This window comes from Pseudomonas sp. PKS (genome assembly GCF_051913525.1).
Lineage (GTDB): Bacteria > Pseudomonadota > Gammaproteobacteria > Pseudomonadales > Pseudomonadaceae > Aquipseudomonas > Aquipseudomonas guariconensis_D.
The window spans coordinates 1-113,198 of record NZ_JBEGDO010000010.1 but is presented as its reverse complement, the minus strand read 5'-3'; the positions used below and the strand labels follow the sequence as shown (position 1 = coordinate 113,198).

Sequence of the window (113,198 nt, the reverse complement as noted above, 5' to 3'; positions counted from 1 at the left end):
GTGAATGATCGATTTGTCATAAGGACGTAACGTTTCATAGGGTCAAAGGATAAGTAAATAATTGCGACTCAACGTGATTTCTCCTTGAGCCCGCTATGATCAGGGTTTAGTGCCCTTTGCAGTCATCTGGCCAGCGTCGTGGACGGGTGTGCGGTAACAATTTGAAATGCGACGAAGGGTCACATAGGTGGCCGCGTTGTTGGAAATTTTCATACTGCCTGACGATCTAACCCACTTTCGCAGGGTGCGAAGGGGCTTGTCGTTCAGGTGGCCCGGCTTTCCCGGACTGCGGGCAAGGCCACCCGGACGCCTGCTGGAAGGGCGTGCGGGCAAACATCGGCGGGACGATGCGTCGGCCCGTCACTCAATCAGCCCAAGGCTCTGGATTGCTCATGTCGGACCGTTTCGAACTTTATCTCACTTGCCCCAAAGGTCTTGAAGGCCTGCTTGCCGAGGAGGCCCGTAGCCTGGGCCTGGACGATGTGCGTGAGCACACCTCGGCCATCCGCGGCTCGGCCGACATGGAAACCGCCTACCGCCTGTGCCTGTGGTCGCGTCTGGCCAACCGCGTGTTGCTGGTGCTCAAGCGCTTCTCCATGAAAAACGCCGATGAGCTCTACAACGGTGTGCATGGGGTCGACTGGCAAGATCACTTGGCCGCCGATGGCACCTTGGCCGTGGAGTTCAGTGGCCATGGCTCGGGAATCGACAACACCCATTTCGGTGCCCTCAAGGTCAAGGATGCGATCGTCGACAAGCTGCGCAACCGCGAAGGGCAGCGCCCGTCCGTGGACAAGATCGATCCTGATGTGCGCGTGCACCTGCGCCTGGATCGCGGTGAGGCGATCCTCTCCCTGGACTTGTCCGGACACAGCCTGCATCAACGCGGTTACCGCCTGCAGCAAGGTGCTGCGCCCTTGAAGGAGAACCTGGCGGCGGCGGTGCTGATCCGAGCTGGCTGGCCACGCATCGCTGCCGAAGGCGGCGCGTTGGCCGACCCGATGTGCGGTGTGGGCACTTTCTTGGTAGAAGCTGCAATGATTGCCGCCGATATCGCGCCCAACCTCAAGCGTGAGCGGTGGGGCTTCACTGCTTGGCTTGGTCATGTGCCGGCATTGTGGCGCAAGGTTCACGAGCAAGCCCAGGCCCGTGCCCAGGCGGGTCTGGCCAAGCCTGCGCTGTGGATCCGCGGCTATGAGGCCGATCCACGACTGATCCAGCCGGGGCGCAACAACGTCGAGCGCGCAGGTCTGGGCGACTGGGTGAAGATCTATCAGGGCGAAGTCGGCAGTTTCGAGCCGCGCCCGGACCAGAACCAGAAAGGCCTGGTCATCAGCAACCCACCTTATGGTGAGCGTCTGGGTGACGAAGCCAGCCTACTGTACCTCTACCAGAACCTTGGGGAGCGCTTGCGTCAAGCCTGTCTGGGCTGGGAGGCGGCAGTGTTCACCGGCGCCCCCGAGCTGGGCAAGCGCATGGGCATTCGCAGCCACAAGCAGTACGCCTTCTGGAACGGCGCCTTGCCGTGCAAGCTGCTGCTATTCAAGGTTCAGCCCGACCAGTTCGTTACCGGCGAGCGTCGCCAGGCCGAGCCGGACGCAGGCGCTGCGCAGCGTCCGGCAGCGGTGGCCAGTGAGCCGGCGCGCCTGTCCGAAGGTGCGCAAATGTTCGCCAATCGCCTGCAGAAGAATCTCAAGCAATTGGGCAAGTGGGCACGTCGCGAGCAGGTCGATTGCTACCGCTTGTATGACGCCGACATGCCCGAATATGCCCTGGCGGTGGACCTCTACCAAGACTGGGTGCACGTGCAGGAGTATGCCGCGCCACGCTCGGTCGATCCGGACAAGGCCCAGGCGCGTCTGCTCGATGCCCTGGCCGCCATCCCTCAGGCCCTGGATATCGACCCGCAGCGTGTGGTGCTCAAGCGCCGGGAGCGCCAGAGCGGGACGCGTCAGTACGAGCGCCAAGGTGCAGAAGGCCGCTTCCAGGAGGTTAATGAAGGAGGTGTAAAACTGCTGGTCAACCTCACGGACTACCTGGACACCGGCTTGTTCCTTGACCACCGTCCGATTCGTCTGCGCATCCAGCGCGAGGCGTCCGGCAAGCGCTTCCTCAATCTGTTCTGCTATACCGCGACGGCCACGGTGCACGCCGCCAAGGGCGGGGCTCGCAGCACCACCAGTGTCGACCTGTCCAAGACCTACCTGGACTGGGCGCGCCGCAACCTGGCGCTCAACGGTTTTTCGGACCGCCATCGCCTGGAGCAAGGCGACGTGATGGCCTGGCTGGAAGGCAACCGGGACAGCTACGACCTGATCTTCATTGACCCGCCGACTTTCTCCAACTCCAAGCGTATGGAAGGGGTGTTCGACGTGCAGCGCGATCATGTGCAGTTGTTGGACTTGGCCATGGCACGCCTGGCGCCAGGGGGTGTGCTGTACTTCTCCAACAACTTCCGCAAGTTCCAGCTCGATCCGAGCTTGGTCGAGCGATATGCCGTCGAGGAGATCAGTCATCAGACCCTGGATCCAGATTTCGCACGCAACAATCGAATCCACCGGGCATGGCGCATTCAGGCGCGATAAGCGGCGTGTATGAGGTTGCGTGGCTAGTGGCCAATAGCTATAACTGACGCGAAGGGCCCGACAAATCCGCAGGACGCTGACGTGATGAGATTGCTTTATGTCGAAGTGTGGCGTTCGTGCGAAGGTGCTCGGCATGTTCCGCGAAGCGCTGCCCGCCTGGGGGGTGGCGTTGGTGGTCTTGGTCGCTGGCGGTCTGTTGACGGCGGCCTTGGCCATTGCCACGCAGAGCTTCTACATGCAGCAACTGCGTCAGCGCTTCGAGCTGCTGGCCAACGAGCGTTATAGCCGCATCGCCGAACGTTTCGAGGACCAGGAGCAGCGCCTGGATGGCCTGCGACGGTTTTTCAGTTATTCCAACGAAATCACCCCGCAGGAATTCGACGGCTACGCTCGGCCACTGTTGTACCGGACCCAGGCGTATTCCTGGGCGCCCCGGGTCGATGCCGGGCAACGCCCTGATTTCGAGCGACGCGCCAGTGCCTGGCTTGGGCAGGCTTACCAGATCCGAGATCAGGACGCACAGGGTAGCTGGCACCCTGCTCCGGCGCGCGACTATTACTATCCGGTCCTCTATACCCAGGCGGCGTCCCTGCAAGGGCAGCCCTATGGCCTGGACTTGCGTGGGCAGCCCCTGCGCGAGGCGACCCTTGTTCGGGCTACGTCACCTGGCAGCATGGCGGTCTCTGAGCCGCTGGACATGATCAATGTCCAGCCTGCCTATGCTCGTGGAGTGCTGGTTGTGGCGCCGGTGTTCGCTGACAGTGGTCCCGGTGGGTTGCCATCTGGCTATGTCATGGCATTGCTGAGCATGCAGCGCTTGATCGCCGAAGGGTTGCCGCCTGCCGCGGATGACAACCTGGTGGTGCGCATCCTCGACGCATCCGGAGCCAAAGGGCCGGAGGTGCTGTTCGATTCACGGAACACCATCGCCCAGGTGCCATTGGCCAGCACCCACCTTTTGCATCTGGCCGATCACCACTATCAGCTCGATATCCGTCCCAGCCAGGCCTTTCTCCACGCCAACCGCTCCTCCGCGGTGGTGGCGGTCAGTTTGCTGGGCGGTTTGCTTAGCGTGTTGCTCAGTGCCTTGCTCTACAGCTTGTTCAGCCAGCGCCAGCGCGCCCTGGCGCTGGTTGATCAGCGTACCGCCGAACTGCGGGTCAGCGAGCAGTCCCTGCGTGAAACCCACAATCAATTGCGCAGCGTATTGGACGCTGCGACACAGGTCGCGATCATCGCCACCAGCCTCAAGGGCCTGGTCAGTACCTTCAATGCCGGCGCCGAGCGCATGCTGGGCTACTCGGCGAGCGAAGCCATTGGTCAGTTGCGGCTCGAGGACTTGGTACCTCCCGAGGAACTCAGTCGGCGCGCCCATGCCCTGAGCGTGCGCTATGGGCGCGAGATCGGCGGCGACCAGGCGATGTTTGCCGAGACTGTGCAGGAAACAGGGGCCGAGGCAGGGGAGTGGACCTTGGTGCGCAAGGATGGCAGCCACCTGCTGGCCAACATGCTGGTCACCGCGGTACTGGACGAGCAGGGGCTGTGGGTCGGCTACCTGGCCATCTGCATCGACGTCACCGAACGGCGGCGCGTCCATGAAGCGCTGGCGGCCCGTGATCGGCTGTTGGAGAAGCTCAGCGCCGAAGTGCCCGGTGGGATCTACCAGTACCGCCTGGATGCCGACGGACACTCTTGTTTCCCTTATGCCAGCCAGGGCCTGCACGATATCTATGAAGTCGACTTGCAGACACTGCGTGAGGATGCCTCGGCGGTGTTTGAACGCATCCATCCCGATGATCTGGAGCGCGTCCGTCGCTCGGTCCGTTATTCGGCCCTGCACCTGACGCCCTGGCGCGAAGAGTACCGCGTAATACTGCCCCAGGCGGGCCTGCGCTGGGTTCGCGGGGAGGCTACCCCCGAAACCGGTGAAGGGGGATGCACCTTGTGGCATGGCTACCTGACGGACATCTCCGACCTCAAACGAGTGGAGGAAGAGCTTCGGGCGCTTTCGGTCACTGATGCCTTGACCGGCATCCATAACCGGCGACATTTCCAGGAACGATTGCAGAACGAGCTGGAGCGTGCTCAGCGTGATGGATTGGACCTGGCGGTGATCATGCTGGATATCGACCATTTCAAGCGGATCAACGATCAGTACGGCCATGCGGTTGGCGATCATGTGTTGCGCAGCCTTTGCCAGCGGATCGCTAATCGCCTGCGGCGTACCGATGTATTTTGCCGTTTGGGGGGCGAGGAGTTCATGGTGCTGTGCCCGGGTAGCAATGCCGAGCAGGCGCGATCATTGGCATTGGAGCTGTGGCAGGGGGTTCGCAGTGTTCCGGTCGATGGGGTGGGCCGGGTGACGGCGAGCTTTGGGGTGGCGGGTTGGCGGCCGGGCGAGGGGGCTGATGCGTTGCTGTTGCGGGCTGATGCGGGAGTGTATGCGGCCAAGCAGGCGGGGCGGGATCGGGTTGAGGCGGAGTTGCTCTGAGGCTGGGCTTTTGTGGTTTTGTGTTGGTTGTTGGTTGTTGGTTGTTGGTTGTTGGTTGTTGGTTGTTGGTGTTGTGGGCAGATCCGTTTGCTTGGGTGACGCTGATTCACCTTTCCGCCTTTACGGCGGGTCACTTTGGTCTTGGCCAAAGTAACCCGCCGTAAAGGCGGAAAGCGCCAGTGGCGCCCCCACCCAGAATGGATATTCACACTATCTGAAAGCCCAAGCCCAAGCCGATCAAGGCACCCCAGCCGCCGCAGTACTTCCCACCTTCGGCTGTCGATAAAGATCCAGCAACACCTGGTCCAGCACCTGCGAAGCCCCCCAAGGCTTGGGATCATTCAGAATCGCCGCCACCGCCCAGGTGTTTCCATTGCTATCCCGGCTGAACCCGGCAATCGCCCGAACGGTGTTCAGGGTGCCGGTCTTGATGTGTCCTTCACCGGTCATGGCCGTGCGCTTGAGCCGCTTGCGCATGGTGCCATCCATGCCTACCAGCGGCATGGAACTGATGAATTCGGCGGAATAGGGGCTCTTCCAGGCTGCCTGCAGGAGCGCCGCCATCTCGCGAGTGCTGACCCGCTCTGCACGGGACAGGCCGGAGCCGTTTTCCATGATCAGGTGCGGCGCGGTGATGCCTTTTTTCGCCAACCACTGACGTACCACACGCTGGGCAGCGCGGGCGTCGTCGCCGTCGGCATCAGTACGGAACTGTGCACCCAGGCTCAGGAACAACTGCTGGGCCATGGTGTTGTTGCTGTACTTGTTGATGTCGCGGATCACCTCGACCAGGTCCGGCGAGAATGCCCGTGCCAGCAGGCGTGCTCCCTTGGGCACGTTCTCGATACGGTCGCGGCCCTGAATGCTACCGCCCAGTTCGTTCCAGATCGCTCGCACCGCACCGGCTGCATAGGTCGGGTGATCGAGCAGCGACAGGTAGGTCTGGGAGTTGCAGCCTTCGCCAAGCTGGCCGCTGACCACTACGCTGACGCCGTCGGCCTGGGTCACCGGATTGTAACGTACATCACCCGCACACTTTCTGGAGGCGACGGCCTTGATCTGGTTGTCGATGCGTACGTTCGCAAGCGGCGGCTCCATGGCCACAGTGACTGTTCCGCCATCGTTACGGGCCACGAAGCGCAGGGCCTTCAGATTGACCAGCAGCGAGTCGGGGCGGACCAGGAACGGCTTGTTCACATCACCGCCGTCGTCATTGAACTGCGGCAGGTTGGGCTGAACGAAGTGGCTGCGATCCAGCACCAGATCGCCGGTCACCGTGCGCACGCCGTTGGCGCGCAGGTCACGCATCAGCAGCCAGAGCTTTTCCATGTTCAGTTTCGGGTCGCCACCGCCCTTGAGGTAGAGGTTGCCGTTGAGTACGCCATTGCTCAAGGTGCCATCGGTGTAGAACTCGGTTTTCCACTGGAAGGTTGGGCCCAACAGTTCCAGCGCCGCATAGGTGGTCACCAGCTTCATGGTCGAGGCCGGGTTGACCGAGACGTCGGCGTTGAACACGGTGGGCGTGCCAGGGCCGTTGAGCGGCAGCATCACCAGGGACAGGGCCGAATCCTGCAGTTTGTTGGCTTTGAGCGCCTGTTGCACTTTGGGCGGGAGGGTAGTGTTGACGGACGCGGCCTGGCCAGGCATGGCGAACGGCAGGAACAGGCTGGCGAGAATCAGGGGACGGAGCGTTTTGATCATGTGCAATTTGAACCCTGCGGACGAGGGAAAGTGACATTGGGGCTGTACAAGATGATGGCCCCAGGACGAAATATAGTGCGCATTATGCCCCAAGCGCGCCCTCCATGGGCCATGTTCGACGGAAAAGCGCCGCAGCCGCCCGGAAACTGGTAAAGTGCCGCGCGTTAATACTCAAGAGGATTGTTTCATGGCCACCAACCGTTCCCGTCGCCTGCGCAAGAAACTGTGCGTGGACGAATTCCAGGAGCTGGGTTTCGAACTGAACCTGGAATTCAAGGAAGACCTCTCCGACGAAGCCATCGACGCCTTCCTCGATGCCTTCCTCGCTGAAGCCATGGATGCCAACGGCCTGGATTACGTCGGTGGTGATGACTTCGGCCTGGTTTGCCTGGCCAAGCGTGGCTCGGTCAGCGAAGAGCAGCGCGCCATTGTCGAAGCTTGGCTCAAGGGCCGCAGCGAACTGACCAAGATCGAACTCAGCCCGCTGCTGGACGCTTGGTATCCGGACAAGCCAATCAACACCCAGGCTTCCTGATCCGCCTGAGCGGCGCTTTCGCGCTGCTCATCCAGCCCTGGCCGGGCGTTGCAAATGCCTGGCCAGCGCTTTCTCCGTTCGGCGCATATGCCGTGCCAATACCTGCCGTCGCAGTTTTAGCTGCGCCAATGGCAAGGTTTCCTGTTCCAGTGCTTCACACGCCTCCATCAGATCCCTGGCCTCCAGCATCCGGGCCGTGCTGAGGATCTTGTGTGCTTGTGCGGCGATGGCCTGTGCATCCTCCGGGTCGATGGCCATCAGCGTGGCCAGGTCCTGTATCAAACTTTCCAGTAGGGCGTTCAGGAGTCGAGTGCGGCTATCCGGGTCGTTGCCGACGATGGCGGACAGGCCGTCGAGCGTGAGGTGCTTGCTTGCCCTGCGCCTTGGCGCCGCATGCCAACTCGGTGCGATGCTCGCCAGGCGCTGGTTCAGCGTGTGCAGGCCAATGGGCTTGAGCAGACAGTCATCCATGCCGACATCCAGGCAGCGCTGACGGACTTCCGGCTGGGCGTTGGCGGTGTAGCCGAGGATCAGGCAGCGTGGCCAGTCGCGCTGGCGCTCTATGGCACGGATGGCTTCAGCTACTTGGTAGCCGTTCATTTGCGGCATGTTGCAGTCGAGGATCACCACATCGAAACCGCCCGCGCGCCATTTTTCCAGTCCTTCACGGCCATCGCTGGCGGCGGACAGGCTTAGCCCCAGGAAACTCAGCTGCTGCTCCATCAACAACAGGTTGGCCGGGTGGTCGTCGATGACCAGTACGTTCAACCCGCTGTTCGGTGTCTCCACGTCCTGCACCAGGGGAGTGGTCACCGGTGGCGCTTCGACGCGTTGCAGGGGCAACAACAGGGTCACCTGAGTGCCGACGCCAGGCAGGCTCTTGATGCTCAGCGTCCCCCCCATCATCTCGCTCAGACTGTGGCTGATCGCCAGTCCCAAACCGGTCCCTGCCCTTGCTCCTTCGCTGTGTGGATTGGCCTGGACGAACGGGTTGAACAGCTCCTTGATTGCCTCCTCGTGGATACCGATGCCGGTGTCGCGGACCTTGAGTTCCAGGGATGGGCCATCGCGATCGGTGTTCTCGTGCACGAGCAAGTTGATCTGGATCTGGCCTTGGTCGGTGAACTTGATGGCATTGCTGACCAGGTTCGACAGTACCTGCTTGAACCGCAGCGGGTCGAGCAGCGCGTGGCAGCGGGCGTTTGGCGCGATGACCACCTGCAGGGCCAGGTCTTTCTGTCGCGCTAGGCCAGCGAACACCCTGGCCACCGACTCGACCAGAACGCTCGGGTCGACCGATTCCGGGGAAAGGCAGAGATGGCCGGACTCGATCCTGACGATGTCCAGGATGTCACCGATGAGCCCGAGCAGGTCTTTTGCCGAATGGTAGGCGACCTCCAGGGATGGCCGGTCCAGTTGCCCGCGATCCGCCCGCCGCACCGCCAGCTCCAGCATGCCGATGACCGCATTCATAGGCGTGCGGATCTCGTGGCTGATGGTTGCCAGGAAGGTGCTCTTGGCACGATTGGCGTCGTCGGCCCGCTGCTTGGCCAGGCGCAGTTCCTGGATCAGCTCGCGACGGTCGCTGATGTCGATCCAGCCGCCGATGATCCCCTTGACTTCCCCCAGGGAGTCGCGATAGGGCAGGATCCAGTGGTAGATGGTCAGCTCCCGTCCTCCCATGCGCAGCGGACGGTCGAGGATCAAGGGGGTGCCGGCGGCCATGACTTGCTGGTAGTCGGCCTCCATCTGCTGGGTATATTCCCGGTCAGCACCTGGGCTTTCATCCAGTCGCTTGCCCATGACCTCGTCGGTCTGGGCTTCGACAGCTTGCAAATAGCTGTCGTTGCAGCTTTGCAGCCGCCCTTCACGATCACGTACATACATCGGATGAGGGGTGCCGTTGAGCAAGGCGCGCATGAATTCCAGCTGATCGTTGAGTGCTCGCTCGGCGCATTTGCGTTGCCTGATCTGCCACCGCAGGTGGGCGTTCCAGATCAGTGCCAAAAGCAACAGCAAGCCGACCGCCAGCAAGAATTTGAGCGCCAGACGGCGAAACTCCCGCCAATACACGTCGTCGTGCAGCCGATAGCCTCCCCAGCGATTGTTGATTACGCCAAGTTCCTCCGGCGAGATGCTTTGCAAGGCTTTGTCCAGGATCGACGCCAGCGCATGGGCCTGGCTGTTGGTGGCCATCGCGACCGTGGCCGGCTCGCTGCCGATCGTACTGCGAATGACCAGGTCCGGATTTCCAGCCAGGGCATGGTTGGCGTCGATCAGGGTAGTGATGGCCGCATCGACTTCACCACTGCCCAGGAGCGCGATGGAAAAGAACGGGCTGTCGGTTTCGATCTTGCTGATCTTCGGGTAACGGGCCGAGAGCAAGCCGGCCATGATGCTGTCGCGGGTGATCGCGACCTGCCGGTTCTGCAGGTGCTCCAGGGACGCCGCCTGGTCACTGCCGGCGCGGGTGACCAGTACATAGGTGCTTTCCAGGTACGGTCGGCTGATATGAAGGGCGCCATCGTGCTTTTCGTCGCTGGAGATGGCGGCGATGACATCGGCCCGACCGTCCTTGAGTCGAGCCAGCATGTCCCGGATGCCGCTGGCTCGCTCGATCTCGAAGCGCAGACCCGTGCGCAGCCGGATCAGGTCCAGCAGATCGGCGGCGATGCCGCGAAAGTTGCCGTTGCTGTCGAAGTAGGAAACCGGGGCTGCGGTCTCGTTGATCGCCACGCGCATTACCGGATGTTCCCGCAGCCATTGCTCTTCGCCGGCGGAGAGTTGGAGCTTGCGATCAGTCAGCAGATGGTCGCTGCCGGCACCCCAGCGCTTGAAGATGCTGGCGGCCATGATGGGCGTCTGGCTCTCCAGGGTCGCATCGATCACCTCCTTGAGGATGGTGTCCTGGTGGCGCAGGGCGAAACTGAAGCCAATGGCCTCGTGCTTGCCGAAGCTGGCCATGCGCAAAGGAGGTAGATGGCCGCGATTGAGTTGGTAGTGTGTCGAGATGGTATCGCCAATGAACACGTCGGCCTGGCCGAAAGCGACGGCATTAAGTGCCAGGGTGGAGGAGCGAAAGGCCAGCAGTTCGGCCTTCGGATAGGCAGTGAGCACCTCCTTGGGCGAGAGATAGTGATAGAGCATGCTCAGGCGCAGCCCTTTGAGTTCGTCATCCAGTACGCGGCGTTCATGTTCACGGGTCACCAGCACTGGCTGATCGATCGCATAGGGGCGAGAGAGCGCAAGGCCTGCGACGGCTTCGTAGCCATTGGCGCTGCCAAGCAGGTCGATCCGGCCATTCTTGAGCGCTTCGATCGCTGACTGACGGCTGTCGAAGCCCAGCACGCGGACCTTCAATCCCAGTGCAGTGCCGATCAGGCCGGCGTATTCAGCGGTGAGCCCTTGGTAGTCGCGCCCGCCTGTGGTGATATCGAAAGGCGGGTAGTCCGGGAAGGATGTGCCGATCACCAACTCTTGTTTTTCAGCGAGCCATTGGCGCTGGGTCGGTGTCAGCATCGGCAGAACTGGCTTGAGCGACGAGCGCGTCAGAAGGTTGAGTGCCTTGGGCCTGTTTTGCTGGGCATGCGCTGGATAGTAGGCCAGCGCAAGGGCAACGATAAACAGGCAGGTCAGATACCGCCCCATGTCGCACCTCAAACCAGCGCGTTGCGTTTGGCAACATCGATCAGGTCGACCAGCGTCTGGACCTGAAGTTTTTGCATCAAGCGCTTCTTGTAGGTGCTGACGGTTTTGTTACTCAGAAACATGCCCTTCGCAATTTCCTTGTTGCTCTTTCCTTGGGCGAAAAGTTGCAAAACCATAAGTTCTCTGTCGTTAACGTGTCGGAAAAGTCGTATCTCATGGTCTGGAATAACCTGGCTGGTGTTAACCGCCTGGCTGGGAAAATAGTTGTAACCGGAGAGTACGGCTTTTATTGCGCTAAGCAGTTCACTCAGGTCCTCCTGTTTGCCGACATATCCGGCGGCTCCCGATTGCATGCAACGGACTGCGAAAAGGGCAGGGCATTGTGCTGTCAGTACCAGCACTTTCAGGGGCAAGGCCATGCTCTGGAAGCGGGAAAGAATCTCGAGGCCATCGAGCTTGGGGATGGCAATATCGAGGATTACCAGGTCGGGGCGTGTCTCTCGGACCATCTGCATGGCATGGACGCCATTGTCCGACTCACCGACGACCTTGTAATTTTGGTTTTCCAGCAACATGCGAACCGCCATGCGGATAACAGGATGATCATCGACAATATATACAGAGTGCATATTTAACTTCCATGCGGCGGGTGTCGGAAATAATGCGCACCTTAGCTCAGTTGGAAGTCGTCGGACATGCGAGGAGCGGCCGCGACTCGCATATGGGAAAATACCTACAGTAAAAAGCTACGCGCGCTACGAGTTGAGCGTGTTGGCGTCGCCAATGGGGTGTGGTTTGGTAACTTTATATTTTTAGATATTGGTTAATGTTTAATTCTACTGAGGGCTAATAAGAAATTTCCTTCAAATACCAGCCCTCAAGACCATTGGTTACCTAGTCCTCAGAGGGGACTGGAGCGTCCAGTCATTTCACTGGCCATCTCGCTGGCATAGCTGTCGGTCATGCCGGCGATGAAATCAATCATGCGTAGGAAGGCTGTATGCAGCGAGTCATGCGGGTCTGGAGCATGATTGCCGATCAAATCCAGTACACGCCGGCTCTTGAAGGAAGGTGTGCGCCCGCCGTGCTGCTCCAATGCCGCCCCACAAAATGCATTGAGGAGAATCTCGAGGGTGGTGTAGGCACCGATCTCGTGCAGGGTCTTGCGTTTGTCCTGGAAGATTTTCTTGCGGGCCATGTCCTTGGCCTGGAGCACGCAACGCTTGGCTGGACCGTGCATGTGTTCGACCAGATCGCCAGGTAGGTGCCCGGCCAGCAAGGCGCTCTGTTGTTCGACGAAGGCCTGGGCTGCCGCATTGGTCAGGTGCTCGATGGCCTTGCCTCGCAGGATCGCCAGTTTGCGTCGCCGTGAGTCCTTGGGCCCCAGTTGACGGTAGGTTTCGGGCAAGTCGTCACCCACCAGGTCGAGCAGCAAGGCCTCGACCTCGGCGTACTGCAGCAACTCCATCTCCAGGCCGTCTTCGAGGTCGATCAAGGCGTAGCAGATGTCGTCCGCCGCCTCCATCAGGTACACCAGCGGATGACGCGCCCAGCGCTGCTGTTCGAGCTGCGGCAAGCCGAGCTTGCGGGCGATCTGCTCGAGCAGCGGCAGTTCGCTCTGATAGCTGCCGAACTTGTGTTTCTTGTAGCCCAGGGCGTCGGCGTGGCGGGCGCTCCATGGGTATTTGAGGTAGGTGCCCAACGTGGCGTAGGTCAGGCGGGTGCCGCCGTCGAACTGGTGGTATTCCAGTTGGGTAAGTACACGAAATCCCTGGGCATTGCCTTCGAAGTTGAGAAAATCGGCGCGCTCGTCATCGCTCATGTCGTCCAGCCAGCCACGTCCGGCGGCCTGCTGGAACCAGTGGCGAATGGCATCTTCGCCGGAGTGGCCAAAAGGCGGATTGCCGATGTCATGGGCCAGGCACGCCGACTGCACGATCATGCCCAGGTCGCTGGGCTCGCACCAGGCCGGCAGGCGGTCGCGCAGGGTCTCGCCAACGCGCATGCCCAGTGAGCGGCCGACGCAGCTGACCTCCAGGGAATGGGTCAGGCGGGTGTGGATGTGATCGTTGCTAGAAACGGGGTGGACCTGGGTCTTGCGTCCCAGGCGGCGAAAAGCACCGGAGAAGATGATGCGGTCATGGTCTTTGTGGAAGGGGCTGCGCCCCAGTTCCTCGGGGCTGTACAGGGCTTTGCCCAGGCGTTCGCGGGTCAGCAGGGTGTGCCAGTCCAAGGCTCGATCTCCCGTCAGGTGGACGCCATAGCTTCCCGTGTCGGGCGCGCCCGTGCAAGCAGCGGGCGCGATCGATCAGGGGCGCCGGCTGTTGCGCAGGAACAATCGCACCAGCGGTGCCAGACTGGTGCCCAGGCGCACGAGCCTGCCGAGGTTGCCGCTGCGCACGCCTTTGCCGGTGAGAAATCCTAGGGCGACCACTGCGCCCAGGCCCCAGAGCGGCGCATGCTTGATCCCCAGCCCGTCTTGCAGTGAATCGCCCATGCCACGCAGGCGGCGGACCGGCTCAAGCAGTTGTGCCGACTCGTGTTGGATCTGTTGGCGATGCATTTCAAGGCGCAGGCGCAGCAACGCCTTGCGCAGTTCACGGGGATTACGGGTGTTGGGCAGTTCGGGCAGGCTCATGGCAACAGGCGCTCCCTGTCCTTGGCGAGTTCTTCGAGGGTGGCACTGAAGGGGGACGACTCATCGAACACCGCCGCCTTCAGGCGCAGTCCACAGTACAGGGCGGCGATGCCGTAGAACACGCACAAGCCGATGATGCCAGCCAGGCGATAGCTGTCCCACAGCAACACCAGCACCAAGCCCGACAGGGCCGTCAGCAGCAGGAGGGCGAACACCAGGGCGAGGCCTGCGAACAGCAGCAGGCTCAGGGTGCGGGATTTCTGTTCCTGCAACTCGATGCCGAACAGCTCGATGTGGCTGTGCATCAGGCCGAGCAACGCCGCGCCGAGGCGCTTGCCGGATGCGCTGGTGCCGGGGGCGTCGTTGTCCATGCTCACCCCTTAACGTCGACTGGCCAGCAGGCCGATCAACAGGCCAACGCCGGCGGCAATGCCGATGGCCTGCCAAGGGTTTTCCTGGACGTACTGCTCGGCGCTGCCCAGCGCTGCCTGGCCACGTTCGCGGACCGAGTCCTGGGTCAGTTGCAGGGTTTCGCGGGCCTGGGCCAGACGGTCATGAAGCTGCCCACGCAGTTCGTCGGCCTGGTCGCCCGCCAGGTTGGCGGTGTCGGCGAGCAGCTTTTCGGTGTCGCGCACCAAGGCCTGAAAGTCAGCCATCAGTATCTCTTGAGCAGTCTTTGCCGATTTGCTGGCCATGGAGGCTCTCCCTGTAGAAGTGTGTGGCTATTTCGAGTGATGGGGTTGGTGGAAGGTTCAGTATGGCCACTGGTACGGCCCTTGCTACCTCACGGAGCGCGGCCGCGCCGAATGCGTGCGCGGGCCATGCGATACCGATAAACCTTAACCCAATCCACGACAAACCCAAGAAAAAACCACGCAGGTCTCTTCCGGCTCACCGAAACAGGGCAGAGGCCTGGCACCGAATCGGTGCATGGATGCGGGCTCTTGAACTGTCCTGGTGCCTTTTTCAGCAGGTCTGCCTATTCATGGAAAACATGCACAGCGCGATGGACTCCCTCGTTCACGGCTCCAATACCTTGTTCATCCTCATGGGCGCCATCTTGGTGCTAGCCATGCACGCGGGGTTTGCCTTTCTGGAGGTCGGGACTGTACGTCACAAGAACCAGGTCAACGCTTTGTCGAAGATCCTCAGCGACTTCGCGATCTCGGCCTTGGTGTACTTCTTTGTGGGCTATTGGGTGGCCTATGGAGTGAGCTTCTTCCATCCCGCCGCAGCGCTGGCCGATGACCACGGTTATGCGCTGGTCAAATGTTTCTTCTTGCTGACGTTCGCGGCGGCGATCCCGGCAATCATCTCCGGGGGCATCGCCGAGCGCGCCCGCTTCGTGCCGCAGCTGTGCGCCACGGCCTTGATCGTGGCAGTGGTCTATCCGTTCTTCGAGGGCGTGGTGTGGAACGGCAACTTCGGGCTGCAGGCCTGGCTGCAAGCGCGCTTCGGAGCGCCGTTCCATGACTTTGCCGGCTCGGTGGTGGTGCATGCCATGGGCGGCTGGCTGGCGCTGGCGGCGGTGCTGCTGCTCGGTGCGCGCCGTGGACGCTACCGCGAAGGGCGCCTGGTGGCCTTCGCACCGTCGAGCATCCCATTCCTGGCACTGGGGTCGTGGATCCTGATCATCGGCTGGTTCGGCTTCAACGTCATGAGCGCCCAGACCTTGCAAGGGGTCAGTGGACTGGTGGCGATCAACTCGCTGCTGGCCATGGTCGGCGGCACCTTGTCGGCCTTGCTGGCCGGCCGTAACGACCCGGGCTTTCTGCACAACGGCCCGCTGGCCGGATTGGTGGCTGTGTGCGCCGGCTCGGACGTCATGCACCCTGTCGGAGCGCTGGCCACGGGTTTGGTCGCTGGCGTGCTGTTCGTCTGGTGCTTCACCGCGGCGCAGAACCGCTGGAAGATCGACGATGTACTTGGGGTCTGGCCGCTGCATGGCCTGTGTGGCGTCTGGGGCGGTATCGCCTGCGGCATTTTCGGGCAGGTGGCCCTCGGCGGGATGGGGGGCGTCAGTCTGGGCAGCCAGTTGGTGGGCAGCCTGGCGGGTGTGATCGTGGCGTTGGCTGGTGGTTTTGTGGTCTATGGCCTGATCAAGCGGGTACACGGGCTGCGTCTTAGCCATGAGCAGGAATTCCAGGGCGCAGACTTGTCGCTGCACCGCATCGGAGCGACCAGCCAAGATTGACGCGTGTCAGATGCGTGGGAGCGGGCATGGTCCTAGAATGGATATCCCGTTCCCGCAGAGTCGAGGCGTATCCATGCTGCCTGAATGCCAACTGTTCGGCACCTTGGGGTGCCACTTGTGCGAAGTCGCCGAGGCCATGCTGATGCCGTTCATCGAGCATGGCCTATTGGTGGAGCTGGTCGATATCGCTGAGAGCGAGGCCCTGTTCGAGCGCTATGGGCTGCGCATTCCGGTACTTCGCCGCTGCGACACCGGCGCCGAACTGGGTTGGCCGTTCGATGCCGAGCAGGTCGTGGCGTTTCTGGGTTGAGTCGTTGACTCAGGCTTGGGCGAATCCGTATGCTGTATATAAATACAGTATGCGGATGCACCCATGTTCAACGTCGAGCAACTGAAGTACAGCGTTAATCGCATGCCGCCCGAGCAGGTATGCGAGGCCGTGCTGGAACTGCGCCTCGAAGGCCTGGTGACCGACGACCGGACTCCGTTCGGCAAAGTCCATTTCAACACCTGTTTCGCCGAGATCGAGGCGTTGTTCCAGCGCGCGGGCTATCACCGTGCGCTGGATGTGGTGGGTTACCAAGGGCTGATCTATGCCCTTTACGATCCTGCCCGCTGGGAGCCCGTGCAGGTACTGCGCTGGCTCAAGGAGCGCATTGAACTGCAGGCCGAGGCTGGTTGAGCCTGTAGCCATGGGGGATAATGCCCGCCTTTGAATTTCCGAGCCCTGTCATGACCGCACCTTTCGATCCCGCCCATCAGCAAGCCAGTACCGTCTGCCTGCCTCCGGGCTCCTGGCAAACGGTGCTCGATTGCCTGTGCGATCACTTCAAGGGCATCGATCGTGAACAGTGGCTGGACCGCTTCTCCCGTGGCCGGGTGCTGGATGCACACGGGCAGCCCATTGCGGCGGACTTTCCCTACCGTCGGGGCATGCGTCTGCACTATTTTCGCGAAGTGCTCAATGAAAAGCCGATACCCGTACAGGAGTCGATCCTGCACGTCGATGAGCACCTGGTGGTGGCGGACAAACCACATTTCCTGCCGGTCACACCGACCGGCGAGTACGTCGAACAGACCTTGCTGCGCCGCCTGATTCGCCGTCTGGGCAACCCGCATCTGGTGCCATTGCACCGTATCGACAGGCATACCGCGGGCCTGGTGCTGTTCTCCGCCAATCCGCAGACCCGCAGCGCCTATCAGCGGCTGTTCCCCGAGCGACGTATCGACAAACGCTACCAGGCCATCGCGGCGGCACTGCCCGAGCGAGAGTTCCCGTTGGTGCACCGTAGCCGCTTGGTGCATGGCGAGCCCTTCTTCCGCATGCACGAGGTGGACGGTGTGGAGAACAGCGAAACCCTCGCCGAGGTGCTGGAGAAGAACGGCGAACTGTGGCGCTACGGCCTCTCGCCGGTGACGGGCAAGACGCACCAGTTGCGGGTGCATATGGCAGCGTTGGGCGCGGGTATCTGCAATGACCCGTTCTATCCGCAGCTTTCGAAGGATGAGGACGATTACCAGCGACCGTTGAAGCTGCTGGCGCACAGTTTGCGTTTCGAGGATCCCCTGACCGGGGATATGCGTTACTTCGAGAGCCGACTCACGCTGGATTGGTGAAATCGCTCGGGGTGAGGGACAAGCCCGCGCCTACAGGTGGGTATTGCATCTGTAGAGGCGGGCTTGTGCCGACGTGCGTCAGCGGTTGAAGCGTTCCACCAGCGAGTACTGGCTGCCTGCGGTGCTGGTCAGTTCTTCACTGAGCAGGGCAGAGCGCTGGGCCTGTTCGGCAGTCTGGTCGGCGAGGTCGGCGATGGTGCTGATGTTGCGGCTGATCTCGTCGGCCACAGCGGTTTGCTCCTCGGTGGCTGCGGCGATCTGGGTGGCCATGTCGGTGATGTTGGCCACCGCTTCGCTGATTCCTACCAGGGCTTGGTCAGCCTCCATCACCCGCTCCACGCCTTCTTGGGCCTGGCGATGGCCATTCTCCATGGTCTGCACGGCATTGCTGGCGGTCTGCTGCAACTTGGCGATCAGGCTGTGGATTTGCCCGGTGGACTCTGCGGTGCGCTGAGCCAGTTGGCGGACTTCATCGGCCACGACCGCGAAGCCACGGCCCATCTCACCTGCGCGGGCAGCTTCGATGGCGGCGTTGAGGGCCAGCAGGTTGGTCTGGTCAGCGATGCCTTTGATCACATCGACCACGCCGCCGATCTCGTCGCTGTCTTTGGCCAGTTGGGTGACGGTCTGCCCGGTTTCGCCAACGGCTTGGGACAGTCGAGCAATGGCCTCGCGGGTTTCTCCGGCGATCTGCCGACCCTGGCTGGTCAGGCGATTGGCCTCCTGGGTCGCATCGGCGGTGCGCTGCACATGGTTGGCCACTTCCTGGGTGGTGGCTGCCATCTGGTTGACCGCGGCGGCGACCTGCTCGGTCTCCACTCGCTGACGCTCCAGGCCGGTGGAGCTCTGGTGGGCCAGGGTGTCGGACTCGCGTGCTTGGTCGCTGAGCTGCTCGGCACTGTCCTGCAGACGGGTCAGGCAGGTCTTGAGGCGAGCATCCTGGCTGAGCATGGCCATTTCCAGGCGCGCTTGCACGCCGCGGCTGTCGGTGAACATCTGGGCGATCAACGGATCGGAGGTGGTCTGTTCGGCCAGGCGCAGCAGGCGCTTGAGGCCGCGCTGTTGCCAGCTCAGGCCAAGCAGGCCCAGCGGCACCGACAGGCCTGCAGCCAGGGCGAACCCCCAGGAGTGGCCCAGCCAGTTGCCGATCAAGAAGCCGATCTGGCTGACCAGGATGAAGGGCAGCCAATCCTGCAGGACGGGCAGCCACTTGTCGCGGCGTGGGACCGCAGGCTTGCCTTGGTTGATGCGCTGGTACAACGCCTCGGCGCGGCGGATCTGCTCGGCCGTGGGTTTGACCCGCACCGACTCATAACCGACTACCTGGTTATTGTCGAAGATCGGCGTTACGTAGGCGTTGACCCAGTAATGATCGCCGGACTTGCAGCGGTTCTTGACGATCCCCATCCACGGCAGGCCCTGCTTGAGGGTTTGCCACATGTGGGCGAACACCGCCGGTGGCACATCGGGGTGACGGACCAAGTTGTGAGGCGCCCCCGTCAGTTCCTCGCGGGAGAAGCCGCTGATGTCGATGAACGCATCGTTGACGTAGGTGATCACCCCCTTGGCGTTGGTGGTGGAGATCAACCGCTGTTCAGCAGGAAACGTCCGCTCTCTCTGGGTAATCGGTTGGTTGTTACGCATGAGGTTCAATCCGCAAGGCTTTGAATCCGTATCGGCCAGCCGCCGGTTTTATTGAATGTTTATTTAATTTACTTGATCTGGCGCAATGAATAGCACCAGCACCTGAGTAAAGAAATGCCTGTTTTTCCATCATTTGGCGTCTATATTGCCGATTTTTACGGTTTTGTGACGCATTGGTCTGATCATGACCGATTGTTTAGTCAAGTGCCAGCATCGGATAGCTAAAGCCTGCAAAATGGACAAGGTTGAGACCGAAATGGCAAAACACCGCCGCCATCAACCCGCCCCGGCGGTAAGCCAGGCCGTAGCCGATGCCGGCGAGACTGGCCAGGCAGAACCACTGCCAGCCTGCTCCCAGATGGGCCAGGCCAAACAGCAATGCGGCGGCGAACAGCGCCAGATACTCATGGCCCAATAGCCGTTGCAAGCCACCTTGGATGTAGCCACGGAACAGCAACTCCTCCGTGAGGCTGACCAGGATCAGGTTGTTCACCAGCCAGAGCCAGGCCTGATCCGGCCATTTAGGTGCCCAGGCCACTACGCCTAGCGCCCAAGCGCCGCCGAGGCAGGCGAGCGCGGTAGGTGGCAGGATGAATGCCAGGCTGGTGCACCAGGCGGGCCCGCGCCAGGCCAGCACCCACGGGCACGTCAACAACAGCCAGAAGCCGATCAGCGGCTTGTCGAGATTCAGGTACATGGAAAAGGGCAGGGCCCCGTCGCTGAAGATCGCTTGGTCGATCACCTTGGCGCCCTGGAAGCCAGGTAGCCAGTGCACTGCCAAGGCGATGGCCAGAACGATGAACAGCGCGTGCCCCGCCACCTGTTGCCAGCGCACCGCACGGCGGGCCAGCAGAGCGGCGCAGACCAGGGCGCCAAAGGTGGGTAGGCTGGACAGGCCCAGGCTGCCGTAGATCAAGGCCAGGCCGTAACCGAAACAGAGCGGGATCAGTGCCGGCCAGGAAAGCGGATACATGGGAATTCCTTGTCATGACGTCGTCGAAATCCTTTCGACTGCCCAGGTGGCGCTCAGGACACCACCTGGGTTTGCGTCGGTGATAGGGCCTAGGCGCCCCGATGTACGATCAGGCTGCAATCAGTTGGCGCAACACATAGTGCAGGATGCCGCCTGACTTGAAGTATTCCACTTCGTTCAGGGTGTCGATCCGGCACAGTACTTCTATTTGTTGCTGCTGCCCGTCCTCGCGGGTAATACGCAGCGCCAGAGTCATGCCGGGGCGCAACTGCGTGTCGGTGAGGCCCTGTACGTCGATGCGCTCCTTGCCAGTCAACCCAAGGGTCTTGCGGTTTTCACCGGCCTTGAACTGCAACGGCAACACGCCCATCCCTACCAGGTTGGAGCGGTGGATACGTTCGAAGCTCTCCGCCAGCACAGCCTTCACGCCCAGCAGGTTAGTGCCCTTGGCGGCCCAGTCGCGGCTGGAGCCTGTGCCGTATTCCTGGCCGGCGATCACCACCAGCGGGGTGCCTTCGCCCTGGTAGCGCATGGCCGCGTCATAGATCGACAGCTTCTCGCCGCTGGGTATATGCAGGGTGTTGCCGCCTTCTTCGCCGGCGAGCATTTCGTTGCGGATGCGGATGTTGGCGAAGGTACCCCGCATCATGACCTCATGGTTGCCGCGTCGTGAGCCGTAGGAGTTGAAGTCCCGTGGCTCCACGCCCTTGCTGCGCAAGTAGCGACCGGCAGGGCTTTCGGCCTTGATGTTGCCTGCCGGGGAGATGTGGTCGGTGGTCACCGAGTCGCCGAGCAGGGCCAGGATGCGGGCGCCCTGGATATCGCGGACCTGTGGCAGCGGGTCGCCGATCGTGTCGAAGAACGGTGGATGCTGGATGTAGGTAGAGTCGTCCTGCCAGACATACGTGGCCGCCTGGGGCACCTCGATGGCCTGCCATTGGGCATCGCCGGCGAAGACTTCGGCGTATTCCTTGTGGAACATGGCGGTGTCGACCTTGGCCACCGCCTCGGCGATCTCCTGCTGGCTGGGCCAGATATCGCGCAGGAACACCGGCTGGCCATCCTTGCCGGTGCCCAGCGGGTCACGGGTCAGGTCGGTGCGCACGCTGCCGGCCAGGGCGTAGGCCACCACCAGCGGCGGAGAGGCCAGCCAGTTGGTCTTGACCAGCGGGTGCACACGGCCTTCGAAGTTGCGGTTGCCCGAGAGCACCGAGGCCACCGTGAGGTCGGCGCTGCCAATGGCCTGCTCGATGGCGTCATCCAGTGGGCCGGAGTTGCCGATGCAGGTAGTGCATCCGTAGCCGACCAGGGCGAAGCCGAGTTGGTCGAGGTAAGGCGTCAGGCCGGCTGCCTTGAAGTAGTCGGTGACCACCTTGGAACCCGGGGCCAGGGAGCTTTTCACCCAGGGCTTGCGGGTGAGACCTTTTTCGATGGCTTTCTTGGCTACCAGACCGGCTGCCATCATCACGCTGGGGTTGGAGGTGTTGGTGCAGGATGTGATGGCGGCGATCACCACTGCGCCGTCACGCAAGGTGTGGGTCTGGCCGTCATGGGTATAGTTGATTTCCCCGGCCTGGTCGGCGTTGCCCACGGCCACGCCGCCGCCTCCTTCGCTTTCCAGGCGTCCGACCTCCTTGGCCAGCGGTTTGGGCTGCAGTTCGATGAAGCCATCGAAGGCCTGGCTGACCTGCGACAAGGCCACCCGGTCCTGTGGGCGCTTGGGTCCGGCCAGGCTGGCTTCGACATCGTGCATGTCCAGCGACAGAGTATCGCTGAAAGTCGGTTCATGGCCGGGCACGCGCCACAGGCCCTGTGCCTTGCAATAGGCCTCGACCAATTGCACTGCATCCTCCGGGCGCCCCGAAAGACGCAGGTAATCGAGCGTCACCTGGTCCACCGGGAAGAAACCGCAGGTGGCGCCATACTCAGGTGCCATGTTGGCGATGGTGGCGCGGTCGGCCAGGGGCAGGTCGGCCAGGCCATCGCCGTAGAACTCGACGAATTTACCCACCACACCTTTCTTGCGCAGCATCTGGGTGACAGTCAGCACCAGGTCGGTGGCGGTGATGCCTTCGCGCAGCTTGCCGGTCAGCTTGAAGCCGATCACCTCGGGAATCAGCATCGACACCGGTTGGCCAAGCATCGCCGCTTCGGCCTCGATGCCGCCCACGCCCCAGCCGAGCACGCCCAGGCCGTTGATCATGGTGGTGTGGGAGTCGGTGCCGACCAAGGTATCGGGAAAGGCATAGGTACGGCCGTCGGCCTCGCGGGTCCAGACGGTGCGGCCTAGGTACTCCAGGTTGACCTGGTGGCAAATGCCGGTGCCCGGCGGCACCACCCGGAAATTGTCGAAGGCGCTCTGGCCCCAGCGCAGGAAGGCATAGCGCTCGCCGTTGCGCTGCATCTCGATGTCGACGTTCTGGGCAAAGGCGGCGGGGCTGGCGTAACGGTCGACCATCACCGAGTGGTCGATCACCAGGTCAACCGGGGACAACGGGTTGATCCGTTGCGGATCGCCGCCGGCCTTGGCCATGGCGGCACGCATGGCAGCCAGGTCGACCACTGCGGGTACGCCGGTGAAGTCCTGCATAAGGACCCGTGCGGGGCGGTACTGGATTTCCCGATCCGAGTGACGCTCGCCCAGCCAGCTGGCCAGGGCGCGCAAGTCATCGCCCGTGACGGTCTTGCCGTCTTCCCAGCGCAGCAGGTTCTCCAGCAGTACCTTGAGCGACATGGGCAGGCGCTGCAGGTCGCCGAGCTGCCGGGCTGCCTCGGCGAGGCTGAAATAATGATAGGTGTGGTCGGCCACCTTGAGGGTCTTTAGGGTCTTCAGGCTATCGAGCGAGGGCATTGCCAACTCCTTCTGCGCCGGTGTCCGGTCATTCCCGCTTCGAGTGTGCGGACTTGCCACACAGGCCAATGGATGCCGGTATCACCGCTCTGTAACGGCCCGCACGCAACGGGCCTGGCTGAATGGTCAGGGTAGACCGGTTTGCCGGCCCTGACCCACTTCTGGACAGGTGGGGCATGTCGCAGGTTCCGATCTTCCTTTATCATCGCCGCCCTGCCGGCGCCTGCCTTGCGCCGGATCAAGGCTGGCGATCCAGGCCAGCGACGTGGAGTAAAAGATGAATACCCTGTTCATGCATTGCCGGCCCGGTTTCGAGGGCGAGGTCTGCGCCGAAATCAGCGAACACGCCGCCCTTCTGGGCATCGCCGGCTACGCCAGGGGCAAGCCGCAGAGCGCCTGCGCCGAGTTCGTCTGTGCCGAGCCCGATGGCGGCGAGCGCTTGATGCGTGAACTGCGTTTCGAGCGACTGATCTTCCCGCGCCAGTGGGCCCGGGGGGCGTTCGTCGAACTGCCGGAGAGCGACCGGATCAGCGTCTTGCTCGAACACTTGGCCGATTACCCGGTGTTCGGCAGCCTGTGGCTGGAGGTGCTCGACAGCAACGAGGGCAAGGAGCTCTCGACCTTCTGCCGTAAATTCGAAGTGCCGCTGCGCAAGGCCCTGCAGAAGGCCGGGCGCTTGGTCGAGAATGCCGCAGGACCGCGCCTGCTACTGACCTTTATCAGTGGGCGCCGGGTATTCGTTGGCCTGGCCGAGTCGAACAATTCGGCCCTTTGGCCCATGGGTATCCCGCGGTTGAAGTTCCCCCGTGAAGCACCCAGCCGCTCGACCCTCAAGCTGGAGGAGGCCTGGCACCAGTTCATCCCACGTGAGCAGTGGGACCTGCGCCTGAACGACGACATGACCGGCGTGGACCTGGGTGCCTCGCCGGGCGGTTGGACGTATCAACTGGTCAAGCGTGGCATGTTGGTGACGGCCATCGACAACGGCCCAATGGCCGAAAGCTTGATGGAAACCGGCTTGGTCCAGCATCTGATGGCCGATGGATTCACCTGGCAGCCCAAGCAGACCGTGGACTGGATGGTCTGTGACATTGTCGAGAAGCCTGCGCGTACCGCCTCGCTGATCGAGACTTGGCTGGGGGAGGGGCTGTGCCGTGAGGCGGTGGTCAATCTCAAGCTGCCGATGAAGCAGCGCTATGCCGAAGTACGCCGCCTGCTCGACCGGATCGAGGCGGGCTTCAAAGCGCGCAAGGTCAAGGTATCGATCGCCTGCAAGCAGCTGTACCACGACCGCGAGGAAGTCACCTGTCATCTGCGCCGACTGGACCTCAAGTCGCGTTGATCGACCACAGGCTGTGCCAGCGCCCACTGTCGTGGAGCTGGCACAGCCCTCTTGGACCCCGTCGTCCGATGCGCGACAATGCCCCATCATTTGTGGAGCCCCCCATGACCGAATTCACCCCTGACGCCATTCTCGATGCCACCGGCCTGAACTGCCCGGAGCCGGTGATGATGCTGCACCAGCACGTGCGTGACCTGGCGGCCGGCGGCCTTCTCAAGGTCATCGCCACCGATCCTTCCACCCGCCGCGACATCCCCAAGTTCTGCAACTTCCTGGGCCATGAGTTGCTGGAGCAGCAGGAGCAGGCCGGCACCTACTTGTACTGGATCCGCAAGAAGGCTGACTGAGCCTGGATCGCGCACCGCAATAGGGCCTACACTGCGCTCCCCTGACAGGAGAGCGCCATGCTGATAGTTGCCGACGAGAATATCCCGCTGCTCGATGCCTTCTTTGCCGGGTTCGGCGAAATCCGCCGCTACCCAGGCCGCAGCATCGACGCCGCCTGCGTCAAGGACGCCGATGTACTGCTGGTGCGTTCGGTGACCCAGGTCGACCGGCGACTGCTCGAAGGCAGCCAGGTGCGTTTCGTGGGTACCTGCACCATCGGCACCGATCACCTGGACCTGGACTACTTTGCCCAAGCGGGCATCCACTGGAGCAGTGCACCAGGCTGCAACGCACGTGGCGTTGTGGATTACGTGCTGGGCAGCTTGCTGACCCTGGCCGAGCTCGACGGTGCCAGGCTGAGCGAGCGGGTTTATGGTGTCGTCGGCGCAGGGCAGGTCGGTGAGCGCCTGGTGCGGGTGCTGCATGGCCTGGGCTGGAAAGTGCTGGTCTGCGACCCACCTCGCCAGGCGCGCGAGGGCGGGGACTTCGTCAGCCTCGACACTCTGCTGGAAACCTGCGATGTCATCAGCCTGCACACACCTCTGCAGCGCGATGGCGAGTACCCGACCTGGCACTTGCTGGGCGCTGATCAGTTGGCGCGTCTGCGCCCTGGTGCCTGGTTGATCAACGCCAGCCGTGGTCCGGTGGTGGACAACCAGGCCCTGCGCGAGCTGCTGCTCGATCGCGAGGACGTGCACGCGGTGCTCGATGTGTGGGAGGGCGAGCCGCAGGTGAGCCTCGACCTGGCCGACCTGTGCACCCTGGCCACGCCGCACATCGCCGGCTACAGCCTGGACGGCAAGCAACGTGGCACGGCGCAGATCTATCAGGCGTTCTGCCGCTGGCGGGGGGCGCCGGAGCAGGTGCAATTGTCTGAACTGCTGCCTGCCCCGGCGCTGGCACAGATCGATCTGGACGCCAGTTGTGACCCGGCCTGGGCATTGGCGACGCTGTGCCGCGCGGTCTATGACCCGCGTCGGGACGACGCCGATTTTCGTCGAAGCCTCAGTGAAGACCCGGCTGAACAGCGCGCCGCATTCGACCTGTTGCGCAAGCATTACCCACAACGGCGGGAGATCGAAGGGCTGGCGGTACACCTGCGTGGCGAGGCGCCGCAATTGGCGCAGATGGTCTGTGCGCTGGGTGGCGTGCTGGTCTGATTCGGCAGGGTTGAAATTGCGGTGCTCCATTCGCGGGTGAGCCCGCTCCCGTAGGGGGCTTCTCCTGTAGGAGGGGGCTTTGCGCGAACAGGCCACAACAGACACTGGCGGGTGTGCAAATAAAAACCCGGCGCATGCGCCGGGTTGTAAGGAATGCTTGGCTCAGGCCTTTTTCACGCGTTCGACCCGGCTTTGCTCCAGGTCCTTGCAGGCCTTCTGGATCATCTGCTCGGTGATCGGGATTTCCCGCCCTTGGGCATCGATGATCGAACCACAGACCTGAGGTTGTGGTGGGTTGGGGGCCTTGGGTGTTTCACTGCCATGTTGCAGGCTCATTTCCTGTCTCCTCATCAGGTTCAAGCTCAGGATAAACCGTTGCCGTGACCGCCTTGTGACATATCCTTTGCGTCGCAGCAGGGGTAGTCCACCAGAAAGATCATGAAAGCTCCAGCTTCGTTTTAGAACGAAAGTGCATAGGGACTGATCTATGCTCCGTTGCACGGCGTCTGGCTTGTTAACGATGGCTGCAGACGCTGTACAGTTCCGCATTGTCCGATGAGTGGTAGGCTGCAGGCTCTTCGCAGTGGATGGCTCCTTTCATGCCTGAACCGGTTTCCATGCGTCAACGTCGGGCTCTGCGACTGGCCTGGCAGTTCATCCGTCCTTACCGCAAGCAAGGCGTGCTGGCGTTGCTGGCGTTGGTCGTGACGGCCGCCATCACCTTGTCGATGGGGCAGGGCATTCGCCTGTTGGTGGACCAAGGCTTCATGACCGGTTCACCGCATCAGCTCAACCAGACCATCGGCCTGTTCCTCGTATTGGTGCTGGCCCTGGCAGTAGGCACTTTCAGTCGCTTCTACCTGGTTTCCTGGATCGGCGAGCGCTGCGTGGCGGATATCCGCAGGGCGGTGTTCGATCACCTGCTCGGCCTGCATCCGGGGTTCTTCGAGGACAATCGCAGCTCGGAGATCCAGTCGCGGCTGACGGCAGACACCACCTTGCTGCAATCGGTCATCGGCTCGTCCTTGTCGATGTTCCTGCGTAACGCCTTGATGGTCGTTGGCGGAGTGGTACTGCTGTTTGTCACCAACCCCAAGCTCACCAGTATCGTGGTGCTGGCCCTGCCGTTGGTGCTGGCGCCGATCCTGCTGTTTGGCCGACGGGTACGCAGCTTGTCACGCCAGAGCCAGGATCGGGTGGCGGATGTCGGCAGCTATGTCGCCGAGACCCTGGGCCAGATCAAGACCGTACAGGCCTATAACCACCAGCCGGTCGATCGCGAACGCTTCGCCGAGACCGTGGAGGCGGCCTTTGCCGTGGCCCGGCGGCGTATCGCCCAGCGTGCCTGGTTGATCACTTTGGTGATCGTGTTGGTGCTGGGCGCGGTGGGGGTGATGCTCTGGGTCGGCGGCATGGACGTGATCGCAGGACGCATTTCCGGTGGCGAGCTGGCCGCGTTTGTGTTCTACAGCCTGATCGTTGGCAGCGCCTTCGGTACCCTCAGCGAAGTCATCGGCGAGCTGCAGCGCGCGGCGGGTGCGGCTGAGCGTATTGCCGAGCTGCTGGCAGCACGCAGTGCGATCCTGGCGCCTGTCCAGCCCAGTGAACGGGTGGCCGGACGGGCGAGCGGGCACATCGAGTTGCGTGAGTTGCACTTTGCCTACCCATCACGCCCGGGCGTGGCGGCCATCGACGGCCTAAGCCTGGTCATCGAGCCGGGGCAGACCGTGGCTCTGGTCGGACCGTCCGGTGCCGGCAAGTCGACCCTGTTCGACTTGCTGCTACGTTTCTACGAACCCCAACAAGGGCAAATCCTGCTCGATGGGCAGGCGATCACGGCACTGGACCCCACCTGCTTGCGCCGCCAGTTCGCCCTGGTGGCGCAGACCCCGGCGTTGTTTCGCGGCACGGTGGAGGCCAACATCCGCTATGGGCGGCCCCAGGCCAGCCTGGCCGAAGTCGAGGCAGCGGCGCGCAGTGCCTATGCCCATGAGTTCATCGAGCAACTGCCCCAAGGCTACCAGACACCCCTGGGAGAGGCAGGGATCGGCTTGTCCGGTGGCCAGCGCCAGCGCCTGGCGATCGCCCGGGCCTTGCTGGTGGATGCGCCGATCCTGCTGCTCGATGAAGCCACCAGCGCCTTGGATGCCCAGAGCGAGTACCTGGTCCAGCAGGCCTTGCCGCAGCTCATGGCCGGGCGCACCACGTTGGTCATCGCCCATCGCCTGGCCACCGTGCAGCATGCTGATCGGATCGCGGTGATCGACAGAGGGCGCTTGGTGGCGGTTGGCAGCCATCGTCAGCTCATCGAGCACAGCCCACTTTATGCGCGCCTGGCTGCGCTTCAGTTCGCATCGGTATAGCGCGCAGTACGCTTGTAACATTTCTGTAGTAATTGCCTGAGACTATCTAGCTCAACTGTTGCGTAAGTGCTCGACCTGGCTGCTATCGATTGATGGCAGCTTTTTTTTGGCCGGCGAACGAAGACAAGGACGTCTTGTGCGGCAGCCTTCGGCCTGTCGTTTCCCCAAGCCTTGCTCCCGAGATTCTCCCGATGTTGCATAAATCCCTCAGAGTGCAAATTCTCACCCTGCTTGGCGGTAGCCTGGCGGCGATGCTGCTGATCGCCTTGGTGTGCTTCCAGTTCCTCTCCGCCAATGTGCGCGGCTATGCCGCGCTGGTCGATGGCCCGCTGCGTGACTCGCAGGTGATCGACGAGGCCAACCTGCAGTTCAAGATCCAGGTGCAGGAGTGGAAGAACGTGTTGCTGCGTGGTCGTCAGAGCGCCGAGCTGGACAAGTACTGGCAGCAGTTCCAGGCCCGCGAGCAGCAGGTGCAGCAGTTGCTTGGGCAGTTGATCGGCGCCAGCGACGGTGAGCTCAAGGCCCGATTGCAGCACTTGCGCGACAGCCATCGGCAACTGGGCCAGGCCTATGCCCAAGGGCGTGAGGCGTTTCTGGCCGCAGGTGGTGATCCGGTTGTCGGTGACCAAGCGGTGAAGGGTGTGGACCGTGCCGCCAGCGAGCAAATGAGCGAGTTGGTCGAGCATTTGCGAGCCGATGCCCACGAACGTTCGGCCGAACTCAGCGCCGCTGCCCAGCGTACGGTTTGGCTGGGCATGTTGGTGATGCTCGCATCGGCGGTGCTGGTGGGCCTGTTCAGCCTGTGGCTGGTCAACCGCAGCCTGGTCGAGCCGATCCGTGGTTTGATCGAGTATGTGGCGCAGTTGAGCCAAGGCCGCTTCGGCGCCCGAGTCGACAGTCGCCGACAGGACGAACTGGGGCGTCTGGCCCGTGCCGCCAACACCTTGCGGGACTTCCTGGCCGAGACCGTTGGCCGGCTCAAGGACAACGCCGATGAGCTGGAAACCGCCAGCGGCCAGTTGCGAACCCTTGCCGGGGGAATGGCCCGGGGCACGGATGATCAATTCCAGCGCACCGACCAGGTGGCCACGGCGATGCACGAGATGTCCGCCACCGCCCAGGAGGTGGCGCGCCACGCAGCCGAGGCTGCGCGGGCGGCAGACGATGCCGACCACAGCGCCCAGGCCGGGGAGCAGGTGATGCAGGCAACCATCGACATCATTGGTGTGGTCAACCGCGAAATTGCCGGCACCGCCCAGGTGATTCGCGAGCTGGAAAGCGACAGCACACGTATCGGCAAGGTCCTGGAAGTGATTCGTGGCATCGCCGAGCAGACCAACTTGCTGGCGCTAAACGCCGCCATCGAGGCAGCCCGCGCCGGTGAAGCCGGACGTGGCTTCGCGGTGGTGGCCGACGAGGTCCGCAGCCTGGCCCAGCGCACGGCGTCGTCGATCGCTGAGATCAACCAGATCATCGAGGCCGTGCAGTCGGGCGCGGTACACGCGGTCAAGGCTATCGAAAGTGGCCAGCGACGCAGCGAGGAGGGCGCCGAGCAGGTCGAGCAGGCCGGGCAGATGCTGCAGCGCATCACCACGGCGGTGGAGGCGATCCGCGACATGAACCGGCAGATCGCAACGGCAGCCGAAGAGCAGACCAGCGTTGCCGAGGACATTTCCCGCAACTTGGTGGAGATCACTCGCATCGCCACGGCCAACCAGCAGGCCGTGCAGCATACCGAGCAGGCAGGTCAACGCCTGCATGGGTTATCCGGGCAGCTGGCTGAAGTCACCTCCCGGCTCAATGCCTGACCGGACTCTGGGCCGCTTTGCGGCCCAATCGCGACACAACACCGCTCCCTCCGGTTTTGAACTGCTCCCGGAATCGTGAGGGGGAAACCCGCCATTTCTCTTCTGGCGACGTACTCCATATGGCGGATTGTCGCCAGTCAAACCGACAAATATGGGCTGCGACCAAACGTCCTGGCTATTAGTCGTTGGTCTTGGCGTAACTGGCACAACTTCTGCTTAAGGGCGAGTCGGGCCCAGGCCCACGGCCATCCTGTCCCGATCCCTCGAAACCCCAGGCGTTGACCTTCAGCGGTCCTGCCGGCCAGTTGCCGCAGGATGCAGCGTCGCCGACGCGAAGGTCGCGTGAGCCAGAACAACAACCGGGCGTGCACAGCAAGGGCAGCGAAAGGCCAGTCACTTCACTTCAATTGGATTGAATCATGAAAAAAATCCTGCTGACGCTCCTGTGCCTGAGCGTCATCGGTTGCTCCAAGCCCGGTGAACCGGAAAAAACCGTCGACGTCCTGCTGATTGGCGGCGGCATCATGAGCGCGAGCCTGGGGACCTACCTCACCGAGCTCGAGCCAAACTGGAAGGTCGATGTGTACGAGCGCATGGACCAGGTCGCCGAAGAAAGCTCCAACGCCTGGAACAACGCCGGCACCGGCCATTCCGCCTTTTGCGAGCTGAACTACACCAGCGAAGGCAAGGACGGCAAGATCGACATCAGCAAGGCGGTCAACGTCAACGAGCAGTTCGAGGTGTCCAAGCAGTTCTGGGCCTACCAGGTCGAGCAGGGCGTGCTGAGCAACCCGAAATCGTTCATCAACAACGTGCCGCACATGAGCTTCGTCTGGGGTGATGAGAACATCGCCTTCCTGCACAAGCGCGTCGAAGCACTGCAGCACAGCTCGCTGTTCCGCGGTATGGAGATTTCCGAAGACCACGAGCAGATTCGCAAGTGGGTGCCGATCGTGATGGAAGGCCGCTCGCCAGAGCAGCGGGTCGCGGCGACCCGCATGGCCATTGGCACTGACGTGAACTTTGGCGAGATCACCCGCCAGCTGTTCGCATCCATGACCCGCAACCCGAACGTGCAACTGCACCTGCGCCACGAAGTGCGTGACATCGTGCGCAACGATGACGGTACTTGGAATGTGGTGGTGGCAGACTTGGCCGATGGCGGCAAGCAAACCCGCGTCAATGCCAAATTCGTGTTCATCGGTGCCGGTGGCGGCGCGCTGAAACTGCTGCAGAAGTCCGGCATTCCCGAGGCCGAAGGCTATGCAGGCTTCCCGGTAGGTGGACAGTTCCTGATGACCGACAATCCGGACATCGTTGCTCGTCACAAGGCCAAGCTGTATGGCAAGGCTTCGGTCGGCGCTCCGCCCATGTCGGTGCCGCACCTGGATACTCGGGTGATCGATGGCAAGGAAGTGCTGCTGTTCGGCCCGTTCGCGACCTTCTCCACCAAGTACCTGAAGAACGGCTCTCTGCTGGACATGTTCGCGTCGCTGACCAGCCACAACATCATGCCGATGATGCATGCCGGTATCGACAACATCGACCTGAGCACCTATCTGATGGGGCAGTTGATGCTCAGCTTCGATGACCGCATGAACGCCCTGCGCGAATACTTCCCCAACGCCAAGAACGAAGACTGGAAGTTGCTCCAGGCAGGCCAGCGCGTGCAGGTGATCAAGAAGGATCCCGAGCATGGTGGCATCCTGCAGTTCGGCACTGAAGTGGTTGCCTCCCAGGATGGCACCATCGCAGCGCTGCTGGGTGCCTCGCCAGGTGCCTCCACTGCCGCGCCAATCATGCTGACCGTACTGGAGAAAACCTTCAAGGATCGCATCAAGAGCCCGCAGTGGCAGGACAAGCTTCAGCAGATCGTGCCGACCTACGGCCAGAAGCTGAATAACAACCTGGAGCTGACCAATAAGACGCGCGAATGGACCAGCTCGCGCCTGCAACTGCTGTACGTTCCGGTGCAGCCCGAGCAAGCGGTGGTCGAGGCGCAGTAACGATGGATTGAAAAACGCCCTGCGGGGCGTTTTTCTGTCGTGGCGGGCCACCCTTTTCTCTGGCAGCCTCGCTCCCACGAATGCAGCGCTGTACTGGAGTGCAGTGTCAGCCTGTGAGAGCGGGGTATCCGACCGTTAAGTTTTCTGGGCACAACAAAAAGCCCGCACAAGGCGGGCTTTTTGAAAATTAGGATTTGGTCGGAGAGACAGGATTCGAACCTGCGGCCTTCTCGTCCCGAACGAGACGCGCTACCTGGCTGCGCTACACTCCGATGAACAAAATCCTACTGCATCGTATTTTTCAACGCAAGCCCTTGTTGCGAAAAGGAGGTTTTGCAAAAAGGGCCTGTCAGATCACAGCTCTTTGACCGTGCGGATCTGGTCTTTGTTGATGCGTGTGCGCTTGCCATCGAGCTGTTCGAATTCGTAGAAACCGGAGTCCTCATCATAGGAGGGGGTATCCACTGCCTGGATCTCGCGGCCGTCGTTCAGCGTGATGACGGTCGGCGATGCGCAGCCGGCCAGGGCACCCAGGCCGAGGGCGAGCAGGAAGGCGGGAAGGGTCCGTTGAATCATTGCTTTTCTCCAGTACGATCGTGCTTGATAAGTTGTAGGACGCTCGGTGTCCATGCAAGTTCCTTCTCAGTGCAGCATAGCGGCATTGCGCCGGCATTGACGGAGAACAACGGCGGCGTCGCGGCGTGTCGGGCTGTGATATAACAACCGCCATCTTTTTCTCCTGCGACGCACTCTCATGAAAGCCAAGGCAGACATTCCCTTCGTTGCGCTGAACATCGCGGTGCTCACCGTCAGCGATACCCGTACCTTCGAGACCGACACGTCCGGCCAGCTGTTCGTCGACCGCCTGAGCGCGGCCGGGCATCGACTGGCAGAGCGTGTGCTGCTCAAGGACGATCTCTACAAGATTCGCGCCCAAGTCGCTACCTGGATCGCCGATGATCAGGTGCAGGTGGTGCTGATCACCGGCGGTACCGGTTTTACCGGCCGGGACAGCACGCCGGAGGCAGTGGCGTGCTTGCTGGATAAGCAGGTCGAAGGCTTCGGTGAGCTGTTCCGGCAGATATCCGTGGCGGATATCGGCACCTCTACCGTCCAGTCCCGCGCTTTGGCTGGCTTGGCCAATGGCACCCTGGTGTGCTGCTTGCCGGGCTCGACCAACGCGGTACGCACCGGATGGGACGGCATTCTTGCCGAGCAGCTCGATGCGCGTCACAGGCCCTGCAACTTCGTGCCTCACCTGAAGCAGGCAGCGGCCTGTGACAGCCGTGATTGAGGTCAAGCAGTCCCGGCCCCTGATGCCGGTTGAAGAAGCCCTGGAGCGCTTACTGGTGCTGGCCGAGGGCGCGCCGATCAAGGACAGCGAAGAAGTGACCCTGGCGCAGGCCGAAGGCCGAGTGTTGGCCCGCGACCTGGTGGCCGGCCTGGACCTGCCGCCTTGGCCGAACAGTGCCATGGACGGCTATGCATTGCGCCTGGCCGACTGGCATGGCGAACCCTTGCCGGTGAGCCAGCGCATCTTTGCCGGCCATGCCCCGGCGCCGTTGCAGCCGGGCACTTGTGCGCGGATCTTTACCGGGGCGCCACTGCCTGAGGGCGCCGATTGTGTGGAGATGCAGGAAAACGCCGAGGTCCAGGAAGACGGGCGGGTGCGCTTGCTCGAACCGCTCAAGGTCGGCCAGAACGTGCGCCCGCAAGGGCAGGAGACCCGTATCGGCGAACAGGTGATCGCCGCCGGCACGCGTCTGGGGCCGATTGCGTTGGGCCTGGCGGCCACCCTGGGCCATGCTCGGCTTGAGGTGGTGCGCAAGGTTCGTGTGGCCGTGCTGTCCACCGGCGACGAGCTGGTGGAGCCGGGCCTGCCGCTGGGGCCGGGGCAGATCTATAACAGCAACCGGCGCCTGCTGGTCAGCTGGCTGCAGCGCTTGGGGTGCGAAGTGCTGGACGTGGGGATTCTCGCCGATGACCTGCAGGGTACCCGTGACTGCCTGGCCGGACTGGGCGATGTCGACCTGATTCTGTCCACCGGTGGTGTCTCGGTGGGCGAGGCGGACTACCTTGGCATGGCCCTGCGCGAGGCCGGCGAGCTGGCGTTGTGGAAGCTGGCGATCAAACCGGGCAAGCCCCTGACGTTCGGGCACTTCCGCGGTGTGCCGGTAATCGGCCTGCCGGGTAATCCGGCTTCGACCCTGGTGACCTTCGCCTTGCTGACCCGCCCGTACCTGTTGCGCCGCCAGGGCGTCGAGAAGGTCACGCCACTGCGCTTCACCGTCCCTGCGGGGTTCGAGTGGACCAAGCCCGGCAGCCGCCGTGAATACCTGCGCGCGCGAATCGAAGAGGGCACGGTGCGGATCTACAAGAACCAGAGCTCCGGTGTGCTGCGCAGTGCGGCCTGGGCCGAGGGGCTGGTGGAAGTGCGCGAAGGCACCACGGTGCGCGAGGGCGACAGCGTGGCATTCATCCCCTTCAGCGAGCTACTTGGCTGACCGACCGAGCCACACGTTGCCCAGGGGAGGAGCATCTGCCGGCCCCAACTGGCTCAAGCGCATATGCACGTTCATCAATTGCTGCGCCGCGACGCTCCAGTCGTGGCGCTGGCGTGCGAACTGGCGGCCTGCCTCGCTCAACTGGCACATGCGCCAGGGCTGGTTGAGCAGTTGAGTGATCAGCAGCGCCAGTTGGCCGCTGTCATCGCTGCCCAAGTAGTGCTCGCCATTGTTGGCTGCCAGGCCTGACACGCCCTTGCTGGTGGTAATGACCGGCAGGCCGGCGGCCATGGCTTCGAGAATCTTCACCTTGGAGCCGCCCGCGTAGCGCAGCGGTGCGAAGAACAGCGCCGAGCGCCGCTGCAGTTCGCGCAGGTCCGGACGATAGCCGATCCATTCGATGCGCGGATCGTTCCAGTGCAGTTTCCAGCTCGCTGGCAGGGCATGCCCGGCGATGGCCAGGCGCACGGCCGGGTTGCTCATCCAGACCTGAGGCAGGATTTCTTCGAGTGCCCATTCGATGGCCTCGAGGTTGGCCCCGTATTCGAAATTGCCAACGAACAGCAGGCGCTGGCTGTGGTAGGCAGGGTGCACGTCCTGGTAGTAGTCACAATCCACGCCATTGACCACCACGTTCACTGGGCGGCCGCTGATCTGGCCGATCAGCTCGGCGTCGTGGGCGCTGACGGCGACCAACTCGCTGGGTTGGCGCAGAACGCGCTGTTCCCAACGCCGATAGCGCCAGCGGTCGAAGGCATTGAGGGGGCGCAGCCACAGTGGCAACCGGTCATGACAGGCCGCGCCCATCACTGACTCCAGATTATGCTCACTGAGCACAAAGGGGAGGCGGCGGGCCTGCAGGGCCTTTTCGAAGGGCTGGAAGCTGTAGCTATGTTCGATCTGGATGATGTCCCAAGGCTCGTCCAGCAATTGCTCGAAGCGATGGCGTAGACAAGGCGCTAAACCGTTGATGATGGCACGCATCGGGTAATCGATGATGGGGGAGGCCAGCAGGTTGAGCGGACTGTGCAGCGGGCGCCTGGGCAGGACGATCAGACGTTCGACCACCGCCTCCAGTGCTTGCCGGGCGGCGTCGCCAAGCGGGACTTTGGACTGCACCAGCAAGGTGATCCGGTGGCCCTGGCGCGTCAGTTCGCGCATAAGGTGGTATTGCCGGGTCTTGCTGCCGCTGGTGGTGGGCCAGGGCAGGTAGGGCAGTGTCCAGAGTATACGCATGGCCCCGCTACCTCATCGTCGGCTGGTGTGGTCGGTTGGGTGTATGGCAGTAGCTTAGTCAATAAAATGGCTTGGTGGCCGTGCAGGTGGTCCGATAGCCAAGTATCTGGCGAATGCTGTATGCAGCAATGAGGCTTTGCCGATGGTCGACATTGAAAACCGCAGGTTTCAAGGAGAGGCGTGATGCGCGAACGCAAGGCAATGTTGATCCTGCATGGCAAGCAAGCCATGAACGAGGAGGTGCGCAGTGCCGTGGGCGGCCTGCGCGAGCGCGGTTGGGCACTGGACGTGCGTCTGACCTGGGAGGCCGGGGACGCCCAGCGGTTGGTCACTGAAGCATTGGGCGCAGGTTTCCGGCAACTCGTGGCAGGCGGTGGAGACGGCACCCTGAGGGACGTGGCCGAGGCCATGGCGCAGACTTGTCCGGATGCCAGTCTCGCACTGCTGCCGTTGGGCACGGCCAATGACTTCGCCAAGGCCGCGGGGATACCACTGGAACCTGCGGCAGCCTTGGACCTGCTTGAGCAGCCAGCGCGGCCGGTGGATCTGGGCAAGGTGGGAGATCAGATGTTTCTCAACATGGCCACCGGTGGGTTCGGCAGCCAGGTCACGGCCAATACATCCGAGGATTTGAAGAAAGTACTGGGCGCCGCGGCCTACCTGTTTACCGGCCTGTCTCGTTTCAGCGAGCTGCAGACGGCATCGGTGGCGCTTCATGGGCCGGATTTTCATTGGCAGGGCGAGCTGCTGGCGCTGGGGATCGGCAATGGTCGCCAGGCGGGCGGTGGGCATGTGCTGTGCCCCGATGCGTGGGTGGACGATGGCTTGCTGGATATCGGCATCTTGCCTGCCCCCCAGGAAATGATCGGTGCCTTGCGCGATCTGCTTGCCGGGGAGGGGTTGTTCGTGAGGGCTCGCCTGCCTTGGGTCGAGATCAAGAGCTCGCAGGGGGTGGACATCAACCTCGATGGCGAGCCGTTGCAGGCCGACAGTCTGCGCTTCGAGGCGTGTCCGGCCGCGTTGCGCCTGCATTTGCCGGCAGACTCGCCCTTGCTCAGTCGTCCAGGCTGATGATCTTCTCGCGCACGGCGAACAGCACCAGGCCGGCCACGTCATAGATCTGCAAGCGTTTCATGATCTGCGAGCGGTGGGTCTCCACTGTCTTGATCGACAGGCCCAGGCCGTTGGCAATTTCCCGGGTCGACTTGCCACGCACGATCAGGCGCAGGATTTCCAGTTGGCGAGCGGTCAGGTTGTGGCGGTCGCCGGTCCTTTGCTTACCGTCCTGTGCGTGCAACAAGGCTTGGTTGATGACGGTATGGGCAATCGCCGGGCTCAGGTAGCGCTCGCCGTTGCGCAGGGCGGTCAGGGCCTGTTCCAGTTCGTTGGCCGTTGTGTCCTTGAGCAGGTAGCCATGGGCGCCGCTTTCCAAGGCGCGCATGATCAGATCCGGATCGGTGTGCATGGATAGGATCAGCACCTTGCACACGAAACCGTTTGCGCGCAGTTGGCTGAGGGCGTCCAGGCCGTTGGTCGAGCGCATGGATATATCCAGCAGGACAATGTCCGGTATCACGCGCTGGACCATCTCCAGCAACTGGCTGCCATCATCGGCTTCGCCTACTACCGAATAGCCGGGGATATCGGTCACCAGCGCGCGGACGCCGGCGCGGATCAGCGAGTGGTCGTCCACCAGCAGCAATCTACAGGTCATGGGAGGCGGGAGTCCTGGCGCGCTCTTCGGTGCGCGGTGGCCATGGGAACAGCGCGTCGATCCGGGTGCCTTGACCCGGTTGGCTGGAGATGGTCAGGGTGCCTTGCAGGGCAGCCGCGCGTTCCAGCATTCCAGCCATGCCTCGTTGCCCAGCTTCGGCCGGATTGGCGACGGGCTCGAAGCCCTGGCCGTCATCCTGGATCGACAGGCTCAGGCCCGCAGGCGTGCGGCGCAGGCTGATCGTGAGATTGCGCGCTCGGGCGTGACGCAGCATGTTGGTCACTGCTTCCTGGGTGATCCGGAATGCGGCCATGGAAACCGCTTCACCGATCCCGCCGAGGCGCTGATGGCACTCCAGGCTCCAGTGAATATCGCTGCTCTCCAGGGTGCGCACCAGATGGGCCCGCAAGCTCGCCTCGAGTCCCAGGCTGGCCAGTTGGCGCGGGTTGAGAATCGCCGAGACATCCCTGACATTGCTCAGTGTGCTTTCGAGCGTCTTGCGCAGGGTCTCGCAGTGTTCTTGAAGCTCTGCTGGAATGCGCCGCTGTAGCCAGTCGAGCTGAAGCTTTGCTGCCGTGAGCGATTGGCCTATATCGTCATGCAGTTCGCGGCTCAGGCGCTGGCGTTCGCTCTCCTGGACCTTGAGCATGCGGTCGGCCAGTTCCGCTGGGCGCAGGCTGATCGATCTGGCCCACTGGCGCCAGTGCCAGAGGATCCCGATCAAGGCAATCGATTGCACCAGCAGCAGGCTGGCGGGCAAGGGGAGGGCGCGCACGGCAAATGTCAGGTTGGCGAGCAGTGATCCCACGCACAGCAACGCGGTCGCCCAGCGCAGCAAGGTGGCGCGGGAGCGGCAATGCTGAGGGAGTTTCAAGCGTGGAAGCATAGATAGAAAAGCCACTGAATTGTTGCTGTTGGAGGCCTTGCATGGGACTGATCAGAGGCTTTGGCGTCCTGCTTTCAAGCAATGACCGACGACGGTTCACTCAATTGAACAATACCTGCGACGCGTGCATTCAACTGCGTGCATGGTACCACTTCAAGTTGATTTGGTCGCGGTGGCCGGTTGCTTGAAACCTCAGGTTTTTCGGGGCCATAGAGTGGCATAGCCCAACTCGACGGATATCAAAATGCCATTATTCATCGAAATGGTTTTTCTTCAAGCACAACTAATACACTCATGCCTGCTAGAGCGTTTTCTGAACTAAGGAAAACTTTGCGCTTTTTACTTTTAGTTGTTTGTTCGTCGCAAACGCTCAGTGCCGGTGACCGGGCACCACGACGGATGAGGCAAGAGGGGTGTGGGACAGTTGAGGATGGGCGCACAGGTCGCCGCGCGACTGGCAGGGGTCGCACAGTTCAGGGCGAGGTTGCCCCAGGGCGTTCGCCAGTTCTTCGAGCAACAGGGACTGCTCGGTGGTATCCAGGCTCAAGCGGCCTGTCGTCGCATCGACCAGCTCCAGCTGCCAAGCCAGTAGATTCATGCAGGCATGCAGTGCGCCCAACGCCTGCTCGCCCAGACGTTGCTGCTGGCAGATGGGGGCGAGCAGTTGCTGGAGCGCGGCGGTGTAGTGGGCGACTTCAAGCAGCCCAAGCGCGTCAGCGCGACGGGCGAGGGTGTCGAGCGTCTCGTTCAAGCATTGGCATGCATCGGGATCGTTATCGATCAGTTCCAGGTGCTGAAGGCATTCCTGGGTTTTGGTCAGCCATACCTGTGCATCCAGCAGGAAATCCTGCAGGGCGCCGTTGTTCAGTGGTGCACTGTCCATCATGAAACGCCTGCGCACAGGGCAGGAGGATCTGCGCTTGGCAACACCGAGACCGTCGCTAGCAAAGCCTGACTCCATTCATGCATTGAGAATGGCGTCACATTAATGGCTATTGGATACGGGGAACATCAGGTCGCACCCGATTGCTACTAGGGGATTCCCTGATGGGTGTCAGATAAATAGCTTGTCGGTTGGGGATATGTCCGCGCAAGCAGTAAAGCATGATGTTAAAGTGATATCAAATGTCGGCAATAGAATTTCCCTGAGGGGTCAAGCTGCGGGCGGTTGCGCCGATACAGGACAGATGAATTCACATTCCTGACTCAAGCCTGGGGGTTTTCCAATGGCTGGTATTCTCGATACGGTCGATCAACGCACACAATTGGTAGGCGAGAACCGCCTGGAAATCCTGATGTTCCGACTGGCGGGGCGCCAGTTGTTCGCCATCAACGTGTTCAAGGTTCAGGAAGTGCTGCAACTGCCGAAGCTGACCTTGATGCCGCAGCGCCACGCCTTTGTGTGTGGTGTGGTCAATCTGCGTGGCCAGACACTGCCGGTGATCGACCTCTCCCAGGCGATTGGCATGCGGCCCCTGCAACCCGGCCCGGACAGCACCATCATCGTCACCGAATACAACCGCTCGGTGCAGGCCTTCCTGGTTGGCGGAGTCGATCGCATCGTCAACATGAACTGGGAAGCCATCATGCCGCCTCCGTCCAGCGCCGGTCGCCAGCACTACCTGACGGCGATCACCAAGGTCGATGAGCAGTTGGTGGAGGTGATCGATGTGGAAAAGGTCCTGGCCGAGATCGTGCCCTACAACACGCGCGTCTCGCGGGACAAACTCGATGACCCAGTCCTGGCGCGTGCCCGCGGGCGCGAAGTGTTGTTGGTGGATGATTCCAGCGTGGCTCTGGTGCAACTGCGTGAGACTCTGTCTCAGCTAGGCATGAAGCTGCACGTGGCAAGCGATGGCCTGAAGGCTTTGCGCATGCTCAAAGGCTGGGCGGATGCCGGAGAAGATGTCTGCGAGAAACTGCTGATGGTGTTCACCGACGCTGAAATGCCTGAAATGGACGGTTACCGCCTGACCACCGAGATCCGCAGCGACGCGCGCCTGCGTGGGCTTCACGTGGTACTGCATACCTCGCTGTCGGGCAGTTTCAACGAATCAATGGTGAAGAAAGTTGGTTGTGACAACTTCCTTTCCAAGTTCCAGCCTGACCGCTTGGTGGATGTGGTGCGACAGCGCCTGATGCTGGATCACGCTACAGCCTAGTGGCCCGCCGTTGCCGGGTATAAGCTTGGTATTTTCGACTGGCACGAGGCGGGCAGGGATGTTTTTGAGTGCGTTGTATCGATACCCGGTGAAATCGGGGCAGGCCCAGAGCCTGGTGGACTCGCCGGTTGACCTTTTGGGGCTGCGGGGTGACCGGCGCTGGATGGTGGTGGAGCAGGACAATGGACGCTTCCTCACCCAGCGCGCCTGGCCAGGCCTGGGACAACTCAACGCCAGCTACGACGAGCATGGGCAATTGTTGCTCCAGGCCCCGGGGCAGGTGCCTTTGACCGTGCCCGTACCCGGAGTCGATGACGACCTGCGTGGCGTGACCATCTGGCGTGACACACTGCGAGTACCGGATGCCGGCGATGCCGCCGCAGCCTGGTTGAGCGAACTGCTCGGCAAGTCGGTACGCCTGGTGTATTGCCCGGAGCAGCGGGCGCGTTATCTACCTAATGGCTATGGCCTGAACAGCGACCGGGCGGCGTTTCCGGACGGGTTTCCGTTGTTGCTGATCGGACAAGGGTCGCTTGACGAGCTGAGCCGGCGGATCGGACGCCCTATGGAGATGTTGCGGTTTCGGCCGAACCTAGTGGTGGAAGGGGCTGCGCCGTTTGCCGAGGACGGCTGGAAGCGGATTCGCATTGGCGAGCTGACCTTTCGGCTGCTCAAGCCTAGCGTGCGGTGCATCCTGACCACGCTCGATCCTGCCACGGGGGAGCGCAGCGCGGATCGTGAGCCTTTGACGACACTGAAGACGTTCCGGGAGAAGGAAGGAGACGTGTTGTTTGGGCAGAACGTGGCGGTCGATGGACCTGGGGCGTTGCGGGTTGGGATGGCGGTCGAGGTGATTGAGTAATACGTTGTGGCTGGCTGGCTGGCTGGCTTGTTGGTGGCGGTTTGAGGGGCGTGGGTTTATCCGTTTGATTTGTTGACGGTTAATCACCTTTGCGCCCTTACGGCGGGTCACTTTGGTCTTGGCGGCCAAAGTAACCAAAGCCGCTGCGCCCCCGCATACGGCCCTGCGCTGCGCGCCAGCCCCTCCAGGCATCTCCACTCGGCCTGCTGATGGGGCGCAAGTTACGGGCGGTGTCTGGGCTGGCCTTATTTCATTCAGTGGTTTTTGTGGTGAGCTTTTGGGCCTATTCGCGGGTAAATCGGAGCGCCGAACCGCCGCTCCGATTCATCCGCGAATGGGGCGGAACAAACACCAAGATAACTAACTTGTTTGCCGTTGCTTTTGATACGCGATAGTTCAGACACCACCGATCGCGACCTCAGAAGGTCGAGTGGAGGTGTCTGGAGGGGCAGGCGCGCAGCGCCCTTCGGCGGTAGCCGAAGTCGCGAGATGGAGGCTGGCACAGCCAGCCGGAGGCCGCGGAGCCCCGCAAGACACCGCAGCGAGGAGACCCCGGAGCGTAGCGCAGGGGCCGGATGTGGGAAGCCAACGGTTTTTGCCTACTTTTGCCCAAGAGCAAAAGTAGGTCGCCGTAAAGGCGAAAAGCGCCGGTGGCGCCTCCACCCAGAATGGATATTCTCACTATCTGAAAGCCCAAGCCCAAGCCCTCACATATCGTCAAAATACCGCTCATGCCAATCCACCAACGGCTGCGGCGAGTTCAGCTTCTGCCCGTAGATCACCGAATAAGACAACACGTTCTGCACATACTGGCGTGTCTCGTCGAACGGGATCGACTCCACCCACACATCGAAGCTCAGGTGCTTGGCTCCCTTGAGCCATTGCCGTACCCGCCCGGGACCTGCGTTGTACGCCGCCGAGGCCAAGACCCGGTTGCCATTGAACTGCCCATGCACCTGGCTCAGGTAAGCCGCACCAAGCTGGATGTTCTTGTCCGGGTTGAGCACCTGCGAAGGCGAGGCCAGCGGAATGTTGAACTTGCGCGCTGTCTCCTTGGCCGTCGCCGGCATCAGCTGCATCAGGCCACTGGCCCCCACGCTGGAGCGGGCGTCTTCCATGAAGGCGCTTTCCTGGCGGGTGATGGCGAACACCCAGCTCGAATGCAGCCCGCGCACCTTGGCTTCGCGTACCAACGTGTTGCGGTGAGCCATGGGGAAGCGGATGTCCAGATCATCCCAGTACTGGGCCTGGCTGATCGTACGGATCGCCGGGAAATACCAGCGCAGGTCGTAGGCCAAGCGGGCTTGGGCGACCATCTCGTCGCGGTTGAAGTGGCGGCTGACGTGGTACCACTCACGACGACCCTCGACGATCTGGCCGCGAGCATGGAACTCCAAGGCGCGACGCACTCCGGGGGTGTTGCGTACCTTGTTGATCACCTGCTGGCTCAGCATCAATGGCTTGTTGTTGAGCTGGTAGGGTGTCTGTGCTCGATCGGCGGCGAGGAAGCCATAGAAATCACGCTCTCGGGCCACTGTCTTGTAAAGCAGAGGGATCTGCGGGTTGTTCGGCTGCGCCAGTTCCAGGCTGCGGGCCTGCCAATAGCGCCAACGGTTGCTGCTGGCCAGGTCCTGAGGCAAACGCTTGGTCAGCTCGTAGGCGTCTTCCCAGCGACCCAGGCGCAACAGCAGGCGCAGGCGCCACTCGCTGACGGTATTGTCACGCAGCTCGGGGTCGTAGCGAGTCATCAGGTCCAGGGCGCGTGGGTCGTAACGGCGTGCCAGGGTCAGGCCGATTTCGCGGGCGATGGCGACCTTCTCATCACGCGAGAAGTGCATGCGCTGGGCGTAGTCGTCGAGCAGTGACATGGCTCGCTCAGGGTCCTGGCGCGCCAGGCGGCGCAGGCCCAGGCTGACCACATCGGACATGGCTTCGTTGACGGGTGTGAAACGCGACGGCTGGTTGAGCAGCTCCGGCTTTTGCGCCACGTCGATCAGCAGTCGGCCCTGGGGGGCGAGGGTGGTCAGGGTCTTGACCAGGTTATTGGCCAGGCTGTAGTTGCGCGCTTGGGCTGCGAGTTTGGCCCGTTGCCAGCGTTTGGCCTCGGTCAGTTGGCCTTCGGCCGCCCACAGGCTGAACAGGGTGTCACAGGCGGCAGGTTGCGACTTGCCGACGTTCCACAATTTTTCGGCGTTGGCAAAGCCTTCGGCGCGCAGGCCGTGGGTCAACTGGTACTGGCCGTTCAGGCAATCCAGTTCAGTGAAGTTGAGCTTGGGGTCATAGTACTTGACGAAGGTGTTCCATTCGCCGCGCTCAGCCAGCCAGCGCAGCCAGCGCAGTTTCATCCAATTGGCCTGGGGCAGGTCGCCATGCTGGGCGAGGAAACCTTCGATTTCTTCGTTGCTGGCGCTCTTGAGGCGGGCGGTGAGCTCGTCATAGGCCAGGTAAGGCGTCAGCGGATAGTCGCGAAGCGCATTGGCGTAGCGCAGGTAAGGCCCCTTGTCGCCCTTGGCCAGGGCGCGCTTGGCCTCATCATAGTATTGACGTTGCTGGGTGATATCGATGGCCTGTGCCGCGCTCGCGGTAGTGGCGGTGAGCAGCAGGCAGGAAACGAGTTGGAACAGGCGGCTGCGCATGAGACGTCCGGGCAAGTGAACCAAGGAAAAGTGACGGCGAAGCCAGCACTGTTGGGATCTATTGCCTTAGCTTAGCCGTTTGCCGGCAGCGGGTGAAAGCACTGTGCTTGTATCCAACCATTATCTTCGACCGGATGTCGCAACGTCGGAGGGCTACGGTCTGGCTAATGCCCGGAAGGGGCAAGTCAGGTAGAATGCGCGCCCGGTTTTTGGAGAAGATTATGACCCTGCTCAAATTCAGCGATGTGTCCCTTGCGTTCGGCGCCATGCCGCTGCTGGACAAGGTGTCTTGGCAGATCGCGCGTGGCGAGCGGGTGTGCATCATCGGCCGCAACGGCACGGGCAAGTCGAGCATGCTGCGCCTGGTCAAGGGCGAGCAGAAGCCCGACGACGGCGAGATCTGGCGTGCCCCTGGCCTGAAGATCGGCGAACTGCCGCAGGAACTGCCAGTTGCCGACGAGCGTACGGTGTTCGATGTGGTGGCCGAGGGCCTGGACGGCGTCGGTGCTTTGCTGGCCGAGTATCACCACCTGAGCCAGAACATCCAAGGCGATGCCGACCTCGAGAAACTGATGCACGTCCAGCATGAGCTCGAAGCCCGCGATGGCTGGCGCCTACAGCAGGTGGTGGAAAGCACCCTGAGCCGTCTGCAACTGCCCGCTGACAAGACCCTCGCCGAGCTGTCCGGTGGTTGGCGTCGGCGGGTGCTGCTGGCCCAGGCACTGGTGTCCGAGCCGGACCTGCTGCTGCTCGACGAGCCGACCAACCACCTGGACATCGGTGCCATTGCCTGGCTCGAGGAGGCCCTAAGCGGCTTCAACGGGGCCGTGCTGTTCATCACTCACGACCGTTCCTTCCTGCAAAACCTGGCCACCCGCATCCTAGAACTGGATCGTGGCGGTCTGATCGACTGGAACGGCGATTACGCCAGCTTCCTGGTGCACAAGGAGGCCATGCTGGCCGCCGAGGAAACCGCCAATGCGCTGTTCGACAAGCGCCTGGCTCAGGAGGAGGTTTGGATTCGCCAGGGCATCAAGGCCCGGCGTACCCGTAACGAGGGCCGCGTGCGCGCCCTGAAGGCCTTGCGTGTGGAGCGCGGCGAACGTCGCGAGCGCCAGGGTAAGGCGAACATCCAGATCGAGGTTGCGGACAAGTCCGGCAAGCAGGTCATGACGCTTGAAAATGTCAGCTTCGCGCACGCCGATGGTCCCATGCTGGTCAAGAACTTCTCCATGGTCCTGCAGCGCGAGGACCGCATTGGCCTGCTGGGCGCCAACGGTACTGGCAAGACGACCTTGCTCAAGCTGATGCTGGGCGACTTGGAGCCCACTTCGGGCAAAGTCGAGCGCGGCACCAAGCTGGAGGTCGCTTACTTTGACCAGTTGCGCCATCAACTGGACCTGGAGAAGACGGTTATCGACAACCTCGCTGAAGGGCGGGACTTTATCGAGATCGACGGCCAGAGCCGGCACGTGCTCAGCTACCTGGGCGACTTCCTGTTCAGCCCACAGCGTGCCCGTACGCCGGTCAAGGCGTTGTCCGGAGGCGAGCGGGCGCGGCTGTTGCTGGCCAAACTGTTCAGCAAGCCGGCTAACCTGCTGGTGCTGGACGAGCCGACCAACGACCTCGATGTGGAGACCCTCGAACTGCTCGAGGAGGTGCTCTCCAACTTCAAGGGTACCGTGCTGATGGTCAGCCATGACCGGGCATTTCTCGATAACGTGGTGACCAGCACCCTGGTGTTCGAAGGGGAGGGCCGGGTGCGGGAGTATGTCGGTGGCTATGAGGACTGGCTCCGTCAAGGTGGCTCGCCGAAGCTGCTCGGGGTGGCCGAAAGCAAGGGCGGCAAAGCCGAGCTGGGTAGCGCCGTGGTGGAAAAACCTGCCGAGCAGGCGGTACCTGCGGCCAACGTTGCGGCTGCTGCGGCGGATCCTGCCAAGAAGAAACTGAGCTACAAGCTGCAGCGTGAGCTGGAGGCCCTGCCAGGACTGATCGATGAGTTGGAGCAGCGCATGGCCACGGTGCAGGAAGAGGTCAATGCCCCAGGCTTCTATCAGCGACCGATCGGCGAGACCTCGACGGTGCTGGCCAAACTTGAACAGATGCAAGGCGAGCTGGATACGCTGGTCGAGCGCTGGGCTGAACTGGAAGGGTAAGACTGTCTCAAGCCATCAGGGCGCTTGGCGCCCCGCAGGCTTCGCCAGCCCAAACGATCAGAAGCTGGTGAAGCCTGCGAGTGGCTGTTAGAGGGTCCAGGGGGCGTTTAGCCTTCTTTTTTCTGCAGACGTACGGCCAGCACGTCGCAAGGCGCGCCATGCAACACATCGTTTGCGGTGGAGCCAAGCAGCAAGGCAAGACCGTGGCGGCCATGGCTGCCAACCACGATCAGGTCGCAGTTCTGGTCCTTGGCCAGTTGATGGATTTCCTGTCGTGGCTGGCCGTAGGTCAGGTGCGAATCGCCACGGTTGATGGTCGGGTACTTGTTGAACAGGCGGTCCATGCGCTCCTTGGCCTGATCGAACTGTTGCTGCTGCAATTGCGACAGGTCCATCGGTACATCGCCACCGAAGGCCATGGCCATGGGTTCGACAATGTGCACCAGCGAGACCTTGGCCCCGGTAGGTTCGGCGAGCTTCATGGCGCGCTTGATCACCGGGTCGCATTCTTCGGTCAGGTCGACAGCAACCAGAAGATGTTCGTAGGACATGGTGGTACTCCTGACATTTGCGATAGTAGAAGTATGGTCGCTTTCGGGCCGAGTGCCGAGAAACCTGGCTAACCAGCTCATTTGCAACGCTTTATGGAATCTACAGATATGACGGTATGGCTGGTGGTGTCAATCCTTGCGCTGATTCTGAGCCCCATGGCCTGGTTGCGCCCTTCGCGAAAACAGAGCGAGCAGATGAATTTGCGCCTGGAGGGCCGGCGCATGGGGTTGGCCATGCAATTGGCGCCCCAGCAGTGGCCTCATTGGCTGGAGAAAGAGCCTCCCAGCCCGTGTCCGCAATACCATCGAGCCCGGCGCAAGGGCAGCAACGATACCTGGAGCTATTGGCAGGTCACGCCGGGAGTGTGGTGGAACCAGTGGCGCGAGCCCTGCGAAGACCCGCGTCTGAGTGAGGCCTTTGCACGTCTGCCGGCAACGGTCTACAAGGTCGAAGCCGACAGCCGCATGCTGGCCCTGTACTGGAGCGAGCGGGGCGACAAGGCTGTTTTGCAAGATATTGCCCAAGTGCTCGAAACCCTCGCCTGATCTCTACCTTCCCAGGGCCGCTTTCTCGGCCCCGATAGCGCAACGTCTCAGCCTTTTGACCTCAGTTCCCTCATGTGCCAGGGCATCTCTGGGGGATTGGGTGTCTATCTTCCCGATGAATGTGTCGCAATCACCGTCATCATGCTTCGTGCCCGCGCGGTACAAAATGACTGGAAAGTCGCGTTTTAAGGGTGCTTTCGAGCATTTGACAACGCCGATCTTTTCGGTGAATGTGTGCATACCCAAATCAAACGGGCGTATGAATTGAGCGTTTGTATGTCAGATCGCTCTTACAGAATCCCGACTATCGCGCTGACGGGTGTGCCTGGAAAGAAGGCTTAATCGGCCTTTGCACCAGCGATCGGCGTGTACAGTTCAGCTTCCATATCGTGGAGATCAGTTGATGATTTACGAAGGTAAAGCCATCACGGTTAAGGCTCTTGAAAGCGGCATCGTCGAACTGAAGTTCGACCTCAAGGGTGAGTCCGTCAACAAGTTCAACCGCCTGACCCTGGAAGAGCTCCGCCAGGCCGTGGACGCCATCAAGGCCGACGCCGCCATCAAGGGCGTGATCGTCAGCAGCGGCAAGGACGTGTTCATCGTCGGCGCCGACATCACCGAGTTCGTCGACAACTTCAAGCTGCCCGAGGCCGAGCTGGTCGCCGGCAACCTGGAAGCCAATCGCATCTTCAACGACTTTGAAGACCTCGCCGTGCCGACCGTCGCTGCCATCAATGGCATCGCCCTGGGCGGGGGGCTGGAAATGTGCCTGGCGGCCGATTACCGCGTCATGTCCTCCAACGCCAAGATCGGCCTGCCTGAAGTCAAGCTGGGTATCTACCCAGGCTTCGGTGGCACCGTGCGCTTGCCGCGTCTGATCGGTTCGGACAACGCGATCGAGTGGATCGCCTCCGGCAAGGAAAACCGTGCTGAGGACGCCCTCAAGGTCGGCGCCGTCGATGCCGTGGTTGCCCCTGAACTGCTGCAGGCCGCGGCCTTGGACCTGGTCAAGCGTGCCATCAGCGGTGAACTGGACTACAAGGCCAAGCGCCAGCCAAAGCTTGAAAAGCTCAAGCTCAATGCCATCGAACAGATGATGGCTTTCGAGACCGCCAAGGGCTTCGTCGCAGGTCAAGCCGGCCCGAACTACCCCGCACCGGTCGAAGCCATCAAGACCATCCAGAAAGCTGCCAATTTCGGTCGTGACAAAGCCCTGGAAGTCGAGGCCGCAGGTTTCGCCAAGCTGGCCCGCACCTCGGTCGCCGAGAGCCTGATCGGCCTGTTCCTCAATGATCAGGAACTCAAGCGCAAGGCCAAGGCCCATGACGAGATCGCCCGTGACGTGAAACAGGCTGCCGTGCTCGGCGCTGGCATCATGGGTGGCGGCATCGCCTACCAGTCCGCCGTCAAGGGCACGCCGATCCTGATGAAGGACATCCGCGAGGAGGCCATCCAGCTGGGCCTGAACGAGGCCTCCAAGCTGCTCGGCAAGCGTGTCGAGAAGGGGCGCCTGACCCCGGCGAAGATGGCCGAGGCGCTCAATGCCATTCGTCCGACCCTGTCCTACGGTGATTTCGGCAATGTCGATATCGTCGTCGAAGCGGTGGTCGAGAACCCGAAGGTCAAGCAGGCAGTGCTGGCAGAAGTGGAAGGACAGGTCAAGGAGGACGCGATTCTCGCCTCCAACACCTCGACCATCTCCATCAACCTGTTGGCCAAGGCCCTCAAGCGTCCTGAGAACTTCGTCGGCATGCACTTCTTCAACCCGGTGCACATGATGCCGCTGGTAGAAGTTATCCGTGGCGAGAAGTCCAGTGAGGTAGCGGTTGCTACCACCGTCGCCTACGCCAAGAAGATGGGCAAGAACCCGATCGTGGTCAACGACTGCCCGGGCTTCTTGGTCAACCGTGTGCTGTTCCCGTACTTCGGCGGTTTCGCCAAGCTGGTCAGCGCCGGTGTCGACTTCGTGCGCATCGACAAGGTGATGGAAAAGTTCGGCTGGCCGATGGGCCCGGCCTACCTGATGGACGTCGTCGGTATCGATACCGGCCACCATGGTCGCGACGTTATGGCCGATGGCTTCCCGGACCGCATGAAAGACGATCGCCGCTCCGCCGTCGATGCCCTGTACGAGGCCAATCGCCTGGGCCAGAAGAACGGCAAGGGCTTCTACGCCTACGAAACCGACAAGCGCGGCAAGCCGAAGAAGGTCGCCGATGCCTCGGTGCTGGATGTGCTCAAGCCGATCGTCTTCGAGCAGCGTGAAGTGACCGACGAGGACATCATCAACTGGATGATGATCCCACTGTGCCTGGAAACCGTCCGCTGCCTGGAAGATGGCATCGTCGAGACCGCCGCCGAAGCCGACATGGGCCTGGTGTACGGCATTGGCTTCCCTCCCTTCCGTGGTGGTGCGCTGCGTTACATCGATTCGATCGGGGTCGCTGAGTTCGTCGCCCTGGCCGACCAGTATGCCGATCTGGGGCCGCTGTACCACCCGACTGCGAAGCTGCGCGAAATGGCCAAGAACGGTCAGCGCTTCTTCAACTGAGCGCCCAACGAGTTAGAGCGAGAGTATTGATATGAGCCTGAATCCAAGAGACGTGGTGATTGTCGACTTCGGTCGCACGCCGATGGGTCGTTCCAAAGGTGGCATGCACCGTAACACCCGTGCCGAGGATATGTCCGCGCACCTGATCAGCAAGCTGCTGGAGCGCAATGACAAGGTCGATCCGAAGGAAGTCGAGGACGTGATCTGGGGCTGCGTCAACCAGACCCTGGAGCAGGGCTGGAACATCGCCCGCATGGCGTCGCTGATGACCCAGATCCCGCACACCTCCGCTGCCCAGACCGTGAGTCGCCTGTGCGGCTCTTCGATGAGCGCGCTGCACACCGCCGCCCAGGCGATCATGACTGGTAACGGTGATGTGTTCGTCATCGGTGGTGTCGAGCACATGGGACACGTCAGCATGATGCATGGCGTGGATCCCAACCCGCACCTGTCCCTGCATGCCGCCAAGGCATCGGGCATGATGGGCCTGACTGCAGAGATGCTCGGCAAGATGCATGGCATCACCCGTGAGCAGCAAGACCTGTTCGGCCTGCGCTCGCACCAGCTTGCCCACCAGGCGACGGTCGAAGGCAACTTCAAGGACGAAATCATCCCGATGCAGGGCTATGATGAGAACGGATTCCTGAAGGTCTTCGACTACGATGAGACCATCCGCCCGGAAACCACCCTCGAAGGCCTGGCATCGCTCAAGCCGGCGTTTAACCCGAAAGGGGGCACCGTCACCGCCGGTACTTCGTCGCAAATCACTGACGGTGCTTCGTGCATGATCGTCATGTCCGGCCAGCGTGCCATGGACCTGGGGATCCAGCCCCTGGCGGTCATCCGCGCCATGGCGGTGGCCGGCGTCGACCCGGCAATCATGGGCTACGGCCCGGTGCCGTCGACCCAGAAAGCCCTCAAGCGTGCCGGCCTGACCATGGCTGATATCGACTTCATCGAACTCAACGAAGCGTTCGCCGCACAGGCCCTGCCCGTGCTCAAGGACCTGAAAGTGCTCGACAAGATGGATGAGAAGGTTAACCTGCACGGCGGCGCCATTGCGTTGGGCCACCCGTTTGGTTGCTCGGGAGCGCGGATTTCCGGCACCCTGCTCAACGTCATGAAGCAAAAAGGCGGCACCCTCGGCGTCGCCACCATGTGTGTCGGCCTGGGCCAAGGCATCACCACGGTCTTCGAACGCGTCTGATCGCGTTGTCGACAGCAACCGGGGCCTTGTGCCCCGGTTTTTGTTTTTTACAGGATTTGTTTCAAGAGGGTGGGCGACATGCAGATACAACCCGGTGTGTACCGGCATTACAAAGGGCCTGAGTACCGTGTGTTCGGCGTTGCGCGGCACTCCGAGACCGAAGAGTGGGTCGTGTTCTACCAGGCGTTGTATGGCGAATTCGGGCTCTGGGTGAGGCCGTTGTCGATGTTCCTGGAGTCTGTCGAGGTTGACGGCGAGCAGGTGCCACGCTTTGCTTTGGTCAAGGCCGAAGAGGGGCGGTTCGAGCAGCCTGGTGTAGCGGACGGCTGAACCTGGGCGCTTGACCTCACCCTGTTGCCACTATATATAGCGGTGCCGCGTCTGGCACCTGACGCGTTTTTCATCTTCAGATTCAGGAATACTCCGATCCATGGGCAAATCGCTGGTCATTGTGGAATCCCCGGCCAAGGCCAAGACCATCAACAAGTACTTGGGCAGCCAGTACGTGGTGAAGTCGAGTATCGGCCATATCCGAGACCTCCCCACCAGCGGTTCGGCCAGCGCCACCAAGGAACCGGCGGCCAAGCGCGGTAAGACCGCGTCCGAGGCCCCCGCGCTGTCGCCGAAGGAGAAGGCTCGCCGCCAACTGGTTGCCCGCATGGGTGTTGACCCGGAAGCTGGCTGGAAAGCCAAGTATGAAATCCTGCCTGGCAAGGAAAAGGTCATCGACGAACTGCGTCGCCTGGCCAAGGATGCCGACACCATCTATCTCGCAACCGACTTGGACCGCGAAGGGGAAGCCATCGCCTGGCACCTGCGCGAGGCCATCGGTGGTGATGACAGCCGCTACAAGCGTGTGGTGTTCAACGAAATCACCAAGAAGGCGATTCAGGAGGCCTTCTCCCAGCCGGGCGAGCTGGACATCGATCGGGTCAACGCCCAGCAGGCGCGCCGCTTCCTCGACCGCGTGGTCGGTTACATGGTCTCACCGTTGCTGTGGGCCAAGATCGCCCGTGGCCTGTCCGCCGGTCGGGTGCAGTCGGTGGCCGTGAAGCTGGTAGTGGAACGTGAGCGCGAAATCCGGGCCTTCAATCCCGAAGAATACTGGGAGGTGCACGCTGACCTAGGGACCGCCAAGAATGCCAAGGTGCGTTTCGAAGTGGCGCGCGAGAAGGGCGAAGCCTTCAAACCGTTGAATGAAGCCCAGGCCATGGCGGCGCTTGAGAAGCTCAAGGCTTCCAGCTACAGCGTGGCCAAGCGCGAAGACCGCCCGACCAGCAGCAAGCCGTCGGCACCGTTCATTACCTCGACCCTGCAACAGGCGGCGAGCAACCGCCTGGGCTTTGGTGTGAAGAAAACCATGATGATGGCCCAGCGTCTCTACGAGGCGGGCTACATCACCTATATGCGTACCGACTCGACCAACCTGTCGGTCGATGCCCTGGATATGGCGCGTAGCTACATCGAGCGTGAGTTCGGCAAACAGTACCTGCCGGAAAAACCGGTGGTATATGGCAGCAAGGAGGGCGCCCAGGAGGCGCACGAGGCGATTCGCCCCTCTGATGTCAACACTCATCCGACCAAGCTCAGTGGCATGGAACGTGATGCCGAGCGCCTGTACGAGTTGATCTGGCGCCAGTTCCTGGCGTGCCAAATGCCACCTGCGCAATACCTGTCCACCAGCGTCACGGTCAATGCCGGTGACTTCGAGCTGCGTGCCAAGGGCCGCATCCTCAAGTTCGACGGTTATACCCGTGTACTGCCTCAGCAGAGCAAGCCGGGCGAAGATGACGTGTTGCCGGAAATGGCCCAGGGCGAGTCGCTAAAGCTCATCCAGCTCGACCCGAGCCAGCACTTCACCAAGCCGCCGGCGCGCTACACCGAAGCCAGCCTGGTCAAGGAGATGGAGAAGCGCGGGATCGGTCGACCATCGACCTACGCGGCAATCATCTCCACCATCCAGGACCGCGGTTATGTGACTTTGCACAACCGCCGCTTCTACTCCGAAAAGATGGGCGACATCGTCACCGAGCGTCTGTCGGAGAGCTTCTCCAATCTCATGGACTACGGTTTTACCGCTGGCATGGAGGAGAACCTCGATGACGTCGCCCAGGGCGAGCGCGACTGGAAGAACGTTCTGGACGAGTTCTATGGCGATTTCAGCAAGAAGCTGCTGACTGCCGAATCCGCCGAGAACGGCATGCGTGCCAACCAGCCGACCCTGACCAACATCCCCTGCAAGGAATGTGGTCGACCCATGATGATCCGTACCGCTTCCACGGGCGTGTTCCTGGGGTGCTCGGGATACAGCCTGCCACCCAAGGAGCGTTGCAAGGCCACCGTGAACCTCGTACCGGGTGATGAAATCGCTGCCGACGATGAAGGTGAGTCCGAGTCCCTGGTCCTGCGTGGCAAGCACCGTTGCCCGATCTGTTCCACGGCGATGGATGCCTATCTGCTGGATGAAAAGCACAAGCTGCACATCTGCGGCAACAACCCGGACTGTGCCGGTTACGAGATCGAGCAGGGCAGCTACCGCATCAAGGGCTATGAAGGGCCGAGCCTGGAATGCGACAAGTGTGGTAGCGAGATGCAGCTCAAGACTGGCCGTTTCGGCAAGTTCTTCGGTTGCACCAATCCTGCGTGCAAGAACACCCGTAAGTTGCTCAAGAGCGGTGAGGCAGCGCCACCGAAGATGGACAAGGTGGACATGCCCGAGCTCAAGTGCGAGAAGGTCGACGACACTTACGTGCTGCGCGACGGCGCCTCGGGGCTGTTCCTGGCTGCCAGCCAGTTCCCGAAGAACCGAGAAACGCGCGCGCCGCTGGTGCTGGAGATCATCCCGCACAAGCACGAGATCGATCCGAAGTACCACTTCTTGTGCGATGCCCCGCAGAAAGATCCCGACGGGCGTCCGGCGGTGATTCGCTATAGTCGCAAGACGAAGGAGCAGTACGTGCAGTCCGAGGTCGACGGCAAGCCGACCGGCTGGAAGGCATTCTTTGATGGCAACGCCTGGAAAATCGAAGACAAGCGCTGATCCAAAGTGCTGAAAAGTGGGCCGCAAAGCGGCCCTTGTCTTTGGTGACATTGAGCTTGCGGCGGGGCGGGGCAATCCCTGACACTGGGATATCGCCTTGCAGCCTCAGGGAGGCCACTGAAGATGGCCCAGGAACTCTACACTCGTACCAACCAAAAACTCTTCTTCGCCGGGCTTGCCCTGGAGTCCATGGCCAAGGCTGAAAGTAGCCAGGCGATGAATGCCCAAGGCTTGATACAGGCGGAGCGTGAGTCTGCACTGTTTCACTTGTATGGCGCTTTACTGGGGCTGTGCCATGAAATCGCAGGTTTCTACCGCTTGCCCCAGGCTGCGGCGTCGCGGGTAGAGCTGTTGCTCAACGACGAGGCGCTGGACGGCATTGCCATTCCTGAAGTGGCCGAGCTGCTGGAGCTGGTACGTCAGCCAGAAACCTGGCTTGCCCAGTTGCTGCGCGCTTATATCGATTTGTTCCGACCGCCGGTCGCCAAAAAAGCCCCGAAAACTGATGTCACCCAGCCGCTGATCCAGGCCGTCAATCTGGACGAGCCCGAGCAACCAGCGCTTTCCCGGCAAGAGCTGGAAAGCTGGCGGGCCAACCTCAAGGACGTGGTTCGACGCTTTCGTGACGCGTTGAGTGAGTGCTGATAGCGCTGGCGGCTGGTACAATAATCGCCTTTCGTGAAAAGCAGGCCCTATATGTCAACGTCCTTTCTAGAAATTGTCGAGTTGCCCGATGGCCGGATCGAGCTGCGCCGCGCCGAGGACGAGGGTTCCCTGGTGACCCTGGACTTCTCCGAGGACGCCAAGGCGTTCCTGCAGGGCCAGCATGTCGAAGTGGCCAAGGCCATGTTGAGCGTGGGTGTGCAGATGGCAGGTCGCCTGGTAGAGGGCGATTTCGAGCGTGACGAAGGACCGCGCGTTCTGCACTAAGCACCGCGCTTCTGGTTCAGGGACTGGATTGATACAGGCAAAGCCTGAACATCAGCCGAGGCGGATGTTCAGGCTTTGTGCGTTTCCGGTGTTGGCAGCGCGTATCAATTGCTGGCGTGCGTTGGCGTTGACGTTGCCAAGCCAGCTGACGACGGTGTGACTGTGGCCCAGGCGTAGTGCTTCACACGCCAGTTGCAAGGCGCTCTGGTTGGCGCCTGGTTGCAACAGCAGGATACGTTCGCGGTTCAGGCCGGCATCACGCAGCCAGGCTTGGGTCAGGCTGGTGGGTGGTGCGATGAGGGTCAGCCAGCGTGTTTCGTCCTCTTCGCTCAGTTCGCGCAGGATAGGGGCCAGCAGGCCCTGGCAATGACCGGGAGCGCCGCGCAGAGACAGTTCGCTGAACAACTCCGGCGGGGTGCCCTTGCGCGGTTGCTCACCGGCAGTGTCTCTGGGCTTGAGGCCTGGCAGCGCAGGTTGGGCCAGAAAGGCCTCGAACAGCGGCAGTTGGGCTTGCTGAGGTGCGTGGATGAACTGCTGCATGACGCCTCCTGGATCAGCGGCGAATGACGCCGACGCTCAAGCCCTCGATCACCAGTTCCTGTTCTTTCAGGTCGACTTCGATGGGGGCGAATTCGGGATTTTCGGCGATCAACCAGACCTTGCTGCCCTCGCGCTTGAAGCGCTTGACGGTCACTTCGTCACCGATGCGGGCGACCACGACCTGGCCATTGCGGGCCTCCCGGCAGGTATGGACCGCCAGTAGATCGCCGTCGAAGATGCCGATGTCCTTCATGCTCATGCCGTGGACACGCAGCAGATAGTCGGCGCGAGGATGGAAGAAGGCTGGGTTGATGTTGCAGGATTCTTCGATGTGTTGCTCGGCGAGGATCGGTGCGCCGGCGGCGACCCGGCCGATGATCGGCAGGCTGCTCTCTTCGGCCTTGGCCTCAAGCCCTGGTATACGAATGCCACGGGAGGCGCCCGGGGTCATTTCGATCGCGCCCTTGCGGGCGAGCGCCTTGAGGTGCTCCTCGGCGGCATTGGGTGATTTGAACCCAAGCTCCTGAGCGATTTCCGCGCGGGTCGGCGGAAAGCCGTTGTCTTCCAGGCAGCGTTTGATGAAGGCCAGGATTTCAGCTTGGCGTGGCGTCAGTTTAAGCATGGCAAGCGCTCTGTCTTTTTATACAGTGACTGGAATTATATACAGTGGCTGGCCAGCTGCAAGCACTGTGGGCCGAGAAAACACGTCATTGCGTTGTGCATTTGAGTGAAGCCTGCGCCAACCGTGGCTTGCAGCGAACGGTTCAACGCTGTGGTTAAATAGCGACTGGCGGGTCACGCGGCTTGACAGATGAAGGCTTGAAACGTATGTTTCAAACAACTGTTTGTCAGGCGGAGTAGTCATGGCCCAATCGGAAACCGTTGAACGCATTCTCGATGCTGCAGAGCAGCTGTTTGCGGAGAGGGGGTTCGCGGAAACCTCGTTGCGGCTGATCACCAGCAAGGCTGGGGTCAACCTGGCGGCGGTGAACTACCATTTCGGTTCCAAGAAAGCTCTGATCCAGGCGGTCTTCTCGCGGTTTCTCGGCCCGTTCTGCTCCAGCCTCGAACGTGAGCTGGATCGTCGTCAGGCGCGCCCCGAGCCCAAGCCTAGCCTAGAGGAGTTGCTCGAGATGCTGGTCGAGCAAGCGCTGGCCGTGCAGCCCCGCAGCAACAACGACCTGTCGATCTTCATGCGCCTGCTTGGCCTTGCCTTCAGCCAGAGCCAAGGTCACCTGCGTCGATACCTCGAAGACATGTATGGCAAGGTGTTCCGCCGCTACATGCTGCTGGTCAATGAAGCCGCGCCACGTATCCCGCCGCTGGAGCTGTTCTGGCGCGTGCACTTCATGCTTGGGGCTGCCGCTTTCAGCATGTCGGGCATCAAGGCGCTGCGGGCCATCGCCGAAACCGACTTTGGCATCAATACCTCGATTGAGCAGGTGATGCGCCTGATGGTGCCGTTCCTCGCCGCCGGCATGCGTGCCGACAGTGGGGTCACTGATCCGGCCATGGCCACCGCGCAACTGCGTCCGCGCAGCAAGAGCGGTACCGCGCCAGCGCCAGCCAAGGCCTGACACTGTGCGCTAAGAGGCGCTTGGGCTAAGCTAGCGCCCATGCCTGACCTCGACTTTCTGCATATCTCTCTTGCCGACCAGCGCCTCTACGGATTCACCCGTGGGGCACTGCGCGTGCGCCTGGAGGTGTCCACGGCGCGAAACGGTGCTGGGGAGCTCAATGGCTCCGGCTGTACGCCGCGAGGCCTTCACCAGGTTCGCGCTAGGATCGGTGCCGGCTTGCCGCAGGGCGCTGTACTGCGCAGCCGGCGCTGGACGGGCGAGGTCTGGTCCCTGGCGCTGCATGAGCAGTTTCCCGGGCGCGACTGGATCCTCAGCCGCATCCTCTGGCTCAGTGGTTGCGAACCTGGGCTCAATCGGCTTGGCAAGGTCGACACCTTTCGCCGCTACATCTACCTGCACGGTACGCCGGACACTGAACCTATGGGCATCCCGTTGTCCCATGGTTGCATACGTCTTAGGAACAGCGACTTGATAGCGTTGTTCGACCGGGTACCGGACCATTGCGCGGTGCGGATCGACGAGTCCGCCTGCCCGCACTGGGGCGTGCTGCCCCTCCCATGAAGGAATCCAATATGACTGCCCGCCTGCAAGGCTCCCTGATGGTGGATATCGCCGGTAAATGGCTGACCGCCGAAGACCGTCATCTCCTGCGCCAGCCCGAAGTGGCCGGCCTGATCATTTTCGCCCGCAACATCGACAGCCCTCGCCAGGTGCGTGAGCTGTGCGCCTCCATCCGCGCTGTGCGCCCCGACCTCATCCTGGCCGTCGATCAGGAGGGTGGGCGGGTTCAACGCCTGCGCCAGGGGTTCGTGCGTCTACCGGCCATGCGTGCGATCGCCGACAATGCCAACGCCCAATACCTGGCCGAGCAGTGTGGTTGGCTGATGGCGACCGAAGTGCTGGCTGTAGGCCTTGACCTGAGCTTCGCCCCGGTACTTGACCTAGATCATCAGCGCAGCGCCGTGGTCGGCAGCCGTGCCTTTGAGGGCGATCCGGCGCGCGCCACGCAACTGGCCGGGGCGTTCATCCGCGGCATGAATGCCGCAGGCATGGCTGCCTGTGGCAAGCACTTCCCGGGGCATGGCTGGGCGGAAGCCGACTCTCACGTGGCCATACCCACGGATGAGCGCAGCCTCGAGCAACTGCGCCAGGCGGACCTGGTGCCTTTCACCCAGCTCAGCGGCCAATTGGCGGCCGTGATGCCTGCGCATGTGATCTACCCGCAGATCGATAACCAGCCAGCCGGGTTCTCGCGTCGCTGGCTGCAGGACATCCTGCGGGGGGAGATGGGGTTCGAGGGGGTGATTTTCAGTGACGACCTGTCCATGGCCGGTGCCCATGTGGTGGGTGATGCCGCCAACCGGATCGAGGCGGCCCTGAGCGCTGGTTGCGACATGGGGTTGGTGTGCAATGACCGGGCAGCGGCGGAGCTGGCACTGAGCGCGGCCCAGCGGCTGAAGGTCAAGCCATCGCCGCGGATCGCGAAGATGCGTGGACGTGGCTTTGCCCGCACCGATTACCGGCAGCAGCCGCGTTGGCTGGAGGCGCTGGGTGCCTTGAAGGAAGCGCAATTGGTCGATTGATCTGGCATGTCTTGAATTCGGCGCGATCTGGTGGAGCGACGAAACCGTCCTCCACAGATCAGCGACTGCGCTTGCCAGGCAGTGGCGCAAACAGTGCCTCGATCTCCTCATCGCCCAAACGCCATTGGCCGGCCGATCCGCCGTCGAGCAGGCCGGCTGCCAGGGCGGCTTTCTCCTGCTGCAACTGCTGGATCTTTTCTTCCACCGTGCCTCGGGTGATCAGCTTGAACACAAACACCGGCTTGTCTTGGCCAATGCGATAGGCGCGGTCGGTGGCCTGGCTCTCGCTGGCCGGATTCCACCACGGGTCGTAGTGGATCACCGTGTCCGCAGCAGTCAGGTTCAGGCCAGTGCCGCCGGCCTTGAGGCTGATCAGGAATACCTCGCTTTCGCCGCCCTGAAACTGCTGCACAGGGGTGCGTCGGTCACGGGTGTCCCCGGTCAGCAGGCTGTAGCGGACATTGCGCTTGGCAAGTTCGGTCTCGATCAAGGCAAGCATCGAGGTGAATTGGGAGAACAGCAACACCCGGCGTCCCTCGCTGAGCAACTCCTCAAGCATGTCCATCAGGCTGCCGAGCTTGCCCTTGTCGGCCTGGTTGCCTTTGGCCTCCACGCCCTTGACCAGGCGAAGGTCGCAGCACACCTGGCGCAGCTTGAGCAAGGCGTCGAGGATGACGATCTGGCTGCGCGCCGCCCCATTGCGGGCTATCTCGTCACGGACTTTCTTGTCCATGGCCACGCGCACGGCTTCGTAGGTGTCGCGCTGGGCATCGCTGAGCTCGACCCAGTGGATCATCTCGGTTTTGGCCGGCAGTTCGGTGGCCACCTGTTCCTTGGTCCGGCGCAGCAGGAATGGGCGGATGCGACTGGCCAGGTGCGCCATGCGTTCGGTGTCGCCGTGGCGTTCGATCGGCGTGCGATAGTCCTGGTTGAAGCGCTTCAGGTCGCCCAGCCAGCCCGGCATCAAGAAGTGGAACAGCGACCACAGCTCGCCCAGGTTGTTCTCCATCGGGGTGCCGGTCAGGCACAGGCGCTGGCCTGCCTTCAGATCGCAGACAGCTTGGGCTGCCTTGCTGGTGCTGCTCTTGATGTTCTGCGCCTCGTCGAGAATCAGGAGGCTCCAGTGCACGGCACGCAGGTGTTCCAGGTCCCGCGGGAGCAGGGCGTAGGTGGTCAGGATCACATCGTAGTCGTGCAGCGCGGTGAAATGCTTGCTGCGGCCCGGGCCATGCAGTGCCAGGACGCGAAGTGCGGGAGCGAAGCGTTGGGCTTCATCGAGCCAGTTGGGCACAAGGCTCGTCGGCATCACCACCAGGGCGGGTTGCTCCAGGCGTGCGCTTTGTTTTTCAAGCAGCAGGTGGGCGAGGGTCTGCAGGGTCTTGCCCAGGCCCATGTCGTCGCCCAGGATGCCGCCGGTGCCCATTTCGCGCAGGGCTTGCAGCCAGTTCAGGCCTTGCTGCTGGTAGGGGCGCAGCTCGGCCTTGAGCCCCTTGGGCGGCTCGATCTGCAAATCACGCGCATCGCGCAGCCGGCGGCCCAGGTCGCGCACATGCTCGCCGCCTTCCCAGTGCAGGGGCAGGTGCTCGATATCGTTCAGTCGCGCCGCATCGGCACGCTCCAAGCGCAGGGATGGGCCGACAGCATCCTCATGCAGGTAGAGCTCGCCGAGAGTTCCCATCACCGCCTTGATGCGGCCGTAGGGCAGGGCGACACGCAAGGCAGGGCTGTCCTGGCGGCCCCGGTTGAGGTCGATGAGCAGGTGTTCATCGTCGCTGCGGCGGGCCAGTTCGCTGGCGCGCAGCAGTTCAGGACTGCTACGCAGCAATTGCAGCACGATCGGTAGCAGGCTGTGGCGTTGCCCGTCGACCACGATACCCAGCTCCAGGTCGAACCATTCATGGCCTGGCGCTTCTTCGACGGTGGCGTACCAGTCGTCCACCTCCTGCAAATCGAAGGCGAAATCCCGAGGGATGTCGATCTCCCAGCCAGCCTGGCGCAGTTTGGGCAGACCTTCGCGGGCAAAGCGCAGCCAGGCCTCATCGTCGGGTAGCTGGAGCATCTCGCCCGCGCTGTCCGGCAGGGCTTTGCTCTGTCGGGTGGCGGGCTTGAAGCCCAGCTCGCGCAGGGTCTGGCGGAAGGCTTGCTCGGCCTTGGGCTGGCGACGGATGCGCTGGCTGGTTTCGCCTACCAGGCGACTCAGGGGCTTTTCGTCGATGCCGCTGGCGAGCAGGCCGTCATAACTGAATGCCAGCGCGGCGCGATGCTGCATCTGGCGCTGCATGCGCCCGGTCTTGGGCATGTAGGCGCTGAACTCCAGGCTGCCCAGGGTCAGGTGCGGACGTGGCTGGATGTCGTCGTGCTCTTCGCTACGCACGGCAGTAGGGGTAGGGACTTGGCGGTTCAAGGCGTTCAGACGGTGACTCAAAGGGACAACCAGGTGCTCGGGTACGATGGGCGCGCGTGCCAGCTGGCTGGCGATGAACGGGTCCAAGTTATGCCGCAGCCTGCCGGTTTGGTGGGTCTGCGGATTGACGTAGTACAGCGGGTCGAGCGGCAGGACCTGCAGCGGTGTGTCGCTGTCGTGATGCCAGGCGCCCCGGTAGGCGCCGTCCTCCAGTCGGACCCAGCGAAACTCGGCGGCCTGATCCGGGCCTGGAGTCAGCGGTTCCTGCTGCTGGTCGAACAGCAGGCGACCGCTCGCCAATGCATATTCGAGGAGTTCGGAGCCCTTTTTGCCCTCCAGGCGGGTTACCGGCGAGACGACGTTGCTGTTCTGGGCGCTGATCAGGCGCAGCAATCGCGCATCGGCTTCGGTCACATAGCGTGGCGTGTAGTAGATCATTTCCGGCAGCGAGGTGATCCTGCCCAGCTTCAGTGTGCCGTCGCTCTGGCGTGTGCCTTTTATGGCCTCCAGGCGACATTGCGCCTGGTTCAGGCTGATCTGGTAGTAGATGGCCGGCCCTTTGCGCGAAGGGCTTGGATCGGCCGGCGCAGACTCGGGCGTTTCCAGTGCCTTGACCCACTGGTTCAGCTCCGGGGGAAGGGACAGCCCGTCGCTGGCGTCATGATCATCGAGGGAGGCCTGCAAATGGAAAAGCGTCGCAGCGCAATGTTTGCAGTTGACGCCCACAGGACAGCTGCAGCGGCCCAGTACCCGAAGCCTGCCAGCGTTCGGCTCGAGAAGGATCTTCTGAGTGTAGCGCTGGCCTGCCGAGCCCAGGCAGGCGGCCTCTATCGTTCTGTCATGGATCGAAAGCGTTTTTGTCCGGCCCTGCGCAGCGTAGTTCTGTCCACGGGTGAGCGCTCCGTCGTCGAAGTCCGCCTTCCAGCTTTCATCGCGCTGAAGCAGGTGCCGCACATCGCTCTCGCTCACCTCACTGCTCCATCATCTCCGGATCCATCACCGGCATCTTGCGCATGCCTGCGGGGGTCACCTTCAGCAGCACGGCAAGGTGCCCGCCGTCGAGGAAGGTCAGTTGGTTGCCTTTCATGTTGCTGTTGCTCTGCTTGAACTGCTCGCTGCGCACCACGGCACCATTGCCATCGAGCTGGTTCACCCAGAAGTTGGCCTGCACGGCGATGAAGCGGCCATCGGCGATGCTCAGGTTGCCCTCGATGGGGAAATGGCCGAACTGCTCCTGGCCAGCTCCCAGGGCAATACGGCTCGGTTCGCTGCCCACTTCCTGCTGCCAGGCCTTGTGCATCAGCACGGTGTAGTCGGCGGTGGCTTGCAAGCGGGTGACTTCATCTTCCAGCGCCAGGGGGCGCTCGGCGCCCTTGTCCAGGCGGGGGGCGCCGGCGCTCCAGTCTTCGGGGGCGAACGGGCTGGTTACCGCAGGCACGGCATTCTGCCGCACCAGGATCATTTCCACCTGATAAAGGCCTTCGGCGAAGGCGGCCGGCGCGAACAGCGTCAGCATCAAGGTCAGGCAACGAATGGCACGCATGGATCTTCCTTAGGCAGACTGTGGGGTCAGGCGCTCGAACAGCGCCTCCAGGGTGTTGAAACGTTCATCGGGGCGCTCCATCGGCACGAGGAAGCGGAACTGCGTGGCGCCCTCGAACTTATAGCGCTTGGGCTGGCCCTGGATCAGCTTGATCAGGGTCAGCGGGTCGACCGGGGTTTCGGCCTCGAACTCGAGCTTGCCGCCATTGGGGCCCGCGTCGACTTTCTTGATGCCGAGCTTTTCCGCCTGCAGCTTGAGCTGGGTCAGGCGCATCAGGTTCTTGGTCGGTTCGGGCAGCAGGCCGAAGCGGTCGATCATCTCCACTTGCAGGTCCTTGAGGCCCTCTTCGTCGGCGGCCGAGGCGATGCGTTTGTAGAGAATCAGGCGCGCATGCACGTCCGGCAGATAGTCCTCGGGAATCAGCGCCGGTAGGCGCAGGTTGATCTCCGGGCCGCCACCAAGCGGTTGCTCGAGGTTCGGCTGGGTGCCCTTGCGGATGGCCTTGACGGCGCGCTCGAGCATTTCCATGTAGAGGGTGAAGCCCACTGCCTGGATCTGCCCGCTCTGGCCTTCGCCGAGCAGCTCGCCGGCGCCGCGAATCTCCAGGTCGTTGGTGGCCAGCACGAAACCTGCACCCAGGTCCTGGGTATTGGCGATGGCTTCCAGGCGTTTCTCGGCATCGGCGCTGATCTGCTGGCGGGGCGGGGTCAGCAGGTAGGCGTAGGCCTGGTGGTGGCTGCGTCCGACCCGGCCGCGCAACTGGTGCAACTGGGCCAGGCCGAACTTGTCGGCACGCTCGATGACGATGGTGTTGGCACTGGGCACGTCGATACCCGTCTCGATGATGGTCGAGGCCACCAGCACGTTGAAGCGCTTGTGGTAGAAGTCGCTCATCACCTGCTCGAGTTCGCGCTCGCGCATCTGGCCGTGGCCGATGCCGATACGTGCCTCGGGTACCAGTTCGGCCAGCTCGGCGGCGCATTTCTCGATGCTCTTGACGTCGTTGTGCAGGTAGTACACCTGGCCGCCACGCAGCAATTCACGTAGCAACGCCTCTTTGACCGTGCTCTTGTTCTGCTCCATGACGAAGGTGCGCACCGACAGGCGTCGCGCCGGCGGGGTGGCGATGATCGACAGGTCCCGCATGCCCGACACGGCCATGTTGAGGGTGCGCGGGATGGGGGTGGCGGTCAGGGTAAGGATGTCTACCTCGCTGCGCAGGGCCTTGAGCTGTTCCTTCTGGCGCACACCGAAACGGTGCTCCTCATCGATGATCACCAGGCCCAGGTCCTTGAAGCGCACATCGTCCTGCAGCAGCTTGTGGGTGCCGATGAGGATGTCGATCTTGCCTTCGGCCAGGTCCGCGGCGGCGGCGCTGACTTCTTTGGCCGACTTGAAGCGGCTCATCACCTCGACGGTCACCGGCCAGTCGGCGAAACGGTCGCGGAAACTGTTGTAGTGCTGCTGGGCGAGCAGGGTGGTGGGCACCAATACTGCCACCTGGCGGCCACTGTGCACGGCAATGAAGGCCGCACGCATGGCCACTTCGGTCTTGCCGAAGCCGACGTCGCCGCACACCAGGCGGTCCATCGGCTTGCCGGCGAGCATGTCGGCGCGCACTGCCTCGATGGCCGATTGCTGGTCGGGGGTTTCCTCGAACGGGAAACCGGCGCTGAAGGTGGCGTAGTCTGCGGCCGGATCGGCGAATGCATGGCCCTTGCGGGCGGCGCGCCGAGCATAAATGTCGAGCAGTTCGGCGGCCACGTCGCGGACTTGCTCGGCGGCCTTGCGCTTGGCCTTTTGCCAGGCTTCGGAGCCAAGGCGGTGCAGCGGGGCCAGGGCATCGTCGCTGCCGGTGTAGCGGGCGATCAGGTGCAGGTTGGCCACCGGTACGTAGAGCTTGGCGCCCTCGGCGTATTCCAGGGTGAGGAATTCGGCGGCCTGGCCTTCGATTTCCAGGGTGGCCAGGCCCAGGTAGCGCCCTACACCATGGTCGATGTGCACCACCGGCGCACCTTCGCGCAGTTCGGTGAGGTTCTTGATGACGGCGTCGTTGGCCGCCTCACCACGTTTTTCACGGCGCCGGCGCTGCATCACGCGCTGGCCGAACAATGGGCTCTCGGCGATCAGGGCCAGGCCTGGGTCATCCAGCAGCAGGCCGTCGTCGAGTGGGGCGATGGTGATCGCCAGGCGGTCCTTGCCGGTGACGAAGTCAGACCAGCCTTCGACGGTCTGAGGGCGCAGCTTCAAGCGCTCGAGCAGTTCCAGCAGCACTTCGCGGCGGCCCGCCGATTCGGCGGTGAACAACACGCGCCCAGGGAACTGTTCAAGGAAATTCGACAGCTCCGCCAGGGGCTGGTTGGCCTTGGCTTCGATCGCCAGGTTCGGCAGGGCGCGCGCCGGAAACCGCAGACGACCCGCGCCGGTTTCGATCTCATCGCTGCTGACCACGACCCGGGGCCACTGCTTGAGCTGGGCGAAGCAGTCCTCGACCGGCAGGAACAGCTCGGCCGGCGGCAGCAGGGGGCGGGTCAGGTCGCCGCGGCGCTCTTCGTAGCGCCCGCGCACATCGTTCCAGAAATGCTCGGCAGCCTGTTCGACACCAGGCAGGGAGAACACCTGGGTGTCGGTGGGCAGGTAGTCGAAGAGGGTCGAGGTTTCTTCGAAGAACAGCGGCAGGTAGTACTCGATACCGGCGGGAATGATGCCGCTGGTCAGGTCCTGGAAGATCGCGCTGCGTCGGAAGTCCACGTCGAAGCGCTCACGAAAGCGCGCCTTGAAGCGGGTGACCTCGTCCTTCTGCATCGGGAACTCGCGGGCCGGCAGCAGGCGGACCGAGTCGACCTTGTCGATCGAGCGCTGGGTCTCGGGGTCGAAGGTGCGCAGGGTTTCGATCTCATCGTCGAACAGGTCGATCCGGTAGGGCAGCTTGCTGCCCATGGGGAACAGGTCGATCAGGGCGCCGCGTACGGCGAACTCGCCATGCTCGTAGACCGTGTCGACGCAACGGTAGCCGCTGGCTTCCAGGCGCGTGCGCATCTGTTCGACATCGATCGTCTGGCCCACGTCCAGCACCAGGCTGCTGCCCAGCAGGAAGCGGGTCGGGGCCAGGCGGTGCAGGGCGGTGGTGATCGGCACCACGAGGATGCCGTGATCGAGCTCAGGCAGCCGATAGAGGCTGGCGATGCGCTGGGAAATGATGTCCTGGTGGGGCGAGAACAGGTCGTAGGGCAGGGTTTCCCAATCGGGGAATGGCAGTACCGGCAGGTCGGGCGCGAAGAAGCGTAGCTCCTGTTCCAGGCGGTCGGCAGCCTGGCTGTCGGCGGTCAACAGCAGGGTGAAGCGACCAGCGCTGCTGGCGGCTTCGGCGATGGCCAGGCTCAGGGCGGCCCCGGGCAGGTTTCCCCAGGTTTGTTTGCCGGCCGTGGCCGATAATTGCGGTAGGCGCAGAACTGACACGGGAGACTGGACTCCAAGCGTTGCGGCAAAGAGGACGATTGTACCGGTGCCGGTGCGCGCTGTCAGGCTCGGAAGGGCTTGGCGACGGGCTCGAGCGGCGGCGACAGGCGCTCATTGCCCGATACGTCGAGGGGCGTCATAATGTAGCCCCTTTTTTCTCCCCCTACATGTGGAAGGTTCCCGTGACTCAGAAGCCCGACCAGTGTCTTGGTGAGTGGATCGATCGTGAAGCCCTGGCTGAAGCGATGATCCCGCTTATCGGTCAGCTCTACCGCAACAATAACGTGGTGAGCTCGATCTATGGCCGCAGCCTGATCAATCGTTCGGTTATCTCGATCCTCAAAGCCCACCGCTTTGCCCGTCACCGTCAGGCCGACGAAACCGAGCTGTCCGTCCACGAGACATTCCCCCTGCTCAAGGCCATGAGCGAGCTGAAACTGGGCGCCGCTTCGGTCGACCTGGGCAAGCTGGCCAACAAGTTCAAGCAGGAAGGCAACGGCCGCAGCGTCGAGCAGTTCGTGCGTGAAGAACTGGCCGATGTCGTCGGTCAGCAGAACCTGGCCGCCCGCAAGGGCACCGATGTCGTCCTGTACGGCTTCGGTCGCATCGGCCGCCTGCTGGCGCGTATCCTGATCGAGAAGACCGGTGGTGGCGACGGCCTGCGCCTGCGTGCCATCGTCGTGCGCAAGGGCGCCGAGAACGACCTGACCAAGCGCGCCAGCCTGCTGCGTCGCGACTCGGTACATGGTCCGTTCGACGGCACCATCGTCATCGACGAAGAGCACAACACCATCACTGCCAACGGCAACCTGATCCAGGTGATCTACTCCAACGATCCGGCCTCGATCGACTACACCCAATACGGCATCGACAATGCCCTGCTGGTGGACAACACCGGTAAATGGCGTGACGCCGAAGGCCTGGGTCAGCACCTCAAGTGCCCTGGCATCAACCGCGTTATCCTCACCGCTCCGGGCAAAGGCGCACTGAAGAACATCGTTCACGGCATCAACCATGGCGAAATCAGCGCCGATGACAAGATCATCTCCGCTGCGTCCTGCACCACCAACGCCATCGTGCCGGTGCTCAAGGCCGTCAACGACCAGTACGGCATCATCAATGGCCACGTCGAAACCGTTCACTCGTTCACCAACGACCAGAACCTGATCGACAACTTCCACAAGGGCAGCCGTCGTGGCCGCGCCGCGCCGTTGAACATGGTCATCACCGAGACCGGCGCAGCCACCGCTGCCGCCAAGGCTCTGCCTGTGCTCAAGGGCAAGCTGACCGGCAACGCCATTCGCGTGCCGACGCCGAACGTCTCGATGGCCATCCTCAACCTGAACCTGGAAAAGGCCACCAATCGCGACGAGATCAACGAGTACCTGCGCCAGACCGCCATGCACTCGGAGCTGCACAAGCAGATTGACTACGTCAGCTCTCAGGAAGTGGTCTCCACCGACTTCGTGGGCTCGCGCCACGCCGGTGTGGTCGACGCAGAAGCGACCATCTGCAACGACAACCGCGTTGTCCTGTACGTCTGGTACGACAACGAGTTCGGTTACAGCTGCCAGGTGGTGCGTGTGATGGAAGAGATGGCTGGTGTGAACCCGCCAGCGTTTCCACGCTGATCCGCTTGTAATGCGTTGAAGAAACGGGAACCTTCGGGTTCCCGTTTTTTTATGCCGTATGCGGACCTATTCATGGGTAAGCCTGCGAAGAGGTCGGTACGGCCAGTCGAGAAACTTGAAATTGCGTAAAGGTCTTCTGCTCACCCTCATGTTCCTGGCTGGCTGCGACCAGGCTCCGAGCCTGGAGCGCTTTGGCGGCCCGACCATGGGCAGCAGCTACAGCGTCCAGTATGTCCGCGAGCCAGGTGGGCCGTCGCGCCTCGAGGCGCAGGAGGCCGTGGAAGCGATCCTGCGCGATATCGACGAGCACTATTCAACCTACCGTGGCGATTCTGCGGTCAGCCGCTTCAACCAGTTGCAGGCAGGCCAATGCCAGGCGCTGGGAAAGGACATGCTGGCGCTGGTCGGGTTTGGTCAGCAACTGGCCGAACAAAGCCAGGGCGCTTTCGACCTGACCGTCGAGCCACTGCTCGATCTTTGGGGCTTCGGTCCTCAGGCGCGCCAGGAGCAGGTGCCTGACCCGCTGCAACTGGCCCAGGCCCGTCAGCGCGTCGGCTACCGTCACTTGCGTATCGACGGCGACGCCCTGTGCAAGGACGCCCCAGTAGAACTGGACTTCAACAGTATCGCCGCAGGCCATGCCGTGGACCTGATCGCCGAACGCCTGGGGGCGATGGGAGTCGCAAGCTTTCTTGTCGAAGCCACGGGCGAGCTCAAGGCTGTGGGTCGCAAGCCCGATGGCAGTCCGTGGCGAGTGGCCCTGGAACTGCCGCGCGAAGACCGTCAGGTTGCCCGCCAAGTCATCGCTGTGGATGGCCTGGCTGTATCGACCTCGGGTGACTATCGGCATTATTTCAAGGACAATGGCCGGCGCTATTCGCACACCTTCGATGCCCGCCTGGGGCGGCCGGTCGAGCATGACCTCGCTGCTGTCACCGTGCTCGATGCCTCGGCGCTCCAAGCCGATGGCTACTCGACCCTGTTGTTGATCCTGGGGCCGGAACGAGGCTGGGACTTTGCTGTTGCCCACGGGATTGCCGCGGTGCTGGTGACGCGGGCCGAGGGTGGCTTCGTCTCCCGTATTACGCCTGCGTTCGAGCAGGCACTGAAAGGCGAGTGAAAGCGCAAGCACGGATGATTGTCGCCAGGGAACCGGTGAATGACATGTAGTGCAGGCAAAATTGGCCTACGACGCGACCAAGGGTTAATGTGCGCGGCGTTCACGCTTGATTAGACTGCACCCGAATTTTCTCATGGCGCCCCGGCGACATGATCGTGCCCCGCGGCCATCCGGTCGGCGGGCCAGTTCTGAAGGAGTACGCATGGCTGTCTACAACTACGACGTAGTGGTGCTGGGTTCCGGCCCGGCCGGAGAAGGTGCGGCAATGAATGCCGCCAAAGCAGGACGCAAGGTGGCCATGGTCGACAGTCGTCGCCAGGTCGGCGGCAACTGCACCCACTTGGGCACCATCCCGTCCAAGGCCCTGCGTCACTCGGTGCGCCAGATCATGCAGTTCAACACCAACCCGATGTTCCGCGCCATCGGTGAGCCACGCTGGTTCTCCTTCCCCGATGTGCTCAAGAGCGCCGAGAAGGTGATCTCCAAGCAAGTGGCCTCGCGCACCGGCTACTACGCGCGCAACCGCGTCGACGTATTCGTCGGCACCGGCAGCTTCGCCGATGAGCAGACCGTCGAAGTGGTGTGCTCCAATGGCGTGGTCGAGAAACTGGTCGCCAAGCACATCATCATCGCCACCGGCTCGCGTCCGTACCGTCCGGCCGACATCGACTTCCACCATCCGCGCGTCTACGACAGCGACACCATCCTCAGCCTGAGCCATACCCCGCGCAAGCTGATCGTCTATGGCGCTGGCGTGATCGGTTGCGAGTACGCCTCCATCTTCAGTGGCCTGGGCGTGCTGGTCGAGCTGGTGGACAACCGCGGCCAGTTGCTGAGCTTCCTGGATTCGGAAATCTCCCAGGCACTGAGCTACCACTTCAGCAACAACAACATCACCGTACGCCACAACGAGGAGTACGAGCGGGTCGAAGGCTTGGACAACGGTGTGATCCTGCACCTGAAGTCGGGCAAGAAGATCAAGGCCGATGCCTTGCTGTGGTGCAACGGCCGTACCGGCAACACCGACAAGCTGGGCCTGGAGAACATCGGTATCAAGGTCAACAGCCGCGGCCAGATCGAGGTCGACGAGGCCTACCGCACCAGCGTGCCGAACATCTATGGTGCCGGTGATGTGATCGGCTGGCCGAGCCTGGCCAGCGCTGCCCACGACCAGGGTCGCTCCGCCGCTGGCAGCATCGTCGACAATGGCAGCTGGCGTTTCGTCGATGACGTGCCGACCGGCATCTACACCATTCCGGAGATCAGCTCGATCGGCAAGAACGAGCAGGAGCTGACCCAGGCCAAGGTGCCGTATGAAGTGGGCAAGGCCTTCTTCAAGAGCATGGCCCGTGCCCAGATCGCCGGCGAGCCCCAGGGCATGCTGAAGATCCTGTTCCACCGCGAGACCCTGGAAATCCTGGGTGTGCACTGCTTCGGCTACCAGGCCTCGGAGATCGTCCACATCGGCCAGGCGATCATGAACCAGCCCGGTGAGCAGAACAATCTGAAGTACTTCGTCAACACCACCTTCAACTACCCGACCATGGCCGAAGCCTATCGGGTAGCAGCCTACGACGGCCTGAACCGGCTTTTTTGAGCGGCTCCGGCCGGTGGCCTGAGCCGGTCGGGGAGTCCGGGTTCAGCCCTTCCCAAGGGTGGTCATGGCCAAACCGGGAAAGTCTGTAATCAGGCTGTCTACGCCAAAGTCAGCGAGCCGGCGCATCAGCGCCGGTTCGTTGACCGTCCACACCGATACGTGCAACCCCTGGCGCTGTGCCTTTAGCAGGCGCTCGGGCGTGCACAGTGTCCAGTTCAAGGCCAGCATCTGGCAGCCATAGTTCTGGGCCACCTTCAGCGGGTCGAGCCAGGCATACTCGGCGACCAGCCCGCGAGACACATCCGGCACCAGTTCCAGCGCGGCGCCAAGCACTTCCCGGGAACTGGAGGTGATGGTGATCTTGTCCAGCAGGCCGTACTGCTGCGCCAGCTCGCGAATCGCCAGCACGGTACTGGCGGCGCGGGTGCGCGAGGCGCTCTTGACCTCCAGTTGCCAATGCGCGAAAGCGCACTTCTCGAACAGTTCTTCCAGGCGTGGAATGGGACAGGGCTGCACCCAGCCCGGGCCGCCCTTGCGTGCATCGTAGGTGACCAGCTCAGCGGCAGTGTGCTCGACCACCTTGCCGCGTCGGCCGGTGGTGCGCTTGAGCGTCGGGTCGTGGATCACCATCAGCTCGTTGTCGGCCGACAGGTGCAGGTCCAGTTCGCAGCGATCGACGCCATGAGACAAGCACTGGCGGAAGCTGTTCAGGGTGTTCTCGGGCGCTTCGCCCTTGGCGCCGCGATGGCCATAGATCAGGGTCACGTTCGTTCCTTCAGGTCAAAATGGAAAAGGCTCAGGAGGCGGGGTCGTTCTGTTCCAGCGCCTGGCGTCGTTGCTGTTGTTGGCGCTGCAGGATGTACCGGGCCAGCAGTTGGCGCTGGGCGTCGGTCATGTCGATGAATTCGGTGCCGACCTCGTGATTGCCTTCTGGGCGTGGGTCGCAGTGGGTGACCCGCGCGCGCAGCAGCAGGCCGAGGGCACGGGGCATGAGGATCATCTTCACTGCCAGTCGCGTACCTGGGGGGATGGGCGTTGCGTGGGCGAACTCGATGCCGCCTTCGGAGAGGATTACCCGCCGGGGCTTGCCGATTTCACCCAGCAGGGTCTGGGCGAGCACCGCGCTTAGCAGGTCGATGCGTTTGTTCTGTACCCGCAGGAAGGCGGCGAGGGGGCGGTCCTTCTCGCTCAACTGGCGCATCAGGTGCTGGGACTCGAAGTCGGCCAGGTGCAGTTCGCTGAGCAGGTTGAACAGCGGTGAAGCATCCTGCAACAGGTCTGTCTCCTGGCCTTGGGCCGTGTCCAAGGCGTTGATTTCAAGTGCGATACTGTCTTCGATGCGGTAGTATTCGCGGCGATCTTCTTCGTCTAGTGTCGTCATGGCGAACCCATGGTTACGGCGGTGGTCCGAGTGTAAAGCCGCTGCAGGCGCCCTGCCACAAGGACGTTCCCTTTCATCCGAACAAGCCCCGACATGTTCAGACCTCTTTTCGTATTCATTGGCACCCGCTACACCCGTGCCAAGCGTCGCAACCACTTCGTCTCGTTCATTTCGCTGACTTCGATGATCGGCCTCGCCCTTGGCGTGGTGGTGATGATCGTGGTGCTGTCGGTCATGAACGGCTTCGACCACGAGATGCGTACCCGCGTGCTGGGCATGATCCCCCATGCCACGCTCGAAACCGGCCAGCCGCTGGACAACTGGTCGGGCCTTGCCCAACAAGTAAAGCAGAATCCACAGGTGCTGGCGGTCGCGCCCTTCACGCAGATGCAGGGGTTGCTGACTCATGACGGCAAGGTGCAGAAGGTGCTGCTCAACGGCATCGACCCTGCGCAGGAGCGGCAGGTGTCCATCATCGAGAACTTCGTCTTGGAGGGCAGCCTCGACAGGTTGGCGCCGGGCGAATGGGGCATCATGATCGGTGACAAGGCCGCGGCCAAGCTGGGCGTGGGCATCGGCGACAAGCTGACCTTCGTCGCCCCGGAGGTCAGCGTGACCCCGGCGGGCATGTTCCCGCGCATGAAGCGCTTCACCGTGGTCGGCACCTTCCACGTTGGCGCCGGCGAAATCGATGGTTACCTGGGCCTGACCAACATCAGCGACCTTTCGCGCCTGCACCGCTGGAAGGCCGATCAGGTCCAAGGCCTGCGCCTGAAGTTCGACGACCTGTTCCAGGCCCCGCGTGTGGCCTGGGATATCGCCCAACGCCTGGGCGAGCAGGAGTTCTACACCCGCGACTGGACTCGCAGCCACGGTAACCTGTACCAGGCCATCCGCATGGAGAAGGCCATGATCGGCCTGTTGCTGCTGCTGATCGTGGCAGTGGCGGCGTTCAACATCATTTCCACTCTGGTGATGGTGGTCAACGACAAGCGTGGCGACATCGCCATCCTGCGTACCCTTGGCGCCACGCCGGGGCAGATCATGGCCATCTTCATGGTCCAGGGGACGGTGATCGGCGTGGTCGGTACGTTGATCGGTGCCGTTGTCGGCATCGTCGCCGCACTCAATGTCAGTGCGGTGATCGCCGGCATCGAGAAGCTGATCGGGCACAAGTTCCTGAACGCGGATGTGTACTTCATCGATTACCTGCCGTCGCAGATCATGGCCGAGGACGTGTGGATGGTCTGCGGTGCGGCGTTGGTCCTGAGTTTCTTCGCCACCCTGTATCCGGCCTGGCGTGCGGCCCGCACCCAGCCAGCAGAGGCGCTACGTTATGAGTGAGTCGCGCATGAATAAAGCCGTACTGAGCTGCCGCAACCTGGGCAAGTCCTACGAGGAAGGGCCGGAGTCGGTGAAGGTGCTGTCCGGGTTGAACCTGGAGCTGCATGCAGGTGAGCGGGTGGCCATCGTCGGCAGCTCCGGCTCCGGCAAGAGTACCTTGCTCAACCTGCTCGGCGGCCTCGACACCCCGACCCAGGGCAGTGTCTGGCTCGCGGGCGAGGAACTGTCTGCCCTTGGCGAGCGCTCCCGTGGCCTGCTACGCAACCGTGCGCTGGGCTTCGTCTACCAGTTCCACCACCTGCTGCCGGAGTTCACCGCCCTTGAGAACGCCTGCATGCCGCTGCTGATCGGCCGCACGCCGATCCCCGAAGCGCGTGAGCGCGCCGAGGCCCTGCTCAAGCGGGTGGGCCTGGGTCATCGTCTGAATCACAAGCCGGCCGAACTTTCCGGTGGCGAGCGCCAGCGCGTGGCAATCGCCCGTGCCCTGGTCAACCGCCCGGGCCTGGTGATGCTCGACGAGCCCACCGGCAACCTCGATCACCACACCGCCCTTGGTATCCAGGAATTGATGCAGGAGCTGTCCAGCGCTTCGCAGACGGCGTTCCTGGTGGTGACCCACGACTTGAACCTGGCGCGCCAGATGGACCGCGTGCTGCACCTGGAAGACGGCCGTTTGGTGCCGATCTGAGTCGATTGCACGGCGCGGCACAGGCTGCGCCGTAACCTTTTTTCATTGGGTGTTCTCGTACATGTTCAGACCCTTGCCCTTGTTCATCGGTGCTCGCTACACCCGTGCCAAGCGCCGCAACCAATTCATCTCGTTCATCTCCATGACCTCGATGATCGGCCTGTCCTTGGGCGTGCTGGCGATGATCGTGGTGCTGTCGGTGATGAACGGTTTCCAGCGTGAGATGAGCTCGCGCATCCTGGGGCTGGTCCCTCACGCCAGCATCCTGGGTGTGCAGCCGCTGGATGACTGGCGCAAGGTGGCCGACGCGGCGCTGAAGAATCCGGCCGTGGTGGCAGCTGCGCCCATCACGGAAATGGAAGGCATGTTGTCCTATAAGGGGGCGATGCAGCCGATCCAAGTCAGTGGCATCGACCCGGCCGAGGAGGGCAAGGTCTCCATCGTCGGTCAGCATATCGTTCAAGGGCGCCTGCAGGACCTGGTCCCCGGCGAGTATGGCGTGGTCATCGGTGAGCTGACCGCACGGCGTTTTCGTCTCAATACCGGCGACAAACTGACGCTTATCGTCCCTGAAATCAGCAAGGCCCCCGGCGGCATCACACCGCGTATGCAGCGCCTGACCGTGGTCGGCATCTTCAAGGTAGGCGCCGAGCTCGACGGTTCCCAGGCCTACATCCATGTTGCCGATGCCGGCGACATGCAGCGCTGGGCGCCGGGCAGCGTGCAGGGGGTGCGTCTGAAACTGCACGACCTGTACGCTGCACCCCAGGTGTCCAAGGCAATCGCCACGGGTCTGGGCGATGCCTATCGCGCCGATGACTGGTCCCACACCCAGGGCAGCCTGTTCAGTGCCATGAAGATGGAAAAGACCATGATCGGCCTGTTGCTGATGATGATCATCGCAGTGGCGGCATTCAACATCATCGCCACCTTGGTAATGGTGGTGAATGACAAGGGTTCGGACATTGCCATCCTGCGCACCATCGGTGCGACGCCTGCGCAGATCATGGGGACCTTCATGGTTCAAGGCTCGCTGATCGGTATCGTTGGTACCTTGGTCGGTGGCGTGCTCGGCGTGATCGCGGCCTTCAATGTCAGCCAGATCGTGGGCTGGCTGGAGCGGATCAGTGGGCAGCACATCTTCACGTCCGACGTGTACTTCATCAGCAGCCTGCCCTCTGACCTGCAATGGGGAGATGTGGCGATCATCTGCACCGCAGGGTTGGTCATGAGCTTCCTGGCAACCCTTTATCCGGCGTATCGGGCTTCCCAGGTGGAGCCGGCGATGGCACTGCGTTACGAGTGATCTGAAGGGGCCAGGGCGGCCCCTTCACAACGTTTCAGGCAACTCGATCACGAACCGCGTCCAACCCTGTGCGCACTCGGCGCGGATGTTCCCGCCATGGGCCTGGATGATCGAACGGGTAATCGCCAGACCCAATCCCGCATGTTCGCTGCTGCCTTCCCGCCGAGCCGGGTCTGCCCGATAGAAGCGGTCGAAAAGCCTGGGCAGCACGGCCGGTTCAATTGCAGGGCCGGTGTTGGCGACGATGATGTGAGCCCCCGGCTGCAGCGACACGCGGATCTCCCCACCTTGTGGCGTGAAGCGCAGGGCATTGTCCAGCAGATTGGACAATGCCCTGCGTAGCATATGTCGGTCGCCCTCCAGCCGCGCCTCGCCTTCGCGCACCAGGCGTACCTCGGCGTCTTCGGCCAGCGGCGCGTAGTATTCCAGCAAGGCGTCCAGCTCCACCGCCAGGTCCAACGCCTCGCGGTTGGGCATCAGCAGGCCGTGATCGGCCTTGGCCAGGTAGAGCATGTCATTGACCAGTTGCGCCATCCATTGCAGCTCCTCCAGGTTGCCGTGCAACGCCTCGCGATACTCGTCGAGGCTGCGTGGACGGGTGAGGGTGACCTGGGTGTGGGTCAGCAGGTTGGACAGCGGTGTGCGCAGCTCATGGGCGATGTCGGCGGAAAACGCCGACAGGCGCTGGAAGGCATCATCCAGGCGTTGCAGCATGGCATTGACGGTGGTGGCGAGCTCGGCCAGCTCCTCGGGCATCTGGGCCACTGGCAATCGGGTGGTCAGGGAGCGGGCATTGACGCTGGCGGCCACCTCGCCCATTTGGCGCAGGGGACGCAGCCCGCGGCGGGCAGCCCAGGCACCGAGCAAGGCAGTGGCCAAGGCCGAGAGGCCGACAGTCAGCCAGATCAGGCGCTGCATGCCTTGCAGAAAGTGCTGGTGGTGGGTGATGTCCAGCAAGAGGGTCAGTTGGGCCGAGCCTGGGTTGCCTTCGTCCAGCTGGATGCACAGGCTGCGGTAGTCGACGCCATCGGCATGCAGGGTGGCAAGCCCGGTGTGCGTGGGGGTGTCTGGCAAGTCGTTGCGGCTGTCGAACCACAGCGCGCCATCAGCACCGCGGATGCGCAAGGCCAGATCGGCCTGGTGGCTCAGTTCGTTGCGAAGGGCGGGCAGGCGCGACGCCAGGTCGGCAGGGCGGGTGACGCCCTCGAGCAAGGTGCGCATCAAGGACAGCCGGCCATTGAGCAGTTGCTGGTCCAGTTCGATGAAATGGCGTTCGCTGGCGCGGCTGAACAGCAGGCCGGCGGTCAGCGAGACGGCCGCAGTGCAGGCGGCGAACAGCAGGGCCAGGCGCCCGCCCAGGGACACGCGCGGCATCAGTCGTGGCGCTCCTCGAGTACGTAGCCCATGCCGCGCACTGTATGGATCAGCTTGTTGTCATGGTGGTCGTCGATCTTCAGGCGCAGGCGGCGGATCGCCACCTCGATGACATTGGTGTCGCTGTCGAAATTCATGTCCCAGACCTGAGAAGCGATCAGCGATTTGGGCAGTACCTCGCCCTGGCGGCGCAACAGCAGTTCGAGCAAAGCGAACTCCTTGGCGGTCAGGTCAATGCGTTGGCCGGCGCGTTCGGCGCGGCGGCGGATCAGGTCCAGGCGCAGGTCAGCCAGGCCCAGTTGTGTCTCCTGGCTGGAATTGGCGCCCCGGCGCAGCAGCGTGCGGACCCTGGCCAGCAGCTCGGAGAAGGCGAAGGGTTTGACCAGATAGTCGTCCGCGCCCAGTTCCAGGCCGTGGACCCGGTCTTCCACGGCATCGCGGGCGGTAAGGAACAGCACTGGAGTTTCCAGGCCAGCCTGGCGTACCGCCTGGAGGATCTGCCAGCCGTCGCGCCCAGGGAGCATGACATCGAGGATCAGCAGGTCATGATCGCCGGTCAAGGCCAGGTGCTGGCCGGTATCGCCGTCACAGGCGAGTTCGGTGGCAAAGCCGGCTTCGCTCAGCCCTTGGCGTAAGTATTGGCCGGTCTTGACCTGGTCTTCGACGATCAGCAGTTTCATGTCCTGTCCATAGTTCGAAAAGTGCGCGCCTACCTCAGTGGGAGCGGGTAAGCCCGATTTTGCAGAGGGCGAGGTGATGGCTGAAATGATACGTGACTCTGGCAACCGACAACCAAGCTGACAAAGTTGTAATCTGGCTGTCAGCTAACCGCCAGCGGTACCTTTTAGAGTAGGTCTCATCCTGCTGCGTCTGTTCGGAGTCTTCATGAAACACCTGTTCATCGCCGCCGCCCTGGCCCTGGTCAGCCTGCCCACTTTGGCAAGCGAAGCAAAAACCTTTGCGTTCGGCGAACCGGCCCCGGCCTCCAAGGCCACTCGCACCGTGGAAGTTGTACTCAAGGACATCGCCTTCGAGCCTGCAGGCCTCGAGGTCAAGGCGGGCGAGACTGTGCGCTTCGTCCTGGTCAATCAGGGCAAACTGCCCCACGAATTCAACCTGGGCGACGCGGCCATGCATGCCGCGCATCAGAAGCAGATGATGGCCATGACAGGCATGAGCATGAACCATGAAGGCATGGACCACGGTGCGATGATGGGCGGGCACGGTCATGACGGCAGCAATACGGTGCTGGTGCAGCCTGGCCAGCGTGCCGAGTTGACTTGGACCTTCCGCAAGTCTGCGCCTATCGAGTTCGCCTGCAACGTGCCGGGCCATTACCAGGCCGGTATGGTCGGGAAGCTGACCATCGAGTGACTTCGATCCCAAGGCGGGATGCAAAACCGGTAGAATGAGGGCCATCTTGAGTCTTCAGGTCAGGTCCATGCATCCCGCCGCCGAACATTCCCCGCTGGGCAAGTCCAGCGAGTACATCGCCACCTACACCCCTTCGTTGCTGTTCCCCATTCCGCGCGCGGCCAAGTGGGCCGAGTTGGGCGTGACCGCCCAGACCCTGCCGTGGCAGGGCGTGGACTACTGGAACTGTTTCGAGCTGTCCTGGTTGCTGCCTTCGGGCAAACCGGTGGTGGCCATCGGTGAGTTCGCCATTCCGGCCGATTCGCCCAACATCATCGAATCCAAGTCGTTCAAGCTGTACCTCAACTCCTTGAACCAGACAGTGTTCGCCTCTACCCGCGAGCTGCAGGCTTGCCTGGAGAAAGACCTGTCCGCCGCCGCGGGCAAGGCTGTCACCGTTCGGGTTCGTACCTTGGCGGATGTCGAGGCCCAGGGCGTGGTAGCGCTGCCAGGCCATTGCATCGATGACCTGGATGTGAGCATCAGTAACTACGAGCAGCCCCAGCCTGAACTGCTGCAGTGCGACCCGCAGCGTGTGGTCGAGGAGGCAGTGCACAGCCATTTGCTCAAGTCCAACTGCCCGGTCACCGGGCAACCGGACTGGGGAAGTGTCGTGGTGGAGTACAAAGGCCTGGCGCTGGATCACGCGAGTCTGTTGAGTTACCTGGTGAGCTTCCGTCAGCACTCGGACTTCCATGAGCAGTGCGTCGAACGCATTTATCTGGATCTCTTGCGCCTGCTCAAACCGGAGCACCTGACCGTATATGCGCGCTATGTGCGTCGCGGTGGCCTGGACATCAACCCCTACCGCAGCACCGGGGCGATCAGCCCAGGCAATCAGCGGCTCGTTCGTCAATAAGTTTGTCGTTGTGGCCGCGGCGCGCCTCAGTCGCGACACAAGGCTGCTCCTACAGCGCGATGTCTGTGGGAGCGGCCTAGTGTCGTGAGAGGCCTGCGCAGCAATCCCGGATGAGCAGGGTCAGATGCCCATGCTGTGGAGATAGTTGGCAATATTGCGCAGCGTGGCAGTCAGGTCGGGGTGGTCGACCTCGAAGCGTTCAATGGCGAGGTTCACACCGTCGACCAGGTTGTTGTCGGGGGTGGCTTCCTCAAGTTTGAGTTGTGCCTCTATCTGCCTCGCTTCTTCGTGCAAGCTGGCCAGTTCTTCGTCCGACAGCGGTACATTCCGATCCAGTTGCTCGCGCAGGCTATTGAGTCGCTCTTGCAGTTCGCGGGCGGGCATTGGGTGTTCTCCCTCTATGGCTTGGCAAGGCATGGACCTTCGCGACGGTGCAAAGGTTCTGGCCTGTCTCCAAGCGTAATCCACCTGCAGGCGCTTTGCATGATCGGCGTCAACGTCCCTGTATCAGGGCTTTTCGCCCTTGCGTCGGCGCAGGGCAATGTCAGCCAGGCACGTATCGAGTGCTTCCAGGTGGTCGATCACCGAGTGCACGCCAAGGCCGAACAGCTCCAGGGTGGCCTTGCCGCGCGCCAGTTCGCGCGCCTGCTCGGTCATTGTTTGCCACTGGCTGGAGCCGACCTCGCAGGAAGGGCTGCTGTTGGCCAGGCCTACCGTCCATAGCCCCGCGTTGAGGGCCGATTGCAGCAGGCGCGGCTCGCCGCTGATCAGCACACAACCGTCCAGACGTTTGCTGCGCAGGGTCATCAACGCCTGCCAACAGGCGTTCGGCGCGGGCCAAGGGCAATTATTGACTGCTTGCCCCGGCAGCCAGTCCGGCAACACGTTGGCCAAGCGTTTGCCTTGGCTGGCACCCAGCTCATCGAGCCACATGCAGGGGACCTGGCGCTCACGCAGGGTCGATAGGATGTCCAGTGCCCCAGGGGCGGGCAGGGGGTTGCCGTTGACCGCCTGGACCAGGCAACCTCGCAGTCCGAAGAGTACGGCGGTGAAGGCAGATGCAGCTTCCATGGCAGCGTCCCTCAAATAGTCCGCAGGCTAGCGGGCGCCTGTTACCGGTGGATGACATTGCAACCGTTGTTCACATAATCTTGATTAAAAATGTGTAAAGCTGCTTATCAGCCGATGGGCCTTTATACTGGCGACTTAATTGCGCAGCGCACTAACGTGCCTGCTGCCGTCAAATCCGATGGAGAAACATCTATGCGTAGGATCGGTGCCGGAGTGATCGAGCGATTCACCCAGGCCTGTGTCTGCGCCAGCCTGCTGCTGGCGCCCGTGGCAGCCACCCAGGCGGCCACCGAGGAGGATCCTTGGGAATCGGTCAATCGACCGATCTTCAAGTTCAACGATACCCTCGACACCTATGCCCTCAAGCCGCTGGCCAAGGGTTATCAGGCTGTCACCCCGCAGTTCCTCGAAGATGGCATCCACAATATCTTCCGTAACCTCGGCGATGTCACCAACCTGGTCAATGATGTGCTGCAGCTCAAGCCCCATGCCGCGGGCGTCGATACAGCGCGCCTGATCGTCAACACCACGTTCGGCCTGGGCGGCTTCTTCGATGTCGGCACCAAGATGGGGCTGCAGCGCAACGACGAAGACTTCGGCCAGACCCTGGGCTACTGGGGCCTAGGCAGTGGCCCCTATGTGGTCATTCCGTTCCTGGGCCCAAGCACCGTGCGCGATGGCCTGGCCAAGTACCCGGACACTTACACCGAACCCTACCGCTATATCGACCACGTGCCGACCCGCAACTCGATCTTCGCCCTGGACGTGATCGACACCCGGGCCAACCTGTTGTCGGCAGAAAAGCTGATCACCGGCGACAAGTACGTGTTCATCCGCAACGCTTACCTGCAGAACCGCGAGTTCAAGGTCAAGGATGGGGAAGTCGAAGACGACTTCTGATTCGTGCGGGTATGAAAAAAGGCGACCTTCGGGTCGCCTTTTTTCGTCTTTGCCTCAATGCAGGGCCAGGATGCGCAAACCGAACTTCTGCTGGCCGCCGGGTTGGTCGGCGATCCACACCACCTCGGTACTGGCTTCCAGGCCCTTGAGGGCCGGATGGTCGGATTCGATCCGCGCCTGCACCTTGTCACCGACCTTGAAATGTTGCTCGGCCTTCACCTGCATACCGCCACTGGAGAGGTCGAGGCAGACGGCCGAGATCACCTGGCCCGCATGCAGGAGGGTGACGCCGGCATCGATACGCATACGGATGAAGTCGCGTTTCTCACTGTGGTTCGTGGGGGTCTGAGGCATGCTGCATCCTTCCCATTGGGTTGCACGGGTCGGCTTTCTTATAACTCTCGGTGATTTGCCCTGTAAAGTGCGGGGAAGTCGATCCTCGCATGGCTTGAAACGCTTGGCGGATGGGAGTACCGTCTGCGCCTTACAAGGCACCTCTGCCAGTTGCCGGGCCAGTTTTCTTGTCCTACAACTCAAGTAGAGAGTCGCCACAGAGTATCCCTGTAGCCGCCGTCTGCCTTGCTGACGTCGCTACGCCAACCAATCCGGCGCCGTTCGCCCACATGCAGAAAACCAGTGCAACGCTGCTGATCATCGATGACGACGACGTGGTCCGTGCCAGCCTCGCCGCCTATCTGGAAGACAGTGGCTTCAGCGTCCTCCAGGCCGGCAATGGCCAGCAGGGGCTCCAGGTCTTCGAAGAACACCAGCCCGACCTCGTGATCTGCGATCTGCGCATGCCGCAGATGGGTGGTCTCGAACTGATCCGTCAGATCAGTGAGCGGGCGCCGCAGTTGCCGGTGATCGTGGTCTCCGGAGCCGGTGTCATGAACGATGCGGTCGAGGCCTTGCGCCTGGGAGCCGCCGACTACCTGATCAAGCCCTTGGAAGACCTGGCCGTGCTCGAGCACTCGGTTCGCCGCGCGCTCGACCGTTCGCGCCTGGTGCTGGAAAACCAGCGCTACCGCGACAAGCTCGAGGCCGCCAACCGTGAGCTGGAAGCCAGCCTGCACCTGCTCCAGGAGGATCAGAACGCCGGTCGGCAGGTGCAGATGAACATGCTGCCGGAAAGCCCGTGGACAGCGGGCGATTTGTCGTTCGAGCACCAGATCATTCCGTCGCTGTACCTGTCGGGTGATTTTGCCGATTACTTCCGGGTCGATGAGCGACGTATCGCCTTCTACCTGGCCGATGTTTCCGGTCACGGCGCGTCCTCGGCGTTCGTCACCGTGCTGCTGAAGTTCATGACCACCCGCTTGCTGTTCGAATTCAAGCGCAGCGGCAAGATGCGTGAATTCAAGCCTTCCGAGGTGCTCAGCCACATCAACCGTGGGCTGATCAACTGCAAGCTGGGCAAGCACGTGACCATGGTGGGTGGGGTGATCGACGAGGAAACCGGGCTGATGACCTACAGTGTCGGCGGCCATCTGCCGCTGCCGGTGCTCTACACCCCGGGCCACGCTCGTTACCTGGAAGGCCGCGGCCTGCCGGTGGGGTTGTTCGAAGAGGCCAGTTACCAGGACCAGGTGCTGGAGCTGCCGTCGCGCTTCAGCCTGACCCTGATGTCCGATGGCATTCTGGACCTTTTGCCAGGGGATACACTCAAAGATAAGGAAGCGACCTTGCCGGAAATCGTCAAGGACGCGGGGGGCAGCCTGGACGGGCTGCGCCAACGATTTGGATTGGCTACGCTTGGGGAGATGCCGGATGATATCGCCCTATTGGTGTTGAGCAGGAACCTTGAATGAGTACCGGTAGAATCCAGTTCGCCGAGCAGAGCGGGACCTTTGTTCTGAAGTTCGTCGGTGAAGTGCGCCTGACCCTGTGTTCGGCGCTGGATGCAACGATCGAAAAGATCTTCACCGCGCTGAACTTCTCGGCCATCGTCATCGATCTGACCGAGACCGAGAGCATCGACAGCACCACGCTTGGCCTGCTGGCCAAGCTGTCGATCCTGTCCCGGCAGAAGGTTGGCCTGCTGCCGACCGTGGTCACCACCAACCCGGACATTTCCCGGTTGTTGCAGTCCATGGGCTTCGATCAGGTGTTCAACATCGTCGATCGCCCGGTACCGTGCCCGGAGTGCCTGACCGACCTGCCGTCCCAGGATCAGAACGAAGATGTGGTGCGTTCCAAGGTGCTGGAGGCGCACAAGATCCTCATGGGGTTGAACGATTCCAATCGCGAGGCCTTCCACGATCTGGTCAGCGCCTTGGAGCGCACCTGATCCTTATCCCGTGTCGATCCATTCGCGGGTAAACCCGCTTCCACAGGTCATCACAAGCTTCAAGGCTCGCGGTATTCCGGTGGGGCGGATTTACCCGTGAAGCGCTCTGCCCAGGCAGCCGCTGTCACTCCCGCCGCGCAAACTCCGTAGCCTCGTTTCCCTCGGCGCTCAACTGAAACACCCGCGTTGGCCGCCCCTGCTCATCGAACCATACCTGCCCCAAGCCTGCGCCATTCCACAGCCGCTCACCCGCCTGGCTGCGGCTGGGCGTGCGCGGCACTACTTCCATCTGTCGACGTTTGGTGAACCAGTTGAGTGGCGAACGCGGGGCATAGAGCCAACGGTTCAGGCGGTCCAGAACATCCAGCAGGCGCTTGGGAAACTGGTTCTTGATGCCGCTGCTGGTGATCTGCCACAGGTGCGGGCTGCGTTGACGATGGCGGATCAGCACCTCGTAGACGAACGAGTAATGCACGTCACCGGAAAGCACCACGTAGTGGCCCGGGGTGCGCGAGTGGCTGAAAATGTTGAGAATCACCTGTGCTGCGCCACGATGGGCCATCCAGTTTTCCGCATCCACCAACAACGGGTAGCCCAGCCAGCTGAACACGCGCTGGACCGTCTCGATCAGCTTGACCCCGAAGATCGGGGCCGGCGACACGATGATCGCCGAAGGATGATCCAGCAGTGCCTGCTGCAGTTCGCACAAGGCTTCCCAGTCGAGCAGGCCTGAAGGCTTTTTCAGGCTGCTCTCGCTGCGCCAGCGGCGGGTGCGGGTGTCCAGCACCAGCAGTGGTGGCTCAGTGGCCAGGCTGAATTGCCAGCCTTGAAAGCGCAGCAACTGGTCGATCAGCGTGTCCTGGGCCTGGGCGTCCAGGTGCTGTTGCAGGCTGCGCTCGGCCAGGGCCTTGCACGGCTCGATCAGCGCCCGGCAGCTGTCCGGATCGTTGCCCCAGCCCTGGCAGAGCAGGTAACCGAGCAGCGCATTGCCGATGATCCGACGCGAGAAGGGATGCCCATAGGCGGTCTCTTCCCATTGCGCCGACAGGTTCCAGTCGTCGGTGATGTCGTGGTCATCGAAGATCATCAAGCACGGCAGGTGTGCCATCACCCGTGCGACCTGATCGAGGTGGGCGGCGAAGGCTTCGATCTGAGGTAACTCCTGCCGGTAGCGCGCCTGGCGCTTGTCGGTCAGGCCCTCGGGCATGTCCAGGCGTACCAGCGCCCAGGGCAAGGGGGACCAGACCAGCAGGTACATGGCCATGACCTCGGCGAAGGTCACCAGGTGATTGTCGGCGTTGCTGCTGGAGAAGATCGGCTTGCGCTTGCCGCCGAAGAAGCGCTCGCGCAGGGTTTCGTTGCCCTCTTGGACCGGTAGCAGGTCCGCGCGGTGGTAGTAGCTGGCGGGGTGGCGATACAGCGCGGTGCTGTCGGCGACCAAGGCGCCTTCCAGGGTCTCGCCGAACAGGCCCAGGCGTTCGATCAGCGTGTGGATGGCGCGCAGCATGGGGCCGGCGACATCGTCGGCATAGACCTGGTCACCGCTCATCAGCAGCAGCGCCGGGCGCTCCTCGGGTTGCTGGCACTGCTGCAGGAGGCGGTCCGCGCACAGCAGGCCATCGGCAGCCGGGTAGTGAGGCTTGCGGCAGGAGCCATGGAGCAACTGCTCGAGGCGTTCACGCAACACGAAGCTTGGGCGTTGGCTACCGGGGTAGAGCAGGTGAGGAGCCCAGTCGGCGATCCCCTGGCCATCATCGAGCAACAGGTCATAGGGGATGGCGGTGTTGTACGGCAGTGGCTGGTCGAAGTGGATATCCAGCAGGTGAACGAAGGCCTGCGTGCCGATGGGGATCACCTCGCAGGCCAGGCTTGTCGTGACGGATGGCGCATCGAGAACGAACGTGGGGCGAAGCGGCTGTGTGGCGACCAGCCAGATTGCCAGGCGTTGAGGCTCCAGCCGGCGCAGGACGGGGCCTGCAAGGACAGGGGGAAGTGCGGTGTTCGGTGGCATCGATTGGTTTTCAGTCGTGTGTGCCCAGGCGCTGGCGGGCAAAGCAGTTTGAAGGTGCCGCAAATGAAAACGGGCGGAAAATGCTCGGCATCTCCCGCCCGTAGGGCAACCAGAATGTGTATCAGGCTTTTTCAGCCATCAACGCTTCCAGCTTCTCCTGATCACGGGCGAACTGACGGATGCCTTCGGCCAGTTTCTCGGTGCCCATGGCGTCTTCGTTCATCGCCCAGCGGAACTGGCTTTCGCTCAGATGCTGTTTGGCCTCGCCGGCGTTGCCTGGCTTGAGGATTCGCGGTAGTTGGCCTTGGTCATCGCTCAGTTGCTGCAGCAATTCGGGGCTGATGGTCAGGCGGTCGCAGCCGGCCAGTTGCTCGATCTGGCCGATGTTGCGGAAGCTTGCGCCCATCACCACCGTGTCGTAGCCATTGGCCTTGTAGTAATTGTAGATCCGCGTCACCGACTGCACGCCTGGGTCTTCGGCGCCGACATACTCCTTGCCGGTACTTTTCTTGTACCAGTCGTAGATGCGGCCCACGAACGGCGAAATCAGGAACACCCCGGCATCGGCGCAGGCCTGGGCCTGGGCGAAGGAGAACAGCAGGGTCAGGTTGGTCTGGATGCCTTCTTTTTCCAGCTTCTCGGCGGCGCGGATACCTTCCCAGGTGGAGGCCAGCTTGATCAACACGCGATCACGCGGCACGCCGGCCTGCTCGTACAGGCCGATCAGTTGGCGGGCCTTGGCCAGGAGTGCGGGTTCGTCGAACGACAGGCGAGCGTCGACCTCGGTGGAGATACGCCCGGGAATGACCTTGAGGATGCCCGAGCCCACGGCCACGGCAAACTTGTCGCAGGCCAGGTCCACATTGCCCTTGGCATCGCTCTTGACCTGCTTGAGCAGGTCCGCGTAACCCGGGATCGCCGCGGCCTTGAGCAGCAACGATGGGTTGGTGGTGGCGTCGACCGGCTTGAGGCGGGTGATGGCGTCCAGGTCCCCGGTGTCGGCGACCACGGTGGTGAACTGCTTGAGTTGTTCCAGCTTGGAGGTCATGGGCGTGCTCTGTCCTGTGCAATGACTCGACATTACCCGAGCCCCGACGGCCACTCAAGGGCCGGCGGGGCAGGTTGGGCGAGGGAATGAAGGTTCGAGTCGAAAGCGCGCCGGGGGTTCCCTCAGCGGCCTTGCAGCAGCTCGGCGGCCTGGTCGAAGATCGCCAGGGGCTCCGGGGCTTTGTGGATGTCCGCCGACAGCAGTTGGCGGAAACGTCGGGCGCCAGGGAAACCCTGGCCCAGGCCGAGGATATGGCGGGTGATGTGATGCATGGCGCCGCCGCTTTGCAGATGCGCGATGATGTACGGGCGCAGCTTCGCCAGCGCCTCGCTGCGGCTGACCACCGGGGCGGTGCTGCCGAACAGCTGCTGGTCCACTTCGGCCAGCAGGTAGGGGTTGTGGTAGGCCTCGCGGCCCAGCATCACGCCGTCGAAGGTCTGCAGGTGCGCATGGCATTCTTCCAACGTCTTGATACCGCCATTGAGCACCAGCTCCAGATCCGGGAAATCGGCCTTGAGCTGTGCGGCCACGTCATAGCGCAGCGGCGGGATCTCGCGGTTTTCCTTGGGCGACAGGCCTTCGAGGATGGCGATACGCGCATGCACGGTGAAGCTGCGGCAACCCGCGTCACGCACCTGACCCACGAAATCGCACAGTTCGGCGTAGCTGTCACGGCCATTGATGCCAATGCGGTGCTTGACCGTGACCGGAATAGCCACCGCATCGCGCATGGCCTTGACGCAATCGGCTACCAGCGCCGGATGCCCCATCAGGCAGGCGCCGATCATGTTGTTCTGCACCCGGTCGCTCGGGCAGCCGACGTTGAGGTTGACCTCATCGTAGCCCGCATTCTCGGCCAGCCGCGCACACGCCGCCAGTTCCGCCGGCACACTGCCGCCCAGTTGCAAGGCCAGCGGATGCTCGGTGTCGTCATGGCGCAGGAAGCGATGGGCATCGTTGTGCAGCAGCGCACCGGTGGTGACCATTTCGGTGTAGAGCAGGGCGTGCTTGGAGAGCAGGCGCAGGAAGAACCGGCAATGGCGATCGGTCCAATCCATCATCGGTGCAACGCTAAATCGCCGAGAGGGCTCGGGGCGTGTGGTTTGTGGTGTTAAGGCTGTTTCTAAGGGCATTCTGGTCTACGCATTTTGTACCATCTTCCGGGGTTTGAGGGCGTTTTGGGTGTGACAATGGTGGGATGTACCACTGCCAAACGCGCTTGTACCACCGAAAATAGGGCAACGATCAGAGCAAGGAAAAAGGCCGATGGCACGGTGAGCTATACCGTCCAGTTCCGCCTCGAGAAAAACGGTGCCCTAGTCTACCAAGAAGCCCAGGCGTTCGCCCGCAAGCAGGCTTGGTGAAGCGACGGGAGACCGGGTTGGCGGAGTGGTTGTCTCTGACGTGTCTTTGCAGGTGCCGGTGGACGCGAGCAGTGATTTACTTAAGGTAGGCCATCGACCAATCAGGGCTTGCCCACCCGTTGTTCATTCGGATGCAAACGACGGTCTTTCCGCGAACCAGGCCACCGCCAACTCCTTGAATGCCTCAGCCGAAGGCGTCAGCGGATAGCGCTGATCATGCGCCAGCACGATGCTATGCGTTGGCAGTTTTTCCTCGGTCGGCCGACATACCAGCGCTTGACCGTCATAACTGCGGTCACCAAACGGCCGGGTGTAGATCAGCGCAACGCCAAACCCATTTGCGACGAGGCTACGCTGCAACTCGAACGTGCGCACCCGGTGCACGACCGCGGGTGACAGATCGTAAAAGCTGAACAGGTCTAGCACATGCTGCCAACTTTGGGCCTGATCGGTGACGACCAAGGTGTATTCGGACAGCGCCTTGAGACTGACACGCGACTGTTTGGCCAGTGGGTGATCGGCCGACAGCAGTACCTGAGCGGTCAACTGACACAGTTGAGTGCATTGAGTGTTCGGCGGTAAACCCAGGTCGTAGGTGATTGCCAACTCTATCGCCCCCTCAGCCAGCCGCTTGCCAACATAATCAAAGCTGCCATCGCGCATATCGACAGTGACCCTTGGGCAGGACTCCTGCATCCGTCGCACAATTTGTGGCAGGCAGTAGGGCGCCAGGTCTTCAAAGCATCCCACCACCAATTCCCCGACGCACTCGCCTGCATTGGTATTGATCTCGGCAAAGGTCTGAGCTTCTGCCAGAACGCGACGGGCCTGGACCATGACGGTACGACCGAAAGGGGTCAGCGATATGCCAAGGCCACGTTGGCGTATGAAGATGGATTGCCCCAGGACCTCCTCCAGTTCGGTGATGGCCGCCGAGATGGAGGGTTGTGAAACATGAAGTTCCATGGCGGCAGTGGTCAGGTTTCCGTGCTTGGCCGCTGCGAGCGCATAGCGAAGTTGCCGCAGTGTGAACTTCATAGGTTTTACCTTTGTGATGCATCAGTACTTATTATTTTATCCTTTTTTTAGGTTATGAAATATTTCTCCCGCGCAGTGCTCACCAAGGCAAGGCTCGTCAGCCAGTCTGGCGTCCCTCTCTGGGCCGGATGCCCTCGACTACTGCAATCAATGTTCTTGTTTGGGAGCGTCACAATGACAATTACAAAGGCTCTGCTGACTACGACACTTTCTTTCGGGCTGCTGGCGTCTGCTGGCGTCAGCCAGGCGGCCGGCTGGTGCGAGTCTGGCAAGCCGGTGAAATTCGCCGGCTTGAACTGGGAAAGCGGGATGCTGCTCACCGACGTGATGCAGTTCGTGCTGAAAAATGGTTATGGCTGTGATACCGACAGCCTGCCGGGTAATTCCATTTCCATGGAAAACGCCCTGAGCAGCAACGATATCCAGGTGTTTGCTGAAGAGTGGGTAGGGCGCAGCGAGGTCTGGAACAAGGCTGCGGCGGCCGGCAAGGTCGTCGGCATCGGCTCGCCGGTGGTTGGTGCGGTCGAAGGCTGGTATGTGCCGCGTTATGTGATCGAAGGCGATGCCGGGCGCAATCTCGAAGCCAAGGCGCCTAACCTCAAGAGCATCGCCGATCTGAAGCAATACGCCCAGGTCTTCAAGGACCCGGAGGAGCCGGACAAGGGGCGTTTCTACAATTGCCCGGCTGGTTGGACCTGTGAGCTGGACAACAGCGAAATGCTCAAGCGCTATGGTCTGGAAAACGCCTATACCAATTTCCGCCCGGGCACCGGCCCGGCACTGGATGCCGCCGTTCTGTCGAGCTACAAGCGTGGCGAGCCGATCCTGTTTTATTACTGGTCGCCGACGCCGCTGATGGGCCAGGCCGACCTGGTCAAGCTGGACGAGCAACCCGGTGTGGATAAATCCGTGACCATCAAGGTTGGGGTGTCGAAGGCCTTCCACGAGCAGGCGCCGGAACTGGTGGCGGTGCTCGAAAAGATCAATCTGCCGATCGACCTGCTGAACCAGAACCTGGCGCGCATGAGCAAGGACCGTATCGAGTCGCCCGAGCTGGCCAGGTTGTTCCTCAAGGAACACCCCGAAATCTGGCACAGCTGGGTCAGCGAAGACGCTGCCAAAAAGGTAGGCGCAGCACTCTGAGCCTGTGGGGTCGTCCGGCTCCTGCCGGACAGGCCACGCGACGGTCCGCTCCATGCACTTGCTCGAGACAATTCCATGTTTCCGAAAAACTTCACGTTTTCCATTGCCGACTGGGTCAATGGCTGGGTCGATGCGCTGGTAAGCAACTACGGTGATGTGTTCCGGCACATTTCCGACACCCTGTTGTGGGCCATCGTCAACCTCGAAGGCCTGCTACGCGCAACTCCTTGGTGGCTGGTCCTGGCCATCGTCGCGGGCATTGCCTGGCACTCCACCCGTAAAGTCGTGACCACGGTGGTGATCGTCGGCTTGCTGTTCCTGGTCGGTGCGGTAGGCCTGTGGGACAAGCTGATGCAGACCTTGGCGCTGATGCTGGTGGCCACGCTGATCTCGGTCCTGGTCGGCATTCCGCTGGGTGTCCTTTCGGCGCGTAACGATCGGTTGCGGGCGGTGCTGATGCCATTGCTCGACATCATGCAGACCATGCCCAGCTTCGTGTACCTGATTCCGGTCCTGATGCTGTTCGGCCTGGGCAAGGTGCCGGCGATCTTTGCCACCGTCATCTATGCCGCTCCGCCGCTCATTCGCCTGACCGATCTAGGCATTCGCCAAGTGGACGGCGAGGTCATGGAGGCGATCAATGCCTTTGGTGCCAATCGCCTGCAGCAACTGTTCGGCGTGCAGTTGCCACTGGCATTGCCGAGCATCATGGCCGGGATCAACCAGACCACCATGATGGCCCTGTCGATGGTGGTCATCGCCTCGATGATCGGTGCTCGTGGCTTGGGTGAAGATGTGCTGGTCGGCATCCAGACCCTGAACGTGGGCCGCGGCCTCGAAGCGGGCCTGGCCATCGTGATTCTGGCGGTCGTGATCGACCGTATTACCCAGGCCTATGGCCGGCCACGGCATGGGGTGGGCAAATGAGCGACAAGCAGATGATGAACAAGATCGAAGTCAAGCATGTCTTCAAGGTTTTCGGTGCTCGCGCCGAAGACGCCCTGCAAATGATCCGCCAGAAAAAAGCCAAGGATCAGGTGCTGGCCCAAACCGGCTGCGTGGTCGGGGTCAACGATCTCTCGCTGTCCATTGGCAGCGGCGAGATCTTCGTGATCATGGGGCTGTCGGGTTCGGGCAAGTCGACACTGGTGCGTCATTTCAACCGCCTGATCGAGCCGACCAGCGGCGAGATCCTGGTCGATGGCGAGAACATCCTGCAATACGACATGCAAGCCCTGCGCGAATTCCGCCGGCACAAGATCAGCATGGTGTTCCAGAGCTTCGGCCTGTTGCCGCACCGCACCGTGCTGGACAACGTCGCGTATGGCCTGAAAGTCCGTGGTGAGAGCAAGGCCATGTGCGCTGAGCGAGCGCTGCACTGGATCAACACCGTGGGCCTCAAGGGCTACGAAAAATCGTACCCGCATCAGTTGTCGGGTGGCATGCGTCAACGCGTCGGCCTGGCCCGAGCCTTGGCCGCCGATACCGACATCATCCTCATGGACGAAGCCTTCAGTGCGCTCGATCCGCTGATTCGCGCCGAAATGCAGGACCAGTTGCTTGAGCTGCAGAAAACCCTGCACAAGACCATCGTCTTCATCACGCACGATCTGGACGAAGCGGTGCGTATCGGCAACCGGATTGCCATTCTCAAGGACGGTCGCCTGATCCAGGTCGGCACACCGAAGGAAATCCTCTACCAGCCTGCGGACGAATACGTCGATCGTTTCGTGCAACGCCGCGTAGCTTCGCTTTAAGGAACCGCGTGTATGTCGATTGCCGAAAGAGTCATCATCGCCGAAGCGCCAATGCGCTGGCAGGATGTGGTAGCCGTGGCGCGGCATGGGGCGAAGCTTGAGCTGGCCCCGTCGGCCTGGGCGCGGATCGAGAACGCCCAGGCGATCGTCCAGCGCATCGTTGCCAGCGGTGAGCGCGCCTATGGCGTCAATACCGGGCTTGGCGCCCTGTGCAATGTGTCGTTGCAGGACGAACAACTCAGCCAGCTGTCGCGCAACACCTTGCTCAGCCATGCCTGTGGCGTGGGTACGGCGCTGTCGGACGAACAGACCCGGGCGATCATGTGCGCGGCGATCATCAATTTCTGCCAGGGCCGTTCCGGCTTGCAGCGCAAGGTGGTCGAGGCGCTGCTGACGCTGCTCAACCAGCACATCACCCCGCAGGTGCCGAAACAGGGGTCGGTGGGCTACCTGACCCACATGGCCCATATCAGTATCAGCTTGTTGGGCGTCGGCCAGGTCAGCTACCGTGGCCAGATCGTGCCGGCGCAGCAAGCCTTGGCCGAGGTCGGCCTGTCACCGCTGAAACTGGGAGCCAAGGATGGCCTGTGCCTGGTCAACGGCACCCCGTGCATGACCGGCCTGAGCTGCCTGTCCCTGGACGACGCCACGCGCTTGAGCCAATGGGCCGATGTTATCGGCGCCATGAGCTTCGAGGCCCTGCGTGGCCAGTTCGATGCCTTCGACCCTGAAATCATCGCGATGAAACCGCACCCGGGCATGCAGCGTGTGGGCAGCAACTTGCGCCGCCTGCTGGACGGCAGCGAGATCATTGCCAGCAGCCGTGGCATTCGCACCCAGGATGCCTTGAGCATTCGCTCGATTCCGCAGGTGCATGGCGCCGCGCGCGATCAGTTGGCACACGCGGCGCGGCAGATCGAGACCGAACTCAACTCCTCTACCGACAACCCGATGTTGCTGGGTACACCCGAGTCGTACCGGGTGGTTTCCCAGGCCAACCCGCACGGCCAGTCCGTGGCCATGGCGGCCGACTTGCTGGCCATCGCGGTGGCCGAGATCGGGGCCATTGCCGAGCGTCGTCTCGATCGCCTGATCAACCCGTTGGTAAGCGGTTTGCCGGCTTTTCTGGTCAGCCAACCGGGTGTCAATTCGGGCATGATGATTGTCCAGTACGTGGCCGCTTCACTCTGTGCGGAAAACCGTCAGCTGGCACAACCGGCAGTCATCGACAACTACGTCACCTCCGGGCTGCAGGAGGACCACTTGAGCATGGGCACCAATGCCGGGTTGAAGCTGCACCGGGCTCTGGAGAACTGTACGCAGATCCTCGCCATCGAGTACCTGTTGGCGGCCCAAGCGTTCGAGTTCCTCAAGCAGCAACGCTTTGGCGCCGGTACCCACGTTGCCTGGCGGTTGTTGCGCGAACGGGTCCCGGCCTATGCCCAGGACCGTTGGCTGGCCCCGGATATCGCCAGCAGTGCATCGATCCTGAAGGATCCCGTCCTGCTTGGCGCTGCGTTCCCCGACCTGTTGTGACAGATGTAAGCGCCTGACGCTCCCATGGCTTCGAATCGTGCAGGCCACATCCCGATGCAATGTCGGCAAAGTGCCAGCTGAGAGAGCGTTGGGCGTGACAATCGCTCTTCTGCTTGGCGGCGTTGTGCTTTGGCTTTGGAAAACCAAGGCGCCGGAAGACGCCAGGCAGATTCGATCGCAGGCGTACCATCACCGCGTCGGTTTCAGAATGAGCCCTGTCGCTTGGGCGCAACCTTCCAGCGCCAGGGGTGCCATGCTTGCAGGATGCCTACGGACCCACTGCGCGCAGACGCAGGGCCTAGGTACGGAGGGCGCCCGGAGACCATGTGACCGTGACATGGACGGTGCGCCGCAGCAGAAGACGCCGGACGCTTGCCCTGCAGCGGTCCGTGATGCCGAGGTCCGCTGTATGCCTGAAGAGACGCTTCACCTGCCATTGATCCAGCGCGTGCTGGAGCGCTACAAGGACACCGCCGGTGCCTTGCTGCCGATCCTCCATGCCATCCAGGAAGACGCAGGCTACGTGCCTGACGTCGCCGTCCCTGAAATCGCCCATGCCCTCAACCTCAGCCTGGCTGAGGTGCGCGGGGTGATCAGCTTCTATCACGATTTCCGTACTTCGCCCCCGGCGCGCCATACCTTGCGCCTGTGCCGAGCCGAGTCCTGCCAGAGCCGGGGCGCCGAGGCGCTGGCCGCGCAATTGCGTGAGCAGTTGGCGCTGGACGATCACGGCACCACCGCCGATGGCGCCATCAGTCTGAGGCCGGTGTATTGCCTGGGGGCGTGCGCCTGTTCGCCAGCCCTGGAACTGGACGGGCAACTGCACGCGCGCCTGACCCCTGAGCGCCTGCGCGCTCTGGTCAACGGCTGCCGGGAGGAAGAAGCATGCTGAAGCTATTCGTTCCGTGCGATTCGGTCGCCCGCGCGGTAGGCGCCGATCAGGTCGCCGACGCACTGGCCCGCGAGGCCGAGCGCCGGCAGCTGCCGGTGGATATTCAACGCACCAGCTCTCGCGGCCTCTATTGGCTGGAGCCGCTGGTCGAAGTGGAACAGGCCGGCGAGCGCTTGGGCTTTGGCCCGGTTGCCGCCGAAGATGTGCCGAGCCTGCTGGATGCCTTGGTGAGCGAGCCTGCTGGCCATTCGCTGGCCCTTGGGCCGGTGGCCGAGATCCCGTATCTGAAAACCCAGCAGCGCTTGCTGTTCGCCCGTGCCGGTATCACCCGGCCCTTGTCGCTCGAGGATTACCGCGCCCATGGGGGCTTCGAAGGCCTGACCCGGGCGGTGGCGCTCGATGGCGCGGACGTGGTCGCGGCGGTGCTCGACTCTGGCCTGCGTGGCCGGGGTGGTGCGGCATTCCCGGCAGGCATCAAGTGGCGCACCGTACGTGACGCGCAGGCTGCGCAGAAGTACGTGGTCTGCAATGCCGACGAAGGTGACTCCGGCACGTTCGCCGACCGCATGCTGATGGAAGGCGACCCCTTCCTGCTGATCGAAGGCATGGCCATCGCCGGCCTGGCCGTCGGCGCCACCAAGGGCTACATCTATGTGCGTTCGGAGTACCCGGATGCGATCCATGCGCTCAACGCCGCGTTCGACATCGCCCGCGCGGCAGGCTACCTGGGCGACGACGTCGCCGGCAGCGGCCTGGCCTTCGACCTGGAAGTGCGGGTCGGCGCCGGCGCCTATATCTGCGGCGAGGAAACCGCGCTGCTCGAGTCCATCGAGGGCAAGCGGGGGATCGTGCGGGCCAAGCCACCGCTGCCGGCCCTCGAAGGCCTGTTCGGCCTGCCAACCCTGGTGCACAACGTGCTCACCCTGGCTTCGGTGCCGGTGATCCTGGCCAAAGGCTCGGCGTTCTATCGCGACTTTGGCATGGGGCGCTCGCTGGGCACCATGCCGTTCCAGCTGGCTGGCAACATTCGCCACGGTGGGCTGGTGGAGCGTGCCTTCGGTCTTACCCTGCGTGAGTTGGTGGAGGGCTACGGTGGCGGCACGGCCAGTGGCCGGCCGCTCAAGGCCGCACAGGTGGGCGGGCCGTTGGGCGCCTGGGTGCCGCCCAGTGGCTTCGACACGCCGCTGGACTACGAGGCCTTCGCCGCCATGGGCGCGATGCTGGGCCACGGCGGTGTGGTGGTGGCTGACGACACGCTGAACATGGCCAGCATGGCCCGCTTCGCCTTGCAGTTCTGCGCCGAGGAATCCTGCGGCAAATGCACCCCTTGCCGGATCGGCTCGACCCGCGGCATGGAAGTGGTGGATCGGCTGATCGCCAGCACCGATTTGGCCGAGCGCCAAGACCAGGCGCTGTTGCTACGCGACCTGTGCGACACCCTCCAGTACGGCTCACTCTGCGCCATGGGCGGGATGACCTCGTACCCGGTGGCCAGTGCCCTCAAGTATTTCCCTGCTGACTTCGGTCTGACCACCACGGAGGCCGCCCAGTGATCAATTTCTTCGACCCCACCAACGACCTCGACCTGGGGACCCCCGCCCGCGAAAGCGACGTGCAGGTCAGCCTGGTCATCGATGGCCGTGAGATCAGCGTGCCCGCCGGCACCTCGGTGATGCGCGCCGCGGCCTTGCTTGGCACCACCATTCCAAAACTGTGCGCCACCGACAGCCTGGAAGCCTTCGGCTCTTGCCGCATGTGCATGGTCGAAATCGAGGGCATGCGCGGCTACCCGGCCTCGTGCACTACGCCGGTGAGCGAAGGCATGGTGGTGCGGACCCAGACCTCGCGCCTGGCCGATCTGCGGCGCAATGTCATGGAGCTGTACATCTCCGACCACCCGCTGGACTGCCTGACCTGTTCGGCCAACGGCAACTGCGAATTGCAGACGGTCGCGGGCCAGGTCGGCCTGCGCGAGGTGCGCTACGGCTACGACGGTGCCAACCACCTGGAGGAGAAGAAGGACGTCTCCAACCCGTACTTTGACTACGAGCCGAGCAAGTGCATCGTCTGCAGCCGCTGCGTGCGCGCCTGCGAAGATATCCAAGGCACCTTCGCCCTGACCATCACCGGTCGTGGTTTCGAGTCCCGCGTGGCGGCGGCCGGTGGTGACGACTTCCTGAGCTCCGAGTGCGTATCCTGCGGCGCCTGCGTGCAGGCCTGCCCGACCGCGACCCTGAGCGAGAAGAGCCTGATCCAGCTGGGCCAGCCCGAGCGCGCGGTAATCACCACCTGCGCCTACTGCGGCGTGGGCTGTTCGTTCCGTGCCGAGATGAAGGGCGACCAACTGGTGCGCATGGTCCCGGACAAGAACGGCGGCGCCAACCACGGCCACGCCTGTGTCAAGGGCCGCTTCGCCTGGGGCTATGCGACCCACCCGGATCGCGTCACCAAGCCGATGATCCGCAAGCACATCAACGACCCGTGGCAAGAGGTCAGCTGGGACGAGGCGGTCAACTATGCCGCCAGCGAGTTCCGGCGTATCCAGCTCAAGCATGGACGTGACTCCATCGGCGGCATCACCTCCAGCCGTTGCACCAACGAAGAAGCGTACCTTGTGCAGAAGCTGGTACGCGCCGCCTTCGGCAACAACAACGTCGATACCTGCGCGCGGGTGTGCCATTCGCCGACCGGCTATGGCCTCAAGCAGACCCTCGGCGAGTCCGCCGGTACCCAGAGCTTCGACTCGGTGATGCAGGCCGATGTGATCCTCGTGATCGGCGCCAACCCCACCGACGCCCACCCGGTGTTCGGCTCCCAGCTCAAGCGCCGGCTGCGCCAGGGCGCGCGGCTGATCGTCATCGACCCACGGCGCATCGATCTGGTGGATTCGCCCCACGCCCGCGCCGAGTTGCACCTGCAACTGCGTCCGGGCACCAACGTGGCAATGCTCAACGCCCTGGCCCATGTGATCGTCACCGAAGGCCTGGTCGACCAGCCGTTCGTCGATGCTCGCTGCGAGGCGCAAGACTTCGCCCGCTGGCGTGATTTCGTCAGCCTGCCGGAAAACGCTCCGGAGGCGCTTGGCCCGGTGTGCGGCGTGCCTGCCGAGCAGATCCGCGAAGCCGCCCGCGTGTACGCCACCGGCGGCAATGCGGCGATCTACTACGGCCTGGGCGTCACCGAGCACAGCCAGGGCAGTACCGCGGTGATGGGCATCGCCAACCTGGCCATGGCCACCGGCAATGTCGGCCGTGAAGGCGTGGGCGTGAACCCGCTGCGGGGGCAGAACAACGTGCAGGGCTCCTGCGACATGGGCTCGTTCCCCCACGAGCTGCCGGGCTACCGGCACATCTCCAACGAGACCGTGCGCGCCGAGTTCGAACAGGCCTGGGGCGTGACCCTGCAGCCTGATCCGGGCCTGCGTATTCCCAACATGTTCGAGGCGGCCCTCGATGGCAGCTTCAAGGCCCTCTACTGCCAGGGCGAAGACATCGCCCAGAGCGACCCCAACACCCAGCACGTGACCGCGGCCTTGATGGCCATGGAGTGCGTGGTGGTGCAGGACATCTTCCTCAACGAGACGGCCAAGTTCGCCCACGTGTTCCTGCCGGGCAGCTCGTTCCTGGAGAAGGACGGCACCTTCACCAACGCCGAGCGCCGCATCTCGCGGGTGCGCAAGGTCATGGACCCGCTGGCCGGCAAGGCCGACTGGGAAGCCACCGTCGCCCTGGCCAATGCCCTGGGCTATCGGATGGACTACCGTCATCCGTCCGAGATCATGGACGAAATCGCCCGCCTGACGCCGACCTTCCACCGGGTCAGCTATGCCGAGATCGACCGCCATGGCAGCCTGCAATGGCCGTGCAACGACGCTGCGCCCGACGGCACCCCGACCATGCACATCGACCAGTTCGTGCGGGGCAAGGGGCGCTTCATGCTCACCGGCTACGTGCCCACCGACGAAAAGGTCAACAGCCGCTTCCCGCTGCTGCTGACCACTGGCCGGATCCTCAGCCAGTACAACGTCGGCGCCCAGACCCGACGCACCGGCAACGTCGCCTGGCACGCCGAAGACCGCCTGGAGATCCACCCCAACGACGCCGAGGCCCGTGGTATCAGCGACGGCGACTGGGTAGGCGTGGGCAGCCGGGCAGGGCAGACCGTACTGCGTGCCAAGGTCAGTTCCCGGGTAGCACCGGGGGTGGTGTACACCACCTTCCACTTCCCCGAATCCGGCGCCAACGTGATCACCACCGACAACTCCGACTGGGCCACCAACTGCCCTGAGTACAAAGTGACGGCGGTGGAGGTGGTCAAGGTGTTCCAGCCCTCGGAATGGCAGAAGCGCTACCAGGCGTTCAGTGACGAGCAACAACGCCTGCTCAAGGAGCGTCGCCAGGCCGAGAAATCCGAGAAAACCGAGGTGCGTCGATGAGCGGTCATGACAGCCTGGTCAAGATGGCCAACCAGATCGCCCAGTACTTTGCCAGCGAGCCTGACCGGGCGCTGGCAGTGCAGGGCGTGAGGCAGCATTTGCAGAGCTTCTGGACGCCGGCGATGCGTCGGCAGTTGGGGGAGCGGCTGCAGGCTGATGGCGGGGAGGGGGTGGATCCGTTGGTGAAAGAGGCGCTGCAGCAGGCGGCGTGAGGCCGTAGGCAAGCGGGGCTGCTTTGCAGTCCGATCGCGGGGCACGTCGGGGCGGTGATTTGGCGCTTCGACGCGTCCCGCGATGGCGTCTGGCAAACATGAAAAGTCCGTCATGGATGCCAGATAAATCGTCGGGGAATGCTACGCTCGCAAAAACCTCGCAATGGATACCCCGCTATGGACATGAACTGGCACCAGGCCCTGCAAGAGAGCCTGAGCTGGCTCGCAATCGCCTCCATCATCACCCTCATCGGTTTCACCGCCGCTGGCGCCTTGGCGGTGCGCTTTACGCGGTGGGGACGTCAATTCTGGTCCCTCGCCGGGCCTTACTTCAGTTTCAGGCGCAGCTGGCGCCCGCTGTTGGTGTTTGCCCTGTTGCTGGTGCTGACGCTGTTCTCGGTGCGCCTGAACGTGCTGTTCTCGTTCTGGTACAACGGCTTCTACAGCGCCTTGCAGGCCCTGGACCAGACAGCGTTCTGGTACCTGCTGGGCGTGTTCGCGGTGCTGGCCACCATCCATGTGCTGCGCTCGCTGTTCACCTACTACGTTACCCAGGCGTTCAACATTCATTGGCGTGTCTGGCTCACCGAGCGCCTGACCGCGGACTGGATGCAGGGCGATGCCTATTACCGCGGGCGGTTTCTCGCCGAGCCGGTGGACAACCCTGACCAGCGTATCGAACTGGACGTCAACGCGTTCGTCACAGGTTCGGTGTCCTTGGCCTTGGGCGCTGTCAGTGCGCTGGTCTCGCTGGTGGCGTTCACCGCGATCCTGTGGGGGCTGTCGGCGCCCTTGACGCTGGGTGGGGTGGAAATCCCCCGGGCGATGGTGTTTGCGGTGTACCTGTATGTGATCGTCGCCACGTGGATCGCGTTTCGCCTCGGGCGGCCACTGATCCGTCTGAATTTCTTGAATGAAAAACTCACCGCGAACTTCCGTTACGCCTTGATGCGCCTGCGTGAAAACGCCGAGAACATCGCTTTCTACCAGGGCGCTCAGGTCGAGCGGGGGACCTTGCTGGGACGCTTTGGCGCGCTGATCGTCAACGTCTGGGCGCTGGTCTATCGGAGCCTGAAGTTCAATGGCTTCAACCTGGGCATCAGCCAGGTCGCCGTGGTGTTTCCGTTCATTCTCCAGGCGCCGCGGTTCTTCAGTGGGGCGATCAAGCTCGGGGATGTGATGCAGACCTCCCAGGCGTTCGGCCAGGTTCAGGATTCGCTGTCGTTCTTCCGTGAGTCCTACGACACTTTCGCTCAATACCGCGCCACCCTTGACCGTCTCACCGGGTTTCTCGACGCCAACCAACAGGCCAGCACGCTACCGCGGGTCACCACCCAGGAGCAGGCGCAGGGGTTGGATATCGCAGGCTTGCAGGTACTGCGCCCGGACGGCCATGCGCTGATCGCCGACCTGGACCTGCGTCTGCGTGCCGGCCAGGCGCTGTTGATCAAAGGGCCTTCGGGCAGCGGCAAGACCACCTTGCTGCGCGCCCTGGCTGGCCTGTGGCCTTATGCAGAGGGCGAGGTCAGGCGGCCGCTGGGCAACCAGGCGTTGTTCCTGTCGCAGCGCCCATACCTGCCGTTGGGCGACTTGCGTACCGCAATTGCCTATCCCGCACCCGGTACGCCCGCAGACGATGCGCGCATGCAACAGGCCCTGCGCCAAGTCAACCTGGCCCACCTGACCGAGCGCCTGGAGGTCAGCAACGATTGGTCGAACATTCTCTCGGTGGGCGAGCAGCAGCGCCTGGCCTTCGCACGGTTGTTGTTCAACCGGCCACAGGTGGTGTTCCTCGACGAGTCCACCTCGGCCATGGACGAAGGTCTGGAGCATGCGTTGTATTCATTGCTGCGCTCCGAAATGCCTGACACCTTGCTGGTCAGTGTCGGACACCGCAGCACGCTGGCGACGTTCCACACCCACCGCTTGGAAATGGACGGGCAGGGTGCCTGGTCGCTGCTCGAACAGCAGCCGACTCAGGACGTACTGGCTTAGCGGGGCTCAACCCACGCTCGCGCCGCGTAGCAGCGCCACCCCAGCGAGGGTGGCGCTGGCAAACGCGGCGCCGACCAAAAACGTCGCTTGGTAGCCGACGCCATCCCACAGCAGGCCGGCCATCACGCTGGCAATCAGCAGGGCTACACCCGACAGCAGATTGAACAGGCCGAACGCCGTGCCGCGCAGGTTCGCCGGTGCGCTGTCGGCGATCAAGGCACTGAAGATGCCCTGGGTGAAGCCCAGGTGCAGCCCCCACACCAACACCCCCAATGCCAGCCCGGCCCAGCCCGGCAACAAGGCCAGCGCCAGGTCGGCGGCAATCAGCAAGCCCAGCCCCATCATAAGCACGCCCCGACGACCGACGCGGTCCGACAGTGCACCCGCGGGGTAGGCCGACAGCGAATAGGCCAAGGCCATCAGCACCAGCACCGCCGGTGCCCAGAGTGGCGCCAGGCCCATGTCCTGGGCGCGCAGGAGCAAGAAGGCCTCGCTGAAACGCGCCAGGGTGAACACCATGACCAGACCGATCAGCCGCCAGTACGCCGGGCCCAGTCGCGCCAGCTCGTCCACTGCCAATGGCGAGCGCACCGCCCGCCCATGGGCAGGGGCCTCGGGCTCGCGGACGAAGGCGATCAGCACAAAGACGGCGAGAAACGCCGGAATCACCGCCACCCAGAACACTGTCTGGAAGTGGCTTGCGGTCAGCCACATCAGCGCGATAGCCAGCAACGGCCCGAGAAAGGCGCCCACGGTGTCCAGCGCCTGGCGCAGGCCAAAAGCCGCGCCGCGCAGCCCAGGCGGCGTGATATCGGCGATCAACGCATCACGCGGTGCACCGCGAATACCCTTGCCGATACGGTCGACAAAACGCGCTGCGGTCAGCCATTCCAGGCCTGAGGCCAATGGGAACACCGGTTTGGTCAAGGCTGCCAGACCATAACCGAGCACGGTGAGCAGCTTGCGTTTGCCCAGCCAGTCGCTGAGCGCGCCGGAAAACACCTTGGTGATCGACGCCGTCGCCTCGGCCACGCCCTCGATGAACCCCACCGCCACCACCGATGTGCCCAGCACCGACACCATGTACAGCGGCAGCAAGGCGTGGATCATCTCCGACGAGATGTCCATGAACATCGAGACGAAGCCCAATGCCCAGACGCTGCGGGGGATGGAGGGGAGTGCCCGGCTGGGCGGAGATGAATCGAAGTTGTCAGCGCCACGCATCGCAGGCCTCGGAATCCGTGCCGCGTCCGAATGGACGCGACCGTATTCACTGTAGGACATGGGGACTGGCGATTGAGATAACGTGAGTGGCCAAGTCGCAGGTGTGCTGCCACGTGAGCCGGCGTCATCGCAGGACTTTCGGGCTCAGAAGCTTAGCCGCAAGGCCAATGCCGAGAGGGTGACAAGCAGCACCGGCAGGGTCAGCAGGATGCCGACCTTGAAGTAGTAGCCCCAGGTGATGCGCACGCCTTTGCGCGCCAGCACATGCAGCCACAGCAGGGTTGCGAGGCTGCCGATGGGGGTGATCTTCGGGCCCAGGTCGCAGCCGATGACATTGGCGTAGATCATCGCCTCGCGCACCACGCCTTGAGCCTCGCTGGCGTGGATCGACAGGGCGCCGATCAGCACACTGGGCATGTTGTTCATCACCGAAGAAAGCAGTGCCGCGACCAGTCCAGTGCCCAGGGTGGCGGCCCACAGGCCTTGGGCCGCCAGGCGATCGAGCAGGGTGGTGAGCGAGTCGGTCAGCCCGGCGTTACGCAGGCCGTAGACCACCAGGTACATCCCCAGGGAAAACACCACGATCTGCCAGGGCGCTTCGCGCAGCACGCGGCGGGTGGCAATCACATGACCGCGGGCGGCCACGATGAACAGCACGGCGGCGCAGGCTGCCGCCACGGCACTGATGGGGATACCCAGCGGCTCCAGGACGAACAGGCCGGCCAGCAACGCGACCAATACCCACATGCCGACGCGGAAGGTGGCGCGGTCGCGGATGGCCATGGCTGGGGGCTTGAGGTCGTCGAGCGCATAGTGCGCCGGGATGTCTCGCCGAAAGTACAGAAACAGCACCAGCAAGGTGGCGAGCACCGCAGCCAAGTTGACCGGAAGCATCACCGAGGCATAGGTCGAGAAGCCCAGGCCAAAATAGTCGGCCGAGACGATGTTCACCAGGTTCGACACCACCAATGGCAGGCTCGCTGTATCGGCAATGAACCCAGCGGCCATCACGAAGGCCAGGGTGGCGGCGGGGGAGAAGCGCAAGGCCATCAGCATGGACATGACGATCGGGGTGAGGATCAAGGCGGCCCCATCATTGGCGAACAGCGCCGATACCGCCGCCCCCAGCAGCACGATGAACATGAACAGGCGTCGCCCGTCGCCGCGCGCCCAGCGGGCCACGTGCAAGGCAGCCCATTCGAAGAAGCCCGCTTCGTCCAGCAACAGGCTGACGATGATGATGGCAATGAAGGTGGCGGTGGCGTTCCAGATGATCGCCCAGACCGTGGGGATGTCCTGCAGCGATACAGCACCCACCAGCAAGGCGAGCAACGCGCCGAGGCTGGCACTCCAGCCGACGCCCAGGCCTTTGGGTTGCCAGATGACCAGGATCAAGGTGAACAGAAAGACGGCGGCGGCAGCTAGCATCGTGCACGTTCCTTGGCAGCAGGTGGCGCGCTAGCGGTTTCGTCTGCCAGGCGCTGGGGAAAATGGGTCGGTATGAGCATGCAACCACGATCAATTGAGATATGCGGAAAAACAAATATATGGAATTTCATATATTCAAGCAACGACCTTGCCTTGGGCTCTGGCCTATCGCGATGCTCCTCAGGAGAGCGGATTATCCCGTCGTAGAGCCATTGGCTGCGGCATTTGAACGTTCCTCGGCAATCTGTAAATTTCGTAAATAAGATTTAAACCCATTTGAGAATCATTATATTCAGCCTCCCTGTGGACCTGGCAATTTGCCTGCAAGGTCGGTGGGCGAGGGCTCGTCGGCTGGCTGGCCGGGTCGTGCCTTTGCCCATGAACCGCAGGAGATGTCCCCATGCAACCCAGAACTTCACCCAACAGCCTGGCCCTGGCCTTTGTCGCGCTGACCTCGCCAGCCATGGTGGCGACCGCGGCCCAGGCCGAGGAGAAGCCTGCCGGTGAGGTGCTGGAAGTGCCGATCGACAGCAATGCGCTGGTGATCCAGGACACCCTGGTCACCGCCGAGCGCGAGGCTCGTCAGGCGCTGGGTTCGTCGATCATCACCGAGGAGGACATCAAGCGTCATCCGCCGGCCAATGACCTGTCCGAGCTCATCCGCCGCGAGCCTGGCGTAAACCTGACCGGCAACAGCGCCAGCGGCGCGCGTGGCAACAACCGCCAGATCGACCTGCGCGGCATGGGCCCGGAAAACACCCTCATCCTCATCGACGGCAAGCCCTCCAGCGCCCGCAACTCGGTGCGTTACGGCTGGAACGGCGACCGTGACACCCGTGGCGAGACCAACTGGGTGCCGGCCGAGGCCGTCGAGCGCATCGAAATCCTTCGTGGCCCGGCCGCAGCGCGTTATGGCTCCGGTGCCATGGGCGGTGTGGTGAACATCATCACCAAGCGCCCCACCGAAGCATTCAAGGGCAACGTCAGCCTGTTCACCCAGTTGCCCGAGGACAGTGCAGAAGGCGCCAGCCGTCGGGCCAACTTCAACCTCAGCGGTGGCCTGACCGAGAACCTGGGTTTTCGCCTCTATGGCGGCCTGGCCAAGACCGATGCCGACGACCTGGACATCAACGCCGATCACGCCAACAGTGCCTTGGTGGCCGGCCGGGAAGGGGTGCGCAACAAGGACATCAATGGCCTGTTGAGCTGGAAACTCAACGACGAGCACCGCCTTGAAGTCAGCGCCGGCTACAGCCGCCAGGGCAACCTCTTTGCCGGCGATACCATGAACAGTAACGGAGGGGGCAACCTGGAGCTGATGTCCGAGCTGTATGGCCATGAAACCAACGTCATGCAGCGCGGCACCTATGACCTGACCCACCTGGGCGACTTCACCTGGGGGACCAGCAAGACCGTCCTGGCCTACGAGTACGTGCGCAACTGGCGCCTGAACGAAGGCCTGGCCGGCAGCGTCGAGGGGGCGCCCAACGATGCCGGCTCGGCCATGTCGCGCCTGCGCAACACACGCTTGAGCAGCGAAGTGAACCTGCCGTTCGCCATGGGCAGCACCGAGCATGTGCTGACCCTCGGTGGCGAGTACCTCTATGAGTCGCTCAACGACCAGGGCTCGTTCCGTCCGCAAAGCTTCGACCCCAGCGGCGCTGGCGACAACACGATCATCGGCTTCGACCGCAGCGACACCAAGATGACCGCCCGCAGCTATGCGTTGTTCGTCGAAGACAACATCATCGTCGGCGACACCACCATCACCCCGGGCCTGCGCTTCGATCATCACGAGACCTTCGGTGACAACTTCAGCCCGAGCCTGAACCTGTCGCACAAGCTCACCGATGCGCTGAGTGTCAAAGGCGGCATCGCCCGGGCGTACAAGACCCCGAACCTGTACCAGTCCAACCCCAACTACCTGCTCTATAGCCGCGGCAACGGTTGCAGCACGCAGCAGAGCAACTCCGGTGGTTGCTACCTGCAGGGCAACGACGACCTCAAGCCCGAGATCAGCGTCAACAAGGAAATCGGCCTGCTGTACGACCGTGGCACCTGGCGCACCAGCGCGACATACTTTCGTAACGATTACCAGAACAAGATCATCGGTGGCACTGACGTGGTCTACGACATCAATGGCGGGCGCCGCGTGACCCAGTGGGAGAACGCCGGCAAGGCGCGTGTGGAAGGGATCGAAGGCAACGTCTTCATGGCGCTGACGCCGAGCCTGGACTGGAACACCAACCTGACCTGGATGCTCGACAACGACAACCGTGACACCGGCGAGCCGCTGTCGGTGATTCCCGAGTACACCATCAACAGCACCCTCGACTGGCGCGCGACCGACAAGCTGTCGTTCCAGGTGGCGGGTACCTACTTTGGCAAGCAGAAGTCGCCGACCTACAACTACCGCACTCAACAGGACTACGACAAAACTGCCCAGCAGGACGTGGACGCCTACGGCCTGGTGGATGTGAGCGCAGGCTACACATTCAACGCCAACTACGACGTGCGCGTGGGCGTGAACAACGTCTTCGACAAGCAGATCCTGCGCGGCGGCAACGCCAGCAGCTCGGGGGCCAACACCTACAACCAGCCAGGGCGTGCGGTGTTCGCGGCGCTGAATATCTCGTTCTGATACGCAAGAGGGCCGCTGTGCGGCCCCCTCGCGGGGCGTCAGTCCCACACCGACCTGAGCGTCCTTAGGAGCTATTGATGAACACCCACCCCATCGGGCTGGCCATTCTCTCGCGCAGCGCCGCCGCACTGCTCGGCGGCTACGCCTTCACCTACGCCGCCACGGCTTGCCTGGCGCGGTTATTACCGATGGCGCCGGGCGATGCAGTGATCGTCGCCACGCTGGCGTCGTTCATTTTCTACACCGCTGCGATCCTCTGGGCCTTCGCCAGCCGCGACGCCCTGCGTGCCTGGACGCCGCTGGGGCTGGCCGCGCCTCTGGCGCTGGTGGGCTTCTGGCCCCAGGCGATGGGATGGCTGACATGAAGAACAGCTTCACCCAATCCATGTCCTGGCTGCACACCTGGGCCGGGCTGGTCTTCGGCTGGTTGCTGTTCGCCATTTTCGTCACCGGCACCTTGGCGGTGTTCGATAAGGAGCTCAGCCACTGGATGCAGCCGGAGATCGCTGCCAGTGACGTGTCTCAGGCCGATGCCGCCGAGCGTGCAATTGCCTACCTGCAGGCCCACGCGCCGAAGGCCGACAACTGGGGGATCAGCCTGCCGACCGAGCGCTCGCCGGGCCTGCGGGTGTCCACCGGCGACCGGCGTCATGGCGTCGGCGTGCAACTGGACCCACAGACGGGCGAGCCGATCAACGTGCGTGACAGCGTCGGCGGCAACTTCTTCTTCCGCTTTCACTTCACGCTGGATTTGCCGCGCAACTGGGGCATCTTCGTGGTCGGTGCGTTGGCCCTGGTGATGCTGGCGGCGCTGGTCACTGGCATTGTCATCCACAAGAAGCTCTTCAAGGAGTTCTTCACCTTTCGCCCGAACAAGGGACAGCGGTCCTGGCTGGATTTTCACAACGCCAGCGCGGTGCTGTTGTTGCCGTTCCACCTGATGATCACCTACACCGGGTTGGTGATCTTCATGCTGATGTACATCCCGGCCGGGATCGATGCCTTGTTCGAGGGCGACCCTCGTGCCTACTTCCAGGCCCAGGGCAATGGCCGCCAGGAGGCGCTGCAGCGCGTGGCCAGGCAGCCGGCGGAGCTGGTCGAGATCGCCCCGTTGCTGGCCCAGGCCCAGGCGCGTTTGGGGCCGATCGGAGGGCTGAACATCCGTCATCCGAACACCACCGGTGCTCGGATCGAGATCCGTCCCGAGCTTGGCAACCGCATTGCCCTGACCAAGGGCCAGGCCATGGTCTTCGACGGGGTGAGCGGTCAATTGCTCAGTGATGTACCTGAACTGCGTCCGGCGCCCTTGACCCAGCGGGTGATGATCGGCCTGCACTTCGCCCAGTTCGGCGGCTACCCCATGCGCTGGTTGTACTTCGTTTGTGGCGTGGTCAGTTGCGCGATGATTGCCAGCGGCCTGGTGCTGTTTTGCATCAAGCGTGGGCGCAAGTACACCGACGCAACGGCCTCGGCGCGCCGCTGGTATCGGCTGGCCGAGGTGTGCAACGTCGGGTTCATCAGCGGCTTGTTGCTGGCCTGCGCCGGTTTGTTGTGGGCCAGCCGCCTGTTGCCGGTCGAACTGGCCCAGCGCGGAGCCTGGGAGGTGCGGGTGTTCTTTGCCGGCTGGTTGCTGGCCCTGCTGCATGCCGGCTTGCGCCCGGCCCAGCGCGCCTGGGTCGAGCAGTTGAGCGCGGCGGCGCTGTTGTGCATGGGGCTGGGTGCGCTGGGGGCATCTACCGGCACGGCGGATCACATGCGGCTGGGCGTGGAGGTGACTGGCGTGGTGCTGGGCGTGGGACTGGCCCTGGCGGCCTTGCGTGTTGCGCGCGCCACGCCAGCTCCGGTCAAGGCGAAGGCAGGGCGGACCGTGGGGGCTGAAGGATGACGAGCATGATTCTCGGCGCGTTGCTGTTCGCCTACGCCGGCATGACAGGCCTGTGCCAGGGGCTGGAGCGACACTCCAAGCAGGTGTGGGGGCGCGCGAGTCCCCGCAGGCTGCGCCTGGGCTTGCGAGGGGGCGGTTGGGCAGGGTTGTTGGCCAGCCTGCTGTTGTGCGCCCAGACGTGGGGGTGGGCCATGGGGCCGGTGGCCTGGTTCGGGATGATCTCTCTGGCGGCGGTGTTGCTGGTGATGCTGCTGCCTTACTGGCCACGCGTGTCGGTCTGTCTGGTGGGGCTGCTGCCGCTGTGGGGGCTGGGGCAGGCATTTGTCTGATAGGCTACCTGGCCCACCTCATGACGAGAGCCCTTGGTGAAAGCCGCGCGCCTGACCCTCATCTGCCATGCCCTGACCTCGGCCCAGAAGGTCGGGTATTTCCCCAGCCCTGACGAGCGCATTTTGCCGGTGGCTGAATGGCCCTCGCTTCCAGCTTGCAACGGTTTTCTGAGTGCGCCGGAGTGCCGGGCGCAAGAGACCTGCGCAGGGCTGGGGGCGGGCTCGGTTGTCGAGCCCGCCCTCGCGGACTGCGACATGGGGGCCTGGCAAGGTGTGACGCTCAAAGCGTTGCAGGCCGAGCAGCCAGAAGCCTTGGCTCAATGGCTGCAAGACCCTCACTGTGCGCCCCCTGGCGGTGAGTCCGTCGCGCATCTGTGCCAGCGCGTCGCGGCCTGGCTGGAGGCGTTCGATACGCCGGGAGCGTGGGTGGCGGTGACGCATCCGCTGGTGATGCGGGCGGCGATGGTGCATGTGCTTGGCTGTCCGCTGGCGGCCTTTGCGCTTATCGACGTGCCAGCGCTTTCGCGCGTGCACTTGAGCCGTGCGGGGAAGTGGCGGCTACGCTTGGGATGAGGGCTTAGCCGGCGCCTCGAATATCGCCGGGTGTCTGTGGAATCTGCGAAACGGGCGCAACGTGCGCCCATCCTGTCAAAACGCGAGCTTGTAGCCGATCAGCAGCAGCATCCCCGCCAGGCACGGGCGCAGCAAACGGTCGGAAATACGCCCGGTAAGATGGCTGCCCAGGTAGATGCCTGGCAGCGAGCCGAGCAGCAGGTAGCCCAGCAACGACCAGTCCATATTGCCCATGCCCGCGTGGCCAAGGCCGGCCACCAGGGTGAGCGGTACGGCGTGGGCGATCTCGGTGCCCACCAGGCGGCGGGTGACCAGGAAGGGATACAGCAGGAACAGCGCCACGGTGCCCAGGGCGCCTGCGCCGATGGACGTCAGGGTGACCATCACGCCCAGCACCACGCCCGTGAGCACGGTAAGGGTATTGAGGCTGCGGTCGCTGAGGTGGTAGTGGTCGCCTGCGTGGCGGCTGGCGAAGGCCTGCAGGCGGGATTTGAACAGGATGGCCAGGGCCGTGAGGATCAACACCACGGCCAGGCCTTGCTTGATCACCGCGTTGAGCGCGGAGGTGTCGGCATGCAAGGTGTGGAGGAACCAAAGCGTCAGCGCTGCCGCGGGCACGCTGCCCAGGCTCAGCAGGCCGGTGATCTTCCAGTCGACGTTCTTGTTGCGCGCATGGACCCAGACGCCACTGGCCTTGGTGATCGCCGCATACAACAGGTCAGTGCCGACGGCAGTGGCAGGGCTGATGCCGAACCAGAGCAGGATGGGGGTCATCAGCGAGCCTCCGCCGACGCCGGTCATGCCAACGATGAAACCTACAACCAGCCCCGCGATGGTGAAACCAAAAGAACCTACATCCATACGCTACTCGACGCCCAAGCTTGCCCGTGATCGGATGGTTGCCAGCATAAAGGTTTTTTTATAACCGAATAGACTTGTTCGTTATTAGGTTATAACTGGGCGCCTTTTTCTTCGTCCGGATGGATGAACCGGGACCCCGTTCATCGATCGGTCATGACCACCATCACCTGTGCATCCCCACCGTCTTCGCTTTCAGACAGATAGATATGCCCGACCTGGCTGTCGAAATAGGCGGTTTCCTGCGGGCCGATGCTCACCGCTTCACCCGTTTCGAACAGGATGCGCACGCGACCGCTGAGCACCAGGGCGAATTCCTGACCCGGGTGGCGGATGAAGTCATCGAACTGGCCACGTTCGCGCGCAATGATGCGGGCGTAGGCGGGCGTCATGCGGCGCTCGGGGAAGGCGCCGGCGATGGGATGGTAGTCATAGGTGCCGGTGGAGTAACCGGGGGCCGCAGGCAGTGAATCGACCACCACGGTCGCCGGCACTGGCGTATCCACCGGGCCGCTGGCACGAAACAGCTGGGCGATATCCAGCTTCAGGGCGCGGGCGGCGGCAGCCAGTTTTTCGTAGCTCACCGAGACCTGCGCCAGTTCCATCTTCGACAAGGTGGAGACCGGTACGCCACTGAGCGCCGACAACTGCTTGAGCGTCATGTGCTGCGCCTTGCGGACCTGGCGCAGGCGCGCGCCGACCTCGGCGCGGTCGAGCAGGGGGAGGGCGCCAGGGCGCTGGGTGGCGGACGTGCGGTCTTCGGGCATCGGGGCTCTCGTGTGCGGCTTTGGTCGGCATCTTACCTTGGACACTTGCGCGAACCGAAATTCTCATATATTAGAATTCTCATAAATGATAATTTGCGCGACAGGAGCGCCCATGGCACAGATCTACGACACCCTGATCATCGGCGCGGGCATTGCCGGTGCCTCCTTGGGCTACCGCCTGGCCGACCAGGGCCGGGTACTGCTGCTCGAACGGGAAATGCAGCCGGGCTATCACGCCACCGGCCGCTCGGCCGCCATGTTCATGGAGGCCTACGGAACGCCGCAGATCCAGGCCCTGACCCGCGCCAGCCGGGCGTTCTACGAGCATCCGCCAGCAGGCTTCTGCGAGCATCCACTGCTCGAACCACGCGGCTGCTTGTATGTCGCCAGCACCGAGCAACGCGAACTGCTCGAGACCACCTACGCACAGAACCTGGCCAACGGGACCGACGTCAGCTTGCTCGATCGTGAGGGTGCCTTGGCCTTGGTGCCCAGCCTGCGTGAGGACATCCTCGTCGGTGCGGTGCATGAACCCGGTGCCATGGACCTGGACGTGCATGCCTTGCACCAGGGCTTCTTGCGTGGCTACCGCGCCGCCGGAGGCGAGCTACGCTGCAATGCCGAACTGGCCCGGGCCTATCGCCTCGACGACCTTTGGGAGGTGGAACTGGCCGATGGCAGCCATCTGCAAGCCCGGCAGTTGGTCAATGCCGCAGGCGCCTGGGCCGATCAGGTGGCCGAGCTGTGTGGCGTGGCCAAGGTCGGTCTGCAGCCATGCCGGCGCAGTGCCTTTACCTTCCCGGGCCCGGATGGGCAGGACTTCGGTCGTTGGCCAGCGGTGATCGGGGTCGATGAAAGCTTCTACTTCAAGCCCGACGCCGGCCAGTTGCTCGGTTCGCCCGCCAACGCCGATCCGGTCGAGCCGCAGGATGCCGCGCCCGAGGAGCTGGACGTGGCCTTGGGCATCTACAACATCGAGGCCATGACTACGCTGCAGATCCGTCGTCCGAGCCACAGCTGGGCGGGGCTGCGCTCGTTCGTCGCCGATGGCGACCTGGTGATTGGTTTCGACCCACGCACGCCAGCGTTCTTCTGGCTGGCGGCGCAAGGCGGCTATGGCATCCAGTCGGCCGCCGGTGCGTCGCGCCTAGCGGCTGACCTGCTGCTGGGCATGCCCCTCTGCCCGAGCCTGGTGGCGCAGGGCGTTTCACCGGAGCGTTTGTCTCCGGGCCGTTTTCTACAACCGTGAGTGGAGATTCCCATGAGCAATGACATCCAGCGTTTTCCCAGCAGCCTGCCGTTCCCGTTCTCGCGCGCGGTGAAGGCCGGCGGCTTTTTGTTCCTGTCCGGGCAGGTGCCGATGAGCGCCAGCGGTGAAGTGGTCCGCGGCGACATCCAGACGCAGACCCGCGCGGTATGCGAGCGTATCGGCGAAAGCCTGGCCGCCTGTGGCGCGCGCTTCGATCAGGTGGTGAAGGCCACGGTATGGCTGTCGGACATGGCTCACTTCGCTGGCTTCAACGAGGTCTACAAGGAAGTCTTCGGCGACGCCTTGCCGGTGCGCTCGACCGTGGCCTCGGCCTTGGCGCTGGGGGTGGATGTGGAGATCGAAGTGCAGGCGTTCGTCGGGCAGGACTGAGGCGAGCCGGGGCACGACGCCCCTTTGAACGACAACAACAATAAAGCCAGAGGTTCACATGCAAGAGCAGCTGAAGATCGCCGGTGCTTTCATCGGCGTGATCGTGGGGGCGGGCTTCGCGTCCGGACGGGAACTGTTGCTGTTCTTCGTCGATTTCGGCGTCTGGGGCCTGGTCGGGGCGTTGGTCAGCGCCGCGTTGTTCACCTTCCTGGGCATGGCCCTGGCGGGGCTGGGCAATCGCCAGCAGGCAACGTCCCACAAGGACGTGATCCAGGCCATTTGCGGGCGTCACCTGGGGTGGTTCGTCGATTGGCTGATCACCTTTTTCATGTTTGCCGTCACCGTGGTCATGTTGGCTGGCGGTGGCGCATTGCTTGAGCAGCAGTTCGGCGTGCCGGCCCTGGCGGGCAGTGTGCTGGTGACGGTGTTGGTGGTGGCCATTGTGTGCCTGGATGTGCAGAAGGTGATCGTCGCCATTGGCGCCATCACCCCGCTGTTGATTCTGGTGGCCTCGGCGATTGCCTTGTATGCCGTGTTCTCGCGCGAGCAGAGCTTCGCCGAACTCGACCATTTGGCCAGCCAGCAAGAGGCCGGCACTCGGCACTGGTTGCTGGGGGCATTCCTGTATGTGTCCTACAACATCGTGGCCGGTGCGCCGATCCTGGCCATTCTCGGTGGGTCGGCCAAGGGTGAGAAGACTGCCATCTGGGGTGGTCTTATCGGGGGCGCGGCGCTCGGTGGGCTGATGTTGGTGATGAGCGCGGGGCTGCTGTCGCGCCTGGACAGCGTGGCCGAACTGCCCATGCCGATGTTGTCGATCGCCAATGAGGTTTCGCCGCTGCTGGGGCTGGTGATGTGCCTGATCATCTTCGGGATGATCGTCAACACGGCGGTGGGGACGCTGTTTTCCTTCTTGTCACGTCTGTTGCCAGCCGGGACGACGAAGTTTCGCTGGGGGGCGGTGCTCACCGGGGGGGCTGCGTTCGTGTGCAGCCTGGTCGGGTTCATCAGCCTGGTGGGCGAGGTGTATCCCTTCTTCGGTTACCTGGGCTTCGTGCTGATGGCCGCGGTGCTGTTGGGCTGGGTGCGTCGGGGCAAGGCGCGCAAGGTGGCGCTGGCCTAACGAAGGGCTGCTGCGCAGCTAAACCCACTCCCACAGGGTTTTTCGCAGATTCGGTAGGAGCAGGCGAGGCCGCGCCGGCTCCCCCTGGTACAGCGCCGAACCTGAGAACGGCGCGATACCTGTGGGAGCGGGTTTACCCGCGAAGGGCGCGCCTCAGATCCTGAAGCTGCCCACCAGCTGCTTCAACCGCCCCGCCTGCTGGCTCAGGGCATCGCAATGACGCAGGGTTTCGTTGAGGTTTTCCACCCCTTGCTGGTTGAGGCTGTTGATCTGGGTGATGTCCAGGTTCAGGCTCT

General features: G+C 62.7%; 96 protein-coding genes, 1 tRNA gene and 1 pseudogene. 58 read left to right on the top strand and 40 right to left on the bottom strand.

The window, feature by feature from the left end:
- The first annotated feature begins 392 nt into the window (after window positions 1-392).
- Both rlmKL and ABOA88_RS12970 read left to right on the top strand, forming a co-directional pair.
- Window positions 393-2,585 carry a bifunctional 23S rRNA (guanine(2069)-N(7))-methyltransferase RlmK/23S rRNA (guanine(2445)-N(2))-methyltransferase RlmL gene (gene rlmKL / locus ABOA88_RS12975; protein ID WP_367851673.1) on the top strand — a complete coding sequence of 731 codons (2,193 nt, stop codon included), beginning with the start codon at window positions 393-395 and terminating at the stop codon, window positions 2,583-2,585.
- A 97-nt stretch (window positions 2,586-2,682) separates the two neighbouring features.
- Window positions 2,683-5,076: a sensor domain-containing diguanylate cyclase gene (locus ABOA88_RS12970; protein ID WP_367851672.1), complete on the top strand. Its 2,394-nt coding sequence runs from the start codon at window positions 2,683-2,685 to the stop codon at window positions 5,074-5,076.
- 237 nt (window positions 5,077-5,313) lie between these two features.
- Here the strand turns inward: ABOA88_RS12970 and dacB are convergent, their stop codons facing one another.
- Window positions 5,314-6,777 (bottom strand): D-alanyl-D-alanine carboxypeptidase/D-alanyl-D-alanine endopeptidase, encoded by a 1,464-nt coding sequence (dacB, locus tag ABOA88_RS12965; protein WP_196169927.1) that lies wholly within the window; start codon window positions 6,775-6,777, stop codon window positions 5,314-5,316.
- 187 nt (window positions 6,778-6,964) lie between these two features.
- On the opposite strand from dacB, the gene ABOA88_RS12960 reads away from it, so the two are divergent.
- Complete coding sequence (locus ABOA88_RS12960) at window positions 6,965-7,312, top strand: YggL family protein (protein WP_043206729.1); 348 nt, start codon at window positions 6,965-6,967, stop codon at window positions 7,310-7,312.
- A 27-nt stretch (window positions 7,313-7,339) separates the two neighbouring features.
- Here ABOA88_RS12960 and ABOA88_RS12955 read toward each other — a convergent pair whose 3' ends face one another.
- The 6 genes from ABOA88_RS12955 to ABOA88_RS12930 form a co-directional block, all read right to left on the bottom strand.
- Complete coding sequence (locus ABOA88_RS12955; protein ID WP_367851671.1) at window positions 7,340-10,960, bottom strand: transporter substrate-binding domain-containing protein; 3,621 nt, start codon at window positions 10,958-10,960, stop codon at window positions 7,340-7,342.
- A gap of 8 nt (window positions 10,961-10,968) precedes the next feature.
- Window positions 10,969-11,589 carry a response regulator gene (locus ABOA88_RS12950; protein WP_367851670.1) on the bottom strand — a complete coding sequence of 207 codons (621 nt, stop codon included), beginning with the start codon at window positions 11,587-11,589 and terminating at the stop codon, window positions 10,969-10,971.
- Between the two features lie 272 nt (window positions 11,590-11,861).
- Complete coding sequence (locus ABOA88_RS12945; protein ID WP_196169912.1) at window positions 11,862-13,193, bottom strand: deoxyguanosinetriphosphate triphosphohydrolase; 1,332 nt, start codon at window positions 13,191-13,193, stop codon at window positions 11,862-11,864.
- Between the two features lie 75 nt (window positions 13,194-13,268).
- Entirely contained in the window at window positions 13,269-13,598 is a 330-nt protein-coding gene (locus tag ABOA88_RS12940) for a hypothetical protein (protein ID WP_196169911.1), read from the bottom strand.
- Window positions 13,595-13,969, bottom strand: a complete 375-nt coding sequence (locus ABOA88_RS12935; protein ID WP_196169910.1) for a phage holin family protein — start codon at window positions 13,967-13,969, stop codon at window positions 13,595-13,597. Before ABOA88_RS12935 ends, ABOA88_RS12940 begins: the two co-directional genes overlap by 4 nt.
- 9 nt (window positions 13,970-13,978) lie before the next feature.
- Complete coding sequence (locus ABOA88_RS12930; protein ID WP_196169909.1) at window positions 13,979-14,293, bottom strand: DUF883 family protein; 315 nt, start codon at window positions 14,291-14,293, stop codon at window positions 13,979-13,981.
- 290 nt (window positions 14,294-14,583) lie between these two features.
- On the opposite strand from ABOA88_RS12930, the gene ABOA88_RS12925 reads away from it, so the two are divergent.
- The 4 genes from ABOA88_RS12925 (at window position 14,584) to ABOA88_RS12910 (ending at window position 17,409) form a co-directional block, all read left to right on the top strand.
- On the top strand, window positions 14,584-15,792 hold the full coding sequence (locus ABOA88_RS12925) for an ammonium transporter (RefSeq protein ID WP_367851669.1): 1,209 nt from the start codon (window positions 14,584-14,586) through the stop codon (window positions 15,790-15,792).
- 73 nt (window positions 15,793-15,865) lie between these two features.
- The gene (locus ABOA88_RS12920) at window positions 15,866-16,102 is read left to right on the top strand and encodes a glutaredoxin family protein (RefSeq protein ID WP_043206719.1); all 237 of its coding nucleotides are present in this window, start codon (window positions 15,866-15,868) and stop codon (window positions 16,100-16,102) included.
- Window positions 16,103-16,165: 63 nt separating this feature from the next.
- Entirely contained in the window at window positions 16,166-16,474 is a 309-nt protein-coding gene (locus ABOA88_RS12915) for a transcriptional regulator (RefSeq protein WP_196169907.1), read from the top strand.
- 50 nt (window positions 16,475-16,524) lie between these two features.
- Window positions 16,525-17,409 (top strand): pseudouridine synthase, encoded by an 885-nt coding sequence (locus tag ABOA88_RS12910; protein ID WP_196169906.1) that lies wholly within the window; start codon window positions 16,525-16,527, stop codon window positions 17,407-17,409.
- Between the two features lie 78 nt (window positions 17,410-17,487).
- On the opposite strand, the gene ABOA88_RS12905 is transcribed toward ABOA88_RS12910, so the two are convergent.
- The 3 genes from ABOA88_RS12905 to acnA form a co-directional block, all read right to left on the bottom strand.
- A complete protein-coding gene (locus ABOA88_RS12905; protein ID WP_196169905.1) occupies window positions 17,488-19,053 on the bottom strand; it encodes a methyl-accepting chemotaxis protein in 1,566 nt (521 codons plus the stop codon).
- Between the two features lie 196 nt (window positions 19,054-19,249).
- Window positions 19,250-20,026, bottom strand: a complete 777-nt coding sequence (locus ABOA88_RS12900; protein WP_367851668.1) for a CPBP family intramembrane glutamic endopeptidase — start codon at window positions 20,024-20,026, stop codon at window positions 19,250-19,252.
- Between the two features lie 109 nt (window positions 20,027-20,135).
- Window positions 20,136-22,877, bottom strand: a complete 2,742-nt coding sequence (acnA, locus tag ABOA88_RS12895) for an aconitate hydratase AcnA (RefSeq protein WP_367851667.1) — start codon at window positions 22,875-22,877, stop codon at window positions 20,136-20,138.
- A 277-nt stretch (window positions 22,878-23,154) separates the two neighbouring features.
- Here acnA and rlmM point away from each other — a divergent pair, with 277 nt between their 5' ends.
- The 3 genes from rlmM to pdxB all read left to right on the top strand — a co-directional run bounded on the left by rlmM (window position 23,155) and on the right by pdxB (window position 25,766).
- Window positions 23,155-24,219, top strand: coding sequence for a 23S rRNA (cytidine(2498)-2'-O)-methyltransferase RlmM (rlmM, locus tag ABOA88_RS12890; protein ID WP_196169902.1), 1,065 nt, complete (start codon window positions 23,155-23,157; stop codon window positions 24,217-24,219).
- A gap of 104 nt (window positions 24,220-24,323) precedes the next feature.
- Window positions 24,324-24,566 carry a sulfurtransferase TusA gene (tusA, locus tag ABOA88_RS12885; protein WP_043206710.1) on the top strand — a complete coding sequence of 81 codons (243 nt, stop codon included), beginning with the start codon at window positions 24,324-24,326 and terminating at the stop codon, window positions 24,564-24,566.
- A 57-nt stretch (window positions 24,567-24,623) separates the two neighbouring features.
- Window positions 24,624-25,766: a 4-phosphoerythronate dehydrogenase PdxB gene (pdxB, locus tag ABOA88_RS12880; protein ID WP_367851666.1), complete on the top strand. Its 1,143-nt coding sequence runs from the start codon at window positions 24,624-24,626 to the stop codon at window positions 25,764-25,766.
- A 162-nt stretch (window positions 25,767-25,928) separates the two neighbouring features.
- Here the strand turns inward: pdxB and ABOA88_RS12875 are convergent, their stop codons facing one another.
- Window positions 25,929-26,102 (bottom strand): PA1571 family protein, encoded by a 174-nt coding sequence (locus ABOA88_RS12875; RefSeq protein ID WP_167358070.1) that lies wholly within the window; start codon window positions 26,100-26,102, stop codon window positions 25,929-25,931.
- Window positions 26,103-26,365: 263 nt separating this feature from the next.
- On the opposite strand from ABOA88_RS12875, the gene ABOA88_RS12870 reads away from it, so the two are divergent.
- The 4 genes and pseudogenes from ABOA88_RS12870 (at window position 26,366) to mqo (ending at window position 31,943) form a co-directional block, all read left to right on the top strand.
- Entirely contained in the window at window positions 26,366-28,129 is a 1,764-nt protein-coding gene (locus ABOA88_RS12870; protein ID WP_196169900.1) for an ABC transporter transmembrane domain-containing protein, read from the top strand.
- A 92-nt stretch (window positions 28,130-28,221) separates the two neighbouring features.
- Window positions 28,222-29,004, top strand: a pseudogene (locus ABOA88_RS12865) (methyl-accepting chemotaxis protein); the annotation flags it as partial.
- A gap of 165 nt (window positions 29,005-29,169) precedes the next feature.
- Window positions 29,170-29,937: a methyl-accepting chemotaxis protein gene (locus ABOA88_RS12860; protein WP_419183387.1), complete on the top strand. Its 768-nt coding sequence runs from the start codon at window positions 29,170-29,172 to the stop codon at window positions 29,935-29,937.
- 419 nt (window positions 29,938-30,356) lie between these two features.
- Window positions 30,357-31,943: a malate dehydrogenase (quinone) gene (gene mqo / locus ABOA88_RS12855; RefSeq protein WP_367851664.1), complete on the top strand. Its 1,587-nt coding sequence runs from the start codon at window positions 30,357-30,359 to the stop codon at window positions 31,941-31,943.
- A gap of 195 nt (window positions 31,944-32,138) precedes the next feature.
- Here mqo and ABOA88_RS12850 read toward each other — a convergent pair.
- Together ABOA88_RS12850 and ABOA88_RS12845 are read right to left on the bottom strand one after the other, a co-directional pair.
- Window positions 32,139-32,215, bottom strand: a tRNA-Pro gene (locus ABOA88_RS12850).
- Window positions 32,216-32,297: 82 nt separating this feature from the next.
- Window positions 32,298-32,519 carry a YgdI/YgdR family lipoprotein gene (locus ABOA88_RS12845; protein ID WP_043206706.1) on the bottom strand — a complete coding sequence of 74 codons (222 nt, stop codon included), beginning with the start codon at window positions 32,517-32,519 and terminating at the stop codon, window positions 32,298-32,300.
- 178 nt (window positions 32,520-32,697) lie between these two features.
- On the opposite strand from ABOA88_RS12845, the gene moaB reads away from it, so the two are divergent.
- A complete protein-coding gene (gene moaB, locus ABOA88_RS12840) occupies window positions 32,698-33,237 on the top strand; it encodes a molybdenum cofactor biosynthesis protein B (RefSeq protein ID WP_367851663.1) in 540 nt (179 codons plus the stop codon).
- Window positions 33,238-33,259: 22 nt separating this feature from the next.
- A complete protein-coding gene (locus tag ABOA88_RS12835; protein ID WP_367851690.1) occupies window positions 33,260-34,447 on the top strand; it encodes a molybdopterin molybdotransferase MoeA in 1,188 nt (395 codons plus the stop codon).
- Here ABOA88_RS12835 and ABOA88_RS12830 read toward each other — a convergent pair.
- The gene (locus ABOA88_RS12830) at window positions 34,436-35,683 is read right to left on the bottom strand and encodes a glycosyltransferase family 4 protein (protein ID WP_196169896.1); all 1,248 of its coding nucleotides are present in this window, start codon (window positions 35,681-35,683) and stop codon (window positions 34,436-34,438) included. The two genes, ABOA88_RS12835 and ABOA88_RS12830, sit on opposite strands and share 12 nt — an antisense overlap.
- A 183-nt stretch (window positions 35,684-35,866) precedes the next feature.
- On the opposite strand from ABOA88_RS12830, the gene yegS reads away from it, so the two are divergent.
- On the top strand, window positions 35,867-36,754 hold the full coding sequence (gene yegS / locus ABOA88_RS12825) for a lipid kinase YegS (protein ID WP_196169895.1): 888 nt from the start codon (window positions 35,867-35,869) through the stop codon (window positions 36,752-36,754).
- Here yegS and ABOA88_RS12820 read toward each other — a convergent pair.
- The 3 genes from ABOA88_RS12820 to ABOA88_RS12810 all read right to left on the bottom strand — a co-directional run bounded on the left by ABOA88_RS12820 (window position 36,738) and on the right by ABOA88_RS12810 (window position 39,166).
- Window positions 36,738-37,397 carry a response regulator gene (locus ABOA88_RS12820; protein WP_367851662.1) on the bottom strand — a complete coding sequence of 220 codons (660 nt, stop codon included), beginning with the start codon at window positions 37,395-37,397 and terminating at the stop codon, window positions 36,738-36,740. The genes yegS and ABOA88_RS12820 overlap by 17 nt on opposite strands.
- On the bottom strand, window positions 37,387-38,283 hold the full coding sequence (locus ABOA88_RS12815; RefSeq protein WP_196169893.1) for a sensor histidine kinase: 897 nt from the start codon (window positions 38,281-38,283) through the stop codon (window positions 37,387-37,389). Before ABOA88_RS12815 ends, ABOA88_RS12820 begins: the two co-directional genes overlap by 11 nt.
- A gap of 370 nt (window positions 38,284-38,653) precedes the next feature.
- The gene (locus ABOA88_RS12810) at window positions 38,654-39,166 is read right to left on the bottom strand and encodes a histidine kinase (protein ID WP_367851689.1); all 513 of its coding nucleotides are present in this window, start codon (window positions 39,164-39,166) and stop codon (window positions 38,654-38,656) included.
- Window positions 39,167-39,509: 343 nt separating this feature from the next.
- On the opposite strand from ABOA88_RS12810, the gene ABOA88_RS12805 reads away from it, so the two are divergent.
- Entirely contained in the window at window positions 39,510-40,445 is a 936-nt protein-coding gene (locus tag ABOA88_RS12805) for a chemotaxis protein (RefSeq protein ID WP_196169891.1), read from the top strand.
- Between the two features lie 58 nt (window positions 40,446-40,503).
- Window positions 40,504-41,307, top strand: a complete 804-nt coding sequence (locus ABOA88_RS12800) for an MOSC domain-containing protein (RefSeq protein ID WP_367851661.1) — start codon at window positions 40,504-40,506, stop codon at window positions 41,305-41,307.
- A 707-nt stretch (window positions 41,308-42,014) separates the two neighbouring features.
- Here the strand turns inward: ABOA88_RS12800 and ABOA88_RS12795 are convergent.
- Window positions 42,015-43,943, bottom strand: coding sequence for a transglycosylase SLT domain-containing protein (locus tag ABOA88_RS12795; RefSeq protein ID WP_196169889.1), 1,929 nt, complete (start codon window positions 43,941-43,943; stop codon window positions 42,015-42,017).
- A 221-nt stretch (window positions 43,944-44,164) separates the two neighbouring features.
- Between ABOA88_RS12795 and ABOA88_RS12790 the strand changes: the two genes are divergently transcribed.
- Window positions 44,165-46,099 carry an ATP-binding cassette domain-containing protein gene (locus ABOA88_RS12790; RefSeq protein ID WP_367851660.1) on the top strand — a complete coding sequence of 645 codons (1,935 nt, stop codon included), beginning with the start codon at window positions 44,165-44,167 and terminating at the stop codon, window positions 46,097-46,099.
- 107 nt (window positions 46,100-46,206) lie between these two features.
- Here the strand turns inward: ABOA88_RS12790 and ABOA88_RS12785 are convergent, their stop codons facing one another.
- Window positions 46,207-46,650 (bottom strand): universal stress protein, encoded by a 444-nt coding sequence (locus ABOA88_RS12785; RefSeq protein ID WP_043206695.1) that lies wholly within the window; start codon window positions 46,648-46,650, stop codon window positions 46,207-46,209.
- A gap of 108 nt (window positions 46,651-46,758) precedes the next feature.
- On the opposite strand from ABOA88_RS12785, the gene ABOA88_RS12780 reads away from it, so the two are divergent.
- The 7 genes from ABOA88_RS12780 (at window position 46,759) to ABOA88_RS12750 (ending at window position 54,924) form a co-directional block, all read left to right on the top strand.
- Window positions 46,759-47,196 carry a hypothetical protein gene (locus ABOA88_RS12780; RefSeq protein WP_196169887.1) on the top strand — a complete coding sequence of 146 codons (438 nt, stop codon included), beginning with the start codon at window positions 46,759-46,761 and terminating at the stop codon, window positions 47,194-47,196.
- A 403-nt stretch (window positions 47,197-47,599) separates the two neighbouring features.
- On the top strand, window positions 47,600-49,747 hold the full coding sequence (fadB, locus tag ABOA88_RS12775) for a fatty acid oxidation complex subunit alpha FadB (protein ID WP_196169886.1): 2,148 nt from the start codon (window positions 47,600-47,602) through the stop codon (window positions 49,745-49,747).
- 31 nt (window positions 49,748-49,778) lie between these two features.
- A complete protein-coding gene (gene fadA, locus ABOA88_RS12770) occupies window positions 49,779-50,954 on the top strand; it encodes an acetyl-CoA C-acyltransferase FadA (RefSeq protein ID WP_196169885.1) in 1,176 nt (391 codons plus the stop codon).
- A gap of 78 nt (window positions 50,955-51,032) precedes the next feature.
- Window positions 51,033-51,284 (top strand): DUF1653 domain-containing protein, encoded by a 252-nt coding sequence (locus ABOA88_RS12765; RefSeq protein WP_196164198.1) that lies wholly within the window; start codon window positions 51,033-51,035, stop codon window positions 51,282-51,284.
- 100 nt (window positions 51,285-51,384) lie between these two features.
- A complete protein-coding gene (gene topA, locus ABOA88_RS12760) occupies window positions 51,385-53,994 on the top strand; it encodes a type I DNA topoisomerase (protein WP_196169884.1) in 2,610 nt (869 codons plus the stop codon).
- Window positions 53,995-54,117: 123 nt separating this feature from the next.
- On the top strand, window positions 54,118-54,639 hold the full coding sequence (locus ABOA88_RS12755; RefSeq protein WP_367851659.1) for a DUF6586 family protein: 522 nt from the start codon (window positions 54,118-54,120) through the stop codon (window positions 54,637-54,639).
- A gap of 51 nt (window positions 54,640-54,690) precedes the next feature.
- Window positions 54,691-54,924 carry a hypothetical protein gene (locus ABOA88_RS12750; protein ID WP_043215749.1) on the top strand — a complete coding sequence of 78 codons (234 nt, stop codon included), beginning with the start codon at window positions 54,691-54,693 and terminating at the stop codon, window positions 54,922-54,924.
- Window positions 54,925-54,975: 51 nt separating this feature from the next.
- Here ABOA88_RS12750 and sulA read toward each other — a convergent pair whose 3' ends face one another.
- Both sulA and lexA read right to left on the bottom strand, forming a co-directional pair.
- Window positions 54,976-55,464: an SOS-induced cell division inhibitor SulA gene (gene sulA, locus ABOA88_RS12745; protein ID WP_196169882.1), complete on the bottom strand. Its 489-nt coding sequence runs from the start codon at window positions 55,462-55,464 to the stop codon at window positions 54,976-54,978.
- A gap of 13 nt (window positions 55,465-55,477) precedes the next feature.
- Window positions 55,478-56,086, bottom strand: a complete 609-nt coding sequence (gene lexA, locus ABOA88_RS12740; RefSeq protein WP_196169881.1) for a transcriptional repressor LexA — start codon at window positions 56,084-56,086, stop codon at window positions 55,478-55,480.
- 241 nt (window positions 56,087-56,327) lie between these two features.
- Here lexA and ABOA88_RS12735 point away from each other — a divergent pair, with 241 nt between their 5' ends.
- From ABOA88_RS12735 to nagZ, 3 genes are read left to right on the top strand one after another with little or no spacing between them, the layout of a single operon-like run.
- On the top strand, window positions 56,328-57,041 hold the full coding sequence (locus ABOA88_RS12735; RefSeq protein WP_196169880.1) for a TetR/AcrR family transcriptional regulator: 714 nt from the start codon (window positions 56,328-56,330) through the stop codon (window positions 57,039-57,041).
- Between the two features lie 39 nt (window positions 57,042-57,080).
- Window positions 57,081-57,605: a L,D-transpeptidase family protein gene (locus tag ABOA88_RS12730; RefSeq protein WP_367851658.1), complete on the top strand. Its 525-nt coding sequence runs from the start codon at window positions 57,081-57,083 to the stop codon at window positions 57,603-57,605.
- 23 nt (window positions 57,606-57,628) lie between these two features.
- Complete coding sequence (gene nagZ / locus ABOA88_RS12725) at window positions 57,629-58,627, top strand: beta-N-acetylhexosaminidase (RefSeq protein ID WP_196169976.1); 999 nt, start codon at window positions 57,629-57,631, stop codon at window positions 58,625-58,627.
- A 58-nt stretch (window positions 58,628-58,685) separates the two neighbouring features.
- Here the strand turns inward: nagZ and ABOA88_RS12720 are convergent, their stop codons facing one another.
- The 3 genes from ABOA88_RS12720 to mfd are packed head-to-tail and all read right to left on the bottom strand — an operon-like array spanning window position 58,686 to window position 66,033.
- The gene (locus ABOA88_RS12720; protein WP_196169878.1) at window positions 58,686-62,000 is read right to left on the bottom strand and encodes a DEAD/DEAH box helicase; all 3,315 of its coding nucleotides are present in this window, start codon (window positions 61,998-62,000) and stop codon (window positions 58,686-58,688) included.
- 1 nt (window position 62,001) lies between these two features.
- Window positions 62,002-62,574, bottom strand: a complete 573-nt coding sequence (locus ABOA88_RS12715; protein WP_196169877.1) for a peptidoglycan binding protein CsiV — start codon at window positions 62,572-62,574, stop codon at window positions 62,002-62,004.
- 9 nt (window positions 62,575-62,583) lie between these two features.
- Window positions 62,584-66,033, bottom strand: coding sequence for a transcription-repair coupling factor (gene mfd / locus ABOA88_RS12710; protein WP_367851657.1), 3,450 nt, complete (start codon window positions 66,031-66,033; stop codon window positions 62,584-62,586).
- A gap of 167 nt (window positions 66,034-66,200) precedes the next feature.
- On the opposite strand from mfd, the gene ABOA88_RS12705 reads away from it, so the two are divergent.
- The 3 genes from ABOA88_RS12705 to sthA all read left to right on the top strand — a co-directional run bounded on the left by ABOA88_RS12705 (window position 66,201) and on the right by sthA (window position 70,381).
- A complete protein-coding gene (locus ABOA88_RS12705; RefSeq protein WP_196169875.1) occupies window positions 66,201-67,664 on the top strand; it encodes a glyceraldehyde-3-phosphate dehydrogenase in 1,464 nt (487 codons plus the stop codon).
- A 121-nt stretch (window positions 67,665-67,785) separates the two neighbouring features.
- On the top strand, window positions 67,786-68,784 hold the full coding sequence (locus ABOA88_RS12700; RefSeq protein ID WP_367851656.1) for an FAD:protein FMN transferase: 999 nt from the start codon (window positions 67,786-67,788) through the stop codon (window positions 68,782-68,784).
- Between the two features lie 202 nt (window positions 68,785-68,986).
- The gene (gene sthA, locus ABOA88_RS12695; RefSeq protein ID WP_196169873.1) at window positions 68,987-70,381 is read left to right on the top strand and encodes a Si-specific NAD(P)(+) transhydrogenase; all 1,395 of its coding nucleotides are present in this window, start codon (window positions 68,987-68,989) and stop codon (window positions 70,379-70,381) included.
- A gap of 42 nt (window positions 70,382-70,423) precedes the next feature.
- Here sthA and ABOA88_RS12690 read toward each other — a convergent pair whose 3' ends face one another.
- Together ABOA88_RS12690 and ABOA88_RS12685 are read right to left on the bottom strand one after the other, a co-directional pair.
- Window positions 70,424-71,146, bottom strand: a complete 723-nt coding sequence (locus tag ABOA88_RS12690; protein ID WP_070571030.1) for a glycerophosphodiester phosphodiesterase — start codon at window positions 71,144-71,146, stop codon at window positions 70,424-70,426.
- A 31-nt stretch (window positions 71,147-71,177) separates the two neighbouring features.
- Entirely contained in the window at window positions 71,178-71,762 is a 585-nt protein-coding gene (locus tag ABOA88_RS12685; protein WP_367851655.1) for a PilZ domain-containing protein, read from the bottom strand.
- Between the two features lie 93 nt (window positions 71,763-71,855).
- Here ABOA88_RS12685 and ABOA88_RS12680 point away from each other — a divergent pair, with 93 nt between their 5' ends.
- The 3 genes from ABOA88_RS12680 to ABOA88_RS12670 all read left to right on the top strand — a co-directional run bounded on the left by ABOA88_RS12680 (window position 71,856) and on the right by ABOA88_RS12670 (window position 75,100).
- Window positions 71,856-73,106 carry a lipoprotein-releasing ABC transporter permease subunit gene (locus ABOA88_RS12680; protein ID WP_367851654.1) on the top strand — a complete coding sequence of 417 codons (1,251 nt, stop codon included), beginning with the start codon at window positions 71,856-71,858 and terminating at the stop codon, window positions 73,104-73,106.
- A complete protein-coding gene (lolD, locus tag ABOA88_RS12675; protein ID WP_437437095.1) occupies window positions 73,099-73,794 on the top strand; it encodes a lipoprotein-releasing ABC transporter ATP-binding protein LolD in 696 nt (231 codons plus the stop codon). The genes ABOA88_RS12680 and lolD overlap by 8 nt, the downstream gene beginning before the upstream one ends.
- A gap of 61 nt (window positions 73,795-73,855) precedes the next feature.
- Window positions 73,856-75,100: a lipoprotein-releasing ABC transporter permease subunit gene (locus tag ABOA88_RS12670; RefSeq protein ID WP_196169871.1), complete on the top strand. Its 1,245-nt coding sequence runs from the start codon at window positions 73,856-73,858 to the stop codon at window positions 75,098-75,100.
- A 24-nt stretch (window positions 75,101-75,124) separates the two neighbouring features.
- Here ABOA88_RS12670 and ABOA88_RS12665 read toward each other — a convergent pair whose 3' ends face one another.
- Together ABOA88_RS12665 and ABOA88_RS12660 are read right to left on the bottom strand one after the other, a co-directional pair.
- Entirely contained in the window at window positions 75,125-76,477 is a 1,353-nt protein-coding gene (locus tag ABOA88_RS12665) for a heavy metal sensor histidine kinase (protein ID WP_196169975.1), read from the bottom strand.
- Window positions 76,474-77,154 (bottom strand): heavy metal response regulator transcription factor, encoded by a 681-nt coding sequence (locus ABOA88_RS12660; protein ID WP_196169870.1) that lies wholly within the window; start codon window positions 77,152-77,154, stop codon window positions 76,474-76,476. The genes ABOA88_RS12665 and ABOA88_RS12660 overlap by 4 nt, the downstream gene beginning before the upstream one ends.
- 205 nt (window positions 77,155-77,359) lie before the next feature.
- On the opposite strand from ABOA88_RS12660, the gene ABOA88_RS12655 reads away from it, so the two are divergent.
- Together ABOA88_RS12655 and queF are read left to right on the top strand one after the other, a co-directional pair.
- Window positions 77,360-77,848 carry a cupredoxin domain-containing protein gene (locus tag ABOA88_RS12655; RefSeq protein WP_196169869.1) on the top strand — a complete coding sequence of 163 codons (489 nt, stop codon included), beginning with the start codon at window positions 77,360-77,362 and terminating at the stop codon, window positions 77,846-77,848.
- A 67-nt stretch (window positions 77,849-77,915) separates the two neighbouring features.
- Window positions 77,916-78,746, top strand: a complete 831-nt coding sequence (gene queF / locus ABOA88_RS12650) for an NADPH-dependent 7-cyano-7-deazaguanine reductase QueF (protein WP_196169868.1) — start codon at window positions 77,916-77,918, stop codon at window positions 78,744-78,746.
- Between the two features lie 120 nt (window positions 78,747-78,866).
- Here queF and ABOA88_RS12645 read toward each other — a convergent pair whose 3' ends face one another.
- A complete protein-coding gene (locus ABOA88_RS12645) occupies window positions 78,867-79,130 on the bottom strand; it encodes a DUF4404 family protein (RefSeq protein WP_043212894.1) in 264 nt (87 codons plus the stop codon).
- A 123-nt stretch (window positions 79,131-79,253) separates the two neighbouring features.
- On the bottom strand, window positions 79,254-79,817 hold the full coding sequence (locus tag ABOA88_RS12640) for a phosphonoacetaldehyde phosphonohydrolase-related protein (protein WP_367851652.1): 564 nt from the start codon (window positions 79,815-79,817) through the stop codon (window positions 79,254-79,256).
- Between the two features lie 192 nt (window positions 79,818-80,009).
- Between ABOA88_RS12640 and ABOA88_RS12635 the strand changes: the two genes are divergently transcribed.
- Window positions 80,010-80,717: an MlaA family lipoprotein gene (locus ABOA88_RS12635; protein ID WP_043212899.1), complete on the top strand. Its 708-nt coding sequence runs from the start codon at window positions 80,010-80,012 to the stop codon at window positions 80,715-80,717.
- A 54-nt stretch (window positions 80,718-80,771) separates the two neighbouring features.
- On the opposite strand, the gene ABOA88_RS12630 is transcribed toward ABOA88_RS12635, so the two are convergent.
- Window positions 80,772-81,071, bottom strand: a complete 300-nt coding sequence (locus ABOA88_RS12630; RefSeq protein ID WP_196169866.1) for a PilZ domain-containing protein — start codon at window positions 81,069-81,071, stop codon at window positions 80,772-80,774.
- A 269-nt stretch (window positions 81,072-81,340) separates the two neighbouring features.
- On the opposite strand from ABOA88_RS12630, the gene rssB reads away from it, so the two are divergent.
- Window positions 81,341-82,525: a two-component system response regulator RssB gene (gene rssB, locus ABOA88_RS12625; protein WP_196169865.1), complete on the top strand. Its 1,185-nt coding sequence runs from the start codon at window positions 81,341-81,343 to the stop codon at window positions 82,523-82,525.
- Window positions 82,522-83,004, top strand: a complete 483-nt coding sequence (gene rssC, locus ABOA88_RS12620; protein WP_008099230.1) for an anti-sigma factor antagonist RssC — start codon at window positions 82,522-82,524, stop codon at window positions 83,002-83,004. Before rssB ends, rssC begins: the two co-directional genes overlap by 4 nt.
- Before the next feature lie 124 nt (window positions 83,005-83,128).
- Here rssC and ABOA88_RS12615 read toward each other — a convergent pair whose 3' ends face one another.
- The 4 genes from ABOA88_RS12615 to ABOA88_RS12600 form a co-directional block, all read right to left on the bottom strand.
- Window positions 83,129-85,015: an alkaline phosphatase D family protein gene (locus ABOA88_RS12615; RefSeq protein ID WP_196169864.1), complete on the bottom strand. Its 1,887-nt coding sequence runs from the start codon at window positions 85,013-85,015 to the stop codon at window positions 83,129-83,131.
- Window positions 85,016-85,136: 121 nt separating this feature from the next.
- Window positions 85,137-86,063, bottom strand: a complete 927-nt coding sequence (tal, locus tag ABOA88_RS12610) for a transaldolase (RefSeq protein WP_196169863.1) — start codon at window positions 86,061-86,063, stop codon at window positions 85,137-85,139.
- 122 nt (window positions 86,064-86,185) lie between these two features.
- A complete protein-coding gene (gene dusA, locus ABOA88_RS12605) occupies window positions 86,186-87,196 on the bottom strand; it encodes a tRNA dihydrouridine(20/20a) synthase DusA (RefSeq protein WP_196169862.1) in 1,011 nt (336 codons plus the stop codon).
- A gap of 354 nt (window positions 87,197-87,550) precedes the next feature.
- On the bottom strand, window positions 87,551-88,465 hold the full coding sequence (locus ABOA88_RS12600) for a LysR family transcriptional regulator (protein WP_043212912.1): 915 nt from the start codon (window positions 88,463-88,465) through the stop codon (window positions 87,551-87,553).
- Window positions 88,466-88,639: 174 nt separating this feature from the next.
- Here ABOA88_RS12600 and ABOA88_RS12595 point away from each other — a divergent pair, with 174 nt between their 5' ends.
- The 9 genes from ABOA88_RS12595 to ABOA88_RS12555 all read left to right on the top strand — a co-directional run bounded on the left by ABOA88_RS12595 (window position 88,640) and on the right by ABOA88_RS12555 (window position 100,435).
- A complete protein-coding gene (locus tag ABOA88_RS12595; RefSeq protein WP_043212914.1) occupies window positions 88,640-89,608 on the top strand; it encodes an ABC transporter substrate-binding protein in 969 nt (322 codons plus the stop codon).
- Between the two features lie 75 nt (window positions 89,609-89,683).
- A complete protein-coding gene (locus tag ABOA88_RS12590; RefSeq protein WP_070571041.1) occupies window positions 89,684-90,535 on the top strand; it encodes an ABC transporter permease in 852 nt (283 codons plus the stop codon).
- Window positions 90,532-91,365: a quaternary amine ABC transporter ATP-binding protein gene (locus tag ABOA88_RS12585; protein ID WP_196169860.1), complete on the top strand. Its 834-nt coding sequence runs from the start codon at window positions 90,532-90,534 to the stop codon at window positions 91,363-91,365. The genes ABOA88_RS12590 and ABOA88_RS12585 overlap by 4 nt, the downstream gene beginning before the upstream one ends.
- A gap of 12 nt (window positions 91,366-91,377) precedes the next feature.
- Window positions 91,378-92,901: a histidine ammonia-lyase gene (gene hutH / locus ABOA88_RS12580; protein WP_196169859.1), complete on the top strand. Its 1,524-nt coding sequence runs from the start codon at window positions 91,378-91,380 to the stop codon at window positions 92,899-92,901.
- A gap of 409 nt (window positions 92,902-93,310) precedes the next feature.
- Window positions 93,311-93,793 carry a formate dehydrogenase subunit gamma gene (locus ABOA88_RS12575; protein WP_196169858.1) on the top strand — a complete coding sequence of 161 codons (483 nt, stop codon included), beginning with the start codon at window positions 93,311-93,313 and terminating at the stop codon, window positions 93,791-93,793.
- Window positions 93,787-95,346: a formate dehydrogenase beta subunit gene (locus ABOA88_RS12570; RefSeq protein ID WP_367851651.1), complete on the top strand. Its 1,560-nt coding sequence runs from the start codon at window positions 93,787-93,789 to the stop codon at window positions 95,344-95,346. Before ABOA88_RS12575 ends, ABOA88_RS12570 begins: the two co-directional genes overlap by 7 nt.
- Window positions 95,343-98,228 (top strand): formate dehydrogenase subunit alpha, encoded by a 2,886-nt coding sequence (gene fdhF, locus ABOA88_RS12565; protein WP_196169856.1) that lies wholly within the window; start codon window positions 95,343-95,345, stop codon window positions 98,226-98,228. The genes ABOA88_RS12570 and fdhF overlap by 4 nt, the downstream gene beginning before the upstream one ends.
- Window positions 98,225-98,440, top strand: a complete 216-nt coding sequence (locus tag ABOA88_RS12560; protein ID WP_070571044.1) for a formate dehydrogenase subunit delta — start codon at window positions 98,225-98,227, stop codon at window positions 98,438-98,440. The genes fdhF and ABOA88_RS12560 overlap by 4 nt, the downstream gene beginning before the upstream one ends.
- A gap of 177 nt (window positions 98,441-98,617) precedes the next feature.
- Entirely contained in the window at window positions 98,618-100,435 is a 1,818-nt protein-coding gene (locus ABOA88_RS12555) for an ABC transporter ATP-binding protein/permease (protein WP_367851650.1), read from the top strand.
- A gap of 6 nt (window positions 100,436-100,441) precedes the next feature.
- Here the strand turns inward: ABOA88_RS12555 and ABOA88_RS12550 are convergent, their stop codons facing one another.
- Window positions 100,442-101,659, bottom strand: coding sequence for an MFS transporter (locus ABOA88_RS12550; protein WP_367851649.1), 1,218 nt, complete (start codon window positions 101,657-101,659; stop codon window positions 100,442-100,444).
- Window positions 101,660-101,803: 144 nt separating this feature from the next.
- Complete coding sequence (locus ABOA88_RS12545) at window positions 101,804-103,087, bottom strand: arsenic transporter (RefSeq protein ID WP_367851648.1); 1,284 nt, start codon at window positions 103,085-103,087, stop codon at window positions 101,804-101,806.
- 400 nt (window positions 103,088-103,487) lie between these two features.
- Here ABOA88_RS12545 and ABOA88_RS12540 point away from each other — a divergent pair, with 400 nt between their 5' ends.
- The 5 genes from ABOA88_RS12540 (at window position 103,488) to ABOA88_RS12520 (ending at window position 108,515) form a co-directional block, all read left to right on the top strand.
- Complete coding sequence (locus ABOA88_RS12540) at window positions 103,488-105,728, top strand: TonB-dependent siderophore receptor (protein WP_196169852.1); 2,241 nt, start codon at window positions 103,488-103,490, stop codon at window positions 105,726-105,728.
- 77 nt (window positions 105,729-105,805) lie between these two features.
- Window positions 105,806-106,093, top strand: a complete 288-nt coding sequence (locus tag ABOA88_RS12535) for an iron transporter (RefSeq protein ID WP_196169851.1) — start codon at window positions 105,806-105,808, stop codon at window positions 106,091-106,093.
- Window positions 106,090-107,613, top strand: a complete 1,524-nt coding sequence (locus tag ABOA88_RS12530) for a PepSY-associated TM helix domain-containing protein (RefSeq protein WP_367851647.1) — start codon at window positions 106,090-106,092, stop codon at window positions 107,611-107,613. Before ABOA88_RS12535 ends, ABOA88_RS12530 begins: the two co-directional genes overlap by 4 nt.
- Window positions 107,610-107,942, top strand: coding sequence for a DUF3325 domain-containing protein (locus tag ABOA88_RS12525; RefSeq protein ID WP_367851646.1), 333 nt, complete (start codon window positions 107,610-107,612; stop codon window positions 107,940-107,942). Before ABOA88_RS12530 ends, ABOA88_RS12525 begins: the two co-directional genes overlap by 4 nt.
- 36 nt (window positions 107,943-107,978) lie before the next feature.
- Entirely contained in the window at window positions 107,979-108,515 is a 537-nt protein-coding gene (locus tag ABOA88_RS12520) for a histidine phosphatase family protein (protein WP_196169848.1), read from the top strand.
- Window positions 108,516-108,590: 75 nt separating this feature from the next.
- On the opposite strand, the gene ABOA88_RS12515 is transcribed toward ABOA88_RS12520, so the two are convergent.
- Window positions 108,591-109,376 (bottom strand): sulfite exporter TauE/SafE family protein, encoded by a 786-nt coding sequence (locus ABOA88_RS12515; RefSeq protein WP_043215886.1) that lies wholly within the window; start codon window positions 109,374-109,376, stop codon window positions 108,591-108,593.
- Between the two features lie 140 nt (window positions 109,377-109,516).
- Complete coding sequence (locus ABOA88_RS12510; protein ID WP_196169847.1) at window positions 109,517-110,140, bottom strand: helix-turn-helix domain-containing protein; 624 nt, start codon at window positions 110,138-110,140, stop codon at window positions 109,517-109,519.
- A 112-nt stretch (window positions 110,141-110,252) separates the two neighbouring features.
- On the opposite strand from ABOA88_RS12510, the gene ABOA88_RS12505 reads away from it, so the two are divergent.
- Genes ABOA88_RS12505 through ABOA88_RS12495 form a run of 3 tightly spaced genes read left to right on the top strand, consistent with a single transcriptional unit; the run spans window position 110,253 to window position 112,902 of the window.
- Window positions 110,253-111,389 (top strand): NAD(P)/FAD-dependent oxidoreductase, encoded by a 1,137-nt coding sequence (locus tag ABOA88_RS12505; RefSeq protein ID WP_367851645.1) that lies wholly within the window; start codon window positions 110,253-110,255, stop codon window positions 111,387-111,389.
- Window positions 111,390-111,401: 12 nt separating this feature from the next.
- Window positions 111,402-111,779 (top strand): RidA family protein, encoded by a 378-nt coding sequence (locus ABOA88_RS12500; RefSeq protein ID WP_196169845.1) that lies wholly within the window; start codon window positions 111,402-111,404, stop codon window positions 111,777-111,779.
- Window positions 111,780-111,837: 58 nt separating this feature from the next.
- The gene (locus ABOA88_RS12495) at window positions 111,838-112,902 is read left to right on the top strand and encodes a YkvI family membrane protein (protein ID WP_367851644.1); all 1,065 of its coding nucleotides are present in this window, start codon (window positions 111,838-111,840) and stop codon (window positions 112,900-112,902) included.
- 153 nt (window positions 112,903-113,055) lie between these two features.
- Here the strand turns inward: ABOA88_RS12495 and ABOA88_RS12490 are convergent.
- Window positions 113,056-113,198, bottom strand: a 143-nt coding sequence (locus tag ABOA88_RS12490; RefSeq protein ID WP_440127978.1) for a hypothetical protein, incomplete at its 5' end; no start/stop codon positions are given.

What these genes read in the sequence shown, in the direction of transcription:
- rlmKL (WP_367851673.1), top strand. Translation starts at nt 393, where the DNA reads ATGTCGGACCGTTTCGAACTTTATCTCACTTGCCCCAAAGGTCTTGAA.
- ABOA88_RS12970 (WP_367851672.1), top strand. Translation starts at nt 2,683, where the DNA reads ATGTCGAAGTGTGGCGTTCGTGCGAAGGTGCTCGGCATGTTCCGCGAA.
- dacB (WP_196169927.1), bottom strand. Translation starts at nt 6,777, where the DNA reads ATGATCAAAACGCTCCGTCCCCTGATTCTCGCCAGCCTGTTCCTGCCG.
- ABOA88_RS12960 (WP_043206729.1), top strand. Translation starts at nt 6,965, where the DNA reads ATGGCCACCAACCGTTCCCGTCGCCTGCGCAAGAAACTGTGCGTGGAC.
- ABOA88_RS12955 (WP_367851671.1), bottom strand. Translation starts at nt 10,960, where the DNA reads ATGGGGCGGTATCTGACCTGCCTGTTTATCGTTGCCCTTGCGCTGGCC.
- ABOA88_RS12950 (WP_367851670.1), bottom strand. Translation starts at nt 11,589, where the DNA reads ATGCACTCTGTATATATTGTCGATGATCATCCTGTTATCCGCATGGCG.
- ABOA88_RS12940 (WP_196169911.1), bottom strand. Translation starts at nt 13,598, where the DNA reads ATGAGCCTGCCCGAACTGCCCAACACCCGTAATCCCCGTGAACTGCGC.
- ABOA88_RS12935 (WP_196169910.1), bottom strand. Translation starts at nt 13,969, where the DNA reads ATGGACAACGACGCCCCCGGCACCAGCGCATCCGGCAAGCGCCTCGGC.
- ABOA88_RS12930 (WP_196169909.1), bottom strand. Translation starts at nt 14,293, where the DNA reads ATGGCCAGCAAATCGGCAAAGACTGCTCAAGAGATACTGATGGCTGAC.
- ABOA88_RS12925 (WP_367851669.1), top strand. Translation starts at nt 14,584, where the DNA reads ATGGAAAACATGCACAGCGCGATGGACTCCCTCGTTCACGGCTCCAAT.
- ABOA88_RS12920 (WP_043206719.1), top strand. Translation starts at nt 15,866, where the DNA reads ATGCTGCCTGAATGCCAACTGTTCGGCACCTTGGGGTGCCACTTGTGC.
- ABOA88_RS12915 (WP_196169907.1), top strand. Translation starts at nt 16,166, where the DNA reads ATGTTCAACGTCGAGCAACTGAAGTACAGCGTTAATCGCATGCCGCCC.
- ABOA88_RS12910 (WP_196169906.1), top strand. Translation starts at nt 16,525, where the DNA reads ATGACCGCACCTTTCGATCCCGCCCATCAGCAAGCCAGTACCGTCTGC.
- ABOA88_RS12905 (WP_196169905.1), bottom strand. Translation starts at nt 19,053, where the DNA reads ATGCGTAACAACCAACCGATTACCCAGAGAGAGCGGACGTTTCCTGCT.
- ABOA88_RS12900 (WP_367851668.1), bottom strand. Translation starts at nt 20,026, where the DNA reads ATGTATCCGCTTTCCTGGCCGGCACTGATCCCGCTCTGTTTCGGTTAC.
- acnA (WP_367851667.1), bottom strand. Translation starts at nt 22,877, where the DNA reads ATGCCCTCGCTCGATAGCCTGAAGACCCTAAAGACCCTCAAGGTGGCC.
- rlmM (WP_196169902.1), top strand. Translation starts at nt 23,155, where the DNA reads ATGAATACCCTGTTCATGCATTGCCGGCCCGGTTTCGAGGGCGAGGTC.
- tusA (WP_043206710.1), top strand. Translation starts at nt 24,324, where the DNA reads ATGACCGAATTCACCCCTGACGCCATTCTCGATGCCACCGGCCTGAAC.
- pdxB (WP_367851666.1), top strand. Translation starts at nt 24,624, where the DNA reads ATGCTGATAGTTGCCGACGAGAATATCCCGCTGCTCGATGCCTTCTTT.
- ABOA88_RS12875 (WP_167358070.1), bottom strand. Translation starts at nt 26,102, where the DNA reads ATGAGCCTGCAACATGGCAGTGAAACACCCAAGGCCCCCAACCCACCA.
- ABOA88_RS12870 (WP_196169900.1), top strand. Translation starts at nt 26,366, where the DNA reads ATGCCTGAACCGGTTTCCATGCGTCAACGTCGGGCTCTGCGACTGGCC.
- ABOA88_RS12860 (WP_419183387.1), top strand. Translation starts at nt 29,170, where the DNA reads ATGGCCCGGGGCACGGATGATCAATTCCAGCGCACCGACCAGGTGGCC.
- mqo (WP_367851664.1), top strand. Translation starts at nt 30,357, where the DNA reads ATGAAAAAAATCCTGCTGACGCTCCTGTGCCTGAGCGTCATCGGTTGC.
- ABOA88_RS12845 (WP_043206706.1), bottom strand. Translation starts at nt 32,519, where the DNA reads ATGATTCAACGGACCCTTCCCGCCTTCCTGCTCGCCCTCGGCCTGGGT.
- moaB (WP_367851663.1), top strand. Translation starts at nt 32,698, where the DNA reads ATGAAAGCCAAGGCAGACATTCCCTTCGTTGCGCTGAACATCGCGGTG.
- ABOA88_RS12835 (WP_367851690.1), top strand. Translation starts at nt 33,260, where the DNA reads ATGCCGGTTGAAGAAGCCCTGGAGCGCTTACTGGTGCTGGCCGAGGGC.
- ABOA88_RS12830 (WP_196169896.1), bottom strand. Translation starts at nt 35,683, where the DNA reads ATGCGTATACTCTGGACACTGCCCTACCTGCCCTGGCCCACCACCAGC.
- yegS (WP_196169895.1), top strand. Translation starts at nt 35,867, where the DNA reads ATGCGCGAACGCAAGGCAATGTTGATCCTGCATGGCAAGCAAGCCATG.
- ABOA88_RS12820 (WP_367851662.1), bottom strand. Translation starts at nt 37,397, where the DNA reads ATGACCTGTAGATTGCTGCTGGTGGACGACCACTCGCTGATCCGCGCC.
- ABOA88_RS12815 (WP_196169893.1), bottom strand. Translation starts at nt 38,283, where the DNA reads ATGCTTCCACGCTTGAAACTCCCTCAGCATTGCCGCTCCCGCGCCACC.
- ABOA88_RS12810 (WP_367851689.1), bottom strand. Translation starts at nt 39,166, where the DNA reads ATGGACAGTGCACCACTGAACAACGGCGCCCTGCAGGATTTCCTGCTG.
- ABOA88_RS12805 (WP_196169891.1), top strand. Translation starts at nt 39,510, where the DNA reads ATGGCTGGTATTCTCGATACGGTCGATCAACGCACACAATTGGTAGGC.
- ABOA88_RS12800 (WP_367851661.1), top strand. Translation starts at nt 40,504, where the DNA reads ATGTTTTTGAGTGCGTTGTATCGATACCCGGTGAAATCGGGGCAGGCC.
- ABOA88_RS12795 (WP_196169889.1), bottom strand. Translation starts at nt 43,943, where the DNA reads ATGCGCAGCCGCCTGTTCCAACTCGTTTCCTGCCTGCTGCTCACCGCC.
- ABOA88_RS12790 (WP_367851660.1), top strand. Translation starts at nt 44,165, where the DNA reads ATGACCCTGCTCAAATTCAGCGATGTGTCCCTTGCGTTCGGCGCCATG.
- ABOA88_RS12785 (WP_043206695.1), bottom strand. Translation starts at nt 46,650, where the DNA reads ATGTCCTACGAACATCTTCTGGTTGCTGTCGACCTGACCGAAGAATGC.
- ABOA88_RS12780 (WP_196169887.1), top strand. Translation starts at nt 46,759, where the DNA reads ATGACGGTATGGCTGGTGGTGTCAATCCTTGCGCTGATTCTGAGCCCC.
- fadB (WP_196169886.1), top strand. Translation starts at nt 47,600, where the DNA reads ATGATTTACGAAGGTAAAGCCATCACGGTTAAGGCTCTTGAAAGCGGC.
- fadA (WP_196169885.1), top strand. Translation starts at nt 49,779, where the DNA reads ATGAGCCTGAATCCAAGAGACGTGGTGATTGTCGACTTCGGTCGCACG.
- ABOA88_RS12765 (WP_196164198.1), top strand. Translation starts at nt 51,033, where the DNA reads ATGCAGATACAACCCGGTGTGTACCGGCATTACAAAGGGCCTGAGTAC.
- topA (WP_196169884.1), top strand. Translation starts at nt 51,385, where the DNA reads ATGGGCAAATCGCTGGTCATTGTGGAATCCCCGGCCAAGGCCAAGACC.
- ABOA88_RS12755 (WP_367851659.1), top strand. Translation starts at nt 54,118, where the DNA reads ATGGCCCAGGAACTCTACACTCGTACCAACCAAAAACTCTTCTTCGCC.
- ABOA88_RS12750 (WP_043215749.1), top strand. Translation starts at nt 54,691, where the DNA reads ATGTCAACGTCCTTTCTAGAAATTGTCGAGTTGCCCGATGGCCGGATC.
- sulA (WP_196169882.1), bottom strand. Translation starts at nt 55,464, where the DNA reads ATGCAGCAGTTCATCCACGCACCTCAGCAAGCCCAACTGCCGCTGTTC.
- lexA (WP_196169881.1), bottom strand. Translation starts at nt 56,086, where the DNA reads ATGCTTAAACTGACGCCACGCCAAGCTGAAATCCTGGCCTTCATCAAA.
- ABOA88_RS12735 (WP_196169880.1), top strand. Translation starts at nt 56,328, where the DNA reads ATGGCCCAATCGGAAACCGTTGAACGCATTCTCGATGCTGCAGAGCAG.
- ABOA88_RS12730 (WP_367851658.1), top strand. Translation starts at nt 57,081, where the DNA reads ATGCCTGACCTCGACTTTCTGCATATCTCTCTTGCCGACCAGCGCCTC.
- ABOA88_RS12715 (WP_196169877.1), bottom strand. Translation starts at nt 62,574, where the DNA reads ATGCGTGCCATTCGTTGCCTGACCTTGATGCTGACGCTGTTCGCGCCG.
- ABOA88_RS12705 (WP_196169875.1), top strand. Translation starts at nt 66,201, where the DNA reads ATGTGGAAGGTTCCCGTGACTCAGAAGCCCGACCAGTGTCTTGGTGAG.
- sthA (WP_196169873.1), top strand. Translation starts at nt 68,987, where the DNA reads ATGGCTGTCTACAACTACGACGTAGTGGTGCTGGGTTCCGGCCCGGCC.
- ABOA88_RS12685 (WP_367851655.1), bottom strand. Translation starts at nt 71,762, where the DNA reads ATGACGACACTAGACGAAGAAGATCGCCGCGAATACTACCGCATCGAA.
- ABOA88_RS12680 (WP_367851654.1), top strand. Translation starts at nt 71,856, where the DNA reads ATGTTCAGACCTCTTTTCGTATTCATTGGCACCCGCTACACCCGTGCC.
- lolD (WP_437437095.1), top strand. Translation starts at nt 73,099, where the DNA reads ATGAGTGAGTCGCGCATGAATAAAGCCGTACTGAGCTGCCGCAACCTG.
- ABOA88_RS12670 (WP_196169871.1), top strand. Translation starts at nt 73,856, where the DNA reads ATGTTCAGACCCTTGCCCTTGTTCATCGGTGCTCGCTACACCCGTGCC.
- ABOA88_RS12660 (WP_196169870.1), bottom strand. Translation starts at nt 77,154, where the DNA reads ATGAAACTGCTGATCGTCGAAGACCAGGTCAAGACCGGCCAATACTTA.
- ABOA88_RS12655 (WP_196169869.1), top strand. Translation starts at nt 77,360, where the DNA reads ATGAAACACCTGTTCATCGCCGCCGCCCTGGCCCTGGTCAGCCTGCCC.
- queF (WP_196169868.1), top strand. Translation starts at nt 77,916, where the DNA reads ATGCATCCCGCCGCCGAACATTCCCCGCTGGGCAAGTCCAGCGAGTAC.
- ABOA88_RS12645 (WP_043212894.1), bottom strand. Translation starts at nt 79,130, where the DNA reads ATGCCCGCCCGCGAACTGCAAGAGCGACTCAATAGCCTGCGCGAGCAA.
- ABOA88_RS12640 (WP_367851652.1), bottom strand. Translation starts at nt 79,817, where the DNA reads ATGGAAGCTGCATCTGCCTTCACCGCCGTACTCTTCGGACTGCGAGGT.
- ABOA88_RS12635 (WP_043212899.1), top strand. Translation starts at nt 80,010, where the DNA reads ATGCGTAGGATCGGTGCCGGAGTGATCGAGCGATTCACCCAGGCCTGT.
- ABOA88_RS12630 (WP_196169866.1), bottom strand. Translation starts at nt 81,071, where the DNA reads ATGCCTCAGACCCCCACGAACCACAGTGAGAAACGCGACTTCATCCGT.
- rssB (WP_196169865.1), top strand. Translation starts at nt 81,341, where the DNA reads ATGCAGAAAACCAGTGCAACGCTGCTGATCATCGATGACGACGACGTG.
- rssC (WP_008099230.1), top strand. Translation starts at nt 82,522, where the DNA reads ATGAGTACCGGTAGAATCCAGTTCGCCGAGCAGAGCGGGACCTTTGTT.
- ABOA88_RS12615 (WP_196169864.1), bottom strand. Translation starts at nt 85,015, where the DNA reads ATGCCACCGAACACCGCACTTCCCCCTGTCCTTGCAGGCCCCGTCCTG.
- tal (WP_196169863.1), bottom strand. Translation starts at nt 86,063, where the DNA reads ATGACCTCCAAGCTGGAACAACTCAAGCAGTTCACCACCGTGGTCGCC.
- dusA (WP_196169862.1), bottom strand. Translation starts at nt 87,196, where the DNA reads ATGCCCTTAGAAACAGCCTTAACACCACAAACCACACGCCCCGAGCCC.
- ABOA88_RS12600 (WP_043212912.1), bottom strand. Translation starts at nt 88,465, where the DNA reads ATGAAGTTCACACTGCGGCAACTTCGCTATGCGCTCGCAGCGGCCAAG.
- ABOA88_RS12595 (WP_043212914.1), top strand. Translation starts at nt 88,640, where the DNA reads ATGACAATTACAAAGGCTCTGCTGACTACGACACTTTCTTTCGGGCTG.
- ABOA88_RS12590 (WP_070571041.1), top strand. Translation starts at nt 89,684, where the DNA reads ATGTTTCCGAAAAACTTCACGTTTTCCATTGCCGACTGGGTCAATGGC.
- ABOA88_RS12585 (WP_196169860.1), top strand. Translation starts at nt 90,532, where the DNA reads ATGAGCGACAAGCAGATGATGAACAAGATCGAAGTCAAGCATGTCTTC.
- hutH (WP_196169859.1), top strand. Translation starts at nt 91,378, where the DNA reads ATGTCGATTGCCGAAAGAGTCATCATCGCCGAAGCGCCAATGCGCTGG.
- ABOA88_RS12575 (WP_196169858.1), top strand. Translation starts at nt 93,311, where the DNA reads ATGCCTGAAGAGACGCTTCACCTGCCATTGATCCAGCGCGTGCTGGAG.
- ABOA88_RS12570 (WP_367851651.1), top strand. Translation starts at nt 93,787, where the DNA reads ATGCTGAAGCTATTCGTTCCGTGCGATTCGGTCGCCCGCGCGGTAGGC.
- ABOA88_RS12560 (WP_070571044.1), top strand. Translation starts at nt 98,225, where the DNA reads ATGAGCGGTCATGACAGCCTGGTCAAGATGGCCAACCAGATCGCCCAG.
- ABOA88_RS12555 (WP_367851650.1), top strand. Translation starts at nt 98,618, where the DNA reads ATGGACATGAACTGGCACCAGGCCCTGCAAGAGAGCCTGAGCTGGCTC.
- ABOA88_RS12550 (WP_367851649.1), bottom strand. Translation starts at nt 101,659, where the DNA reads ATGCGTGGCGCTGACAACTTCGATTCATCTCCGCCCAGCCGGGCACTC.
- ABOA88_RS12545 (WP_367851648.1), bottom strand. Translation starts at nt 103,087, where the DNA reads ATGCTAGCTGCCGCCGCCGTCTTTCTGTTCACCTTGATCCTGGTCATC.
- ABOA88_RS12540 (WP_196169852.1), top strand. Translation starts at nt 103,488, where the DNA reads ATGCAACCCAGAACTTCACCCAACAGCCTGGCCCTGGCCTTTGTCGCG.
- ABOA88_RS12535 (WP_196169851.1), top strand. Translation starts at nt 105,806, where the DNA reads ATGAACACCCACCCCATCGGGCTGGCCATTCTCTCGCGCAGCGCCGCC.
- ABOA88_RS12530 (WP_367851647.1), top strand. Translation starts at nt 106,090, where the DNA reads ATGAAGAACAGCTTCACCCAATCCATGTCCTGGCTGCACACCTGGGCC.
- ABOA88_RS12525 (WP_367851646.1), top strand. Translation starts at nt 107,610, where the DNA reads ATGACGAGCATGATTCTCGGCGCGTTGCTGTTCGCCTACGCCGGCATG.
- ABOA88_RS12515 (WP_043215886.1), bottom strand. Translation starts at nt 109,376, where the DNA reads ATGGATGTAGGTTCTTTTGGTTTCACCATCGCGGGGCTGGTTGTAGGT.
- ABOA88_RS12510 (WP_196169847.1), bottom strand. Translation starts at nt 110,140, where the DNA reads ATGCCCGAAGACCGCACGTCCGCCACCCAGCGCCCTGGCGCCCTCCCC.
- ABOA88_RS12505 (WP_367851645.1), top strand. Translation starts at nt 110,253, where the DNA reads ATGGCACAGATCTACGACACCCTGATCATCGGCGCGGGCATTGCCGGT.
- ABOA88_RS12500 (WP_196169845.1), top strand. Translation starts at nt 111,402, where the DNA reads ATGAGCAATGACATCCAGCGTTTTCCCAGCAGCCTGCCGTTCCCGTTC.
- ABOA88_RS12495 (WP_367851644.1), top strand. Translation starts at nt 111,838, where the DNA reads ATGCAAGAGCAGCTGAAGATCGCCGGTGCTTTCATCGGCGTGATCGTG.